109 protein-coding genes and 2 tRNA genes (2 of these 111 running past the window's edge) are annotated in these 112,696 nt (G+C 62.3%); 42 read left to right on the forward strand and 69 right to left on the reverse strand.

What is annotated here, in order from left to right; translation table 11 throughout:
- From pnp to OGR47_RS11250, 3 genes are all read left to right on the forward strand, one after another.
- A protein-coding gene (gene pnp / locus OGR47_RS11240) for a polyribonucleotide nucleotidyltransferase (RefSeq protein ID WP_165049145.1) crosses the window boundary here: on the forward strand, positions 1-398 show its 3' end. It extends 1,756 nt beyond the left edge of the window; only the last 398 of its 2,154 coding nucleotides appear in the window; the start codon falls outside the window, past its left edge; it ends in the stop codon at positions 396-398.
- Between the two features lie 71 nt (positions 399-469).
- Positions 470-1,033 carry a hypothetical protein gene (locus OGR47_RS11245; RefSeq protein ID WP_165049147.1) on the forward strand — a complete coding sequence of 188 codons (564 nt, stop codon included), beginning with the start codon at positions 470-472 and terminating at the stop codon, positions 1,031-1,033.
- A 210-nt stretch (positions 1,034-1,243) separates the two neighbouring features.
- Positions 1,244-1,690 carry a hypothetical protein gene (locus OGR47_RS11250; RefSeq protein ID WP_165049151.1) on the forward strand — a complete coding sequence of 149 codons (447 nt, stop codon included), beginning with the start codon at positions 1,244-1,246 and terminating at the stop codon, positions 1,688-1,690.
- On the opposite strand, the gene tnpC is transcribed toward OGR47_RS11250, so the two are convergent.
- The 3 genes from tnpC to tnpA all read right to left on the reverse strand — a co-directional run bounded on the left by tnpC (position 1,651) and on the right by tnpA (position 4,034).
- Complete coding sequence (tnpC, locus tag OGR47_RS11255) at positions 1,651-3,186, reverse strand: IS66 family transposase (protein ID WP_216697874.1); 1,536 nt, start codon at positions 3,184-3,186, stop codon at positions 1,651-1,653. The two genes, OGR47_RS11250 and tnpC, sit on opposite strands and share 40 nt — an antisense overlap.
- A gap of 69 nt (positions 3,187-3,255) precedes the next feature.
- The gene (gene tnpB, locus OGR47_RS11260; RefSeq protein ID WP_165056354.1) at positions 3,256-3,612 is read right to left on the reverse strand and encodes an IS66 family insertion sequence element accessory protein TnpB; all 357 of its coding nucleotides are present in this window, start codon (positions 3,610-3,612) and stop codon (positions 3,256-3,258) included.
- Positions 3,609-4,034 (reverse strand): IS66-like element accessory protein TnpA, encoded by a 426-nt coding sequence (tnpA, locus tag OGR47_RS21875; RefSeq protein WP_371824408.1) that lies wholly within the window; start codon positions 4,032-4,034, stop codon positions 3,609-3,611. The genes tnpB and tnpA overlap by 4 nt, the downstream gene beginning before the upstream one ends.
- A gap of 49 nt (positions 4,035-4,083) precedes the next feature.
- Here tnpA and OGR47_RS11270 point away from each other — a divergent pair, with 49 nt between their 5' ends.
- Positions 4,084-4,800 carry an AI-2E family transporter gene (locus OGR47_RS11270; RefSeq protein ID WP_253948110.1) on the forward strand — a complete coding sequence of 239 codons (717 nt, stop codon included), beginning with the start codon at positions 4,084-4,086 and terminating at the stop codon, positions 4,798-4,800.
- Positions 4,801-5,004: 204 nt separating this feature from the next.
- On the opposite strand, the gene addA is transcribed toward OGR47_RS11270, so the two are convergent.
- The 9 genes from addA to OGR47_RS11315 form a co-directional block, all read right to left on the reverse strand.
- Positions 5,005-8,442, reverse strand: coding sequence for a double-strand break repair helicase AddA (gene addA / locus OGR47_RS11275; protein WP_165053984.1), 3,438 nt, complete (start codon positions 8,440-8,442; stop codon positions 5,005-5,007).
- On the reverse strand, positions 8,439-11,555 hold the full coding sequence (gene addB / locus OGR47_RS11280; protein ID WP_165053981.1) for a double-strand break repair protein AddB: 3,117 nt from the start codon (positions 11,553-11,555) through the stop codon (positions 8,439-8,441). Before addB ends, addA begins: the two co-directional genes overlap by 4 nt.
- A gap of 2 nt (positions 11,556-11,557) precedes the next feature.
- Positions 11,558-12,250, reverse strand: a complete 693-nt coding sequence (locus tag OGR47_RS11285; RefSeq protein ID WP_165054021.1) for a nucleotidyltransferase family protein — start codon at positions 12,248-12,250, stop codon at positions 11,558-11,560.
- Positions 12,251-12,275: 25 nt separating this feature from the next.
- Entirely contained in the window at positions 12,276-13,814 is a 1,539-nt protein-coding gene (gene tsaE, locus OGR47_RS11290; RefSeq protein ID WP_165053978.1) for a tRNA (adenosine(37)-N6)-threonylcarbamoyltransferase complex ATPase subunit type 1 TsaE, read from the reverse strand.
- On the reverse strand, positions 13,811-16,327 hold the full coding sequence (locus OGR47_RS11295; RefSeq protein ID WP_165053975.1) for an ATP-binding protein: 2,517 nt from the start codon (positions 16,325-16,327) through the stop codon (positions 13,811-13,813). Before OGR47_RS11295 ends, tsaE begins: the two co-directional genes overlap by 4 nt.
- A 385-nt stretch (positions 16,328-16,712) precedes the next feature.
- Positions 16,713-18,119 (reverse strand): adenosylhomocysteinase, encoded by a 1,407-nt coding sequence (gene ahcY / locus OGR47_RS11300; RefSeq protein ID WP_165053972.1) that lies wholly within the window; start codon positions 18,117-18,119, stop codon positions 16,713-16,715.
- 118 nt (positions 18,120-18,237) lie between these two features.
- Positions 18,238-18,450, reverse strand: a complete 213-nt coding sequence (locus tag OGR47_RS11305) for a hypothetical protein (protein ID WP_165053969.1) — start codon at positions 18,448-18,450, stop codon at positions 18,238-18,240.
- Between the two features lie 99 nt (positions 18,451-18,549).
- Positions 18,550-19,521, reverse strand: a complete 972-nt coding sequence (locus OGR47_RS11310) for a sensor histidine kinase (protein ID WP_165053966.1) — start codon at positions 19,519-19,521, stop codon at positions 18,550-18,552.
- A gap of 213 nt (positions 19,522-19,734) precedes the next feature.
- Entirely contained in the window at positions 19,735-21,636 is a 1,902-nt protein-coding gene (locus OGR47_RS11315) for a methyl-accepting chemotaxis protein (RefSeq protein WP_165053963.1), read from the reverse strand.
- Positions 21,637-21,911: 275 nt separating this feature from the next.
- Here OGR47_RS11315 and OGR47_RS11320 point away from each other — a divergent pair, with 275 nt between their 5' ends.
- Together OGR47_RS11320 and OGR47_RS11325 are read left to right on the forward strand one after the other, a co-directional pair.
- Positions 21,912-22,412: a TerB family tellurite resistance protein gene (locus tag OGR47_RS11320; protein WP_165053960.1), complete on the forward strand. Its 501-nt coding sequence runs from the start codon at positions 21,912-21,914 to the stop codon at positions 22,410-22,412.
- 6 nt (positions 22,413-22,418) lie between these two features.
- Entirely contained in the window at positions 22,419-23,222 is an 804-nt protein-coding gene (locus OGR47_RS11325; protein WP_165053957.1) for an SDR family NAD(P)-dependent oxidoreductase, read from the forward strand.
- Between the two features lie 223 nt (positions 23,223-23,445).
- Here the strand turns inward: OGR47_RS11325 and rpmF are convergent, their stop codons facing one another.
- The 3 genes from rpmF to mgtE all read right to left on the reverse strand — a co-directional run bounded on the left by rpmF (position 23,446) and on the right by mgtE (position 26,385).
- Positions 23,446-23,634, reverse strand: coding sequence for a 50S ribosomal protein L32 (gene rpmF / locus OGR47_RS11330; RefSeq protein ID WP_165053954.1), 189 nt, complete (start codon positions 23,632-23,634; stop codon positions 23,446-23,448).
- A gap of 141 nt (positions 23,635-23,775) precedes the next feature.
- Complete coding sequence (locus tag OGR47_RS11335) at positions 23,776-24,822, reverse strand: glycoside hydrolase family 25 protein (RefSeq protein WP_165053951.1); 1,047 nt, start codon at positions 24,820-24,822, stop codon at positions 23,776-23,778.
- Between the two features lie 153 nt (positions 24,823-24,975).
- Positions 24,976-26,385, reverse strand: coding sequence for a magnesium transporter (gene mgtE / locus OGR47_RS11340; protein ID WP_165053948.1), 1,410 nt, complete (start codon positions 26,383-26,385; stop codon positions 24,976-24,978).
- Positions 26,386-26,455: 70 nt separating this feature from the next.
- Between mgtE and OGR47_RS11345 the strand changes: the two genes are divergently transcribed.
- Entirely contained in the window at positions 26,456-27,331 is an 876-nt protein-coding gene (locus OGR47_RS11345) for a polysaccharide deacetylase family protein (protein WP_165053945.1), read from the forward strand.
- Here the strand turns inward: OGR47_RS11345 and OGR47_RS11350 are convergent, their stop codons facing one another.
- The 4 genes from OGR47_RS11350 to OGR47_RS11365 all read right to left on the reverse strand — a co-directional run bounded on the left by OGR47_RS11350 (position 27,332) and on the right by OGR47_RS11365 (position 30,566).
- Positions 27,332-28,273, reverse strand: a complete 942-nt coding sequence (locus OGR47_RS11350; protein ID WP_165053680.1) for a hypothetical protein — start codon at positions 28,271-28,273, stop codon at positions 27,332-27,334.
- 322 nt (positions 28,274-28,595) lie between these two features.
- Complete coding sequence (gene modA, locus OGR47_RS11355) at positions 28,596-29,402, reverse strand: molybdate ABC transporter substrate-binding protein (RefSeq protein WP_206527465.1); 807 nt, start codon at positions 29,400-29,402, stop codon at positions 28,596-28,598.
- Positions 29,403-29,780: 378 nt separating this feature from the next.
- Entirely contained in the window at positions 29,781-30,203 is a 423-nt protein-coding gene (locus OGR47_RS11360; RefSeq protein ID WP_165053942.1) for a VOC family protein, read from the reverse strand.
- 278 nt (positions 30,204-30,481) lie between these two features.
- A tRNA-Leu gene (locus OGR47_RS11365) sits at positions 30,482-30,566 on the reverse strand.
- A 386-nt stretch (positions 30,567-30,952) separates the two neighbouring features.
- Between OGR47_RS11365 and OGR47_RS11370 the strand changes: the two genes are divergently transcribed.
- Both OGR47_RS11370 and OGR47_RS11375 read left to right on the forward strand, forming a co-directional pair.
- Positions 30,953-32,044, forward strand: a complete 1,092-nt coding sequence (locus OGR47_RS11370) for a fatty acid desaturase (RefSeq protein ID WP_246729750.1) — start codon at positions 30,953-30,955, stop codon at positions 32,042-32,044.
- Positions 32,045-32,464: 420 nt separating this feature from the next.
- Positions 32,465-33,073 (forward strand): J domain-containing protein, encoded by a 609-nt coding sequence (locus OGR47_RS11375; protein WP_165053938.1) that lies wholly within the window; start codon positions 32,465-32,467, stop codon positions 33,071-33,073.
- Here the strand turns inward: OGR47_RS11375 and OGR47_RS11380 are convergent.
- Positions 33,064-33,864, reverse strand: coding sequence for a DUF72 domain-containing protein (locus tag OGR47_RS11380; protein ID WP_165053936.1), 801 nt, complete (start codon positions 33,862-33,864; stop codon positions 33,064-33,066). The two genes, OGR47_RS11375 and OGR47_RS11380, sit on opposite strands and share 10 nt — an antisense overlap.
- Before the next feature lie 259 nt (positions 33,865-34,123).
- Between OGR47_RS11380 and OGR47_RS11385 the strand changes: the two genes are divergently transcribed.
- From OGR47_RS11385 to lipB, 6 genes are all read left to right on the forward strand, one after another.
- Positions 34,124-34,528 (forward strand): DUF350 domain-containing protein, encoded by a 405-nt coding sequence (locus OGR47_RS11385; protein ID WP_246729749.1) that lies wholly within the window; start codon positions 34,124-34,126, stop codon positions 34,526-34,528.
- Between the two features lie 4 nt (positions 34,529-34,532).
- Positions 34,533-34,895 (forward strand): hypothetical protein, encoded by a 363-nt coding sequence (locus OGR47_RS11390; protein ID WP_165053931.1) that lies wholly within the window; start codon positions 34,533-34,535, stop codon positions 34,893-34,895.
- Complete coding sequence (locus OGR47_RS11395; RefSeq protein ID WP_165053929.1) at positions 34,895-36,052, forward strand: glutathionylspermidine synthase family protein; 1,158 nt, start codon at positions 34,895-34,897, stop codon at positions 36,050-36,052. The genes OGR47_RS11390 and OGR47_RS11395 overlap by 1 nt, the downstream gene beginning before the upstream one ends.
- Positions 36,053-36,130: 78 nt before the next feature.
- Positions 36,131-36,589 carry a YbhB/YbcL family Raf kinase inhibitor-like protein gene (locus OGR47_RS11400; protein ID WP_165053926.1) on the forward strand — a complete coding sequence of 153 codons (459 nt, stop codon included), beginning with the start codon at positions 36,131-36,133 and terminating at the stop codon, positions 36,587-36,589.
- A 127-nt stretch (positions 36,590-36,716) separates the two neighbouring features.
- On the forward strand, positions 36,717-37,064 hold the full coding sequence (locus tag OGR47_RS11405; protein WP_165053924.1) for a hypothetical protein: 348 nt from the start codon (positions 36,717-36,719) through the stop codon (positions 37,062-37,064).
- Positions 37,061-37,780, forward strand: coding sequence for a lipoyl(octanoyl) transferase LipB (gene lipB / locus OGR47_RS11410; RefSeq protein WP_165053921.1), 720 nt, complete (start codon positions 37,061-37,063; stop codon positions 37,778-37,780). Before OGR47_RS11405 ends, lipB begins: the two co-directional genes overlap by 4 nt.
- A 12-nt stretch (positions 37,781-37,792) precedes the next feature.
- Here lipB and OGR47_RS11415 read toward each other — a convergent pair whose 3' ends face one another.
- The 3 genes from OGR47_RS11415 to OGR47_RS11425 are packed head-to-tail and all read right to left on the reverse strand — an operon-like array spanning position 37,793 to position 39,395.
- On the reverse strand, positions 37,793-38,083 hold the full coding sequence (locus OGR47_RS11415; protein WP_165053919.1) for an acylphosphatase: 291 nt from the start codon (positions 38,081-38,083) through the stop codon (positions 37,793-37,795).
- Positions 38,080-38,940 carry a pantoate--beta-alanine ligase gene (panC, locus tag OGR47_RS11420; RefSeq protein ID WP_165053916.1) on the reverse strand — a complete coding sequence of 287 codons (861 nt, stop codon included), beginning with the start codon at positions 38,938-38,940 and terminating at the stop codon, positions 38,080-38,082. Before panC ends, OGR47_RS11415 begins: the two co-directional genes overlap by 4 nt.
- A complete protein-coding gene (locus OGR47_RS11425) occupies positions 38,937-39,395 on the reverse strand; it encodes a gamma-glutamylcyclotransferase family protein (RefSeq protein WP_165053913.1) in 459 nt (152 codons plus the stop codon). Before OGR47_RS11425 ends, panC begins: the two co-directional genes overlap by 4 nt.
- Before the next feature lie 60 nt (positions 39,396-39,455).
- Between OGR47_RS11425 and OGR47_RS11430 the strand changes: the two genes are divergently transcribed.
- A tRNA-Ser gene (locus OGR47_RS11430) sits at positions 39,456-39,545 on the forward strand.
- 99 nt (positions 39,546-39,644) lie between these two features.
- On the opposite strand, the gene OGR47_RS11435 is transcribed toward OGR47_RS11430, so the two are convergent.
- The 12 genes from OGR47_RS11435 to OGR47_RS11490 form a co-directional block, all read right to left on the reverse strand.
- Positions 39,645-40,229 (reverse strand): hypothetical protein, encoded by a 585-nt coding sequence (locus OGR47_RS11435; RefSeq protein ID WP_165053910.1) that lies wholly within the window; start codon positions 40,227-40,229, stop codon positions 39,645-39,647.
- 102 nt (positions 40,230-40,331) lie between these two features.
- Positions 40,332-40,496, reverse strand: coding sequence for a hypothetical protein (locus tag OGR47_RS11440; protein ID WP_165053907.1), 165 nt, complete (start codon positions 40,494-40,496; stop codon positions 40,332-40,334).
- Positions 40,474-42,060 (reverse strand): anti-phage dCTP deaminase, encoded by a 1,587-nt coding sequence (locus OGR47_RS11445; RefSeq protein ID WP_165053904.1) that lies wholly within the window; start codon positions 42,058-42,060, stop codon positions 40,474-40,476. Before OGR47_RS11445 ends, OGR47_RS11440 begins: the two co-directional genes overlap by 23 nt.
- Before the next feature lie 682 nt (positions 42,061-42,742).
- Complete coding sequence (locus OGR47_RS11450) at positions 42,743-43,174, reverse strand: hypothetical protein (protein ID WP_165053901.1); 432 nt, start codon at positions 43,172-43,174, stop codon at positions 42,743-42,745.
- Positions 43,175-43,275: 101 nt separating this feature from the next.
- Positions 43,276-43,521, reverse strand: a complete 246-nt coding sequence (locus OGR47_RS11455; protein ID WP_165053898.1) for a transcriptional coactivator p15/PC4 family protein — start codon at positions 43,519-43,521, stop codon at positions 43,276-43,278.
- The gene (locus OGR47_RS11460) at positions 43,522-43,719 is read right to left on the reverse strand and encodes a helix-turn-helix domain-containing protein (RefSeq protein WP_165053894.1); all 198 of its coding nucleotides are present in this window, start codon (positions 43,717-43,719) and stop codon (positions 43,522-43,524) included.
- 161 nt (positions 43,720-43,880) lie between these two features.
- Positions 43,881-44,636 carry a hypothetical protein gene (locus tag OGR47_RS11465; protein WP_165053890.1) on the reverse strand — a complete coding sequence of 252 codons (756 nt, stop codon included), beginning with the start codon at positions 44,634-44,636 and terminating at the stop codon, positions 43,881-43,883.
- On the reverse strand, positions 44,633-46,576 hold the full coding sequence (locus tag OGR47_RS11470; RefSeq protein WP_246729751.1) for a DNA methyltransferase: 1,944 nt from the start codon (positions 46,574-46,576) through the stop codon (positions 44,633-44,635). Before OGR47_RS11470 ends, OGR47_RS11465 begins: the two co-directional genes overlap by 4 nt.
- A 183-nt stretch (positions 46,577-46,759) precedes the next feature.
- Positions 46,760-46,993 carry a hypothetical protein gene (locus tag OGR47_RS11475; RefSeq protein WP_246729748.1) on the reverse strand — a complete coding sequence of 78 codons (234 nt, stop codon included), beginning with the start codon at positions 46,991-46,993 and terminating at the stop codon, positions 46,760-46,762.
- Positions 46,994-46,995: 2 nt separating this feature from the next.
- Positions 46,996-49,635 (reverse strand): DEAD/DEAH box helicase family protein, encoded by a 2,640-nt coding sequence (locus OGR47_RS11480; RefSeq protein ID WP_246729747.1) that lies wholly within the window; start codon positions 49,633-49,635, stop codon positions 46,996-46,998.
- 812 nt (positions 49,636-50,447) lie between these two features.
- Positions 50,448-51,668 carry a tyrosine-type recombinase/integrase gene (locus OGR47_RS11485; protein ID WP_165053886.1) on the reverse strand — a complete coding sequence of 407 codons (1,221 nt, stop codon included), beginning with the start codon at positions 51,666-51,668 and terminating at the stop codon, positions 50,448-50,450.
- A gap of 278 nt (positions 51,669-51,946) precedes the next feature.
- Positions 51,947-52,639 (reverse strand): TetR/AcrR family transcriptional regulator, encoded by a 693-nt coding sequence (locus OGR47_RS11490; protein WP_246729746.1) that lies wholly within the window; start codon positions 52,637-52,639, stop codon positions 51,947-51,949.
- 180 nt (positions 52,640-52,819) lie between these two features.
- Here OGR47_RS11490 and OGR47_RS11495 point away from each other — a divergent pair, with 180 nt between their 5' ends.
- The 3 genes from OGR47_RS11495 to OGR47_RS11505 all read left to right on the forward strand — a co-directional run bounded on the left by OGR47_RS11495 (position 52,820) and on the right by OGR47_RS11505 (position 55,292).
- The gene (locus tag OGR47_RS11495; RefSeq protein ID WP_165053882.1) at positions 52,820-53,497 is read left to right on the forward strand and encodes an outer membrane protein; all 678 of its coding nucleotides are present in this window, start codon (positions 52,820-52,822) and stop codon (positions 53,495-53,497) included.
- A gap of 151 nt (positions 53,498-53,648) precedes the next feature.
- Positions 53,649-54,323, forward strand: coding sequence for a DUF3313 domain-containing protein (locus OGR47_RS11500; RefSeq protein WP_165053880.1), 675 nt, complete (start codon positions 53,649-53,651; stop codon positions 54,321-54,323).
- 132 nt (positions 54,324-54,455) lie between these two features.
- On the forward strand, positions 54,456-55,292 hold the full coding sequence (locus OGR47_RS11505) for a TauD/TfdA dioxygenase family protein (RefSeq protein WP_206527464.1): 837 nt from the start codon (positions 54,456-54,458) through the stop codon (positions 55,290-55,292).
- 102 nt (positions 55,293-55,394) lie between these two features.
- Here the strand turns inward: OGR47_RS11505 and blaOXA are convergent, their stop codons facing one another.
- Positions 55,395-56,201: a class D beta-lactamase gene (gene blaOXA, locus OGR47_RS11510; RefSeq protein ID WP_165053875.1), complete on the reverse strand. Its 807-nt coding sequence runs from the start codon at positions 56,199-56,201 to the stop codon at positions 55,395-55,397.
- 115 nt (positions 56,202-56,316) lie between these two features.
- On the opposite strand from blaOXA, the gene OGR47_RS11515 reads away from it, so the two are divergent.
- Positions 56,317-56,445 (forward strand): hypothetical protein, encoded by a 129-nt coding sequence (locus OGR47_RS11515; protein WP_256367643.1) that lies wholly within the window; start codon positions 56,317-56,319, stop codon positions 56,443-56,445.
- Positions 56,446-56,544: 99 nt separating this feature from the next.
- Here OGR47_RS11515 and OGR47_RS11520 read toward each other — a convergent pair whose 3' ends face one another.
- Positions 56,545-57,738, reverse strand: a complete 1,194-nt coding sequence (locus tag OGR47_RS11520) for a sensor domain-containing diguanylate cyclase (RefSeq protein ID WP_165053873.1) — start codon at positions 57,736-57,738, stop codon at positions 56,545-56,547.
- 303 nt (positions 57,739-58,041) lie between these two features.
- Positions 58,042-58,827, reverse strand: coding sequence for a LysM peptidoglycan-binding domain-containing protein (locus tag OGR47_RS11525; RefSeq protein ID WP_246729743.1), 786 nt, complete (start codon positions 58,825-58,827; stop codon positions 58,042-58,044).
- A gap of 140 nt (positions 58,828-58,967) precedes the next feature.
- Here OGR47_RS11525 and OGR47_RS11530 point away from each other — a divergent pair, with 140 nt between their 5' ends.
- A complete protein-coding gene (locus tag OGR47_RS11530; RefSeq protein WP_165053867.1) occupies positions 58,968-60,176 on the forward strand; it encodes an NADH-quinone oxidoreductase subunit D in 1,209 nt (402 codons plus the stop codon).
- 203 nt (positions 60,177-60,379) lie between these two features.
- Here the strand turns inward: OGR47_RS11530 and OGR47_RS11535 are convergent, their stop codons facing one another.
- Complete coding sequence (locus tag OGR47_RS11535; RefSeq protein WP_165053864.1) at positions 60,380-60,991, reverse strand: hypothetical protein; 612 nt, start codon at positions 60,989-60,991, stop codon at positions 60,380-60,382.
- 219 nt (positions 60,992-61,210) lie between these two features.
- On the opposite strand from OGR47_RS11535, the gene OGR47_RS11540 reads away from it, so the two are divergent.
- Complete coding sequence (locus OGR47_RS11540) at positions 61,211-61,468, forward strand: hypothetical protein (protein WP_253948111.1); 258 nt, start codon at positions 61,211-61,213, stop codon at positions 61,466-61,468.
- Here the strand turns inward: OGR47_RS11540 and OGR47_RS11545 are convergent, their stop codons facing one another.
- From OGR47_RS11545 to OGR47_RS11620, 16 genes are all read right to left on the reverse strand, one after another.
- The gene (locus OGR47_RS11545; protein ID WP_165053862.1) at positions 61,469-63,664 is read right to left on the reverse strand and encodes a CDC48 family AAA ATPase; all 2,196 of its coding nucleotides are present in this window, start codon (positions 63,662-63,664) and stop codon (positions 61,469-61,471) included.
- Positions 63,665-63,676: 12 nt separating this feature from the next.
- Positions 63,677-64,261, reverse strand: coding sequence for a hypothetical protein (locus tag OGR47_RS11550; protein ID WP_206527463.1), 585 nt, complete (start codon positions 64,259-64,261; stop codon positions 63,677-63,679).
- Between the two features lie 32 nt (positions 64,262-64,293).
- Positions 64,294-64,812: an Hsp20/alpha crystallin family protein gene (locus OGR47_RS11555; RefSeq protein WP_165053859.1), complete on the reverse strand. Its 519-nt coding sequence runs from the start codon at positions 64,810-64,812 to the stop codon at positions 64,294-64,296.
- Entirely contained in the window at positions 64,809-65,147 is a 339-nt protein-coding gene (locus OGR47_RS11560) for a gas vesicle protein (RefSeq protein WP_165053857.1), read from the reverse strand. Before OGR47_RS11560 ends, OGR47_RS11555 begins: the two co-directional genes overlap by 4 nt.
- Before the next feature lie 11 nt (positions 65,148-65,158).
- Positions 65,159-65,764 carry a gas vesicle protein K gene (locus tag OGR47_RS11565; protein ID WP_165053854.1) on the reverse strand — a complete coding sequence of 202 codons (606 nt, stop codon included), beginning with the start codon at positions 65,762-65,764 and terminating at the stop codon, positions 65,159-65,161.
- Positions 65,751-65,999: a gas vesicle protein GvpG gene (locus OGR47_RS11570; RefSeq protein ID WP_165053852.1), complete on the reverse strand. Its 249-nt coding sequence runs from the start codon at positions 65,997-65,999 to the stop codon at positions 65,751-65,753. Before OGR47_RS11570 ends, OGR47_RS11565 begins: the two co-directional genes overlap by 14 nt.
- Positions 66,000-66,184: 185 nt before the next feature.
- Positions 66,185-66,934: a GvpL/GvpF family gas vesicle protein gene (locus tag OGR47_RS11575; protein WP_165053848.1), complete on the reverse strand. Its 750-nt coding sequence runs from the start codon at positions 66,932-66,934 to the stop codon at positions 66,185-66,187.
- A gap of 36 nt (positions 66,935-66,970) precedes the next feature.
- Entirely contained in the window at positions 66,971-67,354 is a 384-nt protein-coding gene (locus OGR47_RS11580; RefSeq protein ID WP_165053845.1) for a hypothetical protein, read from the reverse strand.
- A gap of 38 nt (positions 67,355-67,392) precedes the next feature.
- Positions 67,393-67,716, reverse strand: coding sequence for a hypothetical protein (locus OGR47_RS11585; RefSeq protein ID WP_165053842.1), 324 nt, complete (start codon positions 67,714-67,716; stop codon positions 67,393-67,395).
- 16 nt (positions 67,717-67,732) lie between these two features.
- Positions 67,733-68,749 carry a gas vesicle protein GvpN gene (gene gvpN / locus OGR47_RS11590; RefSeq protein WP_165053839.1) on the reverse strand — a complete coding sequence of 339 codons (1,017 nt, stop codon included), beginning with the start codon at positions 68,747-68,749 and terminating at the stop codon, positions 67,733-67,735.
- Positions 68,750-68,894: 145 nt separating this feature from the next.
- Complete coding sequence (locus OGR47_RS11595) at positions 68,895-69,347, reverse strand: hypothetical protein (RefSeq protein WP_165053836.1); 453 nt, start codon at positions 69,345-69,347, stop codon at positions 68,895-68,897.
- Positions 69,348-69,430: 83 nt separating this feature from the next.
- On the reverse strand, positions 69,431-69,649 hold the full coding sequence (gene gvpA / locus OGR47_RS11600) for a gas vesicle structural protein GvpA (protein WP_165053833.1): 219 nt from the start codon (positions 69,647-69,649) through the stop codon (positions 69,431-69,433).
- A gap of 227 nt (positions 69,650-69,876) precedes the next feature.
- On the reverse strand, positions 69,877-70,200 hold the full coding sequence (locus OGR47_RS11605) for a response regulator (RefSeq protein WP_165053830.1): 324 nt from the start codon (positions 70,198-70,200) through the stop codon (positions 69,877-69,879).
- A 101-nt stretch (positions 70,201-70,301) separates the two neighbouring features.
- Positions 70,302-71,765, reverse strand: a complete 1,464-nt coding sequence (locus OGR47_RS11610) for an ATP-binding protein (RefSeq protein ID WP_165053827.1) — start codon at positions 71,763-71,765, stop codon at positions 70,302-70,304.
- A 96-nt stretch (positions 71,766-71,861) separates the two neighbouring features.
- Complete coding sequence (locus OGR47_RS11615) at positions 71,862-72,698, reverse strand: GvpL/GvpF family gas vesicle protein (RefSeq protein ID WP_256367641.1); 837 nt, start codon at positions 72,696-72,698, stop codon at positions 71,862-71,864.
- Complete coding sequence (locus OGR47_RS11620; protein ID WP_165053821.1) at positions 72,695-74,092, reverse strand: sigma-54-dependent transcriptional regulator; 1,398 nt, start codon at positions 74,090-74,092, stop codon at positions 72,695-72,697. The genes OGR47_RS11615 and OGR47_RS11620 overlap by 4 nt, the downstream gene beginning before the upstream one ends.
- Positions 74,093-74,494: 402 nt before the next feature.
- On the opposite strand from OGR47_RS11620, the gene OGR47_RS11625 reads away from it, so the two are divergent.
- From OGR47_RS11625 to OGR47_RS11635, 3 genes are all read left to right on the forward strand, one after another.
- A complete protein-coding gene (locus OGR47_RS11625; protein ID WP_165053818.1) occupies positions 74,495-74,686 on the forward strand; it encodes a hypothetical protein in 192 nt (63 codons plus the stop codon).
- Between the two features lie 189 nt (positions 74,687-74,875).
- Complete coding sequence (locus tag OGR47_RS11630; RefSeq protein WP_165053815.1) at positions 74,876-76,924, forward strand: alkaline phosphatase family protein; 2,049 nt, start codon at positions 74,876-74,878, stop codon at positions 76,922-76,924.
- Between the two features lie 307 nt (positions 76,925-77,231).
- Entirely contained in the window at positions 77,232-78,785 is a 1,554-nt protein-coding gene (locus OGR47_RS11635) for a tetratricopeptide repeat-containing sulfotransferase family protein (RefSeq protein WP_165053812.1), read from the forward strand.
- 135 nt (positions 78,786-78,920) lie between these two features.
- Here OGR47_RS11635 and OGR47_RS11640 read toward each other — a convergent pair whose 3' ends face one another.
- Positions 78,921-79,358, reverse strand: a complete 438-nt coding sequence (locus tag OGR47_RS11640; protein WP_165053809.1) for a hypothetical protein — start codon at positions 79,356-79,358, stop codon at positions 78,921-78,923.
- Between the two features lie 273 nt (positions 79,359-79,631).
- Between OGR47_RS11640 and OGR47_RS11645 the strand changes: the two genes are divergently transcribed.
- The 4 genes from OGR47_RS11645 to OGR47_RS11660 are packed head-to-tail and all read left to right on the forward strand — an operon-like array spanning position 79,632 to position 82,624.
- On the forward strand, positions 79,632-80,357 hold the full coding sequence (locus OGR47_RS11645) for a DUF1614 domain-containing protein (protein WP_165053806.1): 726 nt from the start codon (positions 79,632-79,634) through the stop codon (positions 80,355-80,357).
- 39 nt (positions 80,358-80,396) lie between these two features.
- Positions 80,397-81,191: a DODA-type extradiol aromatic ring-opening family dioxygenase gene (locus OGR47_RS11650; RefSeq protein ID WP_165054012.1), complete on the forward strand. Its 795-nt coding sequence runs from the start codon at positions 80,397-80,399 to the stop codon at positions 81,189-81,191.
- Between the two features lie 43 nt (positions 81,192-81,234).
- Complete coding sequence (locus OGR47_RS11655; RefSeq protein WP_165053803.1) at positions 81,235-81,474, forward strand: hypothetical protein; 240 nt, start codon at positions 81,235-81,237, stop codon at positions 81,472-81,474.
- Positions 81,475-81,496: 22 nt separating this feature from the next.
- Positions 81,497-82,624: an SGNH/GDSL hydrolase family protein gene (locus OGR47_RS11660; RefSeq protein WP_165053799.1), complete on the forward strand. Its 1,128-nt coding sequence runs from the start codon at positions 81,497-81,499 to the stop codon at positions 82,622-82,624.
- A gap of 58 nt (positions 82,625-82,682) precedes the next feature.
- Here the strand turns inward: OGR47_RS11660 and OGR47_RS11665 are convergent, their stop codons facing one another.
- Positions 82,683-83,501: a cell envelope integrity EipB family protein gene (locus OGR47_RS11665; RefSeq protein ID WP_165053795.1), complete on the reverse strand. Its 819-nt coding sequence runs from the start codon at positions 83,499-83,501 to the stop codon at positions 82,683-82,685.
- A 111-nt stretch (positions 83,502-83,612) separates the two neighbouring features.
- On the opposite strand from OGR47_RS11665, the gene OGR47_RS11670 reads away from it, so the two are divergent.
- Together OGR47_RS11670 and OGR47_RS11675 are read left to right on the forward strand one after the other, a co-directional pair.
- Positions 83,613-84,095 (forward strand): RidA family protein, encoded by a 483-nt coding sequence (locus tag OGR47_RS11670; RefSeq protein WP_165053793.1) that lies wholly within the window; start codon positions 83,613-83,615, stop codon positions 84,093-84,095.
- Entirely contained in the window at positions 84,092-84,844 is a 753-nt protein-coding gene (locus tag OGR47_RS11675) for a glycerophosphodiester phosphodiesterase family protein (protein WP_165053789.1), read from the forward strand. The genes OGR47_RS11670 and OGR47_RS11675 overlap by 4 nt, the downstream gene beginning before the upstream one ends.
- A 298-nt stretch (positions 84,845-85,142) precedes the next feature.
- On the opposite strand, the gene OGR47_RS11680 is transcribed toward OGR47_RS11675, so the two are convergent.
- From OGR47_RS11680 to OGR47_RS11690, 3 genes are all read right to left on the reverse strand, one after another.
- Complete coding sequence (locus tag OGR47_RS11680) at positions 85,143-86,708, reverse strand: SulP family inorganic anion transporter (RefSeq protein WP_165053785.1); 1,566 nt, start codon at positions 86,706-86,708, stop codon at positions 85,143-85,145.
- A 43-nt stretch (positions 86,709-86,751) separates the two neighbouring features.
- On the reverse strand, positions 86,752-87,396 hold the full coding sequence (locus tag OGR47_RS11685; RefSeq protein WP_165053782.1) for a carbonic anhydrase: 645 nt from the start codon (positions 87,394-87,396) through the stop codon (positions 86,752-86,754).
- A 204-nt stretch (positions 87,397-87,600) separates the two neighbouring features.
- A complete protein-coding gene (locus OGR47_RS11690) occupies positions 87,601-89,139 on the reverse strand; it encodes an NAD(P)H-hydrate dehydratase (protein ID WP_165054010.1) in 1,539 nt (512 codons plus the stop codon).
- Between the two features lie 122 nt (positions 89,140-89,261).
- On the opposite strand from OGR47_RS11690, the gene OGR47_RS11695 reads away from it, so the two are divergent.
- Positions 89,262-89,777, forward strand: coding sequence for a transposase (locus tag OGR47_RS11695; protein WP_165053779.1), 516 nt, complete (start codon positions 89,262-89,264; stop codon positions 89,775-89,777).
- Here OGR47_RS11695 and OGR47_RS11700 read toward each other — a convergent pair whose 3' ends face one another.
- The 4 genes from OGR47_RS11700 to OGR47_RS11715 all read right to left on the reverse strand — a co-directional run bounded on the left by OGR47_RS11700 (position 89,778) and on the right by OGR47_RS11715 (position 94,833).
- Complete coding sequence (locus OGR47_RS11700) at positions 89,778-90,674, reverse strand: neutral zinc metallopeptidase (protein ID WP_165053776.1); 897 nt, start codon at positions 90,672-90,674, stop codon at positions 89,778-89,780.
- Positions 90,675-91,044: 370 nt separating this feature from the next.
- Positions 91,045-93,261, reverse strand: a complete 2,217-nt coding sequence (locus OGR47_RS11705; RefSeq protein ID WP_165053773.1) for a TonB-dependent receptor — start codon at positions 93,259-93,261, stop codon at positions 91,045-91,047.
- A 484-nt stretch (positions 93,262-93,745) separates the two neighbouring features.
- Positions 93,746-94,570, reverse strand: a complete 825-nt coding sequence (locus OGR47_RS11710; protein WP_165054008.1) for a TIGR00282 family metallophosphoesterase — start codon at positions 94,568-94,570, stop codon at positions 93,746-93,748.
- A gap of 119 nt (positions 94,571-94,689) precedes the next feature.
- The gene (locus tag OGR47_RS11715) at positions 94,690-94,833 is read right to left on the reverse strand and encodes a hypothetical protein (RefSeq protein WP_165053771.1); all 144 of its coding nucleotides are present in this window, start codon (positions 94,831-94,833) and stop codon (positions 94,690-94,692) included.
- A 64-nt stretch (positions 94,834-94,897) separates the two neighbouring features.
- Between OGR47_RS11715 and OGR47_RS11720 the strand changes: the two genes are divergently transcribed.
- The gene (locus OGR47_RS11720; protein ID WP_165053768.1) at positions 94,898-96,076 is read left to right on the forward strand and encodes an aminodeoxychorismate synthase component I; all 1,179 of its coding nucleotides are present in this window, start codon (positions 94,898-94,900) and stop codon (positions 96,074-96,076) included.
- Positions 96,028-96,888: an aminotransferase class IV gene (locus tag OGR47_RS11725; protein WP_246729740.1), complete on the forward strand. Its 861-nt coding sequence runs from the start codon at positions 96,028-96,030 to the stop codon at positions 96,886-96,888. Before OGR47_RS11720 ends, OGR47_RS11725 begins: the two co-directional genes overlap by 49 nt.
- A gap of 240 nt (positions 96,889-97,128) precedes the next feature.
- On the opposite strand, the gene OGR47_RS11730 is transcribed toward OGR47_RS11725, so the two are convergent.
- Positions 97,129-98,361 (reverse strand): cell wall hydrolase, encoded by a 1,233-nt coding sequence (locus tag OGR47_RS11730; RefSeq protein WP_306792340.1) that lies wholly within the window; start codon positions 98,359-98,361, stop codon positions 97,129-97,131.
- Between the two features lie 476 nt (positions 98,362-98,837).
- Here OGR47_RS11730 and glyS point away from each other — a divergent pair, with 476 nt between their 5' ends.
- Entirely contained in the window at positions 98,838-101,360 is a 2,523-nt protein-coding gene (gene glyS, locus OGR47_RS11735) for a glycine--tRNA ligase subunit beta (protein ID WP_165053762.1), read from the forward strand.
- Between the two features lie 380 nt (positions 101,361-101,740).
- Here glyS and OGR47_RS11740 read toward each other — a convergent pair whose 3' ends face one another.
- A complete protein-coding gene (locus OGR47_RS11740; protein WP_165054004.1) occupies positions 101,741-102,964 on the reverse strand; it encodes a penicillin-binding protein activator in 1,224 nt (407 codons plus the stop codon).
- Positions 102,965-103,163: 199 nt separating this feature from the next.
- Between OGR47_RS11740 and rsmI the strand changes: the two genes are divergently transcribed.
- Genes rsmI through OGR47_RS11755 form a run of 3 tightly spaced genes read left to right on the forward strand, consistent with a single transcriptional unit; the run spans position 103,164 to position 104,583 of the window.
- Positions 103,164-104,078: a 16S rRNA (cytidine(1402)-2'-O)-methyltransferase gene (gene rsmI / locus OGR47_RS11745; protein WP_165054002.1), complete on the forward strand. Its 915-nt coding sequence runs from the start codon at positions 103,164-103,166 to the stop codon at positions 104,076-104,078.
- On the forward strand, positions 104,078-104,203 hold the full coding sequence (locus tag OGR47_RS11750) for a hypothetical protein (RefSeq protein ID WP_256367640.1): 126 nt from the start codon (positions 104,078-104,080) through the stop codon (positions 104,201-104,203). Before rsmI ends, OGR47_RS11750 begins: the two co-directional genes overlap by 1 nt.
- Positions 104,203-104,583: a YraN family protein gene (locus tag OGR47_RS11755; protein WP_165053759.1), complete on the forward strand. Its 381-nt coding sequence runs from the start codon at positions 104,203-104,205 to the stop codon at positions 104,581-104,583. The genes OGR47_RS11750 and OGR47_RS11755 overlap by 1 nt, the downstream gene beginning before the upstream one ends.
- A gap of 64 nt (positions 104,584-104,647) precedes the next feature.
- On the opposite strand, the gene OGR47_RS11760 is transcribed toward OGR47_RS11755, so the two are convergent.
- A complete protein-coding gene (locus OGR47_RS11760; protein WP_165053757.1) occupies positions 104,648-105,385 on the reverse strand; it encodes a metallophosphoesterase family protein in 738 nt (245 codons plus the stop codon).
- A gap of 207 nt (positions 105,386-105,592) precedes the next feature.
- Between OGR47_RS11760 and OGR47_RS11765 the strand changes: the two genes are divergently transcribed.
- Both OGR47_RS11765 and haoB read left to right on the forward strand, forming a co-directional pair.
- Positions 105,593-107,239 carry a multiheme c-type cytochrome gene (locus OGR47_RS11765; RefSeq protein ID WP_246729739.1) on the forward strand — a complete coding sequence of 549 codons (1,647 nt, stop codon included), beginning with the start codon at positions 105,593-105,595 and terminating at the stop codon, positions 107,237-107,239.
- 270 nt (positions 107,240-107,509) lie between these two features.
- Positions 107,510-108,457, forward strand: coding sequence for a hydroxylamine oxidation protein HaoB (gene haoB / locus OGR47_RS11770; protein ID WP_165053753.1), 948 nt, complete (start codon positions 107,510-107,512; stop codon positions 108,455-108,457).
- 631 nt (positions 108,458-109,088) lie between these two features.
- Here haoB and OGR47_RS11775 read toward each other — a convergent pair.
- Both OGR47_RS11775 and OGR47_RS11780 read right to left on the reverse strand, forming a co-directional pair.
- On the reverse strand, positions 109,089-110,621 hold the full coding sequence (locus tag OGR47_RS11775) for a PLP-dependent aminotransferase family protein (RefSeq protein ID WP_165053751.1): 1,533 nt from the start codon (positions 110,619-110,621) through the stop codon (positions 109,089-109,091).
- 35 nt (positions 110,622-110,656) lie between these two features.
- The gene (locus tag OGR47_RS11780) at positions 110,657-111,088 is read right to left on the reverse strand and encodes a hypothetical protein (RefSeq protein ID WP_165053749.1); all 432 of its coding nucleotides are present in this window, start codon (positions 111,086-111,088) and stop codon (positions 110,657-110,659) included.
- 116 nt (positions 111,089-111,204) lie between these two features.
- On the opposite strand from OGR47_RS11780, the gene OGR47_RS11785 reads away from it, so the two are divergent.
- Positions 111,205-111,351 (forward strand): hypothetical protein, encoded by a 147-nt coding sequence (locus OGR47_RS11785; RefSeq protein ID WP_165053747.1) that lies wholly within the window; start codon positions 111,205-111,207, stop codon positions 111,349-111,351.
- Positions 111,352-111,815: 464 nt separating this feature from the next.
- On the forward strand, positions 111,816-112,696 hold the 5' portion of the coding sequence (locus OGR47_RS11790; RefSeq protein WP_165053745.1) for a helix-turn-helix transcriptional regulator. Its footprint extends 115 nt past the window's final position; only the first 881 of its 996 coding nucleotides appear in the window; its start codon is at positions 111,816-111,818; the stop codon falls past the right edge of the window.

Consider the following 112,696-nt stretch of genomic DNA (forward strand, 5'->3'; position numbering starts at 1 on the left):
CCAAGATCAACATCGAGGACGACGGCACCGTGAAGGTCGCATCCAGCGACGGCAATTCGATCAAGGCCGCCATCAACTGGATCAAGTCCATCGCTTCTGACCCCGAAGTCGGCATGATCTATGAAGGCACGGTCGTGAAGACCGCCGATTTCGGCGCTTTCGTGAACTTCTTCGGCGCCAAGGACGGCCTCGTCCATATCTCGCAGCTCTCCAAGCAGCGCGTGGCGAAGACGACCGACGTCGTGAAGGAAGGCGACCGCGTGAAGGTGAAGCTCCTGGGCTTCGACGATCGCGGCAAGGTGCGCCTCTCCATGCGCGTCGTCGATCAGGAGACGGGCGAAGACCTCGAGGCCAAGGAAAAGGCCGAGAAGGAAGCCGCCGGCGCCAATGGCGAGTGAGCGCTAGCGCACAGTTTTGAACGTCAAGCCGCCCGATATTTTCGGGCGGCTTTTCTTTGATGGGGGCAATAATGCGTAGACTGGTGATGATAGCGGCGACGATGTTCCTTGCGGGAGCAGCGCAGGCGGAGCCCGATTTCTCCACTGTGCTCGACTCCGAAACGCTTTCTTTCGTCGAAGGCAATACGGACCGCGCCGTTCTGGTCGAAAACGGCGACTCCGGCGCCGATCTTTATCTCTATCTCAATCTCGAACCCGCGCGGGACATCTCGAAGCCGATGAAGGCTGCGGCGGTGAAGAAGAGCGTGGCCTGGAGCGGCGGCATGTGGGGCACGCGCCCATCGCTCGAGACGAGCGCAAAAGGCTCGCTGCTGATCAAATCGGAAAACACCGGCGTCGGCCGGGACCGCTGGACCCAAACGCTCACGGTCGTCTATCGCAACAAGGATTTCGTGGTCGCCGGCCTCACGCGCGAATCCTACGACACGCTCGACCCCAAAGCCGTCCACAGCTGCGATCTCAATTTCCTCAGCGGAAAAGGCAAGCGCGATGGAAAGGCGATCGAGGTGAAGACGCCCGCGAAAAAACTTGCGGACTGGTCGGACGACGCGCCGGCGAAGGAATGCGTGTTCTGAAAACGAATGCGCGCGCCGGACTACGCCGGCGCGCGCATCTCTTTCCTCTCGTGGGAAATCCGCTTGATTGGTTCTTTGTGATTCATTTGGCGTAAGCGGCGCCACAACTGACAAGACCTATTTGATTGCTTTCGGAGGCGCACAGGCAGCGTGCGTTTGCCCACGCCAGAGACGCCTTATCTAAAGACCCCGACACTCTGGGAGGGGCCGATGGCGGATCGAGGAAAAGTGGAAGACGCACAGCTCGTGGAGCTCTCCACGGGCGGCCAACCAATCGACGTCTTTCTCATCGTCCGATTGGGCTTCACCGCCCTCTTCGTGATCGTCACGGCGCTGATTGCCGAGCCTTACTTTGCGAGCCTCACTTGGGCGCTCGTGCTGGCTGTGCTCTTCGTGCGCCCGCATCGCTGGTTCGAATCTTATGTCGGCCCCAATACGGCGGCGGCGCTTTCCGTCACCAGCGTCGCGCTCATCATCGTCGCGCCCTTGCTGTTCATCTCGCAACGCCTCATCGTCGAAGCGCTGGCCGGCGTGAATTACATCCAGAAGGCCGTTTCAGAGGGAAATTGGGGCGCGTTTCTCGAAGCGCATCCTTGGCTGAAATGTAACCGCTGTTTTCAGGCCACCTCTTTGAAGGCCGCGGCGGATTGTGCATAGGCCCAAGGCATCAGTTCGTCGAGCTTACTGGCGAGATGGCCGTTGACGATCTTAGAAAGAGCGTCAGCGATGTAGGCCAGCGGATCGACGCCATTGAGCTTGCAGGTCTCGATGAGCGAGGCGACGATCGCCCAGTTTTCGCCGCCTCCGTCCGAACCCGCGAAGAGAGCGTTTTTCCGATTGAGGGCGATGGGACGGATTGCACGTTCGACGACATTGGAGTCGATCTCGATGCGCCCGTCGTCGATGAAGCGTGTCAGGCCGTCCCAGCGCGAGAGCGCGTAGCGGATCGCCTCGGCGAGCTTGGTCTTCTGGCTGATCAGCGCGAGTTTTTCACGCAGCCATGGCTCGAGCGCGTCGAGGATGGGGCGGGATTTCTCCTGCCGCGCGTCCCGACGTTTGCCGGCGCTTTGGCCGCGGATGTCGCTCTCGATGGCGTAGAGTTCGCCGATGCGCGCCAGAGCCTCGCTGGCGATCGGCGCGGGACCTGCTGCGGCGAGTTCGTAGAAGCGCCGGCGGACGTGAGACCAGCAGAAGGCGAGCGACACGCTGTTCTTCTGCGTCAGCGCGCGATAGCCGGCGTAACCGTCGACCTGCACGACGCCCGTGAAGCCAGCAAGATGCGTGAGCGGCTGCTCGGACTTTCGGTTTTGCGCATAGACATAGACTGCGATTGGCGGATCGGCGCCGCCCCATGGCCGGTCGTCACGCGCATAAGCCCAAAGTTGGCCAGTCTTGGTACGCCCGCGCCCGGGGTCGAGCACCGGCGCCCTTGTCTCGTCAGCGAAGATTTTCGTCGACGATCTGATGTGTTCCAGAAGCCGCTCGTGCACGGGCCGCAAATGCCAGGCGGCGCGACCAACCCAGTCGGCGAGCGTCGAACGGTCGAGGGCGATCCCCTGCCGGGCGTAGATCTGTGCTTGGCGATAAAGCGGAAGATGATCGGCGTATTTGGAAACGAGCACATGTGCGACTGTCACCTCCGTCGGCAAGCCGCCTTCGATCAGCCGCGCCGGGGCCGGCGCCTGCACGACCGCGCCCTCGCAGGCGCGACAAGCGTATTTGGGTCGACGCGTCACCAGCACGCGGAACTGCGCTGGCACGACGTCGAGCCGCTCAGAGACATCTTCGCCGATCTGGTGGAGCGCGCCCTTGCAGCAAGGACAGGCTTTATCCTCGATGTCGATGATGGTTTCGATGCGCGGGAGATGGGCAGGTAGCGCGCCACGGTTCGTGCGGCGCTTTCTGGCCGCCTTTTCACGTTCGGCGGCGGACTTGGCTTCCCCCTCCGCCGCGGCGCCCGCTTCCGTCTGCTCGACCTCTTCGAGCGCGAGCAGCATCTGGTCTTCGGGAAGGGTCTCGGCGCGCCGTCCAAAGCGATGGCGCTGCATCTCCTTGATGATCTGAACGAGACGCTCGTTGCGCGCCCGCTCGGCAAGCAGCATCGCCTTCAGTTCGTTTGGATCGTCGGGAAGCGTCTCGATCGCCTGCGCCATAGTCGCAGAAGACCATATTTTCCGCCGCCTTTCGACGTTCTTCGATGCCCTGATTCACTGTGTCGCGGCTTATCCCGGCAAGGTCGGCGCCGCCGTCTCTTTCGCCGCGCGCACGCGGCGAAAGTCGAGCCCCTCCAGCAGCGCCGAAAACTGCGCCGCGGACAACCGCATCACCCCGTCTTCGATCTTCGGCCAGCGGAACTCGCCATCTTCCAGCCGCTTGGCAAAGAGACAGACGCCCGTGCCGTCCCAGAACACCAGTTTGATGCGATCAGCCCTTTTCGCGCGGAACACATAAACAGCGCCGTCAAAAGGATCTGCCTGCATCGTCTCTCGGACCAGCGCAGCCAAGCCCTCGGCGCCCTTTCGGAAGTCGACGGGCTTCGTCGCCACCATGACGCGGATCGCGCCTGTCGGCCCGATCATGAACTCGCCTTCAAGGCGTCGATAATCGCCGTGACCATGCCCATGGGCGCGTCACGCCAGATCCAGACGCTTGCACCGTCAATTGCGAGCTCAATCACGTGCGGGCGAGCAACCGGTCTGCTCTCCGACCCCAGAGCGACGGGCGCTTCCTCTCGTCGCTCGACAACAACCGGCGCAAATGAAACAGCATCGAGTTCCGCTTGCCGTCGCGCCTTTCGTCGCCACGAAAACAATTGCTGCGGCGCCAGCCCATGCCGTCGCGCGACAACTGAAACTACCGCGCCAGGCGCAAGCGACTCTTCGACGGCTTGCGCCTTCTCCGCAACCGACCATCGTCGACGACGTTCGCCGCCGCCCGTGATCACTTCGATCCGGCGCACCGCTCCGCCATTAGGCTCAAGCGTAGGGTCAAGTCTGGACACAAGCCTTATCTCCAAATCAGGAGATCAGACTCGCTGCTTTCAGCATCGGTTGGAAGGTGGGACCGCAACAGCGCTTACGCTGAAATGGCTGGGCGAGCGCGTCGATGCACCGACCATCGCCGCCCGGATCGGCGAATTCCTCACCAACATCGGCGCGTCGCTGCTCAAGCAGTCCACCGGCCAGGCGATCACTCTCGTTCTCGCCTTCTATCTGCTCTTCTTCTTTCTACGCGACCGGCGCGCCGGGCTCGACGCCCTCGTGCATCTCTCGCCCTTCTCGAACATAGAGACAGGCAAGCTCATCGTGCGTGTGCGCGACACCATTCATGCGACGATCTTCGGCACGCTTGCCGTCGCGGCCCTGCAAGGCGCGCTCGGCGGCTTCATGTTCTGGTGGCTCGGCTTCCCCTCGCCCGCGCTCTGGGCCGTGGTGATGGGAGTCATCTCGATCATTCCCGTGCTCGGATCTTTCGTCATCTGGATACCGGCGACGATTTATCTCTTTTTGGAAGATCGCTGGGCGGACGCCATCACGCTCGCGCTTTGGGGCGGCGTGGTCATCTCAACGGCGGATAATGTCGTGCGCCCCTTGCTCGTCGGCGAAACCTTGCGGCTGCATACGGCGCCCGCTTTCGTCGCCATGCTCGGCGGCCTTCAACTCTTCGGCGCCCATGGTTTGATCCTCGGCCCGATCGCCTTCACGATGACGACGCTCATGCTGGAGTTCTGGCGCCGTCGCAGCGATCCCGAGCTTCAGGAAAAGTGATACACTCTTCTGACGCTAGGTTCTGGGTCAGGCTTTCTACCATTTCCGTTTGAACAGCTCGCATGGGGACGTGTCATTCCCGGCGGGCTGAAAGCCCGACCGGGAATCCGGAGCCATAGTAGCTATTGTTGCCCTGGATTCCCGATCGCTCGCTGCGCGAGCGTCGGGAATGACGCCGAACCAATCAAGCGGATCTCATTCAGCTCAGCCGTTCTTCAGGGCCAAGGCCAACGCCGCGTCGAGCGCCGCCGCGTCGGCTTCCACGACGAACGCAGTCTCGGTCCAGATAATGAAGCAGCGCGCCTTCTTTTGTGGATAAAGCGGCGCGAGCGCCGCCCTGTAGAGCGCGAGCTGGCGAAGCTGAGTTGCATCGAGCGTTGCGCGCGGGCGGCTCGTCTTGAAATCGGCGATCAGCAATTCATCGTCCGTTTCGGCAAGCCGGTCGATTCGGCCCGACACGACATGGCCTTCCGCGAGCGCGGATACGATGTCGACCTCAGCGGCCGAGCGCGGCCCGAAGAGTTGCGCGAGACGCTGGTCGGAGACCACAGCGATAGCGGCGTCGACGATTTGCGCGCGCGCGGCGTCATCGAGCGTCGCCCCGCGGATTTCGACGAAGCGCTTGGCCGCCTCTTCGCGACGCGGTTGCGGACATTCGGGAAGATGCTGCAGCAAAGCATGCGTCAAACGCCCGATCAAAATGCGCGCAGCGTCGCTCTTCCTGGGCGCCGCGCCATAAAGATCGCCAAGCGTATCGGCGCCGGCCAGTGCGCTCGACGGCCGCAAAGGCGGCATGGGCGCGCGCTCACGCGGCGCAGGCGCGCGCGCAAAGGACGGAATCTCGATATTGCTCGACGCCGCGTCGCTGCGGGCTAGATCGTGACGCAACGGAACGCCGCCACGACGCAGGATATAACCGTCCGGCGCGTCGGGATCGTCGAGTCTTTCGCAACTTTGCGCCAAGGCTTCGACGATCATATTGTGCCAGCAGCCGTCGGCAGGCCCCTTCTCGCCGTGGTATCCCGCAATATAGAGCCGCTCCTCGGCGCGCGTCATGGCGACGTAAAGCAGGCGCCGATGCTCAGCGCGTTCCGCCTCGCGATGCGCGTCGCGCGCCGCGATGATGGCCGCAGGGTCGCTGTCCTTGCCGCGCGACCAGACCAGCGAGAGCGCGTCTTCGTCTCCAAGAGTGAAAAGCTTGGGATCATGCTTTCCTGCTGGAGCGCCGCAGGTGTCGGGCAGAAACACGATCTTTGCCTCGAGCCCCTTCGCGGCATGAGCGGTCATCACGCGCACGGCGGCGCCTGCCGCCTCCATGTCGCGTTTGATGGAGAGTTCGAGCCGCTCCACCATCGCCAGAAAGCTGACGAGCGAGGGCGACTCCTCGCGCTCGAAGGAGAGCGCAAGCCGCAGGAATTCGTCGATCGCGTCATTGGCTTCGGGCCCCAGACGCGCGACGAGACGGCGCCGCCCCTCCCCCGGCCCGAGGACCTTCGCGTAAAATTCGAACGGAGCCAGCGCCAAGGCGTCACGCCGCCAGCTCTCTATCAAGCGCGCGGCGGCGCGATAGGTTTCGTCTTCGGCTTGCGCAAGCGCATCAAAGAGCGAAGCGGACCTGAGCGGCGCGAGCTTGATAAGATCGTCGTCGTCGAAACCGAAAACCGGCGACTTCAAAACCGTCGCAAGCGTAAGATCGTCCTGCGGGAGCAGCACGACGCGCCCCAAAGCAACAAGGTCGTTCACCGCAATATGGGCGCCGAGATCCAGCCTGTCGGCGCCGGCGACGGGAACATTCTCAGACTTCAGCGCGCGGATCAGCGCTTCGAAGAAAGCGCCGCGCTTGCGCACGACGATGAGAATGTCGCGCGGCTCCACGCGCCGCGCGACATTCTTCTCATGCACGCATTCGCCGCTCTCGGGCGCGAGAAGCGCCCGGATGTATTTTGCAATCTTGCGCGCGAGGCGCTCGGGCGGATCGCTGGATGTGGCGTAATCGAGCGGCAGGCGCCAGTCCTCCGGCTCTTCCTTGCCCGAAGGGCCGATCGGCTTCCAAATCTCGACAAGCGCAGGAAGATGGCTTTTCGCCGCCTCATGCTTCAGTGGCGGCTTGTTCGGATCGGAGTCGCAACTGAGGCCAACGTCATTATCCGCAAAGTTGAACACGTCGTCGACGGCGGCAAGAACGCCCGGCGCTGAGCGGAAGGATTCCACGAGCCGCACATATTCGAAACGCTGTTCGACAGCGAGAAAGCCGCGCTCGAAGCTGCGCCGCATGGCGTCGAATTTCTCCGGCGCGGCGCCCTGGAACGAGAAGATCGACTGCTTGTCGTCGCCGACGGCGAAGAAGCTTCGGGCCAGGCGCCGGGCGCCGACGCCCGCGCAAAATTCCTTGGCGATGGCCGTAAGAATGTCCCATTGCCGCGCGCTCGTATCCTGCGCCTCGTCGAGCAGGATGTGATCGATTTGCGAGTCGAGCTTGTAGAGCACCCAGGACGGATTGGAGCGATTGAGCAGACGCCGCGCGCGTTCGATGAGATCGTCGTAATCGAGGAGATTGCGGTAGCGCTTCGCCCCCTCATACTCGGCGATAATCGCGTCGCCGAGGATTGCGAGCGCCAAGGAGCGCTCGGCCACAGCCGCCGCTTTGCGCTTTTCGATGAGTGGCGCAAGCCGATTGCGCTCCGCCTCCAACCGCTCCAGCAGGCCCGGCGCGCGCTTTTGCAATCCGCCGGTGATGATCTTCGCCTTTTCGCCGCCGCGCGGCGCCCCCTTCTCGGTGTAGAAGACCGAGACATAACTATCGGCGCGCTCGGCGGGCGCTGTTGACGCCATCGCTCGCTTCAGATGGTCGGCAAGCTTCTTGTCATTGGCCGAACCCAGCTCCAGCAAGGCGTGCAACTCAGGCCACGTCTCGAACCCTTCGACCATCTCCGTTTCGATTTGCGCGAGCGTTTCGTCCGGTTGCAGACCGAGACGGCGGCGCAGGCGGCGCGCATAGGCCTCTTGATCAAAAGCCTGCGCCAGCGCGTCGCGCTTTGTGAGCAACTCGTTGCAAAGATCGTCGAAACCTCTCTCGGTCGCATCTTGTGCAACGAGCTTCAGCGCGTCGTGCAATTCGCCCTCGCTCCGCATGGCTTCTTTGATGGCGCGCAGCTTCGACGTCTGCAGAAGCTCGGCGCGGGCCATATCGTCGAGCACGCTGAAGCCGGCCGGGGCGTTCGCCTCCAAGGGGAAAATATGCAGCAGCTTTTCGCAGAAGGCGTGGATCGTCTGGATTTTCAGGCCGCCCGGCGTCTCCACCGCGCGAGCAAAAAGCCGGCGCGCGAAATCGAGCTGCGCGGGCGCCGGCGCGCCCGCGCCCATCTCCTCTATTTCCCTGGCGAGCGTCTCGTCGTCGAGCAAGGCCCATTGCGCCAGCCTGTCGAAAATACGCGTCGACATATTGGCGGCGGCGGCCTTGGTGAAGGTCAGGCAAAGGATCTGCGATGGGCGCACGCCTTCGAGCAGCAAGCGCAACACGCGTTGCGTGAGCACATAGGTCTTGCCGGAGCCCGCATGCGCCGACACCCATGCCGACACGCGCGGATCAGAGGCCCTGTGCTGGGCGCGAACGGTCATCGAGACAAAGACGCGGTCGCTCATGCGCCCTCTCCGCCGCCGCGCGACCATTCCTTCACGCGCGCGAGATGATCGTAATCGCCTTCATGCGCAACGAGCGCCACAAAGGGACGCGACGGATAGGGCGTCTCCGGATTGCGATATTGCGAGAGCATCTTCACGAGTTCTTCCGCGTGCTTCGCAACCACCTCCTCGAAGGAGGCGCCGTCGAATTTCAAAAACTGTGTTTTGCCGCCGTCCTTCAGCCCCACATAAGCGGCGCCGGCGACGACATGCGCGCCAATCTCCTTGAAGGCGCCCGCTTCGACCATCGCCGCTTCGAGGGTGAGCTGCGGCGCGAAACCCGCCTGCACCTGCTTCATGCTCGGCGGCTTGCCGGTCTTGTAGTCGAAGACGCAGGCTCTCTTGTCGGGCCCGATCTCGATGCGATCCGCCTTTGCGGTAAGCGTGAAGGTGGAGCCGTCGATCAGCGGGAGCGCCCAGGACGCGGCCTTCTCCATGAAGATCACGCCGCCCTCAACGCGCCTTTGCGCTTCGAAATCCAGCGCGTGATCGAGCCCCGCCATGAGCCTCGGCCAGACGAAGGTCTCGAACGCGGGATCGGTAAGGAATTCCTTCAAAAGCGCGCGCGCGATCTCCTGAAGCTCCTCGCGCGCTGACGTCGGCAGAGGACCGCTCGGATAACTCTTTACGAAGGTTTCGAGCGCGGCATGAATCGCCGTGCCGATCTCGCGCGGGCCCATTTCCACGCCCAGAGGATCGAGCGGCTTCAACTTTAGAATGTGCTCGGCGAAGATGGCGTAAGGATCGCGCCGCAAGACTTCGATGCGCGTGACGCTGAGGCTCTCTGGACGCAGGTCGATTGGCGGTCGCGGCGCCGGCCGCGACAGCGTCGTGGCTTCATCGACGCCTGGCTGATCGAGCGCGATTGCGATCGCGAGCATTTTTGCGCCGCGCGCGCGACAGGCCTCGATCACTTCCCCCGCGAGCGCTTCGAGGCGCGTGAGAAAGCGGGACGCGACCGTCGGTGAACCGTCGCGCTTGGCGGCGCGGCTGAGCACGACGCGTTTCGCGCCGAGCCCCATCATGAAGTCATGCGCGCTCTGTCCGATTCGTCGTTCGGGTGGCGAGAGCCCCAGTTGCGCGCGCATCGAACGGTTCAGAAAGGCACCCGTTTCCGTCTGCGGCGGCCAAATGCTTTCGTCCAGTCCCGCGAGCAGCATGAGGTCGGCCTCGATGAGGCGCGCTTCGAGGGACCCGAGAATTTTCAAGCGCGGATGGGCGCGGCGCGGCCCTCGCAGAGTCGTTTCGAAGGCAATCCGATCGAAGAGCGCCGCATAGGCCGAGGCGGTGAAGCCCGATGGCGCATCGGCGCGCGCGAGCCGATCGAAGAGATCGAACAACGCCAAGGCGCCTTCGTCCTCGCTCTCTTCGCCCTCAGTCTCTTGGGCCCCTTGCGCAATCGCCTCGAAGGCCGCGCGATGCGCATGCGCGAAAGCCCGCAGATCCTGTGCGTCGCGCAAGGCGAGAAGCGGCGCCAGGGCCGCTTCCATGTCTCGCAAAAGGGATTCGATCTGCGCCCATCGGGCCTCTTCGATGCGCCGCGCCGCTGGATGCGCGCGCCAATCGTCCGCCGCCCGCCGCGCTTCCCCCGCCCGCGCGGCATAGCCAGCCGCGCTCGCCGGCAACCCGCGCAGCGCGCCGATCTCGACGAGAGGCGCAAGCATCACGATGTCCTCCCGCGTACGACCCAGGCGCGTCAGCGGATGTGTGAGCAGCGACGCAATGGCGATCGCATCGAGCCCCTTCGCGCCGACCCCGGCAAGCTCCCGCGCCAGCGCGCCGGCTTGCGTCGAGGCGAGCGACGCGCCGCCGGAATCGTCGATCTCGATCTCGAAGCGCCGCAACTCGGCGGCGACGCGCCGCGCGATCGTGCGGTCAGGCGTGACGAGGGCGGCCGTTTGACCGGGCGTCTCCAGCGCCTCGCGCAGGAACAAAGCAAGCGAGAGCGCCTCGGCCTGCTCGTCGGGCGCCTCCAGCAAGGCGACGCCATCGAGCGCGGCGTCGAAACGCGCGCTGTGAGCGCTTCGAAAATCGCGCCACACGGCCGTCGCATCCGCCGGCAACATCGCCTGCGAGACGAGTCGGCGGCGCTCGGCGCGCATATCGGATGTCGATAGCTCGCGCACGTCGCCGCGCGTCAATTGCATCACGCCGAGCAGGCGCTTCAACATGGTCTGCGGATGGGTGAAAGCGGGCTCGCCTTCGCCCTCCCCCACTTGCGCCCAGGCGGCGTCGCTCATGTCGAGATCGAGCCCCGGCAAAACCACCGCGCCATTGTCGCGCGCGGCGATGGCGGAGAGCAGTCGCGCCGTCGTCGGCTGAGCGCCGGTCGAACCGATGGCGATCACCGGCGCGTGATCCTGGCTTTCCGAGAGCTTCGCGATCTGCGTTTCGATCAGGCGCTTCTGGCGCGCCGAGGCGTCGACGCGGTCGATCTCCTCCAGCATCTGCGGCCATTGCTGCAAGGCGATGCGCAGGAAAGTCGTGGTGATCGACCAATAGGGATCGAAGGCGCTGTCGTCGATTGCTCGATCTATGGCGTCGGCGGGGATGTCCTCGATGATGAATTCGTCGACGAGCGCGCTGAGGTCGGCTGCAAGCGCATAGGCGCCGGCGGGCGAAGAGGCGACGAGGAAAGGCTCGCTGTCGTCGTAGACGAAGTCGCCCTGCCCGTCCGCTGAAACGATCGCGGCGCCGACGGCCTCGGACCATTTCACGATGAGCTGCGCGAGCAGAAGACGTCGCTCCAGCTCCTCGATCTGCGGCAGCGCGGCGGCGTCGAAATCGTCCGAGAAATCGCCGAAGAGCGCGGTGGTCTCGCGCTCCTCCAATCCGCCGAGCGGCAGAATGCGCGGCAAGAGCGTTGCGCCCTTGTCGAAGGCGCGGGCGAATTGCGTGCGCAGCGCGCGCGCAGCGCGCTGCGTCGGCACATAAATCGTCGTTCGCGCCATGGCGAGCGGCGGTGTTTCGCGCGAAAGCGCGGAAACGATTTCGCCAGCGAGAAAGGCCTCGACGAAGGTTTCGAGAAATGGCGCGCCCGGCGCAATGGTGAAGACGTTGCGCCTGACGCCCAAGCTTATCTCCCTTGCGCGAGGATCGCTTTCTCAGCCTCGGCGATCGCCGCGACCGTGCCGACGTGAAGCCAGAGTCCCGTGGAGACGACGCCGAAAAGGCACCCTTTCTCGGCCGCCGAAAAGAAGAACGGCGCAAGCTTGAAAACGTCGCTGGTCTCTTGTGCAAAAAGCTGCGGCTTGATCAGACCCACGCCGGAATAGACGTAAGGCTTGGGCCCGGCGCGGCGGATGATGCGGCCTTCGTGAGAAAGATCGAAGTCGCCTTCCCAATCGACGCCGACGCTACCCTGCGTCGGCGCAAGCAACAGCGCCGCGTCCATTTCATCGGCGTTCCACGCTTGCGCGAGCGCGATCAGATTGGGCTGCGGCGCGTCGAACCAGAAAGCATCCGTGTTGCAGATGAAGAACGGGTCTTCGCCGATGAGCGGCAAAACCTTCTTGATGCCGCCGCCCTGATCGAGCAGCGCAGCGCGTTCGTCGGAGATCACGATGCGCGGCTCGCGCCGATCGGTAAGATGCGCTTCGATCTGATCGGCGAGATGATGCACATTGACGATCGCCGTCTCGACGCCGGCGCGCGCGAAATCGTCGAGCGCGCGGTCGATCAGCGTGCGGCCGGCGACCGTGACCAGCGGCTTGGGCGTCTTATCGGTGAGAGGCCGCATGCGCGTGCCGAGCCCCGCCGCGAAGACCATGGCGGTCTTCGGCATGGCGACGCGCTCAGCCGTCACTGAAGAGTCCTGGCAGATTGGCTTCATACCAGGCGCTTATCTCAGCCAGAGCCGGGTGTCGCAAGCTCTTCTTCAGATAGGCTTCCACCCGCGGCATATGCGCCAGATATTGCGGCTTGCCGTCGCGCTGGTCGAGGCGCGCGAAGATGCCGAGCACCTTGGTCGCGCGCTGGGCGGCGAGCGTCATATAGGCCCTGGCGAAGGCCGCCATGTCGAAGCTCTCGTTCGCGTCGCGCCGCAGCTTGGCGTAATGGGCGAGGAGCTTCACCTCCAACTGATCGGGCACAGTCACTCGCGCGTCCTGGCCGAGAGAGGCCATGTCGTAAGCAGGGTGGCCGAGCACGCAATCCTGAAAGTCGATGACGCCGACGCGCTTGATCCCCTCGCGGCCGTCGAGCCAGATGAGATTGGGCGAATGATAATCGCGTAGCGTCCATGTCGGCTGGGCGCTCGCGATCTCCAGCAGCGCGTGACGCCAGAGATTGGCGAAGATGGCGCGCGCGCCGGACGCGACGCTCGCCTTTTTATGCGCGACATACCATTCGAGCAGCAGGTCCACTTCGACCAGCAGCGCATCCATGTCGTAGGGCGGGATGTGATAATTGCCCGCGCCCTCGACCGGCAGCGTATCCTGCAGCGGCTGCGAATGGAGATGGGCGAGCGCGCCGGCCGCTTCGAGATAGCGCTCGTGAATCGGCCCGTTCTCGTCGACGACGCCTTCGCGGCCGAGGTCCTCCACGATGAGAAGACCGGCGGCGATGTCCTGGCCGTAGATTTCCGGGGCGGAGAGACCATGCGCGCGAAGCCCGTTCGCAACGGCCACGAATGGCTTCACATTCTCGGCGAGCCGCGCAATGGCGCTGTAGGATTTGCCGTAGCGGATCGGCGGGCCGTCCGGGCGCGGCGGCGAGATCATCAGGATCGCCCGCTGGCCATCGGGCTTTTCCAAAGTCTCATAGGCGCGTGTCGAGGCGTCGCCCATCAGGAAGCTACGCTTGGCGTCGCTCCACCCCTCGCGGCGCAGAAACTCGCGCAGCGCCTTGAAGGATCCTAGCCGTTGCGCGAAGGCGCCATGACCGGAGATGGTGATGCGCCGCGCGTCGCGATTATCGACGTCGGCGAAGCTCAGACGCACGTCGAGGCGGTCCGGCGGAAGAACTTCCGGCGCACGCTCGGCCCATTCGACGAGGACGATCGCGTCCTCCACCGCTTCTTCCCAGCCGAGGCCGGAAAGCTCCGAAGATGCGTCGATGCGGTAGAAATCGGCGTGAACGATACGAAGCTTGTCGCTCTCGTAAATCTGCATGAGAGTGAAGGTCGGGCTCGGCGCCTCCACCTCAGGGTCGTCCATCAGCTTGCGGATGAGCGCGCGGGCGAAGGTCGTTTTACCTGCGCCGAGGTCGCCGGCGAGCGTTACGGTGTCGCCGCTTTCGAGCAGCGACGCGAGATCCTGCGCCAGGGCGGCCGTCGCCGCCTCGTCCCTGACCTCAACGCGCCAGACGGTTTTCCCTGCGGCTTCGTCCGTCACTCGGCGCCTCCTTCATGCGCGATCAGCCGCGCTTCTTCTTCGGCCGCAAGGGCCGGAAAGACGCAAGTGACGGTCGTCCCCTCTCCCGGCGCCGTGTCGATGAGCACTTTCCCGCCGTGAAGCTCCACGAATGCGCGCACGATGGACAGGCCGAGGCCGACGCCGCGATGGCGTGAGCCGGCGGTATGCGACTCGAAGCGTTCGAAAACGCGCTCCAGAACCTCCGCCGGAATGCCGCGGCCGTGATCGGTGACCTTTAATACGACCTCATTGGCGCGGCGCAGGGCGGCGAGCGTCACGGTCTGTCCAGGGCGAGAGAAGCCGATGGCGTTGGACAGAAGATTGAAGAGCACCTGCCGCACGCGCTTGGCGTCGCCCCGGAAGGTTCCGATGTCGTCCATGGCGATGATCTGCACGTCGATCGAGTTTTCGGCTAGACGATCCTGAACGCCTTCGATGGCGGCGTCCATCGTGGCGCGCACATCGACGTCGGAGAGCTCCAGCTCCATCGCGTCTTCGTCGATGGTGGCGAGATCGAGAATATCGTCGATGATCGCCAGCAGCGCCGCCGACGATTTGCTAACATAACCCAGATATTCCATCTGACGCGGATTGAGCGGCCCGGTCGACTCCTCGCCGAGGAGATGCACGAAGCCGTTGATGTTGTTGAGCGGCGAGCGCAGCTCGTAGCTGACGTGGTGGATGAAGTCGTTGCGCAGCTTCTCGGCCGCGATCAGCGCCAGGTTGCGGTCGGTGAGCGCGCGCTCGACATTCACGTCCGCCGTCACGTCGACGAAGGTCAAGAGCGCCGCGCCTTCGAGCAGCGATTGCGCCGTGCAATCGAGCACCATGCCGTCGCTGCGCTCGATGCGCCGCGTGAAGCCTTCGCGCATATCGTTGAAGCTCGTCACGAAGCCCTTCAGCGCCGCCCAGGTGTCGTCATTATCGTGCAACGTCTTGCACTGCGTCACGATCGCCTCGAAGCGTGGCTTTTTGGCGAGCGCGTCGGGATCGAGCCGCCAAAGCCCCGCGAAGGCCGGGTTGCAGAAGCTCAGGCGCCCGTCGGCGCCGAAGACCGCGACGCCCTCGTGCAGCGTCTCGAGAGTCTCGCTTTGCGTGCGATTGAGCGCATTGAAGCGCGTTTCGAGATCATAGGCTTTTGTCGTGTCGTCGTAGAGATAAGTAACTCCGCCCTGCGTGTTCGGATGGGCGACGACGTCGACGATGCGTCCGTCCGGCAGATGCCAGGTGTGGCGAACAGGCTCCGGAGACCGATAGGCCTCGAACAGCCGCTCCTTCCAGGCCTTGTAGTCGGATTCGACCGGCACGCGCTCGCCGGCGCGCAGCCGGTCGAGAATTTCGCCGTCGGTCGGCTTGTGATCGAGGAAGCCCGGCTCGAGCTGCCAGAGCTTGGCGTAGGCGTCATTGTGATAGACGAGCCGCCGCCGGCGATCAAAAATGGCGACCCCCGTCGGCAGCTGATCGAGCGTGCGCACATGCGACTGCATCTGCTGCTGGAGATCGGCGCGCACGGTTTCCACCTCGTGCCGGTCTATCGCAATGGAGGCTGCCAGGGGCGCCGCCGTCTGCGTCACGTCGAGCATATGACGAACGCCCGCGACGACAGCCGGCACGCCCGCGCGCCACACCGCGCCCTTGGCCAGCGCGTTCGCGGCGTCGGATCGGGCCGACTGATCCAGAAGCTCCAGTCCGCGCGCAATGGCGTCGGCGGGGTCCTTCGCCTCGACGGCCGTCGCGTAAGCGCTGTTCACGAAAGCGAGCCGACCGTCGGCGTCCCGCACCCACACAGGCGTCGGCGACGCCTCCAACAACGCACGCAGACCGGAAAGCTCTTTCTGCGTTTCGGCGTGGCGTTCGCGCAGACCGATGAGCTCCAACCGATCGCCCGAGACTTCCCGAATGCGCAGCACGGCGCTTCCGCCAACCGCACGGCCGTCAGCGTCGAAATGCCTGCCGACAGCGCCCGCGAGCTGCAGACGGAAAGACTCGCCATTGTTACGGAGGCGCTCGACAGCGGCCTCGAGTTCTTGCGCATCCTTCGGGGAGAGCCAGCTCCCGAAAGCGAGGATACGCCGCGGCGAGATCGCCACGTCGGATGGGAGCAGTGTCGAGGCGCTGACATCGGGCTCGCTGTCTGGTCCGGTCCAGGCAATGAAAACCTGCGGCTCGCTCGCCATGAAGGTCTTGATGCGATCGAGCCGAGCGCGCGCGTCCTCGAGTTCTTCCGCCAACTCGGTCTCGCGGCGACGCCATCCGTTGCGCTCACCGATATGGGCGATCGCCACGACCGCCGAAAACAATGCGAGGCCGCCGCTGAATGCGAAATTGACAACGTCCGAGTCGAGCGGAAGCTCCGCCGCAATGGTCTGGGCGAGCGCGGGCGTCGAAAAAAGCGAGGCAAGCGCCGTGGCACCGCGTGCGACAACGCTACGCAAACGGTCCGCCCCAACCAGTTGAAGCTCCTTGAAATGCAATTGGCGGCGCAGCGTCATGAAGGACAAGATTCCTTTCGCGCGCAAACCAGCTGTGGCGTCATGAGACCAAGCTCCAAGAGATCATCGGGGTGCTCATCACATCAACGCCGAGGGACCGCACAGGTTGCGCGATCTCCCGCTAGGACGCGCGCGCGGACTCCCATCGCCCCCAGGGCGAGGGCGGCAACACATTCGGCCCGGCAGTTTCTCCGCGCCGACGACGCTCGATACGAATCATCACAATCTAAAACGCGATCAGCCAAAACGGAATCGGGATTCTGCGAGAAATTGACTAAAAAATACGGCCCCGCTCCGATGGAGGGGGCCGCAAGGTATGGGAAACCGAAAGCTGGCGGCGCGCCGGGCGGGATTTCTGGCCAAACCCCGCCCGTAAACGCCGGGCTCAGTAGCGGTAGTGATCCGGCTTGAACGGGCCGTTCACCGGCAGGTTGAGATAAGTCGCCTGCTGATCGGTCATCTTGGTGAGCTTCACGCCGATCTTGTCGAGGTGAAGCGCCGCGACCTTCTCGTCGAGGTGCTTGGGCAGCGTGTAGACGCCCGTCGGATACTGGCCCTGCTTCGTGTAGAGCTCGATCTGCGCCAGCGTCTGGTTGGTGAAGGACGCCGACATCACGAAGGACGGGTGCCCCGTGGCGTTGCCGAGGTTCACGAGGCGGCCTTCGGACAGCAGGATGATGCGCTTGCCGTCCTGGAACTCGATCTCGTCTACCTGCGGCTTCACATTGTGCCACTTGTAATTGCGCAGCCCGGCGACCTGAATCTCGGAGTCGAAGTGGCCGATGTTGCAGACGATGGCGCGGTCTTTCATGGCGCGCATATGCTCGACAGTGATGACGTCGACATTGCCGGTCGCCGTGCAGAAGAGGTCGGCGCGCGGCGCCGCGTCTTCCATCGTCGTGACCTCATAGCCTTCCATCGCCGCCTGCAGGGCGCAGATCGGGTCGATTTCGGTCACGAGCACGCGGCAGCCGGCGTTGCGCAGCGAAGCCGCCGAACCCTTGCCCACGTCGCCGAAGCCCGCAACGCAGGCGACCTTGCCGGCCATCATCACGTCCGTGCCGCGGCGGATGCCGTCGACGAGCGATTCACGGCAGCCGTAGAGATTGTCGAACTTGGACTTGGTGACGGAGTCGTTGACGTTGATCGCCGGCCAGAGGAGCTTACCCTCCTTGTGCATGACATAGAGGCGATGCACGCCCGTGGTCGTCTCTTCGGTGACGCCCTTGATCGTCTCCGCATTGCGCTTGTACCAGCCGGGATTGGCCTTCAGGCGCTTCTTGATCGCGGCGAAGAGGACTTCCTCTTCCTCATTAGTCGCCTTGTCGAGGAAAGCCGTGTCGCCACCCTCGGCGCGCAGGCCGAGATGAATGAGGAGCGTTGCGTCGCCGCCGTCGTCCAGGATCATGTTGGGGCAGCCGCCGTCGGCCCATTCGAAGATCCTGTGGGTGTAGTCCCAATAGTCCTCGAGGCTCTCGCCTTTGCGGGCGAACACCGGCGTGCCGGTGGCGGCGATAGCGGCGGCGGCGTGGTCCTGCGTCGAATAAATGTTGCAGGAGGCCCAGCGGACGTCGGCGCCGAGCGCCTTCAGCGTCTCGATCAGCACGGCCGTCTGGATGGTCATATGCAGCGAGCCGGCGATGCGGGCGCCCTTCAACGGCTGCGACGCGCCATATTCGGCGCGCGTCGCCATCAGGCCCGGCATCTCGGTCTCGGCGATGTTGATTTCCTTGCGGCCCCAATCGGCCAGCGAAATGTCGGTGACGGCGTAGTCATTGAAATGAGCGGTCATGCGAATCCTCTGCTCGCTAAGGCCGGCGCCCCGGCGTTGGGGGGGGCCTATAGCAAAGGCGGAAGGTGAAGGCAATAAAGATATAAAGATTTGTTTATGTGATGACCGCCACCCGTATTCATTGCCTCTCAGACCGCTGGAGAGCGCGCCCGTCCTTGCCCGAGTTTCGTAGGAGCTCTTTCAAGGCCAACTGCATCAACAGCCGAACGATCGCCACGGACAGCGGCTCATTCGTGGCAGCCCCCAGTGAAAGACGCATCGCCTTGGCGAGCTCCTGCTGGATTAACTGCTCATCTTGCGCTTGATAGGAATTGTCGTTGTCGGGCAGCATTTTAGGACACCCCTTGCACCTCCCGAACGCGTGGAAACATAGGTAGTTCCCGCTAGGAGAATTTGTGTAGGACGCCCGCAGATCGCCGCTACGCGACGATCACTCATGCGCGAATTCGACGCTCAAGGCCGTGCCGGCGCCGGGGGCGACTTCAAGCGAGCCGCCGAGCTGGGTGGCGAAAGCCTCCATTATGCCCTTCCCGAGGGAGCCCGACTCCGTCTCTGCCGCGCCGGCCATACCCGGTCCATCGTCTTTGATGACCAGATGGAGATGGCCATTCTCGTTCTTCGACAAGGCAACCTCAAAGCGCGTTCCCAACCCCTTTGAGAACACATGCTTTGCGGCGTTGATCGCAGCCTCGTTCACCAAGAGCGTCATGGCCGTCATCTGATCGATCGTGAGGTCAGAGGCGCCGCTGACATCCACGGTGACTTTAACCGGCAAATCGCGAAACGCGTGACCAAGCATTTCCCGCAGCAGCCGCTCGAGCCCATCCGCATAGGCTGTTCCGTCATGGAGGCGGCGATGCAGCTCGGACATGGCCAGGATGCGCGCCTCGGCGTCGTTGAGGGTCTCCGCCGCGACCACCGGGTTCCTCAGATTGCGCCGGGCGTTGCGCAGCAGCGCTACGACCAGTTGCAGATTATTCGCGACGCGGTGCTGGAGCTCCCGAAAAAGCGTCTCCTGCACAGACTTCGCCAACTCCACACGTCTGATCGTCTCCCGCAGTGCGCCCACCAGAACAATGTTGAAAGCGCCGACGAGCAGAAAGCCAATAAGCGCGCCCGCGGCGGAGGGGTCCTTCAATTCAAAGGAGTTGGTCGGCTCCAGGAATAAATACCAAGCGGTGACGGTTGAGAGTAAAAGGATGAAGACTCCTTGGCGCCAACCGCAGATGAGCGTCGCCGCGACGATGGCGGGATGGAAGGTCAGGAACTTCATCCCCGCCAGTACCGGCTCGAGGAGAATGCGCGCGGAAAGGCTTGTCGCAAAAAACAGCAAGGCGACCGCCCAAGGCAAAATGCCGCGCCGCTTGATCGAAGCCGTATGGATCTTGTGAACCCAGGGCATGCGCGCCTCTTCTCGCCAACCGAGCCTGGTCTGAGAGGCTTGTTAACGAGCGGGACCTGTGTCTGGTTCCATAGGTTTCAACTTGCCCGCCGCCGCCGAGGGACGACAAAGCAAAAAACCGCCCCGCGGGCTCCCCCGGTGGCGGTTTTGCGCAAGTCACAATCGCGGCGACCCTAGCTTGGAGACGTGAGCGCCGCCGCCGCAACCGGGTGGCTAAAACTCTTCCCATTCGTCGTGTCGCGGAGCGAGCGCCGCGCCGCCCCTGCCAACGGATTTCATCGCGACGACGGGGGCCGCCGCCGGCCGGGCTGCAACCTCCCGGACGGGCGCCAACCCATCCTGCGTGAGCCGGAAATCCCTCACTGTGAGGGCGAGGTTGCTCGTTTCTTCTTGAAGCGCCCGGGAAGCGACGGTCATCTCCTCCGCCATCTGCGCGTTCTTTTGCGTGTTCCGGTCGATCTGCGAGACGACGGAATTCACATCCGTCAGACTTGCGGCCTGCTCCCTGGCGCTCGCGGCGATATCCGAGACGGCCCGCTCCAGATTGAAGACATGCGCGCCAATCTTTTGTAGCGCCGTGCCGGCGAGGCCCACGAGCTCCACGCCCTCGGCGACCTCCGTGGAGGATGCGGAGATCAGCGTCTTGATCTCCTTCGCCGCCTCGGCCGAGCGCTGCGCCAGGGCGCGCACCTCCGATGCGACAACGGCAAAGCCGCGACCCGCCTCGCCCGCGCGCGCCGCCTCGACCCCGGCGTTGAGCGCCAGGAGATTGGTCTGAAAGGCGATCTCATCGACGACCGCGATGATTTGCCCGATGCTTTGCGAGGACTTCTCGATGAGATTGATCGCGTCGACGGCCCGGCGGACCACTGCACCGCTTTCTTCCGCCTCCGTCCGCGTCGCGCCGACGATCTTGTTCGCCTCCCCCGCGCCAACGGCAATGTGCCGCGCGCTCTCGGTGATCTCATGCAAAGCCGCGGAGGCGCGTTCGAGACCCTCGGCCTGCTGCTGCGCCTGCCCGGATAGCTCCTCGGCAGCCGAGGCGATCGATTCCGCGCCTGGCGCGATCGCGCCGACGCCAGATTTGACCACTGCGACCGCGTTTTCGAGCTGCTCGATGGCGGCGTTGAAATCGAGCTGCAGTTTGCCGTAGCTCTCGGGCAGATCGCGTTCCATGCGGTAGGCCAGGTTCTTGCTCGACAGCTCCGAGAGGCCGGCGCCGATCGAGGCGGAAACCAGCTCCCGCTCGGTCAAAATCGCCCGCTCCTCGACAAAACGCCGCTCTTCGCGGTGGCGTTTTTCGTCCTCCTCGGCGCGCAACCGGCTTTGTTCGCGCTCGACCAAGGCCCCGCGGAACAGATCGACGGCGCGCGCCACCTCGCCGATCTCGTCGGAATTATTCGTGTAAGGCACGCTTTCGCCGTAGCGCCCCTCGGTCAACTGCTTGAGATAGGCGGCGAGCGCGCCGAGCGGCTCGCACGACCTGCGCCGCAGATAACGGATGACCGCCCACATGCTCACGAAGACGAGCGCGGCCAGACCGAACATCAGCGAGAGGAAGAGCTTCGCCTCGAAGGCGGCATTGGCCTCCGCATGCGACGAGAACTCATTCGCCTTCACGACCATTTCGTCGACGACGGCGCGGTGGGCGTTATAGGAGCTCGAGAGCTCCGCCATTGCGCGGGAAATCTGCACCGTATCGCCGGATTTCAGCGCGGCGGGCAAAGACGTCTCGACCGTGCGCCAGAATTTCTGAACTTCGTCATGGGAGCGCGCAACGAGCGCCTTCAGCTCAGCGGGGAGCAGCTCGGATTTCTTCCAAAAGTCTCGCCGCGCGAGATAGTCCGACTTCAACTGCTGAAGTCGCTTCAAATGCGCGTCCACTTCCTTCGGTTCGCGCAGCGCAAGATGCGCTTCGAGATAAGACTCGATGACATAGGCTGGCGGCGGCAGAATATCGGCCACAAGGTCCTTGCCCGCGACAATCTTTTCATAGGCGGGTCCGCCGATCTCCAGGCGGTGAAGCGCGACGCTGCTGGCTAATAGTGAAACCGCGAAACCTGCAAGTATGAGATATGCGCTCAACGAAAAAACCTTGGATATCGTCAAACGCATCTGGCAAGCCTCCTGGAGAGCGTACGTGAACGGGCTCGCGCAATGGCGCGAGCGAACGCGAAATGTTGGGATTGAAGGGAACAAGCGCGCTGGCGTCATGCCCGCGGGAGCCGCTCCGCCGCCTTACGATATTCTGAGACAAGAGACTAATGGGCGGTAAATACTTTCGTCTTTTATTCGGCCCGCCCGAGCGCCAGGGGCGTCACGCGTGATCTACCCTTGCGCTCGCCCCTGCTCTATAGCAACGCAAACGCATCCCTCCAGCTGGGCTCACCATGTTAGACGCGCTCAAATCCTTCATCGCCGACCTCACGGGCGACGCCAACGCGCCCAAGCCTTTCGAGACGGCGGATTACCAGCTGGCGGCCGCCGCCCTGCTCGTCAATATCGCCTCCATCGACGGCGACTTCGACGATAACGAGAAGGCGCGCATCCAGCTCCTCGTCGAGACGCGCTTCGGCCTTCCGCCGGACGAGGCGCGCGCCCTCATCCAGCAGGCTTGCCAGAACGAGCGCGAGGCGGTCGATCTCTATCATTTCACCAGCGTGCTCAAGCGGCGGCTCGATGAAGACGGCCGCAAGCAGGTGATCGGCATGATGTGGGACATGGCCCATGCCGACGGCACGGTGCATGAATTCGAGGAAAATGTGATCTGGCGCGTCGCCGAGCTTCTCGGCGTCTCGACGAGAGAGCGCGTCGAGCTGCGCCGCGAGGCCCGCGAGGCGCTGGAGAACCCGCCGCCGCTCGACGGCCCCTGGTCTCGCCCCAAGGAGTGACGTTTCATGACGCAATTTTCGAACGCCCGCCCAGCGGCCGTCGTTACCGGCGCGTCGGAGGGAATCGGCGCCGAGCTTGCCCGCGTCTTCGCCGCAAATGGCCATGAGGTGGCGATGGTCGCGCGGCGCGGCGACCGGCTGGCGGCGCTCGCCGACGACATCGCCGCCAAGGGCCACAAGCGCCCGATCGTCGTCGAGCTGGACCTCCTCTCCGAAGGCGCCGCCGAGACGCTCGCCGCGCGCCTTGGCGAGGCCGGGCTCGCGCCGCAATATCTCGTCAACAACGCTGGCTTCGGCCTTATCGGCCCCATCGCCGATCTCGATCAGGCCGAGCAGCTCGCCATGATCGACCTCAATATCCGCGCGCTAACGGCTTTGACCCTGCGCTTCCTGCCCTCTCTGACGCAGACCAAGGGCGGCGTCATGAATGTCGCCTCCGTCGCCTCCTTCATGCCGGGGCCGGGCTTTGCGGTCTATTACGCGACTAAAGCCTTCGTGCGCTCCTTCAGCGAGGCGATCTCATACGAGCTGAAGCCGGCGGGCGTGAAAGTGTCCTGCCTCTGCCCCGGCCCGGTGCTCACGGGCTTTCAGGCCCGCGCCGGCATGAGCTTCGAGGGGCTGATGGGCGCAATGAAGCCGGCGCTGGTGCCGGCGGAGGAAGTCGCGCGTCAGGGCTATGAGGGGCTGATGGCCGGAAGGCGCGTCGTCGTCCCGGGGACCATGAACAAATTCATGGTCTGGAGCGCCCGCCTCTCGCCGCGGGCGATTCTCCTCCCGCTGCTGGGGACGGCGCAGATGAAGCGGGTTTGATAGGGAATCCGCTTGATTGGCTCGGCGTCATTCCCGACGCTCGCAAAGCGAGCGATCTGGAATCCAGAGCAAAACCAACGCTTTTGCGGTCCTGGATTCCCGGTCGGGCTTTCAGCCCGCCGGGAATGACAGCCCCCAGTGAGCTGTTCAAACGGAAATGGTATGAGGCCCAACAAAAAAGCGGGCTCGACGGCCCGCTTTTTTATGCGCGGATGGAGCCCGCTTATTCCTCGGTCGACTTGACCTTGAGCACCTGACGGCCGCGATACATGCCGGTCTTCAGGTCGATATGGTGCGGACGGCGCAGCTCGCCCGAATCCTTGTCCTCGACATAGGTCGGAGCCTTCAGCGCATCGGCGGAACGGCGGAAGCCCCGCTTCATCGGGGAGGTTTTTCTCTTCGGAACGGCCATTTTCTTGTCTCTCTAAACAGCGAAGACCGCGGGCGTTGCGCGCCGCGCGGCGGAAACTGGTGCGGCGCGTATACTCGAAAACATGCCCCGTGGCTACCCCCATCAGTCCCCGAAAGCACCCTGGCCGCAGCCTTCTCGTGGTCAGCCCTTGTCGGGCTGACCCTCGATCCCCGCGGGCGGAATCGGCGCGCCGGGCGTAGGCGCGTCTTTCTCATAGGCGCCCTTTTCCGCGCCCTTGAGCATCGCCGGATCGTCCTCGATCAGTTTATTGGCGGCGCGCTCGTCCATGATCGGCTTGGGCGCCGCCGCAGCGACGGGCGCGGCCTTCATGCCGGTCGTCGAGGCGAGCCAGCTGCGCCAATGCTCATGGGAGCCGTTGAAGGTGTTCTGATCGACGGCGCCGACGATGCCGGGCACGCGGCCGTCCGAGCGATATTGCCAGAAGGTCCATTTGCGGTCGCCGTAGCGCACCTTGGGGTGATATTTCGTCGAGCGCACCCAGATCGGATATTCCGAGAGGGCGTCGGGCTGCAGGATCGCCTGGTAGAAGTCGACCGAGGAATAGATGATCGGCTTCTTGCCGTAGTGGCGCTCCATCGCCTCCAGCATGACCCGCATGTCACGGATCGCTTCCTCGCGGTAAAGCGTGCGCTTGCAGCTCCTCGACTCCGGCGTCGGCTCGACGTCGAGCACGGGCGGCAGCGCGTCCGGATCGTTGGGCACGACCGAGGCGAAATTGGCGATTTCCTCGTGCGGCGGGCGGCACCAATAGACGAAGTGATAGGCGCCGCGCGGAATGCCCGCGGCTTTGGCGGCCGCCCAATTATATTGGAACTTCGAATCGGCCTTGTCGCCGCCCTCGGTCGCCTTGATGAAGGCGAAGCCGACGCCCGATTCCTTCACCTGCTCCCAGTCGATGTCGCCCTGATATTTGGAGACGTCGATGCCATGAACCGCGAATTCGGCGCTGCGCGTGGCGGGGAAGAGGTGCAGATCGGACTCCGGCACCGCATAGGCGAGGAAGGTCGGGTCCCGCTTGGCGTTCAGGAGCGGGGCGCTGGTCGCAAAACGCGGCCGCTTGGCGTAGCCGGGATCATAGCTGCTGCCACAGCCGGCGAGAGTCGCCGCGCCGGCCGCAACGCAAGCAAGCGCGGTGATACGCAGTACGGAACTATTCAACGAGCACATTTCGTCAAATTATCCCAGGAGGCGGTAACGAAGCGTTAACGCGCCGCGCCGCGAATGCAAACCGACTGGGGATTTTGATGATTCTTTGTAGCCGAAATGTGTTGGCGGCCGGTGGATAAGCGAGCCTGAAGGCTCGCTGATCCGCCCCCGACATCATTTCAAATGAAACCACATGCTCGCGATCGTCAAAAAGGCGCCATAGCCGACGACATCGGTAATCGTCGTGACGAACGGCCCCGAGGACACCGCCGGGTCGAATTTGAACCGGTTGAACAGAAGCGGCACGGCGATGCCGCCAAAGGCGCCCGCCACCAAATTTGTAAACATCGCCAAAGCCATAACTGGCCACAGTCCGACATTCTGGAACCAGTTGGCGGCGACAAGGCCTGTCACGAGGCCGAAAGCCGCGCCATTCACCGCGCCGATCGCCAATTCGCGGAAGATGATCTTCATGGCGTTGGCGCGGTTCAATTCACGGGTGGCCAGCGCGCGGACGGCGACGGTCATGGTCTGAGTCGCCGAATTGCCCCCCTGCCCTGCGATGATCGGCCCGAGCACCGCCAGAGCCACCATCTGCTCGAGTTGCGACTGGAAGGTCTTGAGCACGCTGGAGGTGATGAAAGCCGTCAGCAGATTGATGAAGAGCCAGGTGAAGCGGCTTTTGGCAATCCACCAGAAATCGTCGGTCAGCTCTTCTTCCGGATTCACGCCGCCGAGCGCCTTGATCTCTTCCGAGGCCTGCTCCTGAATGACGTCGACGATGTCGTCGATGGTGAGCGCGCCGACGAGGCGCTCGCTTTCGTCGACGACCGGAACCGACACCAGATTGTAGCGCTCGAATAGACGCGCGGCCTCGCTTCCGTCCTCGGTCGCCTTCACGCGGCGCCGGTCGGCCTGCATGATCTCGTCGAGCCGCGCGCCTGGTTTCGCGCGCACAAGGGCGTCGAGAAAAACAGTGCCGAGCAGGTGATAGCCGGGGTCGACGACGAAGACCTCGAAGAAATTGTCCGGCAACTCGTCGCCGTCCGTCTCGCGGAAGAAATCGAGCACGCGGCCCGCCGTCCAAAAGGGCGGCACGGCGATCAGCGTCGTCTGCATCAGACGGCCGGCGGAGCCTTCCGGATAATCGAGCGAGCGGCGGAGCACGATACGCTCCTGCGCCGGCAGAGCTTCGAGAACCTCCGCCTGCTCCGCGGGCTCGAGCGTCTCGAGAATGGCGACGGCGTCGTCGCTTTCGAGCTCGCGCATGCCCTCGACCAGGGTCTCGACCGGCAGCTCTTCGAGAATATCTTCGCGGGTGGCTTCACCCACTTCCATGAGCGCGGTAAAATCGAAATCTGCGCCCATCAGCTCGACGAGGCGCGGTCGCGCCTCGTGGCTCAAAAGCTCGAGCAGCGCGCCGAGATCCGCCTCGTGAAGATCGCCGACGAGTTCATGAACCTTGACCGAGTCGCCGAGCGCCACGGCGGCCTCCACCTCGAAGACGAAATCGGGGTCCGGCCCAGTGTTTTCTTTGCGGAAACCCTCGGCGCCCGCCGCCGTTTCTTCATGATCGAGTGGCATGCCGCTTCCCGCTACTAGGCTTCAGGCTCCTTAACCCGCGCTGGCGCGGAAGCAAACCGGCAAAACAGAAATGAACAAACTTTCGAGCCTCACCCTCTGCGCCGTCCTGATCCTTGGCGTGACAGCCGCCGCGGCCCGCGACTGCGGGCCTGACGCGCTCGGCGTGTCGCGCACCATCACCATAGGCCCGAAGGGAACCGCCGTCGGATTGCAAAGCTATCCGCGCACCCTCGATCTTCGCGAACATGAGGTCGTCCTCACCTTCGACGACGGGCCGGCCGAGCCGACCGCGCGCGTGCTCGATGCGCTCGCAAAGGAATGCGCGCTGGCGACATTCTTCATCGTCGGCCGCAACGCAGAAGAAACGCCGGCGTTGGTGCGGCGCGAGGCGGCCGAAGGGCACAGCGTCGGCTACCACTCCTATAGTCATCCCGCCAATACGCTGCGGCTGATGTACGACGAGACGGCGAAGGCCGATATCGAGAAGGGCGTTGCCGCGGTCGAAAAAGCGTCGGGTGGCAAGTCCGCGCCCTTCTTCCGCTTTCCGGGCTTCGCCGATACGCCGGAGCTCGTTGCTTATCTGGAGGGCAAGGGCTTCACCATTTTCGGCTCGGACTTATGGGCCTCCGACTGGTCGCCAATGACGCCGAAGGCCGAACTCGATCTGGTGATGTCGCGGCTGGAAAAGGCGGGCAAGGGAATCGTGCTCTTCCACGACTCCAAGGCGCAGACGGCGGCGATGCTGCCCGACTTCCTGCGCGAGCTGAAAAGCCGGGGCTATAAGCTCGTCCATATCGTCCCCGGCGAGGGCGAAACGCCCGTCGTCCAGGCGGGAGGGGATTGGACGTCGACCACCGAGCCGATCATCGCCAAGACGCTCGCCGGCAAGGTGAAAGGCGCCGCCGGGGGAGAAGGCCACGGCCACTCCCACGGCGGCGATAAGTAATCAGCCGTTCTCGCAGGCGTAGAAGCCCTTGGCGCCCCAGCAGGCGCCCGTCTTGTAGACTTGGCCGAGCTGGCGGCCGCCCAGCGTCGCCGTCCAAACGCGTCCGTGCTTGTGGGCGATTTCGAGCGGCTTGCCCGGCAGGTCGAAGGTCACGGCCTCGGCCGTATGATGCACCTTGCAGGTTCCGCTGTTCTGCACGCGGCCGGCGAGCTTGAGATAGCATTTCGCCATTCGCGCATCATCGGCCGCCTCCGGCGCTTCGGCCTGCCTCGCAGGCGCAGCAGGCTCAGCCTTCGCCTCCGGGGCCGGCGCCGGCGCGGCGGGGAGCTGAGCGACATTGGCGCGCTGGGGCGGCGGCGTGACCTCCTGATTTTCGTCGCCCTGCACGGCGGCGAGCTTCTCCCGCATAGCGGCTGGCGGCGGCGCCAAAGGCTGCGGCGCAGGCGTCGGCGCGGCCGCAGTGTCGGTCATGGGGCGGGCATCGAGGAAAGGATCGAGGGCCGACGCCTTGGGCGCCGCGGAAGCTGCGGGCTTCGGTGCCTCGACGGGCGCCACCACCTCGCTTACAACGCGATTCGCGTGCGTTGGCTTCGCCTCGCTCTCCTGCTCGACCGGCGCCACGACGGCGGCCGTCGCCTTGTGCGCGACAATCTCAGGCTGGGTCTCAGCCGTTCCGCCGAGCGGCGCGCCCGGGCCAAAGAGCGCCGTGCTCATGATCGCCGCCGCGCCGCCGACAATCGTAAAGGCGAGAACAAGATGGATGACGCCTTCGACGCGGTCGTAGGAAAGCCCCCAGAGCGGCGAGCGATAGGCGTCGCGTTTCGGCGGCGCCGTCCGCGCGCGGGACAGAAAGGCGGGAACGCCGGACGCGCGCGCGATGGGGCGCTTGGCTTCCGGCTCGACATTGCCGTCACGACGGCGGTTTTCTGAAAAGACGCTCATGTTACTCTCTCCGGGCACGAGGATCGAGAGAGGGCGCGCCGCGCTTCCCGAGCGGCCTTGACGCGCCAAGTCTCACGAATCCGATCTGCCGGGATTCTTTCCCCGACGGTTTTTCCCAGCCCAACCAGCGCGGGCAGCCATGCATGGCCCTGTATCTGCGCCAGTTTCAGGCGCATCTTGCGAAGGAAAATGTGGCTGATCTTTGCCCTAGCCGGAACTTCCGCTTTTGGACTGCCGCCGGCGCCTAAAAGAGGCGCCCATGAGGATAATCAATAAGTTGGCGTCGCGGATCGAAATCCTTCCATCCGCGACGCGGAAATGATCAATGGGAAACGCTGAACCCCTGCTCGGCGAAGATCGCCTTGCCAGCTTTGCTCAGAAGGAATGAGAGCAGCTTCGTCGATCCCTCGCCTTGCGCCGCCGACGTGAGCGCGATCGGATAAACGATCGGCGGGTGAGAGCTCGACGGGAAGGTCGCGACGACCTTCACCTTCGGTTCCGACTTCGCATCCGTGAGATAGACGATCCCAAGCGGCGCTTCTTCGCGCGAAACGAACATGAGCGCCGCGCGCACATTGTCGGTGAAGGCGAAATTTGGCTCGGCGACCGACCACAGCCCCAGCTTCTCCAACGCCGCCTTCGCATATTTGCCGACCGGGACGGAGGCCGGGTCGCCGGTCGCGATCTTGCCGGAGCCGATCGCCTGCGCAAAGGCGTCCTTCGTAAAGGCGAGCTTCTCCAGCTTCGAGGATTTCGGCGCGATCACGACAAGCACGTTGCCGAGGAAATCCGCGCGCGTGTCGGGGCGGATCAGATTTTTGCCCGCGAGATAGTCCATTGACGCCGTATCGGCCGAGACGAACACATCCGCCGGCGCGCCCGATTCGATCTGCTTGGCGAGCGCCATCGAGCCGGCATAGCTGATTTTCAGTTCGATCCCGCTTTTCGCCTTGAAGGCTGTCGCCGCCGCGTCCAGCGCGTTTTTGAGGCTCGCCGCAGCGAACACCGTGACAGTCGGCGCGCTCGTCTGGCCATTGGGGGGCGTCGAAGCGAGAGGGGCTTCCGCGAGAACCGGCGCGGCGACGAGCGCGAAGGCCAGCGCGAAGGCGACGCCAAACAATTTGATCATGGACAATCCTCAAAGACGCGCGGCGGCCGCAGAACTGCGGCGCCAATATGTGATTTTAGGAGTAGTTTAATGCCGAGCTGGAGTCATGCGCATATTTTCCGCAAATAACGCCTAACTTCACACCAAAATGCACCGACCGCAGCAGTACCTACGGAATCACGCTCCCACGCGCACGCCGCATCGGTTTGCTGTCATTCCCGACGATCACTTCAGCGACAGATCTGGAATCCAGTGCAAAACCAACGCTTTTGTGGCTCTGGATTCCTGGTCGGGCCATTGGCCCGCCGGGAATGACCCAGTCGTGATGCGAGCTATTCAAAGGGAAGTGGAATGAGAGTTCGTCGGAGCGGAAAGGACCAATGCCCGCTCCCGTCGCTGCTAAACTCCGAAGGTCACGAGACCACCCTCGTCAATTCGCCAGACGGGGTTCCATGCGATTTCCCAAGCATGATCGTCGGGATCAGCGACGTAGCCGCGAAAACCGCCATGAGGAGGCTCGTCCGCAGGACGGATGATCAAACCGCCAGCCTCTGCAAGCCTATTCATCAAGGGAACGACATCCTCTTTCGCCGATACGTTGTGGGCCAGAGAGAAAGCGCCAGGTTGCAGCAAACCGGTGCGATTCATATCGGCTTCCAAGGCGGCCTTCAGGAAGGTCCCCAAAACGAAGCCGTTCATTTGATAAAAGATGATCGCCTCGTTCTCGAAAACCGGCGACCATCCGAAGCCATCCACGTAAAACCGCCGCGATTGATCGAGATCGACGACGCCAAGGGTAATGACGGAAATTTGCTGTTGCACCCTACGACCTCCTATTCGCCGACGCGCGATTGCGTCGGGCGTTAAAGGTCAGGGGACTCATCGCAGCCGCGAAGGTCAGGACCCGTTTCCGGGGATCGGGCTAACCGCACCGATCTCTCCTTTTTAGACATTGGGGGATTAGCAGCGCTTTGCCTGCCATTCAACGCCTTCGCGGGCGGAAGCAGATATGCTTGCGCTCGAAGAGTTGGCGCTGCTCGCCAACGACGTCAGCCCAGCTTTGGAAAGTCCGCGGTTCAAGGGATGCCCGCCAGATAATTTGGTGCGGTCGAGAGGACTCGAACCTCCACTGGTTGCCCAACTAGCACCTCAAGCTAGCGCGTCTACCAATTCCGCCACGACCGCACGGGGCGCTTCGACTTGTGCTGCGAAGCGCCGGCGCGCAGCCTCTAACAAATCGACCGGGCGATGACAAGGGCGGCGCCATAATTTTGCAATCAACCGAGCGCCGACGGTGGAAAAGTCGCGACCACCCAGGGGAAAACCCGCTGTCGGGCTGCATCTGAAAAGAGCGGCCAGGCGCCGATGCGGGGGCTTAAGGAGCGCGTTGAAGCCTCTCGCCCCCGGCATGCAGATTCGGGGCGCCCTCGCCTGGGTCGAGATGCCGCATAATCTTTCAGAAATGCAGGGGCCTGAGTGATTTGACAAGAGCGCGGCTATAGCCGATGGGTTTCCCGGCGGCAAAAAAACAAGAACGAAATGGCGCGTCGCGCGCCCCCGGGGAAGAAAAATTGAACGACACGATCGCTACTTTAGACGGTAGCCTGGAAACAGGCGGGCCGGACGGGCGGGCTCTTGCCCAGCGCATGGCGGCGCTCAAAAACGAGGCGCGCGAAAAGGGCTACTTCAACGTCCCGCTCTGGGAGCAGGCGCTTCGCTGCGTCGAGCTTGTCGGCGTGCCGACGCTGGCCTTCGCTTTGCTCGCGAAAGGCGGCCTTGCGGCGGCGGCCGGCGCCCTGCTGCTCGGGGTCCATTATCCGCGCACGGCCTACCTCGGCCATGACGTCGCCCATAACCAATGGGGACCGCGCGAAGAGCCGAAAGCCCGCGTCATGCTCTCGGCGGCGGCGCTGTTCCAAGGCTTCGGCGCCTCCTGGTGGGTGGAAAAGCACGAGCTGCATCACTCCTTCCCCAACGGCTGCAAGATGAACGCCGATGGCGTGCTGACGCCGATCGACGGCGACATCGATTCGGCGCCCTGGATCGTCTGGGACAAGCTCCTCGTCGAGCACAACGACACGGCTCAGATGTCCGGCTTTTCGAGGTTTCTCGCCCCCTTCCTGCGGCGGTTCCAGGTCGCCCTCTTCTTCCCGCTGCTCATGCTCGCCCGCTTCAACTGGAGCTGGCAGAGCATCGCGACGGCGGCGCGCAAAGAGAAGACGCTCGAGACGGCGCTTTGCGTGGCGCATTGGGTTCTGGGCCTCACGCTCGCGGGCTTTCTGACGCCGGGCCCCGCCTGGACAGGTTGGGCCTGGTTCGTCAGCGCGCAGCTTCTCGGCGGCTTCATCCTCGCCTTCGTCTTCGTCCTCAATCACACGGGGATGGAAGTCTATGACGCGTCGAAGGCGAAGGGCTTCTACGACCGTCAGGCGCGCTCGACCCGCAATACGCCGAGCTCGACCTTCCTGGACTGGCTCACCGGCGGCCTCAACAGCCAGATCGAGCACCATATGTTCCCGACCATGGCGCGGCGCAATTTGAGCAAGATGCGCGATGCGACCCGCAAGGCCATGCAGGAATGCGGCTATGTCTATGACGAACTCAACAACCGCGAGGCCATGCACGCGGTTCTGACGACCTTGGACGAAGCCGCTCGAGCTTAAAACAATCCGGGAGGCTGATCCCGCTTTCAGCCTCCCTATACCGCCGGGCTTAAGGCCCGCAGTGGCTTAAATGCTAGATTGGAAGAAGGGCGGCCATAGCGCCAATCGTAATAAAGCCCGCCAAGGCGACCATTATTGTGATTCTATCCATCGGACCCTCCCCTGCTCGGGCCCAATTGGGCGTGAGCAGATCGTTAACGCGGGAGTTTCCTTTTGGTTGCATTTTGTAACGCAGCAAAATGCGCCTGAATTCTTCGCAAATGCACAATCGAGCTAACGCAGCCGGCGTCGAGCCGAAAAAATACTGTTCAAATATTATCAGACTGTGTTTTACAGTCGCCGCCGCGAGAGAAGTCTCCCTTCCGCCTTGATCCTGCCCGCCAACTTAGCAAAAGATAGCTGCACTCACCCAATCTGGTCATGGCGATGGCGACGCACTACGAAGTTCTTGGCGTCAAAGAGGACGCGACGAGGCGCGAGATCAACGCGGCCTACCGCCGCCTCGTCAAACAGCATCATCCGGACAAAGGCGGCGACCCCGCTAAGTTTCAACGCGTCACGCAAGCCTATAATGCGCTCAAAAGCCTGCCCGAGCGGGAGGCTTATGACTTCGAGCACAAATTCGGCAGCTTCCTCGACGAGACCGCCAACAAGCGCACGCTTCTGCAGCGCCTGAACGCGTTTCTACGCGAGCGCGCCTTCGCCGCGCTGAGCGCGCTCTCCTTTCTTCTCGGCGTGCTGCTGATCGACGCCGGCGACGGCGTCATCGAGCGTTACAATCCCGTCCTGTTGGCGGCGGGCTGCGTGTCTATCATGCTGTGCGTCGGCTTTTTCGCCAATCGCGGACAGGGCTATGACGGCCTCGGCGCGGCCCTGCTGCGCGCCGTCTTCTCGATTCTGTTTTTTCTCTTCGACGTGATGATGCGCCTCTATGTCATTCTGGCGCTGATGTTCTCAGTCGTCGTTCTCGTCGCGCTTCTCAATTGGCTCAAGAGAAACCATCTGCATCTGCTGCCCTTTCATTTCTGAAGGCGTTCGATCAGCGCCATGGCGGCCGCGGGATTTTTCTCCTTCGCGCCGCGGATGACATAGAGAAAGACGTCGCGCCCGCTGCGTTTGGGCGTATTGGCGCAGATGCGCGGAAGATCATTGGGCATCCCGCCTTCCGCCCATTTCCTCGCGCGGGCGGCCCATAGATCGAGCCGCTCGCTTTCGTAGCCTTGCTTGCGCGATGCGCGCGTCCCCATGATGCGTGCATAGACAAAGGGCGCGGTGAGATCGGCGATCAGCGGAAAATCAGAATCGCCTTCGATGACGATCGCCGCGTGATGTGCGCGCGCCAGAGCGACAAATTCGCTCGTCACGAAGCTTTCGTCGCGCGCCTCGATGGCGTGACGAAGCGCGACGCCTTCGCTCTCGCGCGGCAAAGCCGAAAGAAAAGCCTCGCAAAAGTCTGAATCGAATTTGCGCGTCGGCGGGAATTGCCACAGCACAGGCCCAAGCTTTTCGCCGAGCGCCGCCACGCCGCTGTCGAAGAAATGCGTGATCGACTCTTTCACGTCATGCGGCGTTCGGCGGCTCATGGCATAGCGCGGCGCCTTCACGCTGAAGACGAAACCCTCGGGCGTCTGGTCGCGCCAGCTGAGATAGGTCTCACGCGTTTGCGTGCGATAAAAGGTCGCGTTGATTTCGATCGAGGTGACATGGCGGCTTGCATATTCCAGCTCATGCGTCGTGGGCAGCCCAGGCGGGTAGAAAACCTCGCGCCAGGGCGCGAAGCTCCAGCCGCCGACGCCGACATAAATGCGGCCCGTCGTCATCCGCGCTCCTTTGCCCGCGACTGGAGCTAGCGCGCGCGCCGCGGCAAGCGAGGGTGAATTGTGGCTGGGCAATTGTCTTGTGATCATCGCTCACCGAAAAAGTGATCGAGAAGAAAGGAGGGATTATGGCTGCACGGGGGGAAGACGGCGCCGCGATGTTTTTATCCTCGCGTGAGGGACCGCGATGTGCGCACGCGCACGGAGCGTCCCCGCAAGCGTGTTATTGTCGCGCCAGCTTGAACCAAGAGAGATTCGGCTCGTGCCAGACTTTTTCTCGGGTCTTTTGGCCTTCGCCGTCTATTTCGCAGGCGCGACAGGCTTCTGCGCGCTTTTCTGCCTCATCTACACGCGAATGACGCGGCACGACGAATTTGCGCTCATTATCGAGGCGCAAAACGCCTCCGCGGCGATCGCCTTCGGCGGCAGCCTCCTGGGCTTCGCCATCTCGCTGGCCGCCGCCATCCACCACACGGGCTCCATAGCCGAGTTCGCCATGTGGGGCGCCGTTGCGCTCGTCACGCAGATAATCGCCTATGGCCTTGCGCGGCTCGCGCATCCGGGGCTGTCGCAGGCCATCCAGGAGAATGCACTTTCCGCAGCCATTTGGGTCGCGGCCGTCTCCATCTCGGCCGGCCTGCTCAGCGCCGCCTGCATGAGCCCGTAGCGCCATGACGCAAGAAGCGCCCAAGGAATTCGGCAGGCGCGCGCCGCCAGTCGTTCTGCATAGGCCCAAATTGCCGAAGGAACCGCCGAACCAGATCCTCCCCCAACAGAAGCGTTCGCTTGCCGTGTCCCTTGCGGTGGTGGGCGCAGTCTCCCTTGGCGGCTACGGGCTCTATGAATGGAGCGAAGGCCCCCATTGCGAACCTGACCCGAATAATCCCGACCAGCAGATCTGCAGACATAGCAGCGGCTCGACCTCCCACAGCTCCAGGGGCTGGCACTGGTTGTCGGGCTCCAGCGCCTCCACCCATGGCGTCTCCTTCGGCGGCTTCGGACACTCTGGCGGCTTCTTCGGAGGCGGCGGCTGATGAAACGGGAAATCTCACAGCCGCGCCGCGGCGTCGAAGCGCATTTCAAAAACATCGGCTTCGCCTACGCCCATATGGACGGCGAGCCCTATTGGGACGAGAGCGCGCGCTATATCTTCACCATGCGCGAGATCGAAGAGGATATCGAAGCCGCGACGCGCGAGCTCGACGCGCTTTGCCTGGAGCTCGTCGGCCGCATCGCGGAAAGCGAAGAGCTGATGGGCCGCCTGCATGTGGCGGCGCATGCGCGCGAGCTCATCGCGGAGAGCTGGAAGCGGCGCGATCCATCGCTCTATGGCCGCTTCGACCTTGCTTACGACGGCAAGGGCCCGGCGAAGCTCCTCGAATATAACGCCGACACGCCGACCAGCCTGTTCGAAACCGGCGTTGTGCAATGGCATTGGCTGGAGCAGCTCATAGTGAGCGGCGAGCTGCCGCAGCGCGCCGACCAGTTCAACGCGCTGCACGACAGACTGATCGCACGTTGGGGAGAAATCGCGCCCCAGAGTTTCGTGCATTTCGGCGCCATGAGCGACAGCGTCGAGGATTTCGGCACGGCGGGCTATCTTGCGGATTGCGCGGTGCAGGCGGGCTGCGGCGCCGCGCTGCTCGACATGCAGGACATCGGCCTGAACGGCGCGCAGTTCTGCGATCGAGACGGGCGCAGGATCGAGACGCTCTTCAAGCTCTACCCATGGGAGTGGATGTTCTCGGATCAATTCTCTCATGCGCCGGCCATGTGCGCTACGCGCTTTGTCGAGCCGCCATGGAAGGCGCTGCTCTCCAACAAGGGCGCGCTCGCGCTGCTATGGGAGATGGCGCCAGGGCATCCGAATTTACTCGAATGCTATTTCGCCGACGATCCGCGCGCCGCCGCGCTCGGCGAGAGCTACGCCAAGAAGCCGATCTATTCGCGCGAGGGCGCCAATGTGCTGCTGGTGAAGGACGGCGTCGCCGTCGTCAGCGCGCCCGGCGATTACGGCGCCGAGGGCCATGTGCTGCAAGTGCTGCATATGCTGCCCTGTTTTGATGGGCGCTACCCGGTCGTCGGCTCCTGGGTGGTCGGCGGCGAACCGGCCGGCATGGGGCTGCGCGAGGACGCGACGCCCCTCACCTCAAACCGCTCGCGCTTCATCCCGCACGTGATCGTCGGCTAGCGACTGCGCCTCGACGCGCGACCGCCGCCCGCTGGCCACTAAATAATATCCCAGGCTGGGGGCGAGACGGAGGCGATCATGCGGCTGACCTCGACGGCGTTGCAAGACGGCGGCGCTATTCCGCGCGAGTTCACCTGCGATAGCGACGACCGCTCGCCGCCCCTGGCTTGGTCGGGTGCGCCCGGCGAGACTCAGAGCTTCGTTCTGATCGTCGACGATCTCGATGCGCCGGGCGGCGTCTTCGCGCATTGGGCCTGCTACGACATTCCCAAGGATGTCGCCGCGCTCGAGGAAGACTCCGGGCGGCCGGCGACCTCGGATATTTTCCGTCACGGCCAGAATGATTTTCGGGAGCTCGGCTACAATGGCCCCTGTCCGCCGCATAGCCATGGGCTGCATCGCTACCGTTTCCGTCTGTTTGCGCTGGACTGCCCAAAGCTGCCGCTCGGCGCGCGCCCGAGCTGTAAGCAAGTCGAGAAGGCCACGCATGGGCATGTTCTCGCGGAAGCGCGACTGATGGCGCGTTATGGCCGCTGAGGCGCTCGCAATCTGACCCTTTCGCGGCTCTCGAGCAGCTACAGGCTCCGTTGTCTTGCTTGCGCGCATAGTTCGGCTTCAAAAATACTGTAGAAGAAGGTCATTGCCCTTTGATAGCGAGGTTGTCATGGCTGTTTTCAAGCTCCCCCTCTCTGGCGACGTGCCCGTCAATGTCGCCGCCTTTTGGAATCCCTTCGGGATTGTCGGCAGCAATTTCTCCTTCATGAATGTGGAGCTGGGCCAATCGAGCGCGCCGCAGGTCGAGCAACAGGTGCTGAAAAACGTGGGCAGCTATGGCAAGCAACTCGGGCGCGTAGGCGACGCGCTGCGCGTGCTTGTCGAAAAGCTCGATGAGAATGACTTGTCGAAGAAGGATAAGAAGGCCATCCGCGCCTTTCTCGCCATGCTCGACGAAATCGACGACATCAAGCGCGCGCAAGGCCGCGCGCCGGCCCCGAATGGCGAGGCGCCATGACCGCCTCCTCCTGCCCTCCCCGCGGTACCATCACGCCCGCGCTCTCGCCCCGCGCTGAGGCGCCGCCGGTAGAATGGCGCATGAGCGAGGGGCTCGTCGGCTATGAAGAGGCGCTCGCCTTCATGGAGGCCCGCGTGGCCGCGATCGCGCGCGGCGCGGCGCCGGAATGCGTCTGGCTGCTCGAGCATCCGCCGATCTACACAGCCGGAACCTCGGCCAAGGACAGCGACCTCCTCGACGCGCGCTTCCCCGTCCACCGCACGGGGCGCGGCGGCCAATTCACCTATCACGGCCCCGGCCAGCGGATCGCCTATGTGATGCTCGACCTCACGCAAAGGCGCCGTGACATCCGCGCCTTTGTCTGTGCGCTTGAATCCTGGCTCATCGCCACGCTTGCCGAATTCGGCGTCGTTGGCGAACGTCGGGAGGCGCGCGTCGGCGTCTGGGTGCAGCGGCCCGACAAAGCGCCCGGCCCGAACGGCGAAATGGCGGAAGACAAGATCGCCGCCATCGGCGTGCGCCTGCGCCAATGGGTGAGCTTTCACGGAATTGCGCTCAATGTCGCCCCGGACCTCTCCCACTTTTCAGGCATTGCGCCTTGCGGGGTGCGGGAACGGCGCTTGGGCGTCACGAGCCTGAAAGACCTGGGGGCGCGCGCCACTATGGCCGACGTCGACGCGGCGCTGCGGCGCCATTTCGAGGCGATCTTCGGCTGACCCTGCTCTTATCTAAACAGTCTCGCCCACTGTGAACCCGATGGCGTCGCCAAGCTCGGCCACGTCCGCCTCTGCCTCGCGCAAGCTCTCGACCCGCGCGAGAAGGGGTCCGCGCCGGGCCGCCGCGATCAACGCCGCGACTCTCTCATCCGGCCCCGCCGCGAAAGCCTCCACGGAACCATCCAGCCGATTGCGCGCCCAGCCGACCAGCCCAAGCGCGTTGGCCTGCCGAATAAGAAAGGCGCGGAAGCCGACGCCCTGCACGCGGCCGGTCACAAAGAAACGGACGACGCGACGGCTCATGTGTTCGGAACCGCAACATTGTCGATGAGGCGCGTCGCGCCGAGCCGCGCGGCGGCGAGGATGCGCATCGGCCCTTCGAGGCGGCGCGCGACGCGCGCGAGCGTATCGGCGTGGCGCGCCTCGACATAGTCGATATCGAAACCGGCGCCGACAATCGCCTCGTGCGCCTCGCCCATCACATGCCCGACCACCTCGCCCGCAGCGATGCGGCTCGCCGCCTCGGACAGCGCGCGATAGAGCCGCGGCGCGCGGGCGCGATCCTCCGCCGAGAGATAGATGTTGCGTGACGACATCGCGAGCCCGTCGAGGTCGCGCAGCGTCGGCCCCGCCAGGATGCGGGTTCCGATGTCGAGATCGCGCGCCAAATGTCGAATGACGAGAAGCTGCTGGTAATCCTTCTCGCCGAAAACGGCGACATCCGCCTGCGCCTGATTGAGCAGCTTGGCGACGACCGTCGCGACGCCCGCGAAATGGGTGGGGCGGAAGCGGTCTTCGAGGTCGGCCTTGGCCGGGCCTTCGAGCGTCACCGTCGTGCAAAAGCCTTCCGGATACATCTCCTCTACCGCCGGCGCGAAGACGAGATCGGCGGAGACCGTCGCAAGCTTCTCGCAATCGGCCGCCAGCGTGCGCGGATAGCGCGAGAAATCCTCGCTGGGACCGAATTGGGTGGGATTGACGAAGATCGTCGTGATGACGCGCTCGGCGTGGCGGCGCGCCTCCTCGACAAGCGAGAGATGGCCCGCATGCAGGGCGCCCATGGTCGGCACGAGGCCGATGCGCTCGCCCGACGCGCGGCGCGCGCGCACGAAGGCGCGCATGTCCTCGACAGTATGGACGACAGGAACCTTGTAGCTCATGCGCGCGGGCCTTTCTTCTGTTCCGCCAGCAGATAGGACAAATAGGCGATGTGGGCGGCGGGCAGCTCCAGTGCCTGAGCCGCCGCGATAATGTCGGCAAGATAGCCCGGCCAGGCCGCCGGATGGGCGGCGCCTTGCTGCGGCGCGGCGCCGATATACACCAGCGCCGGGGAGGCGCCGAAGGGCTCGCGCAGAACGGGGATGATTTTCTTGGCGTAGAGACCCTGCCCCACCTGCTCGTAGCGGTCCAGCGCCGCAACGTCCGCGGGCGGGATGTCCCACAGCGCGCCATGCACGGTCGCGCGCGAATCGGGGACGACGCTGGCGAAGCCCGACGGCAGAATCACGAAGCGCCAGCGGGCGAGCCGCGCCCGCCCGAGAAGCCTCGAACGAGGACAACGCTGCGCCATGGCGGCCGCGTCCATATTGGAGCCATAGGCAAAATGCAGCGGCACAGTCGATCTCTTCCTTTGCCCTCTCGCGCAACGGCGCCGCCGTGCTATATCACGCGCCGGGGAAGGGTGGCCGAGTGGTTTAAGGCAGCGGTCTTGAAAACCGCCGTGGGGGCAACTCCACCGTGGGTTCGAATCCCACCTCTTCCGCCAGCGCGCGAGAATAACCGCCTGAAATCACTGGGTAATTATCAAAGATTCTCGCCCCGGTCTTACAATAGGTCTTACAATTAAACGCCACTTGGGTCCCGTTCAGTCCAGATCAACATTGAAACCGAACCGGGCGCGCGCGGCGACGTCGAAGAATTGCGTCTCTTTCGATATCTCGTGTAACAGCCGGCCATAAGTGCGCCAATGCATGCCCTTGGGCCGGGACAGACACAGCGGCGAATTCGTCTTCAGTTTTTCCAACGCTCTGTTTCGGCGACGAAAGGATCGATCAAGCGGCGACTCGCGTTGCGAGCCGAATTTGAGGCGGTAAGCATGGCGCGATAGAGCGCCCGTATGACCCATGTAAAGATGCGCGACGCTTCGCCCCGTTCTGGGGCAGAAGGCGAGCCATCGAACGCCGCCGAACCGGCACGGCAACGCCTCCAATCGGATGCGCTGCCGCATCGGCGCGCCATTCAGGGTGTAGTCGAGATGCAGATAGGCTTCGTTTTCGTCGCCCTCAACACGGGCGCCAACTGAAGCCGTTGTCCTGCCCTCAGAGGTCCACCATGCCCAGCTGAAGCTCATGCCGCGGCGGTTCAATCCATGTGTAACTATGTCGTGAACCGGTATCCGCCGCAGGTCATCGGTCGTGCTGCGCCGGCTGTTGAACAGCCATCGGGTCATTGAGGGGTTAGGCCAAGGCATCCTGGTGCCTTTCTCGTGCATCTATATCGCTTGGAAACTCGCTTCAACCCACGGGGCAGCGTGCAATCTAGATGAGCCCTCTTACTTTTTGACAGCGGTTTTAGTTAAGCCCTTCTTCCGCAGGGAATCGACGATTTTCTGGTAGGAGAGTTGACGCGTCTTTTTTACCACAGGTGCCGACTCGGCTTTTTTCCCGGAAATTGGCAAGAGCATTTCGATTTGTTTACTGCTGGGTCTCTTGGACATCAGATACCTCCTTCAGCAGCCGAGCAAGTTCCAACTCCTCCCGTGTGACCAGGGAGTCCACGGGAGGAGCCGCAAACGGCATCGCCGTCTTTCGTGATTGTGAAACTAAGCTACCGTCCTTTTTCCTGACAGGATTCGGTTTAAAAATCCTAGAGAAGCTGCGGGGCGCAGCGCCTTGGTACTGCAAGAACACAACCTTCTTACCCTCGTCATTCTCGTTCGTAGATATGGCATCGTTGTGGAGGTTGAGAGCCAAGCTCTTTGGATAGGGTTCGATGTAGATTACCTTACGAATACCGGCAGCGACGATGTGGCGAGCGCAATTATGACAAGGGAAGGTTGTTGTGAAGAGCGTTGCGCCACGCACCTGGCCCAAGCCATCGCGGGCGGCTGACACGATGGCGGCCATTTCGGCATGTACGGCGCGCGAGAACTCGATCAAGCCCTTAATGCGTGATTTCCGTATTTTCTCCAGGAACTCTTCTAATTCTTTCTCGGAGCTCTCTTTAAAGCTTGCCTTTGCGAACTTCGCGATTTGGTTGAGTATCGCGGCTTTCTCAGTGTCGTTGTGGCAAATTTTATTCTTCCAGTTGTAGCAACGGTGGTCGTGCGTCGGTGTCAGGTTGGACGAATAAAGGCCTCCGTCAAACTTTGGGACGTCGTTTGCCCCTTGGCCGATCAGTTCGCCATAAGTGTTCTGGATAACTGCACCTACCTGCCGGGAAAGGCAAGCCGACTGCATAGCCACGCTGGCCGCAGCGAACATCGCAGTTTCATCGGTGTTTGGAGTGCTAACGCCCACCTCAAAGATGCGATCCAGAAACGTTTGCAGGACTACCTTCAGTTGCACTGTATTCTGAGCGTCATTTCTGATAAATACGTCAGCGACGGTCATGGTGTCCTTGACGGATTGACCATGGTCAGTCCCCTCGTCGTAATCCTGATCGCTGATACGCTGGATATATGCGTTGCTGGGATTGGCGGCCTTTAGCCTGGAAATTCGAACTTCTTCCGGAGCAAAAACTCCCAAGAGCCAGAACAAATCGCCGTATACGGTTCGAAGCCGATCGACCTCGCCCGGATTTTTCAGAGAATCGATTATCGTGCAGTAGCGGCGAACCTTGTCCGCGCCATCTTCATCGCGGCTGGCGTGAATCCTCTCAACGCAGAAGTTCGCAAGCACGTCTTCGCCAAACCGTGCACGCAATGCGCTACCAGCCTGCTGCAATTTATAGATGCGCTCATCATCCGCTTCTGCCACGGGCCGGCGCCCGACCAAGCTAGCTTTTTCGTTTATAATTTCGCTGACCTTAATCGTCTCGACTGAGTAGCCGAATTCGCCCATTAAAATTTCTGCTAGCGCAAGAGCGGTAGTGCTGACACCCGAGCCCACGGGGCCGACCAAAGCGATAACAAGCTCGTCAGTGCGCCGCTCTTCATTGGTGACTGGCACCTCGCTCGTGGATTCGGAAATGTCGCTTTCCAATGCTTTGGTTTTTAACCCACCGGCGCTTATTGCCCGAATCGACATGTTCAAAATTCCCCCAGGCAGAGGATCAGACAAGGCCATCTTCTCGTCAATCCGCGTAGTGGTTGCGTGATACTGAATCAGTCGGGCGCGCGTCGACGCGTTTATCCGTCACGATGGAACGCGCTGATCCCCGCCTATCAGCGCAGCTGTGTGGACGTTAGGTATTTTCGTGCAGTCACCTACCCTGGGTCAACTCGGTTCCGATCGACGGATCCTGCAAGAGGCGGTTGGCCGTCCAAGGCTCCGGCGGCGGCGCGTCGGACGAGCGCCATAAGATCGCGTTGCCGCTTTGCCGAAAAGCTGAGCTTTCCCTTGCCGCCCGAGTGGGCAATCCGTCCAATGCATCGAAATCCCTTGGCAAATTCCCGCGACGCCGGTTCTTCAAGGAGCGCGCTCAAGTGGCGGAATCCCGGGCGTTTGCCTGTTTGGCCTGGTATCTACATCGCGCCCGCGCGTTTTGTCCCGGAAATCAGACGCTCGCCCGCGCGCGCGGGATTGAGTGCTAGCGAATGCCCCGCCATGTTGCCCACCGCTGAATCCTGGTGCCGCACCCCACCCTGAGCGCGCTCACACGCTTTCTGGCCCTCGCTCCGATCGGACTTCGCCAGCTGCGCCCAGGGGTTCCTTACTATTATCTATAACTCTGTCGGGCGCGCGCGCACGCGAACCTAGTCTTGAAACTCCCCTGAAACCTTATCGAGCAAATCCCAGGCCTTCAGCGCTTTCCCGCAGTGGCGCGGGGGCGATCGACTTGACCCGCCGTGTCCTTCTCTTGAGACTGACTTGTCCTTCCCTTGATACCGTCCAGTCCCAGGACAGGGACAGCCTTGTCCTTCCGATGAGACTGAGGAGCGCTTTTTCGCTTCCGTTCCACATAAGCCGGTTCGCCCGGCAAATGCTCATAGGCGAAGCTTGCCGGCTCACCCGTCCGATCGTCGGGAAACATCATTACGGCATACGTCGCCGCCTTGGCGTGCCCGCCGAAGGCCGCAGCGGTAGAGACCTTGATCCACCCGTTTTTCTCAAGTTCGATTAAAGCCCGCGCCCCCGTCGCTTTTGAGACGCCAAGCCGTTCCGCCGCCCGTCGCACAGGCCACGAGAGATATCCGTTTTTGCCGGGTCGATACTCGGCAATCATTTCAACCAAGAGGTAGCGCGCCGCCAGAGAGAGGGCGCGCCATGTTGGCAGTTCGAGCCATGCGCAGTGAATGCGCGCATGCGCGGGCGCTCGGGCGCCGGTCGCCCGTGTCACGAGCGCGGCGCGACGAGGCCGCGCGCTTCGGCTTCCGCGAGCGCATGCGCCACCGCCTCGGCGAGGCGGGGAAGCTGCTTCGTTGAGAGCGTCACGCCCTGACGCCCGGGCTTCATTCGCCCGGCGCCGTCATCGTACCAGACGCGCAGGTCCACCGTCGGCGCGCCCTTGAACTCGGCGAGGCTTACGCGCAACGTCTCGCGCGCATTGCGGGGCCATTCGGCAATGACGACGGGGTCCATTCATGCTCCCGTCCGCAACAGCGCCTCGAGGCTCTCGCGCAAGACCAATCTGCGCCCTCCGACTTTCACGGTGGCCAACTTGCCGGCTTTCAGCAACTGGTAGAGCGTCGAACGTGACAGGCTCGCCATAGCGGCGGCCTCATTGATGCGAAGGGCTATTTTCTGTGCGGGAGGGATCCCGGCGCGGTCTTGATTCATTCATACCGTCCTAGCGAAGCCGCCGATGTGTGCGACGATGCGAGAATGTCAGAACCTTGAAGCCGACAATAAGGGCGCGCACGGTCATTGAGTGAGGTCAGCTTTTCCCCCGGGGAAGAAAGTGCCTCGCCCGGATCGCCAATAATCCCCCGATCAATTGCTCAAAGAGGCGAGCGCACGCCACGCTTGGCGCAATAGGCGTCTACGCAATCTTTAAGAAGTCTCTTCCCGGTAGGCTCGAAAGACAGCCGCGCCCACCTTTCATTGATCGTCTCGATCGGGGGCGTCAAATCACCAGCGATAGAATACATAACGGAATGGGCAAACCGGACAAATGGCCCGATAGTAGACTTGGAGCGTCCGCATTTCCTATTTAATACGTGGACGTAAATGACAGCTAGCAGCTTAAGGATATCGTTACCGCAAACGCACTCTCGCAACACATCTATCGAATATCTCTTTCTTGTTAACTTCCCGTCAATTTTCAACTTGGCGAGATATCTTCCAATCAACACTATTGTGTTGTATGCATTTACGAAGCGTGTACGCGTCGAGTCTAATAGAACTCTATTTTTGTCTCCTAGCACAACAGCCCAGAATTTTCCTCGTGCTTCAACGTCGTTGCCAAATGAAGCAAGTTCGATAGCTTGGTCAAGGTGCCAGCAAATGCCGTCAATCCGCCATTTAGCGCTCTTCACATTCGGAAGGCTATCATAAATATCCCAGTCTATGAACGCACTATCTGCCGCCATCTCGCATAATAATATGAGCCTGTCTGCTAGCTCGCCTTCCGCCAAATTGATCGATGCAAGGATTGCGGCCCGCTGATCTTTATCGAAGACGAAAAGATCAGATTCCTCTGTGCCGTCTTGATTCGCAGTGTTGATTATCAACTCGCTATTTTCGCGGTCCTTCATCCGACGCTCACCGGGACTAATGTCATCGTGTCATTGCCGAAAATGTCGATCACCTTCACGGCCACAATATAGCGGCCCGGTCGGTCGTAGGTATGGAGCGCCGTCTTCAGCTCCAAGTCGCGGTTCTGGCGGGTTCGGAAGCTCTGCCATTCGTTTTCGAAGATGTAGCCGCCGGTCCATTGCTCTTCAAATTGCGGCGCGTCCAATTCGCCCGGTGCCGGCTCCATGCCGGCGAAGCTCGGCGCAGCTCCGAGCCCGGTGCCGACCAGAACCTGAACAATTTCCTTGCGGCTCATGTAGTCGAAGTCGACCGCCCAATAATCCACCCAATCGGTCCAATGCTTGGTTAGCTTCTCCTTGGTAACGACGCCTTCCTTGCTCTTGGACAGCTTGTAGAGGTGGCCCTTCTCGCAAATGACCTCGCTCTTGCCTTCCTTCATCGCCGCAATCGCGGCCTCGGCGGCACCTTGCGTGTAATAGACTGAAAAGTCCGTCAGCTCAATTTGCAGCGCCATCTTATTCTTTTTGTCGTAACGCGGCTGCGCTTCGACGAAGCTGATATCGTGGAAGACGACCTGGCCTTTGTCGACTGCGCGCTTGTCGAAGACCTCGGCCGGAATGTATTTCGGCGAGAGGTCTATTCCCTTGCCGCGCGCTTCCTCGAGCACGGCGGGAAAGAGCCCCATCTCGAATTCGAAAGCAAGAATGTCGACACGCGTCACGCCGCGCTTGCGGGACTCAACGATCACCTCTTCGACGAAGAGCCGACCGACGGGAAGATTGATCGGCCCGATCACGACGAGCCGGCCATTGCGATGGCCGTGGAAGAAGCCGTCCTGCGCCTCGCCGCCATCCGCTCCCCCGAACTCGCCGGCCCGATAGGCGCGCAGGATCAGCTCGCGGAACTCACGCTCTTTCTGCACCAGCGCCTCGGCGCGCTGCTTGGCCGAGAGGCGTCCGCCGACGTTGAGATAGGCTTGGCGCTCATAGCGCCCGAGGTTCAGCACTTCGAAGGCGCGGAAATTCTTCTCTTGCCGTTTGAGTTCGCGTTGAACGCCGATCAGCCGCTTGCGCGTGGTGTGAATGGCGAATTTGCCGAGATCGGTCGCAATCCATTTGCGCCCGAGCTTTTCGGCGACCGCCGCCGTCGTGCCCGAGCCGCAGAAGAAATCGGCGACGAGGTCGCCTTCGGTGCTGCTGGCCTCGATAATTCGTTGTTTGAGAGCTTCGGGTTTCTGGGTTGGATACTGCGTATCTTCGCGTGCCTGAGAATTTACTGCAAAAATGTCATTCCAAAGATCAGTCGCAGGAATGCCCGGCATCTCATCGAGATAAAGTTTCATTCGGGGCATTTTACCGCCGGTCATTACAATCTTCCCAGCCTCAAATAGTTCATTCATTCGCTTCTCAGTAAAAGACCAACAACGCGAGCCGACTGGCCGGACTCCACGCCATTCGTAAATTTGACTTGCTGACGCGCGCGTCATAGGTGCTGTCACATCTCGCAATGTAAAGCGCCGTCCTGTGCCCGGTTCGATCGAAGCGTAATGAGATTCGATGTAATCCTTTGAGTAAGGCTGGTATGGACTATTCCAAATGTAGCGCTCGGACTTGCTAGCTACAATTATCCTGTCAGTAACGGTGGCATAGCGAATTCCAACATTTCCGTGTGCCGTGGCGCGTTGCCAGACGATTGAACTCATAACTCGATCACGTCCGAATACCTCGTTCATTCCGAGCTCAATATATGGGGCCATACTTGGCGCCATGTGCAAGTATATGCTCCCATCGTCTGCCATTAGATCGCGCATCAAAATCAGCCGCTCATAAATCATTGCAATGAATGAATCCGCCCCGCGCCCCCATGTGTCACGATAGGCGATTTGCTCTAAAAGATTCGGCTCCTTGTGGAACGTCTCGCCGCCGATTTCGATATCCATCGAAAAATCCGCGCCGACATCGAAGGGCGGATCGATATAAATCAGCTTCAATCCGCCCGCGTCTTCAATCTGTTTGCGCAGCGCGCCCGATTTCAGCGACGAGAGAATGAGCTTGTTGTCGCCCCAAATCAGCTTGTTGGTCCAGCCGCGCAATTGCCGACCGCGGCTGTCGAAGAGATCGCCCTATGTCTTCGTCTCGGCGCGCGGCTCGTCGATATGCTCCAAGGTTTGAAAGGGCAGGACCGTCGTGCAAACATCGCGTGTCTTGCCGTTCCAAACCAGCTCCACCTCGCGCTTGTCCTCGAACAGGATGAAGCGATATTTCTCCGGCAAGGGCTTGCCTTGCTGGATGAGGGCGATCAAATCGCGCTGCTCGGCTTCGCTCAGCTCATAGGTCTTCTTGTCCAGCCGCGCCATTCTCACGCCTCTTGATAATCACGAAACGAGGCGACGAGCGCCGAGAAGCTCGAAGGCCTGTGCTTTTCGAAGCTCTCTTGATCCACATAGACAAAGCCATAGCGCGCTCCGCCGTCCTCGGCACTCGCGATTGTAGCGTCTTCACACCATTGCCGGAGCCGCACCATCTTTCGGGGAATATCCAGCTCTTCGCGGCCCTTCGTCTCGACGATCCAAACGGCGCCGTCGCTCGTGCGCGCGAAAAAGTCCGGCGTATAGGTGGATAGCTCGCCATCGGCCCTGACGTAATCGAGCCTGAAGCCGACGGCCATATAGTTTTTGGCAAAGCTCTGAACGTCTGGGGCGCTTTCGAGAAAGGATGCGAAAGCAAGCTCCAATCTATCCGCGCCCGTTTCTCCGACGATCTTGTTGAAAATGGATTTTTTCGGCGCGAGACACCCGCGGGGCTCGGTTCGAAACGGTCGCACGTCGCGCAGCCTAATATGACCTTCTATGCGCGAAGCGCCGCTGTCGCGGATCGTCAGCCCATTGATCGCCGCCCGGAAAGAATCGAAAATGATCTTGCTCGCCTCCGGCCGGGATAGATTGCGCAGGATAACGGGATCATCGAGATCGACGCTTCGCGTGAAGAGGCCTTCACGCAGGAAGGCGCGAACCTTGGGATAGAGCAATTCGTAACCGCCGACGAGCCGAAGGTCCTTGAGCAATTGCCGCGCGAAGAAGGCGACTACAGAGCGCCAATCGCCCGTCCCGTCTCCGTCCAGCAGAATGGTGTGATCCACTTCGGATTCGAGCATCGTCTTGAAGACGATTTCGCGCGTCTCTTCGGCCGTGTAGGGTTCCACCTCCAGCTTAGGATTGTCGAAGCTTGTGGGGTCCAGCTCGCCGAGGTCTTTATACTCGCGATTGAAGCGACGAGAGAGACGCGGCAAGGCGATATCGAGCGCATCCAAATCTTTGTCCGGTGCATCCGCGTCGACTTCGACGATGATAGAATCCTCGCGCTTTCCGCCGGGCTCGCCGCCCATTGGCGCGTAGTCGAAGGTTACGCCTTCGTTTTGGATCGACTCGACAAATTCCATAAAAGCCGGCGTCCCCATAACGGAAACCGTCTCGCGCTGCTCAGAACCGAAATACATGCGACGCAAGCCGCGGCCGAGTGTTTGCTCAGGCAGAATGTTGCTCTTGGCTGAATAGGCGCGCAAGCCGACGATTACCGTCACGTTGCGCACGTCCCATCCTTCCTTGAGCATCAAAACTGAAACGATAGCGCGATGCTTCGATTTCCATGTGTCGATTTCGTTCGACTCTTTGCGCAGTCTTTCCAGCTCGTCTTTGCTCTTGGACGAAGAAGCTTCAGAAATTTCGCCATTTGCCTTGGTGTGAATGACGAGAACCGCGTCGGTTAATTCGGGGCAGATTTTTTGCAGATAGTCGCCGACTTCATCGCAGTTACGCGTGTCGTCTACCATGACGAAGAGAATGGCTTTCTTGCCGAGCTTCTCATGCTCGGCATTGCTCTTGCGCCATTCTTCGACGCCAAGCCGCAGATAGTCGGCATATTTCTCGGTTATGATCGGGCTCTTATGCTCGGCCAGCTTGGCGCGGCTGGCTGCGTCCGGCAAGACAGGATGCTTTACGACATTCTGCGCGATCGCTTCGACGAGCGGATAATCGCTCACCGTCTGAACGAAGATCGCTCCATTATTGTGGCGCGGCGTCGCGGTCACGTCGATTTGCAAGGACAGGCGCAAGTCCTTTTGCAGCAGTCTGTTGTGAATATCACGAATGCAACCAAACCAAGCGAGGCGCGGATCGTGGATATGATGCGCCTCGTCATTGAAGACCGCGAGTTCGTCGACTTCACGGATCAATTCGCCAAGATCGGTATTGCTGTCAGTCGTCTTGCCGGCCGGCTTGTCGCCGAACGGCGCGAGGAAATAGTCGCGCAAATCGTCGTCTTCCAAGGACGGCTCGGGAATGTCGCCAAGGTAGACGCGATGAATATTGGTCAGAAAGAGGTTTCCGGTCGGACGCACGATGCGCACGTCGTCTTGAATGTGCAAGGCGAGTTGGAAATCGTCCCGCCAATTGCGACCCGCGTGGCCATTGTCCGGCAAAACCGGATCATTGAAAAAAATGCGCAGACCGTCGAAATCGGTCCGCAGTCGGTCCAGAACGATAATGTTCGGGGCGATCAGCAAAAAATTGCGTGCGAGTTGCGATTCCGCCTCATAGGTCCGATGGTAGAAACTCCAGGCGATCAAAAGGGACAAGACTTTGGTCTTCCCCGACCCGGTCGCCATCTTCACCACGAAGCGCGGCCAATCCTCGTCGAACATGCCGCTGGAAACCGCGCCCGAGGCGTCGAAGCGCAATAGATCGAACTTGTCGCGAACGCCCCGAACATCATACAGCCATATGACGCTTTCGACCGCCTCGCGCTGCGCGAAATAGTAGTGGAACGGGTTCTGTGTCCCGTCGGCCTGTTCGATCAGATGATCGGTCTCGAACCACCATTGGAGCAGGGCGCGGGAGGTGGCGGACGCTCCCGCATAGCCGCTGGCGCGCCAAGCCGCCACCTCTTCGCGAATCTTGGCCACCAGGGGCGGCAAAAGCTTTTCATAGGCCGATTCGCGCATATCCTCGGGCGCTGGTATCCACCGGACTCCCGGCGCCAAGTTTTGATAGGGGTCGCGCGGAAATTCGGAGTGCAATGCCACGGGATCACGCTTTTCGTTAAGGAGCCACGCCTAAAGAAGGCATATGTCAATCGCGAACCAAGCAGCAAACGAACCAGCTATGCGCGGCTCTAGCTGAGCAAACACCATCTTGTGTTTCGCATCCTTGGGTAAGCCAAGGCTACTAGGAGCAATACAGGTGTAGGAAAGGTTTGGACGCTCATTATTCACGATTATCGTTAGCTGACTGACATCCTTTGGGACATTTAACAGCTTTTGTCCAAGCACCCCCATTGAATTTAATGACTCGGTTTTCTTCGTGCTAGGAATATACTCCCGTATAACGCCGATAACAGACACACTATTCTGAGCGGTGGGGGGAACAACTCTTATACCTATTGGTTGGGGTGCCGTATTGGATAAATGGCTTGAAGAGGATCGAGGAAATATTTTTGCCATAATATTCGCGTCGATTGGAACTCCCTCTGATCGCAGAGCATCGACCGCCGCCCAACCACTCAGTCCGCTGCCGCCGATTCCCGCTGTACCGGGGGAAGCGCATTGGTGCTTTGGCCAAGGGGGGCCAACATAGTTCAAGAGCACAGCGCTTCCACAGGTGCACTGCAAAACATGAATCGACGAGCTACAATACCAGCAGCTCGTCGGGTAAACCCACGTTTGGCATGAAGCCCCATGCGTCGGAACAGACAACCGCGCCTCCCATTGGCTACAATCGACATGCCTATCAACCGAGCTACGGTTGTCAACTTTAGCTATCGCTCATTCCCTCCTAAAGCCGTTCGTCTTATCGCAGTGACGTTCCCCGCCGCGGCCGGTTCGCAATAGCTCCCCCAAGCGGCCATGAGCGCCCGGCGCTTTTCCAGCGCGTCGCCTCGGCGATAGGCCTGTTCGGCTTTATCCCCGATAACATGAGACAAGGCCGCCTCGGCGACTTCCCGCGGAAAGCTCGTTTCGTTCCCGGCCCAATCGCGAAACGCCGAGCGGAAGCCGTGAACCGTGACCCCTTCCAATTTCATACGGCGCGTGACCATTTCCATCGCCATATTGGAAAGCGGCTTGTCTGCCCGCTGCCCGGGAAACACGAATTCGCCCGTCCGCGCCGCCCCGAGCTTTTGGAGAATCGCCATCGCGCGATCGGGAAGGGGAATGCGATGTGCCCGCGCCGCCTTCATGCGCGCCGCCGGGACCGTCCAGACTTTCGCGGCCATGTCCATTTCAGACCAGCGGGCACCAAGCGTCTCGCCTGTTCGCGTCGCAGTCAAAATGCAGAATTCGAGCGCCAGCGCCGCGGTGGCGTCGCGCTCGCGCAGCTGAGCGACGAAAGCCGGAACCTCGCTATAGGCCATCGCCGCATGATGGCCGCGCGAAAGAACGGTGCGCTTTGGCAAAAGGTGCGATAGATGGCCGCGCCACGCCGCCGGATTTTCGCCCGTGCGAAGGCCTTGCGCTTTAGCCGCGTCCAGCACGGCCTCGATGCGCCCTCGCAGCCGGGTGGCGGTTTCCGGCTTTTCCAGCCAAATGGGCTTTAAAACCGCCAGAACCGCTTCCGTGTCGATTGCATCGACCGAGCGGGAACGAAGCGGCGCGGCATAGGTTTCGAGGGTCATGCGCCATTGGGCGCGATGCTTGGCGTTGCGCCACTCGGTTTCCTTGGCGGCTATGACCGCATCGGCCACCGCCCCAAAAGTTGGCTTTGCGGTTGCGGCGCTTATAGCGGCTCGGCGCTCTTGGATAGGGTTCCGGCCTGCGGCCAAGGTCCGCCGGGCTTCGACCGCCTTATCCCGCGCTTCGGCGAGCGTTACGGCGTCGCCGGCGCCGAGCCCCATTTCCGTGACCTTGCCGGCAAAGGTGAAGCGGAAAACCCATTTCCGCGCCCCGGAAGTCGAGACGACTAAATAGAGCCCGGCGCCATCGCCATAACGCCCCGGCTTGGAGGTCGCAGCCGCCCGCGCTGTTAGTTTTCCCGCCGCCATTGCCTGCCATCGGTATTACAATTGGTCTTACAGTCCGACGCGGATTGTGGCGGACAACGGCGAACAAGGCAAGACAAGGTCCCGCTATATTCCTTGAAATAACGGAGATTTATCGGACGGGCTGAAATCGCGCTGGACGGCAGTTTGGCGGACACCTCTTCCGCCAACAATCAACGGCATCGATCTGAATTTGCTATCGAACTAGCCACGCGGATACGCCGGTTGGGCAATGCGATTCAGGCCAGCAGGCATTGTGACGCGGTTCTTCGCCGAAGCGCTTAGCGCGCGCGGCGCGTCGTCGGCGTCTGGGCGCGCTTTTTAGGCTGCTTCGTTGCAGCCGGTTTCTCTTTCTTCTTCGTCCCTTGGTGGGAAACGCCGCTGGGCGCCGAGTCGTCGCCGGATTCTTCGACGGCGCCATCCTCGGCGAGGCAGGCATCGAGAATCCTTTCGATCAATGGACGCGTCCTCGCTTTGTTGGCGTCGAGGAGCGCTTCCACCCCGAGGACTTCACGAAAGATCGCCATTCCAACGAGGCAGGCGTTGAACAAGGTCGCGCGCTCGAGCTTCGAAGGCCCTTCGAGCGTGGCGGCGATGGGACCGATGAACTCTGACATGCTGCGGGTGCGCAGCACCTCGCGCGCTTGTGGGTTGGTCAACGAACGGACGACGATCTGAAGCGTATCGTCGGGATTGGCTGCGAAGAACCCGTCGGCGAACTCGGCGCTCAGCCGGCTCGTGTCGCGGGTCGAATGGCTCGCCGCCGCCTTTGAGGCCGAAAGCGCCGCGGAGAAGAGCTGCTCTTTCGAGCCGAAAGCGCGGTGGACGAGCGCGACATCCACGCCCACGTCGGCGGCTATGTCTCGTAGTTTCACATCCTCATATGACGCCGTCGCGAAGCGCGCGAGCGCCGCCTCAAGAATGCGCCGGCGCGTGATCTCCCCACCGCGCTTCTCTCGGAGCTCCGCCTGCATTGTCATGTCCTTCTGCCTACCGCTTCAGCCAGATTATTCGGTTGCCGCCGGGGGCGGTCAATCAGACAAATCGACGACGGCCGTCAACAATGTTGAGTCAACAGTGTTGACTTATGGAAAAGCCCGCGTATTTTCGTCCCTGCCCGCGCGACTTGAGCCCGAGCACAGAGGATCGAGGATATGACCAGGAAAAATTCGTATCGTTTCGGAAAGCCGCTTTTCATTCTGGCTTCGGCTGCCAGCGCAAGTGTCGCGCAAGCAGCCGACCTCCCGTACCGAAAGGCGCCCGTTGACGTTGTGCTGCCGCCTCCTGCTTTCACCTGGACGGGCTTCTATGGCGGCCTCAATGCAGGCGGCGCCATAGGGGCCGGGATTGGAGCGAATGTGCTCGGCGACAAATCGCCGAGCGGCGTCGTGGGCGGCGGCCAGCTTGGCTTCAATTACCAACTGGGGCGTTACTTCGTGATTGGCGCCGAGAATGATTTCCAGGGCTCGAGCCTTACGGCGCGGGACGACGGACCCAATCATCGCGACGCGAGTTTGCCATGGTTCGGCACCGCGCGTGGGCGCATCGGCTTTGCTCTCGCTGAACCGCGCTTGCTCTTTTACGGAACGGGCGGCCTCGCCTTCGGCCAGCCGAAGGTCGCTGGAGATGGCAAGCTCCGCGTCGGCTGGACCGCCGGCGGCGGCGTCGAATGGGCCTTCCTACCGAAATGGTCGGCCAAGCTCGAATATCTCTACACGGACATCTTCCGCGACTTCAAAAACGACGTAGCGGATCGCCATGCGCGATTCCATACGATCCGCGCCGGCGTGAATTACCACTTCGATCTGTTCTCGCTCGCAGCGGCGCGCTGACCGCGCGCGGCATCGGTCCGCCGCAATACCCGCGAGCCGACAACCCAACCCACGTCTTCGGCTCGGCAGCGCGTCAGCGCTCGAAAGCCCGATCATGGCCGGAGCTTCAACGAGCTCCGGGCCGCATCGGGAAATTTTAGAGGAGAACCCAATGGCGACTACCGAAATCGCTCATAGGCTGGCCATTGCGCTGCTCTGCCTCGGGGCGGCCGCATGCTCGAGCGTGGAGCCGATAGCCTATTCAGGGATCGCATCGTTCGCCCATATGCAGCCCAATCGGCGGAACGACGCCAAGCGCATTCCCTTTCGTTACGCTACCGCGACGGATTGGAAAGCCTACGACCGACTCACCATCGATCCCGTCGCGATCTATCGGGGCGCCGACCATCAGTTCGCCGATATGTCGGAGACAGACAAAGTCGCCCTCGCCGATCACATGCAGCGTCAATTCTCCGAAAAGCTGAAGAGCCGCTTCAGACTCACGGAAAAGGCTGGCCCGAACACCCTGCGCTTGAGATTGACTCTGACAGGCGCCGTGAAAAGCACGCCGGTTTTAAGCACGCTCTCACGCTTCGATCTCGCCGGAGGCGTCTATAATGGCGTGCAGACCGTGCGCGGCGGAGAAGGTCTGTTGACCGGCTCGGTCATCTATGCGGTCGAGATTCGCGATTCGGATAATCGGCTGCTCACGGCGTTCGTCACGAAGCAATATCCGAGTCCGCTGAACATTCCGGCGAGCGTCGGCTCGCTCTCCGCGGCGCAGGCGGGGATCGAGAAGGGCGCCGAAGCCTTGCTGGAGCAGCTCTCAGGCCAGGAAGAGTCTTGATCCAGCTTATGGCCGTCGACGCCTGTCGGCGAGGCGCGCCGGCGACTCTCTCAAACGGAAAGAGGCGGAAAAGCTCTTCACACCGTCTTACGGGCAGTGGCGATCTCGATGAAACGAGACAAGGAGGCAAGCTTGAACGCAATTACCATCCAACGTGGCTTCAGGGTCTTCGATTTCACGCCGCGTATCGGCTCATTGATCGAGATGGATGCTGCGGCGCTGGCGAGCGGCAGACATGCTGCGGAGATAATGGATCTTCTCGAACGACGTGGCGTGGTCGTATTTCACGGGCTTCACCTCAATGACGAGCAGCAGCTCGCCATCTCGAGGACGCTCGGCGAGATCGTTCCTCTGCGCGACAAAGGGCTTTTGCCCATCACGCTCGACAAGAAGGTCGACGCTTTCGCGGCAGAATATTTGAACGGCTCGTTCCTTTGGCACTTCGACGGAGCGAGCGACGATATTCCGCCGCGCGCGGCAATATTGAACGCGAAGAAATTGTCCGCCTCAGGCGGCCAGACCGAATTCTGCAACAGCTACGCCGCTTGGGAAGAGCTGCCGGCCTCGGTCAAAACTTCCATCGAAAAGCTCCGCGTCGTTCACAGCGTCGAGGCCGCGCAGCGGCATGTGAAGCCCTCGCCGTCGGACGAAGATCTGCGCCGATGGCGGCGCCATGAACCCAAGGTCCACCCGCTCGTCTGGACCCACAAGACGGGCCGCAAGTCATTGGCGCTCGGATGCACCGCGTCGCATATCGAAGGAATGGAGCCGGACGAAGGACGAAAGCTTCTCGCCGCCCTCACAGAATGGGCGACAATGCCGAGATTTGTTTATCGGCACGAGTGGGGCCCCGGCGACCTCCTGATCTGGGACAACACCGGAACCCTACACCGCGTCATGCCCTATGATGCCGACAGCGGTCGGCTAATGACGCGCACGACCCTTGTAGGCGGGGAGCCTTTGCTCTGACAGAGAGCAAACGCTACTGTGGCTTCTGAGGTTGTTTACCCGAGTTCACGCGGGAAATGCGTCTCCTTGCCGGCCCCATCACGGAACGCGTTTTTCATCAACCTACCGCAGACGGGACGCCAGCGCGGGAAAATCCGCCAGCAGGCCGTCTCGCGCCCGGGCGCCGGCGCTTGGCTGTGCGGGCAGTTCGTCCTGGATCAGGCGCGCGAAGACTAATTTGTCTGCGCCTTTTGTCGCCCAGCCGACGAACCATCCATAGGCATGGGCCGCGTCGTATTTCCCGTCGTCCCCTGGTGAGCCTGTTCCCGTCTTGCCGTGGACGTCCCATCCGCTCGGAAGGATCGCGATCTCGGTGATGCGATCCGTCATCTCGAAGGCATGAGACGAGACCGGCAATTGGCGGTTCACTACCTTCTCCAGAAAGGCGATTTGCTCGATGGAGGAACTCTGCAGCGTCGAGTTGATCCACGCGCCCATCACGCCATCTCGGTAAGCTGGCTTACCCGATACGTCCGCATTCCCATATTGGAAGGCTGTCACATATTGCTGGAAGCGATTCTGCCCAAGAGAGAGAGCGATCTGCTGCGAGAACCAAACCACCGACAATTTCATCCAACGCGCAGGGTCCGCAGGTTGACGCCAGGGCTCGCCGCCCCAGTCGGGATAGCCGTCCTGGTAGGGCAGCGTCGGCGTATGATCGTCTTTTAGAAAGCCGGAATCGAACCCCATCAGACTGAGCGCGATCTTGAAGGTGGAAGCAGGCGTCACGCGTCCGGCGCACTCTCCCTCCTGCACAAGGATTTTCGCGGCGCTGGCGTCGGCGACCATTGTGCAGATCGTCCGGGCTTCCGCCTTCGAGGCAATGGGCCCCAGCGCCAGAAGAGCGAACGCAAGACATTTCAAATCCATTATTCGAGCGGCCCCATGTTGCCGGTATCTCTGTGCGACCGCGCACGGCTCCCGAGCCGGCTTTCCGCTTAACTCCTTCTCACGCCGCAACGGCGTCACTTGAAGGAGTTTCCCAATGCTGAATTCCCCGATGCTGCGCCGTCTCTTTATCGCCCTGGCGGCTCTCTCGATCACCGCCTTCGCCGCCGTCGAAATCTCGGCCCCGGCCGCCGCCGCCGTCTTCCCGTCCTTCACGGGCGAATAAGGGCGCGACTGATCATCCAGTAGCCCATGACTGAGGCCCGTCCGGTCGAAATTCAACGGGCGGGTCGCCCATCTCTCGCGCAAGAGGGCGTTAGCCGGCTCAGGCCGCGTTCAACGGCGGTAAAGCCTCGTCGAACCGGTTTCTCGTCGCGCGCAGCGTTTCGCAGGCGACATCCGGAGACAGAAACACCCGGTTCCGGCCTGCGGCCTTCGCCATGTAAAGCGCCGCATCCGCCGCGCGCATCAACTCCGCCAAACCGGCAGTCCGATCTTCCATCACCGCGACGCCCACGCTGACCGTTGCGAGGCTATCGGCAAGGGAGGCGGCTTCCTTGGCGAAATCGCAGCGAATGCGTTCTGCGATCGACAAGGCTGTCGACGGTTCGCAGATCAGCAGGGCGGCGAATTCTTCTCCGCCGACCCGAGCCAGCACGCCGCCCGCGCCGATATTGCACGCGGCGACCTCGGCGAAGAGCCTCAGCACGCAATCGCCTTCGGCGTGGCCGAAGCGGTCGTTGATCGTCTTGAAGCGATCGAGGTCGAAAATGAGAGCGACCGGCGTCGCGGCTCCACACGAGCCCTTGATTGCGCGCTCCGCCGCAAGATCGAAGGCGCGCCGGTTCCCGAGGCCTGTCAGCGGATCCGTGAGAGCGACAATCTGTTGCCGCGCCGTGGCCCGCACCTTCGAGAGCGCGAGCAGCATGAAACCGAGAACAATCCCATAGCTCATGGCTTCGGCGGCCATGAATTTGGCGAGCGGGACATCATAGACCGATTTTATGGGCCAATCCACGCTGGTGAATTGTGCGGAGACTCCGACGAGCAAGGTAAAACCGCCATGCACCGCCGCAAGCGCCGCCGTGGCGCGCGCGATCGTCAGGCGCTCCTTGTTGTAGCAGTAGAGCTCATAGGCGATCAAAAACGTATAGGTGGCGACGATGGCGACGCGCCCGTCGAGGCGAAGGAGAGGCGAAGCGTCGGAAAAGCCCAGGATCCAGATCACGCCGCCGGCTATGGCCGCGACGCTGCGGATCGGCCGCTCGGCAAAAACCCGAATTCCCGTCCAAAGTGCGCCCAGCGCCCAGAAAGTGAGCGCCCCCGCGAAGATTGGAGGAGTTACGGCGAGATCGTTAACGGCGAACAGCAGCAGCGCCGCGCTGTTCAAGAAAAACGCCAGGGACCAGAAGCGGAACTCCCCCGCCCTATCCTCGCGCCAGATGAAATACATGAACAGGCCCAAAAGCGCATAGACGAAGCTGTTGAATGCAAAAAGCGTCGGTAGCAGAATGCTCATCAGATTCTCGCCAACCTTGCCAATGCAAGCGCCTGCAGCCGCCGCCCACACGAACGCCTCCATCGCCGCTCTTCCCGGATTCGCGTTGCATCACGCGTCGTTTCGGCCTCGTCTGCATGACAAGGTCGGGGCGAACCTCCCCGGCTCGCGCCACTGCCTCAATTAGAAGCCTTATGTTGGGCAATGTTAACGCGCGGATATTTCATTGTTAAATTAAAGCGCCAGTCGTGGTTAGTCGTTTGCAAACGGATATGACTGCGCCGGTCGAGGGCACGAGCGCCCCCCCCCCGCGCCGCCTCCAGATTATCTGTGTCTTGCGAGCTTCGGCGCCTCTGGCAGGGCGATAACCTGCCCTGGACGTAACCGATCGGGATTTAGGTTGGGATTCGCGCGCGCGATGTCGCGCCAACGGCCAGGGTCGTGGAAGAGCTTCTTGGCAATCCCGCGAAGCGTGTCGTTGGCGACGACGGTATAGCTGCTCGGGGCTGCTTCTCCCGAGCCCATTCTCTCCTGCGCGCTGCCGCTGGCCGATTTATCTTTCGCGACTTCTGCGGTCGAAGACCCGCCGGCTGCTTCGGGCTCTCGCCCTGGCGCCGGGGCCCCCGCCGCGCCTTCTCGCGAAACGTCCTGAAGTGCCTCTTTAACGCCTCTCTCCGGAACAACTGGCGCCCAATAGTGGCGCCCGGTGACTGCGATGATCGCGACTATGGCGGTTGCAATGAGCAAACCGGCCGCAATCCGCCCTCTCTCCCCACCCGGAGACAAGCTCCGTCGTCGCCGGGTCTTCGTCACGGGCAGGCCAGCACGAGTTGGAGGGCCCTTCTCTACTTCATCTTTGTGAAGCGCCTCCAGATCACGAACCCTCAATTTGGCGCCGCTACCGTCGAGGACCTCGATCGGCGCTTCGGCGCGCGCCTGCAGGGTCTTCACCAGCTCCAGACAGTCACTGGCGGTTCCGCACAGGTTGCGAACTTGATCGACTCCGTGGACGACGACATAGGCCACAACAACACTCACGCTTCTGGACGCGACGAGGCGCAGCCCCCATTGACGTAGAAAGCCGAACCCAACGAACAAGCGCGCAACCATTTTTAGCGCCTCAAGCAGGCGCAGTCGTTGCTTTTGCGCGTTTATGCGCCGAGGCAAGGAGAAGGGCCCGTCTCCGATGCTTGCTGGGGAAAGGCGACGCGCTATCTCGCAGCCGAGCAACATCGACGCGGCGAAGACTTATGCCTTTACAGTCCAATGCGAATGGCGAACCGCTGCGAAGCTTTATGCTCAATTTCGGGCCGGTGCATCCGGCCGCGCATGGCGTGCTGCGTCTGATTTTGGAGCTCGATGGGGAGGTCGTTCTCCGGGCGGATCCCCATATCGGCTTTTTGCATCGCGGCACGGAGAAATTTATCGAGCGCAAGCCGTATTTGCAGTCTATTCCCTATTTCGATCGTCTGGATTACGTCGCCCCAATGAACCAGGAGCACGCATTCTGCCTGGCTGTCGAAAAGCTCTTGGAGATAAAGCCGCCGAAACGCGCGCAACTCATTCGGGTCCTGTTCTGCGAGATCGGGCGGCTGCTGTCGCATCTCTTAAACATAACGACCCAGGCCTCGGACGTCGGCGCACTGACGCCCAATCTTTGGGGCTTCGAGGAGCGTGAAAAGCTCATGGTCTTTTATGAGCGCGCCTCGGGCGCACGGATGCATGCGAATTATTTCCGCTTCGGAGGCGTACACGAGGATTTGACCGAAAAGCTTTTGGACGACATCTACGCTTTTTGTCCGCCCTTCCTGCAGGTATGCGACGATCTAGACGAACTTCTCGGCCAAAACCGGGTTTTCAAAGAGCGCAATGTCGGCATCGGCGCGATCACGCTCGACGAAGCATGGGCGCGGGGCTTCTCCGGCGTGATGGTTCGCGCATGCGGCGCGCCATGGGATCTTCGCAAAGCCCAGCCCTATGAATGCTACGAGGAGTTCGACTTCGACATTCCCGTCGGCTCCAACGGCGATTGCTATGACCGCTATGGCGTGCGGATGGAAGAAATGCGCCAGTCCGTGCGTATCATGAGGCAATGCATCGAAAGACTGCAATCGCCGGCGGGCTATGGGCCCATCATGGTCCAGGACGGCAAGATCGCGCCACCCAGGCGCAATGTCATGAAACGGTCGATGGAGGCGACCATCGAGCAGTTCAAGCTCTATTCGGAGGGGTTTCACGTTCCACCCGGCGAGGTTTACGCGGCGGTTGAAGCGCCGAAGGGCGAATTCGGCGTCTATCTCGTTTCGCAAGGCGGCAATCAGCCCTACAGATGCAAAATACGAGCCCCTTCTTTTGCCAATCTCGAAGCCATGGACCGCCTCGCCGCGGGCCATATGTTGGCCGATGTTTCGGCAATCGTCGGTTCACTCGATATCGTATTCGGCGAAATCGATAGATAAGCGCCTCTGTCATTCCCCACCCCTCAAAGCGAGCGATCGGGAATCCAGAGCGCTCTTGATTTCAAGACGCTGGAAACTCTACGACTGTGAAGCTGATATGCGAGCGCCGTCATTGCGAGGAGCGAAGCGACGAAGCAATCCAGAGCCGCGATGGCGCTCTAAATTGCTTCGCTCCGCTCGCAATGACGGGCTCCGACCGCAAGCTAACGCTTGCTCATTCGCCGAGCAGCTTCTCTTTTTAGCCAATCCCATGAAGCGACGGCGTGGGGTTGCGCCCATCTTAAAAATGTAACGGCGCTTTTCAGCGCGAAACGTCCAGTCGTTCTCGCCAGCTCGACCGCTTTGTCGAACCAAGGCAAAAGAGCGCTCTCCGGCGGGATTTTCGTTCTCAGCCAGGCGATCCAATCCTCGATGATTTGCAAAACGGCAAGCCGCAGAATGCGCCAAGGATGCGCGATCGGCCCATGCTCGAGCGCATGATGAAGATGGGCGAGCTCCTCGGCGATCTCACCCCGCTTGCGGCGCTCCGCGTCGAGCTCACGTGAAAGCTCACTGATGTGCGCCGCGTGCTGTTCCGCGCGTTCCTCGCTCTCCTTGGCCATTTTGGCGCTGTGTTGGGCCTCCACCAGCGCCTCGTCGACCTCCCGCACCGCCTCGTCGACCTGCAGCGCCATGGCCTCATATTGCGTAAGCACCGTATCGCGCTGCTCAGTCACGTCGTGCAGAAGCGCCAATAGCTCGTCGCGCCCGAGTTTCTCGTGCTCGAGATCAAAGCCAGCCTTGGGAGTAGGTTGATCCGACAGCGTCGCCTCCACGCAAGCCTTTCGTCGCTCGCCGCCGCTCCAGTTGGGCGCAACGACCGAAGTCGCTCAACATGTAATTCAACGCAACTCGTCTTCCAGGCATAGTCGTCTCATCCCCAAGCGCGTGGAACCAGCCAGGCAAAGCCCCGCGTCGTTCTTTGCGGCGTTTCGGACTTGAACTAGGATGGCGCGAGGACTGATCCGGCAAGCAATAACAGAGGGAGCCTTGAGATGAGAACCTGCGCCAAAATCCTGTTGGCGAGCTTGTGTGTGAGTCTCGCAACGCCCTGCTTTGCGCAGGGATCGACCAAAGACGTCGTCGCAGCGCATTTGCGCATGCAAGGCTACAAATGCGATACGCCCAAGAGCGCGGCCCGCGACGCCGCCGCCTCCCGGCCGGACGAGGCGGTGTGGATCATCAGATGCGAAAACGCGCGTTACAGGGTTCGTCTGATCCCCGACATGGCTGCGATCGTGGAGCCTTTTTAGTCAAGGATAGGCTGCGCCAGACAACGCTGCTTGTCTCGAGGCGGCCATTTGCGCAGACAGCGCGTCGTCGAAATCCCGCTGCTCGATGCGTAGCGCGCTGACGTCAACCGTCTCCTTTTCACCGGTCGGGTAAATGCGGCGGATCGCGCTCATCGCGGCGCGGTCGCACAAGAAGCGGACCTCCGCCGCCGACATTCCTTCGGCCGCTACGGCCAAGGCCTGAAGATCAACTCGTTCGTCGACCGGTTTCTTGCGCAAATGCACTCCGAGGATCGCGGCTCTCGCCGAGAGATCCGGCCGCGTCACCTCCAAGTGAAAATCGAGCCGGCCAGGCCGGAGCAGCGCGTCGTCGATAATATCGAGACGATTTGTCGCCCCAATCACCCAAACCTGTTTCAGCGTCTCGACGCCGTCAAGCTCAGTGAGCAATTGGCTGACGACGCGATCGGTCACCGGCGACCGGCCGTCCAGGCCGCGCTTGGGCGCAAGGGAGTCGATTTCATCCAGAAACACCACGCAAGGCGCCGCGTGACGCGCCCGCGCAAACAATTCACGGACGGCCAGTTCAGACTCGCCGATATATTTCGACAAGAGTTCAGGTCCCTTGACGGAGATGAAGTTCAAATTGCTCTGAGAGGCGAGCGCTTTGGCAATCAGCGTCTTTCCGTTTCCGGGGGGGCCGTAGAGCAGTATTCCGCGCGGCGGTTGCAAGCCTATCGCTTCGAATAGATGCGGTTGGCTCACCGGCCAGGAGATCGCTTCCTTCAGAGCTTCCTTGATCGTATCCAGGCCGCCGACGTCTTGCCACTCGACATTTGGCGTTTCCACCGCCACTTCCCGCAGGCCCGACGGCGACACCTCGCTCATCGCTTCTGCGAAATCCGCCATGATCACTTCCAGCGCCATCAGCGCGTCATAGGCCATCGGACTGTCCCCGAGCCCCAATTCGGGAAGCTGGCGACGCAGCGCCGCCATGGCGGCCTCCCGGCAAAGCGCGTTCAAATCGGCCCCGGTGAACCCATGCGTCGTCGCCGCGAGGTCAGAAAGATCTATGTCGCTCCCAAGCGGCATTCCGCGCGCGTAGATCTCGAGGATTTCGCGTCGCGCCTGTTCATTGGGAATGCCGATGGCAATCTCACGATCGAATCTTCCCGGCCGGCGCAAAGCCGGATCGAGACTATTGGGACGGTTCGTCGCCGCCATTACGATGACGTCGCCGCGGCTCTTCAAACCATCCATGAGCGCAAGCAGCTGGGCAACGACACGCTTTTCCACCTCGCCTTCCACCCGCTCCCGCTTAGGAGCAAGGGAATCGATTTCGTCGAAGAAAATAATGCAAGGCGCTCGCTTTTGTGCATCCTCGAAAATTTTGCGCAGCCGCGCCTCGCTCTCGCCGTAGAACTTTTGAATGATCTCAGGACCGCTGACGTAGATGAAGTCAGCATCCGACTCATGCGCCACAGCGCGCCCCAGCAACGTCTTGCCGCAACCAGGAAGGCCGTGCAGCAGCACTCCTTTCGGCGGCGTAATGCCCAGCCGCTCGAAGAGCTCCGGATGAAGCAGCGGCAGTTCCACCATCTCGCGAATTTTTGCGACCTCGCGCTCCATGCCGCCTAAATCATCATAAGTGATGATGTCGTCGGCTTCCGAGGATGCCGCCTGATGGGACGATGTCGAACGTGGACGCTCCAGCGACAGCAACGTATCCGGATGGACGATCACAGGTCCGTCCGGCTCGGTTCGGCCAATAAGGAAATCACGGTGGGTTCCGCCGAACAGAGCGATCCGCACACGGTCGCCGGTGCGAATGGCGAGCCCGTCCAGCCGCCTTGCGGTATGTTCGATCTCGTCTTCGTGCAAAGCGCCGGCGCCGAGCGGAGTCACGACAAGTTTTTGCGCGGTCGCATAAGCGACTTTCCGGATCGCGACGGCTTGGCCCAGCGCCACGCCAGCATTGGTGCGGCAGACGCCGTCGAGCTGGATGATATGCTGCCCTCTCTGTTCCTTGAAAGTGGGCATCGCCTTGGCGACCGTTTTGCCGCGTCCCGCAATCTCGAGAACTTCTCCCGGAGCGGCGCCGATTTGACGCAATGTCTCAGGATCGAGCCGGGCGACGCCGCGTCCAACGTCTTCGCGCCGCGCCTCGACTACGGTGAGGCGAAGAATTCCCTCGTCTTTCTTGGCTTTCTCGCTCATGGGAGCCTCGCCTCACATTCTGGGTTGTTCCTGGCCTTGCGACAATTCGCTCCTGACCGCCACATAATCGACCTTGATGCGCTGCGGCAGAAATCGGGCGACCCGATGCAGCGCGCCGATGAACAGGAGTCCGACCTCCTCCTCGCCGAGCGTCTGACTTATGCGTTCCGCGATGAAACGGTCGCGGGCGTCCAGAAGCGCCGCCGCCTTGGCGTCCGTCCGCTCCGACGACTGCAGGAGCTTATATTCATCGAGGAGAAGCGCCGGCGATTCCGTGCCGACAAGCGTCGCGCCGCCACGCATGAGGCTTTCCAGAAGCTGATGATTCGGGCTCCCCTGGGCCGCAAGGTTGCTCACCAATTCGCTCTCTTTATCGCAAACCGGCAGGCTATCTTGGTAAAGCTTGACGCGCCGGAGATCGAGGCCGAGGGCCTTGATGGCCTCTGCGGTTGAGCGCCAGATCGCGTCGAACGCGGCGCAGCGCTCCGTCCATTTGGCCTCTCCATGGCGGGCGATGAAGGCGGCCTTATATGCGGGCGCGGCGGCCCCCATCTCGGCGACGCTGTGAAGGACAGGCACGTAGATCAATCGCGCCATGACGCATCGTGCTCCCTTGCCGCTCGCCGAGGCTAGGATTGCTTGGCGAGCCGCACCTCCAGAATGCCGTTCCGCAGATTGAGCTGAGGCGCGCTCCCTGCAAGTTTTTCCTCGATGAAGGTTTCCTTGCGATAAAGCCGGTCGCCCGCTTTCGCTTCAAGAAGCAGAATGTCGCCGTCGAGGATGCAGCGTATATCCTTGCGCTCGACGCCGGGAAGCTCGAAAAGGAACACCAGCTCGTTTCCTTCGTCGAACATATCCGTCACCGGCTCGAGCATCTCGACCGTGGTTCGTTTTGCGGCCCGCCGTCGCGGCTGTTCGGAACCCGGCGTTTCGTCTTCCGCCGCAACCCGTTCTTCGGCCGCTTCGCGCAGCGTGCGCGCACCGAACGAATACTCCATCACGCGGCCGTCCTTCTCATGGCGGCCGCGTCGTGGAAGATTGTCGAAATCGGCCAGGACGCTGAACAGATTCGATAATCCCCGCGCGATTTTCTCTAAGCCCGCGACGCCGGTGACGTCTTCGTTTTCGTGCCGGTCTTTCCTAGTCATGGATGAGCACCCTCTGGTTTGCCTGGCGCCGTAGCTAGGGCGCAAAGCGCCTCCTCCAACCGTTCCATTCGCCGCTCGATGGCGCCGAACTTCGCTTCGCCATCCGCCGCCCCGAGGCGGCCGTTATTGTGGTTCCACCAATCGAGTCCGAGCTCGCGGGCCTTGTCGACGGAGCAGATCACGAGCCGCAACTGAATAGTGAGAAGCTCCACCTCGACCAGCTTGATCGAAATGTCCCCGGCAACCACGACGCCCTTGTCGAGAATACGCTCGAGCAAATCCGCGAGATTGGAGCTGTCGACCGAATGCGTGATAGGTTGATGCAACGTTGACATAAACGGTCCTTTCACAACGCGCTGTCGGGGACGCCAAACTGAAGCGAAAGCTCTCTCTCCGAAAAACCGAATTGACGCTGCAGACGCGCAATTTCTTGGGCCTGCGCGAAAAGCGCGGCGCCCAGTCGGTCGATCTGCGCGTCTGTCAAGCGTCCCCCTTCCATGCGACGCACCGCCTGGCGTTCGAGGACGTCGTGAAGAAGCCGAACGAGCGTGAGCGCCAGGCGCAGAAGACCATCGGCTGTCGAACGCGCAGAGCCCGCCGGCTCTCGTCCGACATTGGTCGCGAGGCGATCGTCACGCGCTAGTTGAAGCGGATCGGCGGGAGGCGCACTTGGTTGCGCAAGAGGCTCGACAAGCGCGCAAGGCGGCGCGGCGGGCCCGGGCGGCAGACGCGGCTCGATCATAGATTGTGTCGGAGCGCCGTCCGGCCAAATGGTGTCGACGGCCCCCAACAACAGCCGCAGGTCGAGAAAGATGAGATCCACATCCGCAAGTCCAATGGTTAAATTGCCTTGCGCCGAGACGCCTCGTTCAAGCATGCGATCGAGCGCTTCCGCGAGCGAGAGGTTACGCTGCTGCTCGCTCATGGCGACGCGGCGCTCAGGAATTGACATCGCCGCCGCCCTTCCCTTGCAAGCCATCGAGGCGCTTCAATAGTCCTTCTTCGCGCGCGTCGAATTCCGCTTCTGTAAGCGCGCCTGTTTCGAGCGCTCGGTAGAGCTCCGACAACTCAGCCATGATGGCGCGTTCCTCCGCCTCACGCTCCTGACGAGCGGCTTCGTCGATCTTTTCCAGAACGAACATCAGCCCACGCATCGGGGCCGCGAGCAAATCATCGATCAGCAACATGGCGTTTCGCCTTTCGGACGGAATCCGATGGGTTTGTTTCAAAGTTCGCCTTACGTGTCGCGTTCCCCGATCTGACCTTGAATATCTTGCTCAGAACGAAGGTCACGCTTTTCGTCACGATCTTCACGGCGTCGTCGAGGATGAACATGGGCGTTGCGCTCCTAACGAGACGTGGTGATTTCCGCCTACCCTTCCTGGGACGCGAACTGCACGAAGTTATGCGGCGGCCATGGGCCCGCGATATTGAAGGCGATCTCTTCCTCGATTTCATTCGCCGAGGCTTGCACAGCCCGCTCGAACTCTTCGAGCCCTGCCCGAGGGACGAGCGCCGCCAAATTGGCGATCTCCTTCTCGTTGCGAACCGGCAAGGACAAGACTTCGATGCAAGCGTCGCCCAGGACCGACATCACCTGCGCTGACTGTGCTTCCCGATAGCGTCGAAACGCCTCGTCCACCATCTGACCGAGACGAACCTTGGCGTCATGGGACGGAGGGCGGCTGCCCACATAGGTTCGGTCGCGCGCGGCCTGCAACGCGGGATGGCGCGCAACCAGATAAGCAATAGGATCGGCAGCATCGATATTCAGCCGCACGCCCATCTCCACGGCCCCGGAGATTCTTTGCAACTGGTTGACAAGGCGATCGCGCTGGCCGTCGAGAAACTGCCGAAGATCGCTTTCTGATTTCGCGATCGTTCCGAAAGCCATGGGCAGAAGATCGAATTTGGCGTTGAGCGCGGTAAGCACGCGCTGCGCCGCGGCGAGGTTGCGCCGTTCCGCCCGCAGAGAGCCATGGGGACATTCGCTGACGATCGCATTCAAGGGACCCGAGCCCACTCTAAACGTCTGGCGATCGAGCACGCCCTGCAGACTTGGTAGATCGTCTTCGATGCTCGTCACCGCATAGACATAGAGGCCCATCGATCTCTCTCCCATGCCAACGATTTTCGACTAACCAGAGTCCAGAAGAACTCAAGCCTCTTCTTCTTCGATATGACCATAGGCCCGGACAGTTAAATCCTCGTCGAGTTCGACAGTGTAAGTTTCTCGTTCGAGCACTTCTTGCGTCAGTGGCAAGCCGAGCATCTTGACTTCAAGGTTCGGCACGAGAATTTCTGCTTCGGCGCTCCAACCACCGTCGCCATGGCGGATCGGGGCAATCTTCGTTATTCGCAACTCCCGAGCGCCGAGCTCTGTCGTAAGAAATTGTTGAATTGCCGCTCTCGCGCCAGACAGTTTACTGCCGATAGGCGCCGCAGGGGCTGGCTTCGCCTTGGGCGCCGCCGCCGGTGGCGGCGGCGCGGCGTTAGGAGAAACATGCTGTTCGGATCCGACGTGCTGACTTTTGGGCGGCATGGGGACTTCTCCGATAATTTGCGTGGAACGCGCGCCACTCAGTAAGTGAAGGAAAAGCGCCTCTTTGCATGGCGCATCCCGACCGGCGATTTCCTCACAGCTGTCACAGGTTGGGCTGGTGGCGCCGTTCCGTTCAGCTGAGTTGTTATTTCAGCGATTTCCTTGTCAATCTCGCGAAACCTCGCGTTTATCGCATCGGAACGGTCGGTTGCCGCTCTGAGCTCCAGTGAACGCCGTGCGCGTTCGAGCTCGAGAAAGCTCATTCGCAGATAGGCCTTGTGCGCGGGGATGCTTTTGTCGGTGCGCCCCGTCAAAGTTCGCAGATCGCTCAGGCCGCGGGATGGCTGCCGGTGCATCGCCATGTCGCCTTCTCCCAGTTTAAAAACACGCGGTTTGGTTGGCCGGCCCATGCGCATGCATGCGCTGCGCGCGCTCCAGCGCTTCGAGTTCGAATTGCAGCAACAACTCGTCGACAGTGTCGGATGTAAAATCTCCCGGCTTAGGGGAGCTTTGAGATCCCCGGCCAAGAATATCTCGGCAGGCCCAACGAAAGACCGGATTTGAAAGACTGGCCTCGCCGCCGCGCGCCGCAAGCACCCGAGCGATCGCTATCGATGCGCGCAAGGTTGGATAATGCGGGTCAGATCCTTGAAGACGGCACAAGCGAACAAAGTCGACCACCTTTTCCGCGCGCGCCTGATCGACGCCGCCTTTTTTGGCGGCGATTGCAACCTCCGTCTCGCGGTCATAATGATCGAAATAGAGCGTAATCATGCGGTCGAGCAATGCGTCCTGCGCACGATAGACACCCGCATATTCAACCGGATTGGAGGTAAAGATCGCGCGAAAATGCGGATGCACCTTAATGTAGCCCTCGCCGCGTCCGTGCAGCCCCGGAACGTTCAAAACGCCCTCCGACAATATGCTCAAGAAGGGGTTATTCGCCTCCGGCTTGCTCCGGTTGAATTCGTCATAAATGATCGTATGCCCCAGACGGCAGGCGGTCGTAATCCGATTGTCGGTCCAGAGCGCGCGCCCCTCTTCCTGCAGCTTTACGACCGAAGAGATATAGTTATCGACCACGCGCGATCTGCGATATCCGCTCTCGCGACCGATCAGATCGGAGCTGCCGAATTCATGATCGCCATGGAGCAGGATGCTTGGGCGGCCGAGCTGCGCGGCGACATGAAAAGCCAGGGTTGTCTTGCCGCTGCCCGCGGGACCCGAAAAATGCACGGCATATCCCGCTTCGAGATAGGCGAGCGCTCTACTCGCAAGCTCCTGAACAGCCGGAGAACTCACGAAAGCGTCGCTCGGTCCGAGCGCGATCGAGCCGTCGTCCTCGGAGAAATCCTCGGCGTCCTGACCTAGGCTAGCGAGAGCTATCGCGCTCATGACGAGTCCTTTCCTAAATGCGCGCTCGAACTGCCGTGCGCTTTTGCGTGGCGAGAATGAGAGGGGAAGCCACTTGCGCATTGGCACCATGGCTTCCGAATTCAATTAACGGAGCGCGATAAGCGCTAGGCCGCCTCGATGTTCGTCAATGGCGCGCGGACGCCTTCCCTTGCCAGATCGCCGCTGCATGCTTTCGGTCTCGCGCATAGCTGGAGAACGAGTGATGCAAGGCGGACGCACGATCTTGATTGGCTTTCGCGAAAGACGCCAGAAGGGCGGCGACGCCATTCGTCAAATCGCGCATGAACGCATCGGCCTTTTCATGATAGGCTTTGCTGTCGCGCGCGCGGTTCGCCTTCAGGCTGTTCAGCGTTGCGCGAACCTCGTTGCTACGCGCCGTCGTAGCGCGTCGCAGCTGCGCCGCGATGTCGCGGCCCGATCTGATCCTCGCAGCCCTCAGATTCTCGAGAAGCGCGTCGATATCCTGGTGGCGGCTTATCGTCGCGTTCTTGATCTCTTCCGCGAGCTCTTGCCGAGAATGGCGGCTTGAATCAACTCCGGTTTTGATGCGCGCGATGCCTTCCGAAACTTTCGCCATGACCAATCCTCCATCTGGAGTTTGCAATCTGCCGGAAGGGCGCGCCTTAGAAAAACATGCCCTTCCGGCGATGGGGGACGGCCTTAGGCGGGCGCCGCCGCAGAAGCGGTCAGGCCGACAGCTTCAGCGTATTTGAGGTAGGTCTCAACCGAGGCCACCACAACGCGGGCTTCGATCGTGATCAGCTCGATGCCGACGAGCGAGACCTTGACCCAGGCGTCGATCACGATGCCCTTGTCGAGGATGCGGTCAACAACTTCGCCGAGGCTTGACGAGTCCACGGATTTTTGAACGCGTGCCATGAAGCTTCTCCATTCTTAAGCGCTTTGAGCGCTTTGCGAACACACCGAAGAGAACTCATCGTTCCATCGGCCGAATAGATAAGAGCAACACCGGCGCCAACCGCGCGCCTCGCATGAAAAACTAGTTTTTCCTTTGAATTTCATTACCTTTCAATTTCGCTCATTTTCGTGGTTGCAAAATATAGATCCGGGAGGTCGGGCGTCGACGCCCGGGTTCAGGGGTCGCTTTACCCTTTGGCGCCCTTGTCGACCGCGGCGGCGATCGCTTCGATTTGAAATGGTTTCGCGAGAAAGCCGTCAATTGTCGAAGCGCGCATAGCATCGAGAATATCGACGTCGTCGCCGAGGAAATAACCCGAGATCAGGATGATGCTCATGCCGGGACGTATGATGCGGAATCGCGCGCTGAGCCGAAACCCATCCATGTCGGGCAAACGGGCGTCCACGAAGGCTATGGGAAACGCATCCCCGCTCACTAAGCCAAGAGCTTCTTGAGCGCTATTGGCTGTGACCGCTGTCCAACCAATCCGACTCAAGGCGGCTTCGAGCACCCAGCACATATCCTGATCGTCGTCGACGACGAGTGCGGTTTTCGGGGCGAGGCAAGCGTGGAAAGCAGTCAATTCGCCGACCCTCCAAAGGCGCCTTCAATTTACGACGACTCACGCGCTGCAGGGACGCGGACCGCGAATATCGTTCCCACGCCCAAAGTCGTCCGGACGTTCACATCGCCGCCATGCTGACGGACGATCGAATGCGACACCGAAAGGCCGAGGCCCGATCGTCTGCTATCCGAGCGCGTCGAAAAAAATGGGTCGAAAATTTTCCGCAGATGCGCCTCGGGAATTCCCGGGCCACTGTCGCCGATTTCGACGATCACCTCATTGCCGTCGCGGCGCACGTCGATAGTCAAAAGGCCGCCATTCGGCATCGCTTGGAAGGCGTTGAGCATGAGATTGATAAAAACCAGCTCCAGCAGGTTCTGGACGCCTTCGGCGTAAATATCCATCGCCTCGGCTGGCGGGCTCCAGTCGTAACGCGTGCCGACCGCCGCTTCGCCGGAAGCGAACATCAATGCGTTTTTCAGCATACTGACCACATTGACGCGAGTCGTTTCGGTGATCGGTTGCGGACGGGCAAACCGAAGCAGGCTTTCGACAACGAGCGACGCGCGGTCGATGCCGCCGATCACTTTGTCGATGCACTCCCCCAGCAAATCGGGCGAACCCATTCGATTTCTCATCAGCTGCGCTGCGGCGGAGCTGACGCCTAACGGGTTGCGAATTTCATGCGCGATTCCGCCGATAACGATACCCAAGGCGGCAAGCTTCTCGCCCTGATGGATCTGTGCTTCCATGGCGCGCTGCTCGACGAGGCTGCGACCGACGACGACGACGCCGGTCACCTCGCCGGTAGGACTCGTCATCCTCGATAAGCGCCAGGAGACAGGTATTGTCTCGCCGTTTTTGCAACGCATCGGCCATTCGATCGAGTGGCAATCGTCGATTTCGCTGATGCCCCGGAAGGAGGATTCGACTTCCTGTTTCTGCGGCTCGTCAAAATGGCCCGCGATTTTCGAGCCGCGAACCTCTCCCTCTGCATAGCCTGTCGATTTTTCAGCCGCTGTGTTCCAAGTCAGAACTGCGCCACGCGAGTCGGTCGAGATAATGAGATCGCCGGCGCTTTCGACAACGCTCGCGAGATGCAGCTGCGTACGGCGCACCTCCTCCCCAAGCTGCAACAGGTCCGTAACGTCGTCCATGACCAGGATAACGCCTCGTGAGCCGCCTCGAAGCTGCAATGGACAGATACTGTAAGAATAGGTTCGCAGAGCGACTCCGGGCGCGCGATAGGTCATCCGCCGGCGCCGAAGCGTTTTCCCCGACGCGATCACCTCACGTATCTGCTGGTCCAAAGGCGTATCCTGGAAAGCCGCGGGAAAGATTTCCTGCAGGCGTTTTCCAAGGATCGTGAGCAAGCTTCCGTGCGACTTTTCGAGAAAGTTGGTATTCACCGTTCTTACGGTGAGACTTTCGTCGAGAATAAGGATCGAGGATGGTATTGTGTCCATCACAGCATGGAAAAAGCTTTCGTGATCGAGCGTGTCTAGAAACATCGGCTTCTCAAAAGGTTTGCGTGGCCGAGGGTTTGCGAAAAATGATTCTTTCCGACAGGCGCGCGCGTATTTTCGATCTGGGAAGCGACCTCAGTCTCAGTTCGAGGAACAGAGAGGTCGGTTGAGCTGCGGTCGAAAACTATACGGCGGCCAGGGTCCCGACAGAGTAAATTCTACTGACTCGGCTCCAAGACGGCCGTTCAGCTCTGCAACGCGTTGGCTTAAAGCAGCCGCATTGCCCTTGGGGACGAGAAATGCATGACGGGCTATTAAATCCGTCCCTTCGAGGTTGCGATCGCAGCTACCTGCCGACAATGGCTCCAGTTCCTGCACCAAGTTACGTGCGACGACCGCAGCTTCCGCACGACCCAAATCGCGCAACATATGTTTGTCTCGACACAGCCGCATGTATCGAAGGCCATTCGAAAGCTTCGCCCACTCAGGCCACGCTTTGCGCGCCAATCGGTCGAGAACGATCGGATCATCGAGCCGAGCGGCGGCTCGAAGCTCCCACTCCTCCTTGTCGGAGGCGTCGAGAAGGAAGCGCGCAATCGTCGCCTCATGCGACTCCATGAACGCGCTCAGGCTTTCGAGGCTGGTGTAGAGCGTTCCGAAAGGAACCGGAAAGACAGGCGAGAATTGCATCGCCCGCGCGAGGATTTCTGCGTGGCGACGAACACGCCGCGCCAGCCAAGAGACGTCCTGCAAATTGCGCTGCGAATCGACGCCACAAAAATCCGCGATTGGGACGGAGTCTATGATCGCGCCGACGACGCCGGCGCGATGCAGGGTCAAGGCGCTCTCCTCGGAGTCCATCAATTGCCCCGCGCAGATTTGGTTCGCATCCACGAATGCAAAGAGTGAGATTGCGGACTCGCTCGACCCGATAGACAAAATGGCCTTATTCGTTTCGGGCGGATCGGGAGTCCTCATTGGCTGATTTCTCCGCGCTCTCCCTCGAACCTCTTCAATTTCAAGCGGTAGGTCTTGTAGTCCACTCCCAGCAGCCGTGCGGCTTCTGCCTTGTTGCCGTTTGCTCGATTGAGAGCGTCGAGCACGGCGTCGCGTTCGACTGCCCGCACCTGGCAGCGCATTTGATCACGCAAAGGCGTGGCGGCAGACGCCATCTGCGTTGTTTGCGAAAGAGTCGCCGGGGGCCGATAAAGACGGTCGGCGATATGAGCCGCGGAGACAACGTCTGACGAGGTGAGCGCCGCGCGCCTCATCACGTTTCGCAATTCTCTCACATTGCCGGGCCAGTCGTGGGCCTGCAACAAGTCGAGCGCCTTTGGCTCAATTTCGATTGGCGGGTGGCCGAGACATTCACGCGCCTGCCCCAGAAAGCGCCCCGCGAGGAAAGGGATATCCTCCGGGCGCGCGCGCAAAGGCGGCACCGAGACGACATATTCCGCGAGACGGTAGTAGAGGTCTTCGCGAAAGTCCCCCGACTCCGCGCGCTCCTTGAGAGCGTCGTTCGTGGCGGCTATGACGCGCACGTCCAGGCTGATCTGTTCGCTCCCGCCCACGCGATGGATCGTGCGCGCTTCGAGCGCGCGCAGAAGAGCCTTTTGTCCTGCGGTCGAGAGATTGCCTATCTCGTCGAGGAAGATCGTGCCTCCCTTTGCTGCAGCCTCGAAACAACCGTGATGCCGTGCGGCGGCGCCCGTGAACGCCCCCTTTTCATGGCCGAAAAATTCGCTGTTCATGAGGGATTCGGCAATTGCGCCGCAGTCGACCACGACGAAAGGCTTGGCGACGCGACCGCTATGCCGATGTAGGCTCTGTGCGACAATCTCTTTGCCGCTCCCCGTTTCGCCTTGAACAACAACCGAATAGTCGGAGCGGGCGACGGCTTCGATCTCATCTGCAAGCTTTTGGATGGCAGAACTGCTACCCATGAGGCCGAAAACATCGGCGCGTAAATTCTCGGTGTTCTGCTTGTGAAACGCCATCCGGCGAGCGACCGCGCGCTTCACGGCATCCACGAATTGATCGTTCCGAAAAGGCTTAGTGAGATATTCGAATGCGCCCTCTTTCATCGCGTTGATCGCGCCCGCGATCGTGCCGTAAGCCGTGGCGATGACGATGGGAAGGCGCCGATCGCGTTGCAACAGCCGCCGCAAAACCTCCTCGCCGCCCATCCCGGACATGCGCATATCGAGAACGACGGCGTCGGGCGGATGGCGCGACGCCAATTCGAGACCGGGCTCGCCAGCTTGTGCTTCCAACACGTCGAAACCGGCATCCACTAATATGTTTCGCATCGCCCATCGCATGTCATGATCATCGTCGATCAGCAGGATCGAGCTTCGATTGCGCGTCAACATGATTTGAGCCAATCATTTATTGATCTGGCTGGATGCGAATGCGCCCGCCAGCGCGTTCAATGTTTGAGCAAGGATAAGCTTAGACGAGCGCCGCGCCATGCTCCTTGACTAGCGTCAAGCTTTCAAGACTTTCCTCAGCCGGCGGCGAAGAAAAGTAAACACGTCATTAGCATTCGAACGAATTGTAACGATTGCGCTTGATGTGTACATTTACCCGCGATCGTATTTTGCTTTGGCCGACGGCCCCATACCTGACGATTCACTATCCCGGCGCGTGCGCTCGGCGTCACTAGGCCTCTAAAAGCAAATAGCAATCGGCTGGCAAGATTGTTGCGTGGCGCGGTCGCGCAGCAGCTTCGTGCACAATTTGCGACAAAAGCGGCAAACGCAAAGGGAGGACATATGGCGGACGAGAAGGTCACGGTAGAGCAACTGCCAAACGGCAAATGGGCGTGTTTTCTCCATCTGGCCGGCCACGACGAGCCCATCAATCTGGGTCGGGAATTCAAGAACGACGAACAGGCCGAAAACTGGCTGAATGTTTCCGAGTCCGTCACGGCCATCGAGATGATGGTCCGGAAACACAAGAAATAGCTGCTTCGTACGCCCCGCGCCGGCATCCGGCCCGGGGCGTCTCTTATGTTCGATTTCACGCAGTTCTTGAGACGGGCGTTCCTCGCTCGTCGCGGCGCGACCTGGGCATTGTCTTTATCCTGTTATATCCGCGTGGCTTTTCCCCCTCTGGATGGAGGAACGTTCACAATTTTCGTGATGAGGGGAAACATGCATTTCCGTAAATTCAAGAACCGGCTGAAAGAACAGTCGGTCGTAACGGCCGCCATCCTGTCTCTGGTCTGCTGCCAAACGGCCTCCGCCGAGGTCGCTCCGGGCGGCGCGCGGTCCAATGACAATCTCACAAAGAGCCCGATCAAGCACGTCGTCGTCATCATCGGTGAAAACCGCACCTTCGATCACGTCTTCGCGACTTATGTTCCCAAAGCCGGCCAGGCGATCGACAATCTGCTGAGCAAGGGCATCGTCACGATCGACGGAGCGCCCGGCCCACATTACAGCCTGTCGACGCAGTATCGCGCGACCGACACGACCCAATATTCGATCGCGCCCGCCAAGCTCGGCCCCTATGATCAGACAACGCATCAAATGCAGCCGGCCGGCACGTCCTACGCCTTCAAGGCCCCTTACGGGAAAGCTGACGGCGGTTGGCAGCAGGCGGCCTGGGACGGCCCCGGCCCGCTGAATTCGACCGATTATCGCCTCCCCGATCTTGCCAAGATCGAATACGCCCTGCCGGCCGAATATCTGAATCTCATGTACACCGGCGCCACCGGCGTCGATCCCGGTTCGCCGGACATTCGCATCAAGGACAATGCGAATCTGCCGAACGGCGCCTATCCGCTCGTCGACAAGAACGGAAAGAGCCTTTACGACACCTTCGCCGGCAGCCCTGTCCATCGCTTCTTCCAGATGTGGCAGCAGTTCGATTGCGACCAGAGCCACATTTCAGCCAATGCGCCTGTGGGCTGCCTGAACGATCTATTCTCCTGGGTCGAGCAGTCTGTCGCCGCGGGATCGAACGGCAAGCCGCCGAAGACGCTGAAGGAAGGCGACATCGCCATGGGCTTCTACAACGTCGCGAAAGGCGACGCGCCCTACTTCACGTCGCTGGCGCGCAAATTTGTGCTCGCCGACAACTACCACCAGCCGGTCATGGGCGGCACCTACGCCAACTTCATGATGCTGGGCTACGCCGACGCGCTTTATTACGCGGACGCCAATGGCGATCCGGCGACGCCGCCGGCCAATGTGATCGAAAACCCCAATCCCTGGGCGGATCAGACGCTCGCGGGCGCCGATAACTGGTATACCAACGACGGCTACTCGGGCGGCAGCTATGTCAGCTGCGCCGACACGACGCAGCCCGGCGTGAAGCCGATCACGGATTATCTCAACGCGATCAAGGTCAAGCCGAACTGCGACAAGGGCGTCTATTACCTCGTCAACAACTTCGCCCCCGCCTATACGGGCTTCGGCGAATATAACCCGCCGGCGCCGCTCGCGGCCTTCACCCTGCCGCCGGTCCGCAAGCAGCGCCACATCGGCGATGCGCTGACGGCCAAGGGCGTCTCCTGGGCCTATTTCGGCGAACGCTGGAACGACTTCAAGGTCGCCCCGTCCGGCGCCTGGGCCGCCTATCCGGACCCCAAGCTCGCCGCCGCTTATCTCTACTGCAACATCTGCAACCCGTTCCTCTACTCGGCCTCGACGATGTCCGACGCCAAGGCGCGGACGGAGCATAACTACGACATCACCGACTTCTACGACGCGATCGAGGACGGCCAGATTCCCGCGGTGTCCTATGTGAAGGCGAGCCTCTTCACGGATGGTCATCCGGCCTCGTCCAAGCTCAACCTGTTCGAGGGCTTCACTCAGAAGATCATCCAGAAGATTCAGGCCAACGAGGAGCTTTGGGATAACACCGCCATCCTCATCACCTTCGACGAAGGCGGCGGCTACTATGACTCCGGCTTTGTGCAGCCCGTCGACTTCTTCGGCGACGGCACGCGCATTCCCTTGCTCGTCGTTTCGAAATATTCGCAGGGCGGCCAGGTCTCCCATGAATATGGCGACCACGCCTCCATCGTGAAGTTCATCGAGCGCAACTGGAGCTTGCCGACCCTGTCATCGCGTTCGCGCGATAATCTGCCCAATCCGGTTCAGGCGGCGAGCAGCTATGCTCCCTCCAATATGCCGGCGATCGGCGATCTGTGGAGCATGTTCAGATTCGGTCGGTCGGAACGCTCCGACGATTGATAGGGACAGATGACTTGAAAACGAGCGCGGCGGCTTTGAATGGAGCCGCCGCGACGGCGTCGTGTTGACGCCCCTCGTGCTTCGAGACGCCTGCTGCGCAGGCTTCTCAGCATGAGAAGCTTCTGCATCTGCGTGAACACTTATACCCTTTCCGTTTGAACAGCTCGCTTGGGGCTTTTGTCATTCCCGGCGGGCTGAAAGCCCGACCGGGAATCCAGAGCCACAAGAACGCTGGTTTTGCTCTGGATTCCCGATCGTTCGCTTTGCGAGCGTCGGCAATGACACCAAACCAATCAAAGCTCAGCCCTTGAAGATCACCCTCTCAAAAACCGTCGCCGCCGCTATGGCGGCTTTCGCCAATGGCGACGTCGCCTCGACCGAACAATTATGCAAGGCGGAGCTCGACAGGAATCCCAAAAGCGGGCGCGCATGGGCGCTGCTCGCCGAAACTGCGTGGCTGCGAAATCGCCCGGATGCGGCGCGCATATGTGCGGATCGCGCGGCCACGCATTCACCCGACGACGCCTTGTGCCAAATCACCCGCGCCAAGATCATGCACCTTCGCGGCGAGGCGGCCGAGGCGCTGAACGCCGCGCAAAGCGCCGCGCCGCTCGCCACTTCTCCCGTGGCGCAGGATAGTCTCGCGGCGGTCTTCGGCTTGCTCGGACGCCATGCGCAAGCGTTGGAATTATCGCGATGCGCAGTCGCGGCCCGCCCCGACGAGGCGCAATTTCTGTTCAACCTCGCCGCAACCGAGCGCATGCTCGGCGCGCTCGATGCGGCGGAAGCGCATTGCGATGCGGCCATTGCGCGACGGCCCAATTTTGCCCTCGCCTATTACTTGCGCTCCGATCTTCGCTGTCAAACGACGACGCGCAATCACATCGAAGAGATTCGCGATCGACTGCGACAAGGCGTCACGAATGCGCTTGACGAGGCAACGCTGCGCTACGCCCTCGCCAAGGAATTTGAGGATTTGCAGGAAGACGCGCGCGCCTTCGCCGAAGTCGCCGCAGCCGCGCGTCTGTGGCGAGATAACATGCGCTATGACGCGAAAGCCGAGCTGACCTTCGTCTATCGCCTCATCGAGACGCAAAACACGACGCGGCTTGCGTCTCTTCCCAAAAGCAGGCTCGACGCCTCGCCCATATTCGTCTGCGGCCTGCCACGCAGCGGCACCACGCTCGCGGAGCGCATTCTCGCAAGCCACAGCGCCATCGAGTCGATTGGCGAAACGAATTATTTCGCCGTCGAGTCGACGCGCGCCGCTCGCGGCTCCCGCGCCGATTTCGGCGCGCTGGGCGCGGCCTATCTCGCCGCGATCGAAAGCGTCTGCGCGCCGACGAAGAATCGGATTCTCGACAAGACGCTCGAGAACTATCTTTACTGCGGGCTCATTCACGCCGCCCTGCCCCGCGCAAAAATTATCCTTATCGAGCGCGATCCCATGGATATGGCTTGGTCGCTGTATAAGGCGCACTTCAATGGCAAGTTCCTGTTCTCTTACGATCTCCAGGAGCTGGCCGATTATTGCGTCGCCTACCGTCGGCTGGCCGAGCATTGGCGCAAGACCCTGCCTTCGGCATGCGTCCTGACGGTCCGCTACGAAGACATTGTGGCGGACATCGCCACACAAAGCCGCCGAATGATCGAATTCCTGGGCCTACCGTGGGAAGACGGCGTCCTGCGGTTCCACGAGAGCCGCGCCCCCTCCGCGACAGCCAGCGCCGTTCAAATACGGCGTCCGCTCTACGACACATCTGTCGGCAAATGGCGACGACACGCGCAGGCGTTGGAGCCGTTCCGCGACCGGCTGAAGCAACTCGCTCCCGATCTCGTAACGGATATGACATCCGTTTGATTGGTTCACTGTCATTCCCGACGCTCGCAACGCAAGTGATCGGGAATCCAGAGCAAAACCAGCGTATTTGTGGCTCTGGATCCCCGGTCGGGCCTTCGGCCCGCCGGGGATGACAAGCCCCGCTTGGCGCGCCGCTCAGTCCTCTCCCGCTTTGAAGCTTCTCGGGAGTCTAACCGGCGGAGGCGGCGGCAAAGGCGCGTTGACCTGCGCAGCGACCGGGGCCGCCAGCGTCCCCGCCCCGCCGCGCGCGTTGTAGTTCAGCGTCAGCCGATAGGACGATCCCTCGCCCTGCAAAACGACGCTTTGATGGTTGATGGACAAGACCGTCAATCCGCCAACCGCCGCGCCCTCGCCCACCCATAGGCCGACGTCGGCGGCGCCTTGGGAGATAAACGCCTTGCCGCGCCCGCCTTGCTTGACGATCGCCCTCAAGGACAGTCCCAGCCTGGAAGGGGGCTCCGCAAGCGCCTCGGCGGGCGGCGTCGGCGCGCCCGCCGCGTCGTTCTCGCTGAAGGGCTGGCCGCCGCCTTCGAGGATGCGAGGATCGGCGCATGCCGGTCCATACGCACCCATCGCCAACGCCAATACGCAAGCGAAGGCGCGCGGGATCAAAGTCGGCCTCGGCAGTTGGCGGGCGCCAATTCGGCGTGGATTCTTGGAACTCATGCCTTTGGAAATCACGGTGCGCTGGCGACCAGATCATAACGCATAAATCCGACTGGAGCACGCCTCTCTTCGCCTCGACCGGCGGCGTAAGGGACCGTCGACATGCCCCTCGGAAGTCGTCTGTTCTGGAAGAACAAGCGCGCGCGCCCCATTTCTCTCGACAGAAGCTGGGAGGCCCCCATGCACTTCAGTGACGCGCAATATCTGCCGATAGCCCCGCCGGCCTTTGTCCTGCTGGCGGGCGTCGTCATTGTGCTGGTCATTCTCGTTGAGCTGCGCATTCTCCAATATGCCTATATGCAATTGGGCGTAAGCTCGGGAACGGCCGTCTTCCTGCTCTTCGCCTCGCTTGTCGGCAGCTATATCAATATCCCGGTGGCGACGCTCGGCAGCGAACCGATGGTCACGACGCGCGAAATCGTCTATTTCGGCGTTCCCTATCTCGTGCCGAGGTTCGTCGAGGAGCCGAGAGTCATTCTTGCGGTGAATGTTGGCGGCGCCGTCATTCCGACCGTGCTGTCGATCTTTCTGCTCTCGCGAAACGCCATTTGGATCAGGGGCGTCATAGCGGCGGCCTGTGTCACGGCGATCAGCCATGCTTTCGCGGAGCCGGTGCGCGGCATCGGCATCGCGCTGCCGATATTCATCGCGCCGCTCGCGGCGACCATCATCGCGGCGATCATCTCCTGGCGCCATCTCGCGCCTCTCGCTTATGCGGGCGGGAGCCTCGGCGTTTTGGTTGGGGCCGATCTGCTGAATCTGGACAAGCTCGAGGGCCTCGGCACGCCCGTGCTGTCGATCGGCGGCGCCGGCACATTCGACGGGATTTTCATGACCGGCGTGCTGTCGGTTCTGCTTGCGAGCCTGATCGGGGGCCGGGCGCAAAGCGCCGTTCGGGCTTCGTGATAAGAGCATGGACGATTTCTCGAAAACGAAAGCGACGCCATCTTGAGACTGCCCACCTATTTCGTTTCCCATGGCGGCGGCCCCTGGCCCTGGGTTCCCGAATGGCGTCGCCGGTTCGTCAATCTCGAAGCCGCTCTTGCCCGCATGCCTTCTGAAATCGGCGACCGCCCCAAGGCCGTCATCGTCGTCTCGGGCCACTGGGAAGGCCCGGAATTCGCGGTGATGTCGGCGCCCCGGCCGCCGATGGTCTATGATTATTCCGGCTTTCCTCAGGAGACTTATGAAATCGTCTATCCCGCGCCCGGCGCGCCGGAACTGGCCGCGCGCGCTGCGGGACTCATCCGCGCCGCGGGCCTGCCGGCGCGGCTCGACGAGACCCGCGGCTTCGATCACGGCGCCTTCGTGCCGCTCTATGTGATGTATCCGGCCGCGGAGATCCCGGCGATCCAGGTTTCACTCAAGACGGGCTACGATCCCGCTGAGCATCTTGCGCTCGGCCGCGCCCTGGCGCCGCTACGCGAGGACGGCGTCCTCATCATCGGCTCGGGCCTCAGCTACCACAATTTGCGTCTCTTCGGCCCCGAGGCGCGGGAGCCGTCAGAGGCCTTCGATCAATGGCTCGCCGAGGCGCTTGCGGCGGCTCCCGATGTGCGCAGACAAGCCATAGAGGACTGGGCCCAGGCCCCTTACGCCCGCATCTGCCATCCTCGTGAGGACCACCTCGCGCCGCTTTTTGTCGCGCTCGGCGCCGCCGAGGCGGAGACGGCTGTCCGCGTCTATCACGACGTGGGGTTGTTCGGCGGCGTGACGGCGTCGAGCTACCGCTTCGGTTAGCGCTCAGCTTGCGCCATTCCGCCTTTGATGGCAGGAAGCCGCCATGACGCGCTTCGCGATCCTCCTGAGCGCAGGCATGGCGATTGTCGCCCCTGCTCTCGCCACGGACGCCTTCGGGCGGGCTCCTGCTATCCACGGCCCCGAGGCCGATAGCAGGCGTAAGGCGGATATTTTCTTGCCGCGCCGGGCGATCGAGCCCATGGCGGCGAAAGAGGAAAAGCCCCGCGCTGGCTGGAGCGGCTTCTACGGCGGCTTGAACGCCGGCGCCGCGAGAGATCGTTGATCGAGCGCAAGAGGGTCGCAGCGTGAAAATCCTCCTGCTCGGCGGCTCCAATGCGGGCATTAAAGACGGCTGGGCCGTCCAATTCGCCGAACTGGCCCGCGACCATGAGGTAGAGAACCGCTTTCTCGGCGCGGTGGGCTCTCTCTATGGCTTGATGGCGCTGCTCAAACGGGCGCGCGACGGCGCCGAAGCGCCCGACCTCATCGTCTTCGAATATTGCCTGAACGATATCCTTCTCCTCGACGCCGACGTGCTCAAACCCGCGCTTGTCGAGGACGCGCTCGACGCGGTCATGGACTTTTGCGCCGACGCTGGGATCGGCTTGTTCTTCTTATGCCTGGAGCCGCGCCCAACCGACCGCCAGCGCAGCGCGACCACGCGCGTGCAGAAGATTTATCGCAAGGCGGCGCAACGGCGGTCCGTTCCGGCGCTATGGCTTTCCGATATTTTCGATGAGCGTCTGACAGCGGCGCATTTCCAGGATGAAAATCATCTGACGACCGCAGCCGCGGGATGCGTCGCCGACGCCCTGCTCGGCGCGTTAGGCGCCGGCGTCCCTGCCCCGTTTGGCCAAGCCGAAACGGCGCGCTTTTCCTATGTCGATGTGGCTGAAGCGCGTTTTCAAGGACCCTGCGCCGTGCGGGCGCTGTCATCGCGCGTCTTTGATGGCGACTTTGTAGAAATCTCGCGCGGCGGCGTCACCACATGGCCCGGCGAGGGGCTTCTTGCAGGGTTGATGCTGCGCTCGAGCGACGACAGCGGCGCCTTCAGCATCCGCGGGGCGAACGCCGCTTTTCGCAAAACCCCGCGGTCGCAAATGCAAGAGCTCGTGCGCAATCTGATGCTGCTGCACTACCCCACGCGCCGCATCCTTGCGCGCGGGGAAGTCGAGATCGCCATGCCGGAGGACGAGCGGGCGCTCATGAGCTTGCCCGAAGACCGCGGGCTCCTCTTGGCGCCATCCATCGCGCCTTTTGAAGCGCAGACGCTCGATATTCACGGCGTCATCTTCTGGCGCAAGCGCACACTCGTCGAACGTTTGCGGGAGTTGTTTCGCAGCGTCGAGCAACAAGCAACGCCCCTCCCGTTGAAGGGACACCGTCATTCCCGACGGGCCGAAGGCGCGATCGGGAATCCAGAGCAGACATAGCGCACCTCTGCTTCGGATTCCCGATCGCTCGCTTCGCGAGCGTCGGGAATGACAGTCGCTACTTCTTGCAGACAGCCGTCGGCTGGAGGGTCAGCTCCGTCATCTGCCCATTGAGAACGAAATCGCCGTAATCCAGCTTCAACGCGCGCGATACGCCGTTTTCATAGAGATCGAAGGACAGAACATAGATCGGCTGGCCATCGCGCTTGCCCGGCTCGAAATAAGACACCGAAACGCGCCAGCGCGGCATGCCCTTGAGCGCGTCCGCCTGAACGGCCTTTTCGGTCGCCGGGGTCTCTAAGGGCTTGCCGATCACCGTCAGCGTGTCGAACGCCTTGTCGCCCTCGCCTGTCCCATCATAGACACGCGCTTCGAGAAGCTGCTCTCCCTTGCGCGCGGCGTCGACGATGCGGCGAAGATGCTCGCTGGGGAATAAGGCGGGTCCGGCGATGTCGAGCTGCGCGCGTTTGGGACGCGAGAGATCGACGGCGACGCGTGCGCCCTTTTCCTTGTGCGCCTTGCCGTCGACTTGCTCGGCCGAGGTGCTGTCGACCTTGGTCTCTATCTTGAATCGATATTCGCTGGCGTCCAGCGACTCGAAAGTCGCCGAGCGCATGTCGGAGAGCTTTGTGGCGCCTTCCTCTGGCACAAGCTCGGTGATCTGGCGAAAATTCTGCACATAGCCATCGCAGGAGGCGGCAAAGTCGAAGACGATGCGTCCGCGCGCCTGCGCCGGCGCCTTAGAGCCCGTCGCCTTACCCAGCGTCAGCTCATAGACCGCGCGGTGGCTCGCGAGCGGAGGAGCCTCCTCCGCCAGAGCCATTGACAGGCCGGAAGCAAGCAAGACGACGACGAAGAGCGAGCGCTTGGAAATCATGAGATGATGTCACCCGGAAATATGCGCCGCCGTTGCGTCGCGGGATGGCTGAAATTAGGGTCAGCCAGACGCCGGAGCAAATGTTTTCTATAAATGAAGGGAATCTCGACCATGTCCGATTCGACCAGCGACACGCCTGCCGCACGCCTTGCCGCGCTCGGGCTCGTTCTGCCCGCGGCGGCCGCGCCCGTGGCGAATTACGTTCCTTATGTGCGGACCGGAAATCTGCTGTTCGTTTCGGGTCAATTGCCGATGGGCGCGCGGGGAATCGATCCGGCGCATAAAGGCAAGCTTGGCGTGAACGTCTCGCTGGAAGACGGACAGGCGGCGGCGCGGCAGGCGGCGTTGAATGTTCTGGCGCAAGCTAACGCCGCCGTCGGCGATCTCGCTCTGCTCAAGGCGGTCCGCATCGGCGGCTACGTCAACTGCGCGCCCGATTTCGGGCCTGTGCCGCAAGTCGTCAACGGCGCCTCGGATCTTTTCGCCGCGGTTCTCGGCGAGAATGGCAAGCACGCGCGCTTTGCCGTGGGCGTCGCGCAACTGCCGCTCGATGCCGCCGTCGAGGTCGAAGGCATTTTCGAGATTCTCGGGTGAGAGACGTCAGCTGGCTGACCGCCGCGCCGATCGCGCATCGTGGGCTGCACGGCGGCGGCCTCGTCGAGAATTCCATCGGCGCGGCGCGAGCGGCCATTGACGCCGGCTACGCCATCGAATGCGACGTGCAGGCGACCAAGGACGGTCTCGTCGTTTTTCACGACGATACGCTGGAACGCCTTACCACGCATGCCGGCCGCGCCTTTGACCACGATACAAAAAGCCTCGAAGCGATGGCGCTACGCGGCGCGTCGGAGACCATTCCTTCTTTCGACGCCTTTCTCGCCGCGATCGCCGGCCGCACGCCGCTTGTCGTCGAACTGAAGAGCGACTTCAACGGCGATCTCTCCGTCGCCGAGCGCGCAGCCGAATGCCTTGCGCGCTACAATGGTCCTGTTGTGATCGAAAGCTTCGACCCGGAGTTGATCGCATTTTTGCGCACGCAGGGAGGCGCCCTCGGGGTCGACCATATTCCGCTCGGCGTTGTCGGCGAAGCCAATTACGACGAAACCGATTGGCCGATGTTAACGCCCGCGCGGCGCGCGGAAATGACTCATTTTTTGCATTATCCGCGCACGCGACCGGATTTTCTTTCCTGGAACGCCACCGACCTTCCGCACGCAATTCCCTTCCTCGCGCGCGAAGCGCTCGGCATTCCCGTCACTGTGTGGACGATCCGCTCGGCCGCACAGGCCACTGTCGCGCGGCAATGGTCGGATCAGATCGTCTTCGAGAATTTCATACCGTGAGGCATTGCATGGCCAAAGGTGCGTGTCCGCGCAAGCGTCCTTCATCGATAGAGAGCCTGAAATCCGTGCGTCGCTAGTGAGCGCCTGTCATTCCCGACGCTCGCAAAGCGAGCGAGCGGGAATCCAGAGCAACAACAGCTACTATGGCTCTGGATTCCCGGTCGGGCTGTCAGCCCGCCGGGAATGACAAATCGCGGCCCGCGCGCGATTCAAGCCGATAGAGCGCATCCTTTTCGCACGAGTCTGGCAGCTTTTACGAGCGACGGAGGCAAGGCCTTCACTTGCCTCCGCCTCTCGATCAAGCCGCCGCCACGAGCCCGTTCACGCGCGCCAGGCCGCGCATGTTCTTCAGCTCGACGCGGATATTGTCGTCGCCCGCGGCTTTGAAGAAATCTTCGAGCGTCTCCATTATGTCGTGGTCGATGAAGGTCGCGCGCGTGCCGTCGATCACGACGTAGCTGGCCGGCTCGATGCTGTCGAGAATATCGCGCAACGGCGCCTTGTGGAGGAAGGACACGTCCTTCTGCAGGCGCAGCAGATAATTGCTTCCGTCGCGCGTGAGCGCGAAAGCAGAGTGATAGTTTCCGCGCAGCACGAAGAAGATGCCGACCGCCATGCCAATGGCCATGCCTTCCAGAAGATCGGTCATGAGGATCGCCGCGATCGTGATGGCGAAGGGCGCAAACTGGTCGAAGCCCTTCTCATACTGCTCGATCGTCAACTTCGGCTTGGCGAGCTTGTAGCCGGTGAGCAGCAGCACTGCGGCGAGACAAGCGAGCGGGACCATGTTTAGAACCGAGGAAAGAAACATCACGGCCAGCAGCAGCAACAGGCCATGCACGATGGCCGAGACCTTTGTATGAGCGCCGGCGTTGATGTTGGCGGAGCTGCGGACGATGACCGCCGTGATCGGCAGGCCGCCGATCATCCCGGAAATGAAATTACCGAGGCCCTGCGCCTTCAACTCCTGGTTCGGCGGCGCAGTACGCTTCAACGGATCGAGCTTGTCGGCCGCCTCCAGGCTCAGCAATGTCTCCAGGCTGCCGACGAGCGCGAGCGTCGCGGCCGTGACATAAACTTGCGCATTGACGAGCAGATGGAGATCGGGAAAGTGAAACTCGCCAAAGAACTCCAGGGGACCGGAGATCGCGGGGAGCCCGACCAGATGTTGCGGCGCGATCGCTAACGAGGGAAACGCCGACTGCGCGACAAGATTGAAGAAGATGCCGAAGATGACCGCGACCAACGGGCCGGGCACGAGCGAGAGAATTCGGCGCTCCTTGATCGTCGGCGTCTCCCACAAGATGAGAATGCCGAGCGAAACGCAGGCGACGAGGGTCGCGCCCGGCGAGATCGACTGCAAGGCTGATCTCAAGAACGAGAAGCTTGTATGGCTGTCGCCCTCGAGGAATGACAGATCGCTCTCGGCGTCCGCATCATAACCGACCGCGTGCGGCAATTGCTTCATGATGAGGATGAGGCCGATCGCGGCCAGCATGCCCTTGATCACCGACGACGGGAAATAGGCGCCGATCACCCCGGCGCGCGCATAGCCCATTGCGACCTGGATGAGGCCTGAGAGCGCGACCGCGAGAAGCATGCCGTCGAAACCAAGCTTCTCGACCGCGGCCGCGACGATGACCGCAAGGCCGGCCGCCGGCCCCGAGACGCTGAGCTGCGATCCGCTGGCGAGGGAGACGACGAGCCCGCCGACGATGCCGGCGATGACCCCGGAAAACGGCGGCGCCCCGGATGCGACGGCGATGCCGAGACACAGCGGCAGCGCCACGAGAAAGACGACGAGCCCCGCCGGAACGTCGTGGTCAAGATAACGTAGATAATAGTCCAGATGTTTACGAAGCACGGCTGAAGTCTCCTGTTCAGTCGCTTGGGTTGAATTTTACAGATCAGCTCGGGCCGCCCTCCCATTTGTAGATGGGATCGACCTCGCTGTCGGGCCCGAGCATGATCAGCTTTTTCAAAAGCCCGTCGTCGAGCGAAAAGACCCAGCCGTGCACCATCGGGCGCCGCTCCGCCTTCCAGGCCTTTTGCAGAATCGACGTATGGGAGAGGTTATTAACCTGCTCGATCACATTGAGCTCGACGAGCTGGTTCGCTTTCTCCTCGAAGGGCTCGACGGCGTCGAGCTCTTCCCTGTGAAAGCGATACACATCCCGGATGTGCATCAGCCATTTGTGAACGAGCATCAATTCCGGCGTCTGATGTGAAAGCGCCGCTTTCACGCCGCCGCAATTATAATGCCCGCAAACGATGATGTGCTTCACCTTCAAAACGTCGACCGCATATTGGACGACGCCGAGGCAGTTGAAGTCCGTCGCAATCACCTGATTGGCGATGTTGCGATGCGCGAAGATGAGGCCCGGCTCCGCATTGACGATGATATCGGCGGGCACGCGGCTGTCCGCGCAACCGATCCAGAGGAATTCAGGCTGTTGTCCACGCGCCAGCCGCTCGAAATAGTCGGGCTCCCGATGACGGGCTTCCTGCGCCCAAGCCTTGTTTTCGAGAAGAAGCTTTTCGTGTGACTGCATCGGACGCCCATCGCTGATTATTGCCGTTTCGCCCACGATAAATCGCGCGCCAAACGCGAACAGCCAAGAAAATCGCCAGCGGACGCAACCTCGCGCAGCCTAGTCAGGCAGGCTGATCACGAAAAGGACCACGAGGCGAAAGGCCGTAGCTCCACTTTATTTCTTTTTATGTCGGCAGTACGGGCCAATCAGATTAAATGTTGTTCATGCACCCGCGCCACAAAGCTCTCGCCATACTTGCGGCAGCGAGGAAATGACATCGTCCGCAATCAGACCTGGCCCGAAAATTTCTGCCGCGCGCGCGTGCATCCAGACGGCGGCGGAGGCGGCGAAAAACCCGTCCATTCTCTGAGCGAGGAGACCGGCGACGATTCCGGTCAGCACGTCGCCCGAACCCGCGGTGGCGAGCCAGGGGCTCGCATAGGGCAGAATGGAAACGCGGCCGTCCGGCGCTGCCACCACCGTGTCCGGCCCTTTGAAGAGCACGACCGCCCCGCTCACCCGCGCAGCGTCGCGCGCCCTGTCGAGCTTCGAGCGCAGCGCGCAATCGGCGTTGCACTCCGCAAAAAGCCGCGCGAATTCGCCGGCGTGCGGCGTCATCACCACCGGGCCGGGCGCCGCGCGGGTCGCGCGCCACAAACGGAAGGGATCGCTCTCGAAGCTTGTCAGCGCATCGGCGTCCAGCACGGCGGCGCGGCGATAGGCCTGCGGCGTCAGCGCGACCTCCACCTGCCGGCAGCTTTCTTCGCTGACGCCGAGGCCGGGGCCGATCGCGACGGCGTTCTTGCGCTCGTCCGCGAGCACTGTGGCGAGGCCCTCGGCGCCGTCGGCCGGCCGCACCATGACGGAAGTGAGCGCGCTGGCGTTGACCGGCAAAGCGTCGCTCGGGCTCGCGAGCGTGACGAGCCCCGCGCCCCCGCGCAAAGCGGCCGCAGCGGAAAGCCGCGCGGCGCCGGTAAAGGAGGCGCCGCCCGATACAACGAGCGCATGGCCGCGCGTATATTTATGCCCATCCACCTTTGGCCGCGGCAGGGTCGAAAGCCACAGCTCCGGCGTGTTGACGAAGGTCTTCACTGCCATCGATTCGAGGGTCGACGCGCGGATGCCGATATGGGCGCAGGTGAGCTTGCCGCAACGCAGGCGCCCCGGCAGCAGCAGGTGCCCGATCTTCACACGGAAAAAGGTGATGGTCTCGTCGGCTTCGACCGCTGCGCCGCGGATCGCCCCCGTCGTCCCATCGACGCCGCTCGGAATATCGACGGCCACGACATTCTGCTTTGTCTCCCGGCGCCACTGGTTCAGGCGGTTGACGAGCGCCTGGGCGGTGGGGTCGAGATCGCGCGCGAGGCCGGTGCCGAAAAGCGCGTCGATAACGAGATCGACCCCGTGAAAATCGCATTCTTCCGCCGGCAAAAGCGTGCCGGTCCAGCCGGCCGCGGCACGCGCCGCGTCGCCGCGTAATTGGTCGGGCGGCACCAGCGAGGCGACGCGCACCTTGTAGCGTTGCGCCTTCAGAAGCCGCGCCGCCACATAGCCGTCGCCGCCATTATTGCCGGGACCGCAGAGCACGAGCACGCGGCGTCCGCTGGTGCGTTGCAGAATGCGGCTCGTCACCCGCGCGATCGCCACCGCGGCGCTTTCCATCAGGTCCATGCTCGGCACGCCGCTCTCGATCGTCATCCGATCGGCGCGGGCCATTTGTTCGGTTGTGAGGAGCTCGAGCGGAAAGGGGCTTGTCGGCATGGGGCGGATGGTGGCCGATGGCGGCGGTCGGCGCAATGGCCGCCGCCCAATGAACCATGCGAAAGCTTGTTTATTTGGCGCCGCATTCCGTCGCGCTGCCGTTTAGGTTATGCATCCCAACCATGTTGACAGCCATTCTGCTTACCTATGACGCGCCCACCCAGCCGCTGCGTCGAGACGCGATCGCGCGAAGCCTCGCCTCGCTGGTCGAGGCCTGCGTCGAGGGGCTCGTCGCCGATGCGGTTCTCGCCGGCGCGCCCGGCCGCGGGCTCGACAAGGTGGCCGACGAAGCGGGCTGCGAGCTGGTCGAGACCGAGAAAATGACGGAAGGGCTCGCGGGCGCGCTCGCCCTCGCACGGCGGGAAAGAGTCTTGCTGCTGACTGCAGGCTACGCCGTCGACCGCGGCTTTATCGACGAGGTCAACGACGCACTTGCCTATGGCGGCGGCGACCGCCCCTATGTGCTGCGGGCGGCGCCCTCGTCGCTCGTCACGCGGCTTGTCCCCAGGCTTGCCGCGCCAGCCGGAATCATCGCGCGCAAAAGCGCCTTGCGGGCAGAGGCGAGCGCCGATCTCGTGCGCCTCGCCAAGCGGCTGCGCTGCTCGGAGCTCTCGAGCAGCGCGCGCCGGACGTTCTGATCACCGGTCGAAGGTGTTGCAGGCGTCGATCTTGCCGCTTTTCAAGCCACGCTGCAGCCACTCGGTGCGTTGGGCCGAGGAGCCATGCGTGAAGCTGTCGGGCACGACATAGCCGCGCGAGGCCTTCTGCAGGCGGTCGTCGCCGATCGCCTGGGCCGAGGCCACGGCTTTCTGTATATCGCCCTCCTCGAGAAAATGGCTGCGGGCGTTGCCGTTGTTCGCCCAGACGCCAGCAAGGCAATCCGCCATCAGCTCGACGCGCACGGAGAGCGCATTGGCCTCGGCGCGGCTGCCGGCGCGGGCCTGGGCGCGCTGCACCTTGGGCAGAATGCCGAGGAGGTTCTCGATGTGATGCCCCATCTCATGCGAGATGACATAGGCATAGGCGAAATCGCCGCCGCCGCCGTAACGCTGCTTCATGTCGCGGAAGAAGGAAGTGTCGAGATAGATGCGCTGATCGAGCGGGCAGTAGAACGGCCCCATGGCCGATTGCGCCTGCCCGCAGCGCGAGGTCGTCTCGCCGTCGAAGAGCACCAGACGCGGCGCACGGAACGATATGCCCTTCTGCTCGGGCAGCACCGCCGACCATACGTCCTCGTTGGAGCCGAGAATCTTGGAGACGAAAACGCCCATCTGATCGGTCGGCTTCGACGTCTGATGCGGGCGCTCCTCCTGCTGCGCGATCTGGCCGCGCTCGCCATGCATCTTGCTGAGCATCTCGGCGCCGCCGATCAGCACCGCCGGATTAATGCCGAGCGCCCAGCCGATGAGGCCGAGAACAACCATCGTGCCGAGGCCGATGCCGCCGCCGCCGACGCTCGGCCCCCCGCCGAAGCCGCCCTCTTCGCCGCGGCGGTCCTCGATGTTCTCAGACGTCTGTAAATCTTCCCACTTCATAGACTGGCTCCGCTCCCGCCGCAGCTGGCGGTATCGGGCTATTTAATCGACGAAGACGGCAATGGGTAGACGGCGGGCATTTCGGGGATCGTCATGGCCGGGCTTGCCCCGGCCACCCACGCCAAGGGGCGCAGCCCAACAGGACGCGTTATCGCTTTGCATAAAGTTCACGGCGCGCTTTGAGACGCTTCGAAGCCCTGCTCCTTACGCCGACACATTCATGGCGACCTATGCCCAGCCTTTGATGTGGTTCGCGCGGCGTGGGTGGCCGGGACAAGCCCGGCCATGACGTGGGCGGCGACGTGAAGATGTGCATGCGATAGCCGGGAGGGAGAGAAACCGTTATCGCCGCGTCGATCGATCCGTCCGATCAAAACGCCTGCTTCAGCCCGACGAAAAAGCCCCGGCGCGGCCCGTACTGCGGCGCGAAGACGCCGATCCCCGAGCCGTCGCGCAATTGATAGGCGTGGTCGAGCAGGTTGACGATATCGAAGCGCAGGGAAAGGGGCCGGTCGAAGACCGTCCCGATCTCGCGCGCGAGCCCAAGATTGACCTGCGTATAGGGCGAGACATGCGTGGTGTTGGCGAAGCCGCTCCGTAAGCCGCTGCCGTAAATCATGCTGACGGAGCCGCGCGTCCCCCAGAAGACGTAGGAAGCGCCCGCCGAACCGCTCAGCGTCTGCGCGTGATCCGTGTAGACGTAGTGGCGAGAGATATAGTCGATTTCGTCGGAAGCAAACAGGAACTGGTTCGAGGTTATCTGCGTCGCCCGCTGACGCGCCCAGGCGAGATTGGCGTACGCGCGAAAATCGCCCTGGTGGAAAAGCGTCTTGAGCTCCACGCCCGTATTATAGGCCCGGTCGTAGTTGAAAGCGGTCTGGACATAGGCCTGTCCGAACTGGCCGTCGTCCAAGAGATTGCGCGCCCGCTTGTAATAAAAATCGACACCCGCTTCGAGCTGCGGCGTCAGCCTTTGCGTTATGCCGACATCGAAATAATGCGCGCGCTCGGGCCGCACGGGGCTCGAAAGCGGGACCTCCGCCTGCTGGGTCGTATTGGCGTAGACCGCAAGATTGGTCGGCGCCGCGAGGGCCTGCGAGGGCGGCGTGAAATAGCGCGCATAGCCGATATGGATCGTCGTGTCGTCCACCGGCTTGAAGACCAGCGATGCGCGCGGGCTCAGCTGATTGGCGGTCACGAACTGCCACATCTGGTCGAAACGCAGACCTGCGTTCAGCGTGAGTTTATCGGTGAGCTTCCACTCGTCCTGCGCATAGACGCCGGCGAGCCAGCCGAGCTTCACATTGGGATCATAAGCGCCGATCGGCGCGTTGCCCGGATTGCCGTCGGCGTCGAGCGGCAAGACGAGCGAAGAGTTTATCACTTTGGTTTGCTCGCCGCTGACGGTGAAGCCGCCGCGGACCGTGTGGTCGCCGATGTGGTAGGCGGCGTCGCCCTGCAGGCCGTTGACGAGGCCCGCGCGATAGACCTCGGACGCAACGCCGTTGAAAACGAGATCGCCGACCGCATCGGGAACGAAGTGGACCGTCGAGTAGCGCGAGAAGTAAGACAACTGAGTTTCTAGCTCGGCTGTGGATTTCGAGAGCGCGAGCACGTTATAGAAAGTGCGTTCGACTTGGTTTTCGTTGAGCTTCCCGGAGTCGAACGCGCTGACGCCAAAGGGAGCGAACTGTGGCTGTTGGCCGGGATTGTTGGGGATTTGGAAGCCCGTGACGGATGTTCCGGTGATGAAGCTCAGCTTGGTCGACTCGTCGATCGCGTAGGAAGCGAAGCCGAAAAACCTTCCCTGCCTCGTTCGGTCGTGCAGCGCCTCATGGCCGGGCGTCGTATTCTGGAGGCCGAGATTGTTCATGGTCAGGCGGCCCGAGGCAAAGGCTTCCCAGCGGCCGAGCTGGGCTCCGTATTCGAAAGCGCTCTGTCCGGTCGCATGACTGCCGCCGTAGATGCTGGCGCTGCCGCCCGGCGTCGGCGGGGGCGGACGCGACACGATGTCGACGACGCCCGCCGTGCGCAGCCCATATTGCGCGGGAAGCGCGCCGGTAATGAGCGACAGGGAGCCGATGAAGCCCGTGTCCATCACCTGAGAGAAGCCGCCCGACACGCCCTCAGGCAAGAGAATGCCGTTGACGCGGTACTGGACGTTCCCGTGCTCGGTGCGAATGTGGAAGCTCCCGCCCGCCGCCGAATCCTGCGTCACGCCCGGGCTTTGCAGAAGGATTTGATCGAGCGTCGCCTGATTGCCCTGCGGCAGCGACTCGATCGCGCTGCGGTCGAGCCTGTAAACATTGGCACCGGCTTTTGGCAGCAGCCGGTCGAGCCGCGCCGTTTGGCCATCCGCGGTTGATTGGGACGGCGCAGGCGCGGTCTGTGTCTCTCGAAGGGCCCGCACTGGCGTCGAGCGCGTCGTTGCGGCGGCGGCCTGCCTCGGAGCAGTCGTCCGATGTCGATGCGCCGAGCCGACGTCGATCGTCGGCAGCGCCCGCTGCCCAAAGGCGGGGCCGTTTGAAACGGTGAAACCGGCGACGGCGGTAAGGGTGAGCAAACGCCGAAGGCGATAGGGCGACATGGGAGGCATCCAGGAATATGAGCTAGCGATTCCTGTAACAATATAACATTACAAAGCTTGGCGCTAGCCGGAGGAAGCGCGCTTGCCTTTACCGTGCCGCTGCGCGCTAATCACTTGAAAATACATGAAATATGCAAGCGACGCATCCCGCAAAGACAGCACATGGACGCGTCTTTATTTCGCTAACCTCGTCATGGCCGGGCTTGTCCCGGCCATCCACGCCCGGCGGATGACAGCGAATGCTGGGCTGCGCATACATCGGCCTTTGGAGCGTTTGCCCGCCGATGTAAGGAACAGAACTGGGAAGATTGCCAAGCCCTGCTGAACTTGGTCTATGCGATAGTGATTACGGGTCGGCCGTGCCCCTCGGCGTGGATGGCCGGGACAAGCCCGGCCAGGACAGGCCACGGAACGTGTGAATCAATAGCTGTAAGATCCCTATTCTATCCGATTGCCCTAATCCGCTCCCCCTCGGCGCCCACCCTCACGGCGCGCCCCACTCCTGTGGCCATTCCTGCTTCAGCCGACCGCCGAGCCGAACGGGCGAGATCATTGCCGCGAGGCCGTCCGCGCCGATTTCCACCGCCACGCCGCAGAAAGTCGCCTCCCCGCTCGCCGGCTCGTAACGCGCGCCCGGCGTCTTGCGGATGAAGCGGCGCAGCGGCTCTTCCTTGTCCATGCCGATCACCGAGTCGTAATCGCCGGTCATGCCCGCGTCGGTGAGATAGGCGGTGCCGCCCGGCAGGATTTGCGCGTCGGCGGTCGGCACATGGGTATGCGTGCCCACCACCAGCGAGGCGCGGCCATCGACGAAATGGCCGAGCGCCATTTTCTCGCTCGAGGTCTCCGCGTGCATGTCGACGACGATGGCGTCGCAGGCGACGCCCAAGGGGCATGCCCCGAGCTCGCGCTCCATCGCCGCGAAGGGGTCGTCGATCGCGTCCATGAAGACGCGGCCCATGGGATTGATCACCAGCACCTGCTGGCCGCGCGCGGCGGTGAAGAGATTGGAGCCCCGCCCCGGCGTGCCCGGCGGATAGTTGATCGGCCGCAGCAGGCGCGGCTGGCGCTCGATGAAGACGAGGGTCTCGCGCTGGTCGAAGGCGTGATTGCCGAGCGTCACGCAATCGACGCCCGCCATCAGCATCTCCTCGCAGATCGCCTCGGTGATGCCGAAGCCCCCGGCGGCGTTCTCGCCGTTGCAGACCACGAAATCGAGCGCCCATTTTTCGCGCAGCCGCGGGACATAGCGGACCACCGCGGCGCGGCCGGCTCGGCCGAGGACATCGCCGACGAAGAGGATGCGCAGCGGTTGCGCGTTTTTGGGGCCAGTGGACATGATCCTCAATAGCCCGCAAAGGGCCGCAGATCAAAACTTGTTCTACGCCGCTGGGAAGATTTCCCGATTGCGAAAACGTCCGCCCTTTCTTAGGTGAGGGCGTCCGATTTGCCGGGGGCGATCCAGGCTGTCAGGGGAAAACTCAGCGCCGTCATTGCGAGGAGCGTAGCGACGAAGCAATCCAGCGCCGCCCGCCTCACCGTAAAGGGCAGGCTGAGGCGCCGAAACTGCAAGATTGCTCTTCGCCCAATCGCCCTGGTGTGTTGTAACATTATCGTGAAACGAGCCCCGCCCAAAATGCCCGACGCCGCCGCCAGCCCGATTTCCCCGACGCTCACCGACGCGCCGGCGCGGCCCTATGTCGTTTTCGAGGACGGGCGCGACGGCCGCACCCTGATCTTCGACGAGCCGGAGGAGATCATCGTCGCCCGCGAGCCGCGCGAGGCCAAGGACGCCTTCGCCCGCATGGAGGCGGCGACGAAGCGCGGGCTCTATCTCGCGGGCTACGCCAGCTATGAGCTCGGCTATGCGCTGGAGCCCAAATTTTGGACGCAGACGACGCCGCGCTCGCGCACGCCGCTGCTGCTGTTCGGCGCCTTCCGCGCGCCTCGGCCCTGGACTCTGCCGCCGGCCGAAGCCCCGGCGCCCTACATCCCGTTGACGCCCGCCTGGTCGCAGGCCGAGTATGCCGAGCGTTTCCAGGCCTGCCGCGACTATATTTTCGCGGGCGACGTCTATCAGATCAATCTCACCTTCCCGCTCTACGGCCGCTACGAGGGCGACCCGCTGGCGCTCTATCGCGGCCTGCGCAAGCGCCAGCCGGTCGCTTATGGCGGCGTCGTGGCGCTCGGCGAGGAGACGGTCGTCTCGCTCTCGCCGGAGGTCTTCTTCGAGGCGCAGGGGCGCGCCATCCGCGCCCGGCCGATGAAGGGCACGGCGCAGCGCGGCGTGATGCCGACCGAGGACATGGCGCGCGCGCAGTACCTCGTCGAGGACGAGAAGTCGCGCGCCGAAAATCTGATGATCGTCGATCTGCTCCGCAACGATCTCTCGCGGCTGGCGGAGGTCGGCTCGGTGAAGGTCACGGACCTCTTCACCGTGCAAACCTACCCGACGCTGCATCAGATGACCTCGGGCATTGAGGCGCGGCTGCGGGACGACGTGACGCTGGCCGACCTCTTCACGGGGCTTTTCCCCTGCGGCTCGGTGACGGGCGCGCCGAAGATCCGCGCGATGGAGATCATCCGCGATCTCGAATGCGCGCCGCGCGGCGTCTATTGCGGCTCGCTCGGCCTCATCGCGCCCGATGGCGACATCCGCTTCAATGTCGCGATCCGCACGCTGACGATTTTTCCTGACCGCGAGCTGGTCTGTAATGTCGGCTCGGCGGTCGTCGCGGATTCCCGCGCCCGTGAAGAGTATGAGGAATGTCTGATCAAGGCCCGATTCCTGACCGGGACGCCGACTTCGGCCTGATCGAAACCCTGCTGTGGACGCCCGAAGCCGGCTTCGCGCTGCTGCCTGAGCATCTGGCGCGGCTTGCCGCGTCGAGCACCACGTTGGGGTTTCGGCATGAGCAGGAAAAGGTAGAGACCGCGCTCAACATGGCCGTCTCGACCTTTGTCCCGAATGACGCAACCGCGTCCCCTCTCCCATCGAAGTCGGCTGCTGCCGACTTCGCAGAAGTGGACAAGTCGGAAACATCCGACTTGTCAGGCGGGGGAGGGACAGGGAGGGGGCCTTTCAACCCCGAGTTAGTCGCAGCTGATATTCCCCCTCCCCAACCCTCCCCCGCTGCGCGGGAGAGGGAGCAGACTGCGGCTCCCCCCCAGAGATTGCGGGTTCGTCTGGTCTTGTCGCGCGACGGCTCGATCGAAACCTCCGCCACGCCCATCGAGCCCGTCCCGCCCGAAACCGTCTGGCGCGTCGCCCTCGCGGAGCGGCGTTTCTCCTCCGCCGATCCCCTGCTTTGGCACAAGACAACGCGGCGCGCGCTCTATGAGGATGCGCTCGCCGAAGCCGCCAAGCGCCAGGGCGCGGACGAGGTCCTCTTCCTCAATGAGCGCGACGAGCTATGCGAGAGCGCGCGCTGCAATCTCTTCGTTCCCTCCGGGGACGTTTTGCTCACGCCGCCGCTTTCGAGCGGCCTGCTGCCGGGGACGCTGCGCGCCAGCCTCATCGCGCAGGGCCGCGCCCGTGAAGCGGTCTTGCGGCTCGATGATCTGGGGCGAGAGTTCTACCTCGGAAACTCCGTGCGCGGCCTCGTGCGCGCAGCCCGCATCAATTGACCGACGCTTAACCACGCGCCGCCGATGCGCTCAGTCTCCCCGACCGCCTAACGGAATTATTAACTGCGGCGCGCAAAAGCTCGCGGCTTCATTTCAGTAAGAGGCTTTGGACATGGACGCTTTGAGGCAACTGATCGCTGCGCATCCCTTTGCTTGTGCGTGGGTCGCGTCGGCTTTTCTGATCTGGTTTACAATCTATACGCGCACCGGCGGCTTCGGGCGACGCCAAGACCCGCGCCATCACGTCTGACCCGGCTTGAGCCGATAAAAGATATGGCGGCCGATCATATCCATCCGCGTCAGCGCGCGCGCCCATCTCGGCTTAACGTAGGTCGCATGATAATGCGTCGAGCGGCCGACGTCGGTGATGTAAGTGCGACCGTCCATCACCTCATTGGCGATGCGCACGGCCGTCGCCCATGATTCCGGCTCGGTGATGCGCAGCGACTTGCCTTCGCAGGCGAAGGAGAACTGGCACGCCTTGTAGTGATGCCGGTTCTGATAAACGACGCTGCAGATCGACGCCGGATAGAGCCCGCTCTGCATGCGGTTGAGCACCACTTGCGCCACCGCCGCCTGACCGGCCTCGGGTTCGCTGCGCGATTCAAAGTAAACCGCTTCAGCCAGGCACCGCCGTTCGCGATCCATACTGTCGCGATCGACGAGCGCGGCGTAATCGGGCCGCGCCGCCTTGTCGGGCGCGCCGAGCGCAAGAGTTGCCCGCGGGAAGGACGACACCTCGATCGGCACGGCGTCGGGCTGAGCCGGCGTCGAGGAGCCGAGCGCCACCGCGCGCGAAACCGCTGGCGTCGCGCCATACAGCGCGCGATCCGCCAGCGCCTGATTGGCGGTCTCGCGCGGCGGCTCGGCGACGGGCGGCGTCGCTTTCGAGCCATTCTGCGACGGCGAGGCCGCTGCTGTGGCTTTCTGGGTCTGCGTCGTGTTCAGCGATTCGGCGCGTTCCGCCTCGGCCTCATAGATCGCGTCGTCGCCCGGAAGCGCGCCGCGGGGGGCGAGCGTCAGGCTGGTTCGAGCTGCATGTTTACCCTCGATGCGGAACGTCAGACGCGCCGGCTCGGCAAGGCCGAGCGCGGCCGGGTTGATCACGCGCGTCTCGAAGGTCGGCCGCATGGCGATGACGGGATCGCCCTTATGGGCGCGGTCGACCTCTGGAAAATCCTTGGCGTTGGGCTTCAAATCGACGTGCGGCTCGCGCTCGTCGGGGATCGAGCGCATCTCGTCCGGGGCGCCCACCATGAGCCGCGCGCTCTGCGCCAGCGCGCGGCTCTGACCGGAGAGGCCGAACTCGCCCGTGGCGATCTCGCCGAAAGACGCAAGCTGCAAGGTCGCCGGGGCGGCGGCGGCGCGGGCGCGGGCGGTGAGCGGCGCCACATTCCAGTCGCCGACAGTGTCTTGCCCGGCGCTCGCGGTGAAGGAGACGAGCGCGCCAACGCCCAGCGCCCAAGGCGCCATCACGCTTACGGCCCAGGGAGGTAGGACGCCAAGAAACCGACGCGTTTTCGACCGACGACGCATAAGCCTACCCGCACCTGACGCGGCCGCGGGCCGTCGCGGGCCGCGCGTCGCAATGCGAAAATTTTTGTCAATTTGATTATCGGAGCATTAGGCTTGCGGAAGCGTTTCGGCCGGCGTCGCGCCCGCGTGCCAGAATGAGGCGCCTAACCTCGCTAGCTGATGCGCGGCGCCGGAGGGCAGGCGCCGTATGTTCCTCTCCTTCATCCTGAGGAGGCCTCGCAGAGGCCGTCTCGAAGGACGAAGGAGAGGAACATACGGCGTGGTCGGACTTCCTCGTCCTTCGAGACGCCGCCTGCGGCGGCTCCTCAGGAAGAGGAAGTCCTTTGCCGGATCGCCCAGCCTGCCCCATCGACAGCCTCGACATGTTTCCGCCGCCGCTGTACGGGTTCCCCACCGAGATTCAGGACGAATAAATGCCCGACCTTCTGCTCGAACTCTTCTCCGAGGAAATTCCCGCGCGCATGCAGCGGCAGGCGGCCGACGAGCTGAGGAAGCTCGTCACCAATGCGCTTGTCGAGCGCGGCCTGACCTATGAGGGCGCGGCCGCCTACGCCACGCCGCGGCGGCTCGCCTTGCAGGTGGTCGGCCTGCCCGGCCGCCAGCCGGATGTGCGCGAGGAGCGCAAAGGCCCGCGCGTCGGCGCGCCGGAGGCGGCGGTCGCCGGCTTTCTGAAAAGCGCCGGCCTCGCCTCGCTGGATCAGGCCCGGATCGAGAAAGACAAAAAGGGCGCCGAATTCTACCTCGCGGTGATCGAGCGCCCAGGCGCCGAGACCATCCAGGTGCTCGCCGACCTCTTGCCGGGGATCATCAAAAGCTTCCCCTGGCCGAAATCCATGCGCTGGGGCGCGGCCTCGGAGCGCAGCGACAGCCTGCGCTGGGTGCGCCCGCTGCACTCCATCGTCGCGACCTTCGGCCCGGAGACGGAGACGCCGGAGATCGTGCCCTTCGAGGTCGACGGCATAAAATCGGGCGACGTCACGCGCGGCCATCGCTTCATGGCGCCGGGCGAAATACGCGTGAAACGCTTCGAGGACTACGCCATGTCGCTGGAGCGCGCCAAGGTCGTCCTCGATCCCGATCGCCGCCGCGACATTATTCTGCATGACGCGAAAGACCTCGCCTTCGCGCAGCATTTGGAGCTCGTCGAAGACGCTGGCCTGCTGGAGGAAGTCTCGGGCCTCGTCGAATGGCCTGTGACGCTGATGGGATCCTTCGACGAAAGCTTCCTCTCCGTTCCGCCGGAAGTCATTCGCGCGACGATCCGCGTGAACCAAAAGTGTTTCGTGCTGCGCAAGCAGGACGGAACCCTCGCCAACCGCTTCATCCTCGTCTCCAACATCGAGGCCAGCGACCATGGCGCGACCATCGTCGCCGGCAATGAACGCCCCATCGCCGCGCGCCTGTCGGACGCGAAATTCTTCTATGAGACCGATCTGAAGACGAAGCTCGAAGAGCGCCTGCCCAAGCTCGACCAGATCGTCTTCCATGAAAAGCTCGGCACGCAGGGCGCGCGGGTGAAGCGTATCGCGGCGCTCGCGAGGGAGCTGGCGCCGATCGTCGGCGCGGACCCGGAGAAGGCCGCGCGGGCGGCGGAGCTTTGCAAGGCCGATCTCGTGACCGAGATGGTCGGCGAGTTCCCTGAGCTACAAGGGCTGATGGGCAGCTATTATGCGAAAGCGCAGGGCGAGGATTCGTCGGTCGCGAACGCCTGCTACGAGCATTACAAGCCGCAAGGTCAAGGCGACTATGTGCCGACCGATCCGGTCTCCATCGCCGTGGCGCTCGCCGACAAGCTCGACACGCTCGTGGGCTTCTGGGCGATCGATGAGAAGCCGACAGGCAGCAAAGACCCCTATGCCCTGCGCCGCGCCGCGCTGGGGGTGATTAGAGTGGTTTTGGAAAACCAGATTCGAATTAACCTAAGCCCGGCAATTCGATGGGGCGTCCTGACATATCTCTGCTTTGGGTTTAGGCCAGAGCTTGGCTATGTAGCCCTTGCCCGGGACTATGACCCCCAGACAGAAAATGCTCCTTCCCCGCATTGGGGAAACGAGCCCTACCGCACCTTGCTCAATTACGATGGGTTCGTTGATGAGAAGGGGGCGGATGCCGGATCGGCTCAAATGGGCTATCCTGACCTTAGTCACGGTCCAGATGGAGCGGAAGACGAAATTGCCCGTCGCTCCGCAGCGTACGAGGAACTGAAAAAGCGTCTCAGCGAGCTGGATAGCTTTCATCCGTTTGTTGTTTTCGGACCACCGTTGGACCACAGCGGGTCGTCTGTTGCTAGCAACGGTCTTGTTGACGACTTGGAGCGCGCGCCCCACCTTCGTTCTATTTATGAAAGGCCGGCGGCCTTCATAACGACTACGCTTGTTCCTTTTTTCGTCGATCGCCTGAAGGTCTACTTGCGCGACAAGGGCGCCCGTTACGATCTTATTGACGCGGCGCTCGGCGCCGTGGCCCTCGCCGACGGCGAGGCGGCTGCGCCGCTTCAGGACGATCTGCTCATGATCACCAAGAAGGTCGAAGCGCTCGATTCCTTCCTCGCCACGGACGACGGCAAGAACCTGCTCGCCGGCTTCAAGCGCGCGGTGAATATTCTGAAAGCCGAGGAAAAGAAGGACGGCCCCGAGGCCTACGCCCAGCGCCACGCGCCGAACCTGCGCATCGAACCGCAGGAGCACAAGCTCGCCGCGGCGATCGCGCGCGCCGGCGAGGAGACCGCCGAGCGGCTCAAGAAGGAAGACTTCGCCGACGCCATGCGCGCGCTCTCCAAGCTGCGCGAGCCGGTGGACGAATTCTTCGATAAGGTGACGGTGAACGCCGAAAACGCCGACCTGCGCCTCAACCGCCTGCGCCTGCTCGCCGAGCTGCGCCGGGTGATGATGGGCGTGGCGGATTTTGGCAAGGTCGCAGGCGAGGCGACGGCCTGAGGCATCCACCCACACGCTGATCGCGAGCCGCTTCGTCAAATCGCGTCATGGCCGGGCTTGTCCCGGCCATCCACGCCGCGCAGACGCCAGAGCGTTTGGGGATGAGTTACGGTGGGGCCAAACCTCGCCTGCTGATCAGCACGTCCCGAGGTAGGCCGTATCCCTCGGCGTGGATGGCCGGGACAAGCCCGGCCATGACGGCCGTTTGAACGCGTTACCGCTTCCGTTTGAACAGCTCGCATGGGGCTTTTGTCATTCCCGGCGGGCTGAAAGCCCGACCGGGAATCCAGAGCCACAAGCGCGCTGATTCTGCTCTGGATTCCCGATCGCTCGCTTCGCGAGCGTCGGGAATGACACCGAACCAATCAGCGGATCTCGAATTACGCCCCGTTCCCCGTAAAGCTTCTCGGCGCCGGAGAAATAATCTTCGCCGCGCCGCCGCCGATTTCGAGCACCGAGAGGCCGCGTTCATTCGTCCCGTCGGGCCGGAAGCGGAAGACGCCGTCGGCGCCGTTGAAGCCCGAGGGATTGGTGAGCACGCCCTCGGAATAGCGCTGCGAACCCTGCGAGCGCGACAATGCGATGGCGAGCGACACGGCGTCATAGGCGAGCGTCGCGATGCGCGCCGGGTCGGAGCCGAATTTCGCCTTGTAGCGCTGCGCGAAGGCGTTGAAGCCGGCGTTCTCCGGCGCCGTGAACCAGGCGCCCTGCAGCGCCGGCAGGTTCAACGCGCGCGCGTCGTTCCAAAGGCCCGTGCCGATGATCTGCACCTTCTTCGAGTCGATGCCATTGGCGACGAGCTCTTTCGAGACGCTCCCCATCGCGTCGGCCTGTTCGGGGACGAAAATCGCGTCGAACTGGTCGCGGGCGGCGGCGAGGCGCTGGACGGACTCGCCCGGAGCGCCGGGCTTATAGCGCTCGATCATCGGCACGCGCAGGCCGTAATTTGCGGCGCTTTGCTGGAACTGCGCCAGGGCCAAGGTTCCGTAATCATTTTCGGGCGCCAGCACGGCGATGGATTTCTTGCCCCGCTGCGCCGCGAAGCTCACGCCGCGATCGACATAGCCTTCGACGAGGAAGGAGAGGAGATAGTTCCCCTTCCCCGCCGCGGAGGAATCGGTCGAGAAAGCGATCACGGGCTTGCTGGCGGAATGCGCGACGCGGCCAGCTTCCTTCACATCGGTCGCGAAGACCGGGCCGAGGATGATTTCCGCGCCCTCGTTGACGGCCTCCTGGGTGGCAGCTGCTGCGCCGGCCGGCGTGGATTTGTCGTCCTTGACCAGAATGGTCACGTCATTGGAGCCGCTGTCGGCATAGGCGAGCTTGGCGGCGTTGCGCAAAGAGGCGCCGACCGACGACGGGCCATTGGGGCCGGTCAGCGGCACCACGAGGCCAACCTTCACCGCGCCATTGCCGATCGTCTCGCTGGCGTCGGCGGTCGCGACCTGCCCCGAGGGCGGCGCGCCCACGCGAAGATCCTTCGCGCCGGGGATGCCCGGCCCCGCTCCGGGGTGGCAAGCCGCAAGCGTCAGCGCCGCCGCGCCGGCGAGAAGCCCCGCACGCAAGCGCCTGACAGCGCCGGGAAAGCCAGCTGAAAAACCCATCTTCATAGAGACCCCAAGCCCCCGCGCCTGAGCCGCCGGGGCCGCGCGCGCATGTTTCCTGTGCATAGGGTCCGTCTCCCGACGTGAATGTCAATAGATGAGGGTTTTGGGAGTAAATTGGGGCCTTGCCGAGACGGTTCGGATCGTTCCATATTCCGAACATTCGGGCGACAAAACGAACGATATGGAGATTGCCAGCATGGCCGCCGACGACGCCCCCTCTCCCGCTGCGGGCTACACGGCGTTCGGCCTGCGCGCCGAGGCCGAGAAAATCGAACCCGGCCTGCATGTTGTCGCCACGCCGATCGGCAATTTGAAGGATATTTCCTTCCGCGCGCTCTCGACGCTCGCGGCCGCCGACGCCGTCGTCGCCGAGGATACGCGCGTCACCAAGAACCTGTTGGCGCATTATGGAATCTCGACGCCGCTCGTCGCCTATCACGAGCACAACGCGGCGGTGATTCGTCCGCATCTTCTCGCGCGGCTGGAATCGGGCGCGAAGCTGGCGCTCGTCTCCGACGCCGGCACGCCGCTCGTCTCGGACCCGGGATTCAAGCTGGTGCAAGAGGCGCTGGAAAAGGGGTTGCACGTCACTTCCGTCCCCGGCCCTTCCGCCGTCCTGGCGTCGCTCGTCGTCGCCGGCTTGCCGACCGATCGCTTCTTCTTCGAAGGTTTCCTGCCGCATAAGAGCGGCCCCCGGCGGGCGCGACTTGCGGAGCTTGCGCAGATTCCCGGCACGCTGGTCTTCTTCGAAAGCCCCCGCCGCCTCGCCGAGACGCTAGCCGATTGCGCCGCGGTGCTCGGCCCGCGTAGCGCCGCCATCGCCCGCGAGCTGACGAAGATGTACGAATCCGTTCGGCGCGGGCGGTTGGACGAACTCTCCGAGGCGCTCGCCAAGGAGGAGCCGCCCAGGGGCGAGATCGTGCTGCTGGTGGCGCCGCCGGAAGCGGGCGCGGCGGAGGTCGCGGCCGCGGATCTCGACGCCAAAATCGAGGCCGCTTTGGGGACTTATTCTGTGAAGGACGCCGCCAGCGTCGTGTCGGCGGAGACCGGCCAGCCGCGCCGCCAGGTCTATGCGCGGGCGCTGCAATTGGCGGCGGAGCGAGGGAAGTAATGAGCCCTGTCATTCCCGACGCTCGCGCAGCGAGCGATCGGGAATCCAAAGCCAAAAGCGGGGTGCTGAAGGGAAAGCCTGATAGTGATGTGACCTTCTTTTTCTATTCTTTTCTGGCTGAGTGATGAAGCACAGGGACGAAGACGCGCGCCGCTCCGCATTTGCCTATGGACTGCGCTCGGAAACCATCGCAGCCCTGTGGCTGCGCGTACAACTCTATACGATCCTCGACCGTAACTTCCGCACGAAGGGCGGCGAGATCGACATTGTCGCAAAGCGCGGAAACACCGTCGTCTTCGTCGAGGTGAAGGCGCGCGGCGATCTGGCGGAGGCCGCCATCGCCATCACCCCGCAAAAGCAGCGCCGCATCTCGCGCGCCATTGATCGCTGGATCGCCGCGAACCCTTGGGCGATGCGCTGCACGCTGCGCGGCGACGCGATCTTCATCGCGCCGGGAAAGTTGCCGCAGCATGTGGAGAATGCTTTCGAGCTGGGGGTGGGGTGAGACTATTCTGCTTGAACGACGTGCGTGGCGAACCAACCGAGCGGAGCTGCGTGATTGCATAGGATCACCCACCCGTATCAATAAACCGCCGCTGCCTTCCCTCCAACACTCCCGCCGTCAGCACGCCGCTCTTGAAAGCGTGCGTATCCAGATTGATGCGGTTCGCCAGATTTTCCACGCGCGCATGCGGCGTGTGCCCATGCACGATCACCTTCTCGAACGGCGCCCGGTAGCCCAGGAACTCATAGCGAATCCACATGAGATCACCGGGGTCTTGTTGGGCGAGCGGCACATGCGGCCGCACGCCGGCGTGGCAGAAAAAATAATCGCCATATTCGGCTGAAAGCGCCGTCTCTTCGAGAAAGCGCCGATGCGAATCGGGAAAACGCTCGAGAAACGCTTTCAGCACCGCCGGCGCACCGCCGTGCGTCATTTCCCGGCTCGCGTCGACGCCGTAGGAGGCGAGCGTCGTCAACCCGCCGAAGGCGACGAGCTGGTCCAGCAGCGCTGGGTTGTCGAGATAGCGCAGCATCACGTCTTCGTGATTGCCGCGCAAGGTCACGATGGGCGTTGGGAAGTCGCGACGCGCCAGACGGTCGATCACGCCCCGCGAGTCGAGACCGCGATCGACATAATCGCCTAGAAAGACCGTGATCACACGGTCATAGGCGCCATTTCGAAGATCGCCGTCCACGCTCTGCGCGAGGCGATCCAAAAGATCGGCGCGGCCGTGGATGTCTCCGATCGCATAAATCCGCACGCCCTCCGGCGCTGCGGCGTTCGAGACCATTGCTTCAGCCATCGGCGCATCCTCCGATCCAATTTCGTGGTCGCGACCTAAACGACGAAAAAAGCGGCAATGGCGCCATTGACGCCATCGGCTGTGGCCCTTCCAATCAAGCCTCCGCTATCGACAATGCCACGCGGAAGACTCTCCCAGGCCGAGGGGCAAATGTGGAAATTTAGAGCGATTCTGCGCCGGCGCTTATGCGTTGGCATTCTCATGCTAATGAGCGTCCTTACAGCCTCGCTCGCGCCGGGGCGCGCAGAGACGCCCGACGAGACCTACAAGGCCCTCGGCGTTTCCAAGGGCGCGACGCCCAAGGAACTCTATGATGCGCTGGAAAAGCGTTATCATGATGAAGCCCAGGGCGCGGGCAAGGGATCGCTGTCCAAATATTGGGAGCCGATCCCGATCTCAAAATATCTGAACCCGCATTCCTTCTATAAGCCGCCGCAGACGATCGACGTCGACGCTTCGCGCGGCCAATGCGTGGAGTGCCACCAGCAGACCTCCCCCGGCTGGACTCACAGCTGGCAGAGGAGCGTCCATGGCAATCTGGACCAAATCCGCAATCTGCCAGAGAGCGACTCCCGCGCCTATAAGAAGGCGATGATCAAGGAGGTCGAAGCGAACCTTCAGTCGATGGGCAAGCTCAAGGCCGGAGAGACGCTGAAGGAAGTCGGCTGTATCGACTGCCACATGGGCGTCGGCCAGGATCACGGCCAGCATAAGACCGAGCTGAAAATGCCCGACGCCGCCGCCTGCGGCCAGTGTCACGTGCAGCAATTCGCCGAGCGCGAATCCGAGCGCGACACTTTCACCTGGCCGCAGGACCAGTGGAAGCCGGGCCATCCGTCACACGCACTCTCCTATAAGGCCAATGTCGAGAACGCCATTTGGGCGGCGATGGAGCAGCGTGAGGTGGCCGAGGGCTGCACTTTCTGTCACACGCCGCAGACGACGTGTAACTCCTGCCATACGCGCCACGAATTTTCAGCGGTGGAGGCCCGCAAGCCGCAGGCCTGCGCGCAGTGCCACAATGGCGTCGATCACAATGAATTCGAGGGCTACATGCTCTCGAAGCATGGCACGGTCTATCAGGCGCGCGGCGACCAATGGGACTGGAACGCCCGTCTGGCCGACGCGCTCGACAAGGGCCATATGAACGCGCCGACCTGCCAGTTCTGCCACATGGAATATCAGGGCAAGTTCACGCATAATATGGTGCGCAAGGCGCGCTGGGCCTTCATGCCCATGCCGAAGATCGCCGATAATCTGAACCACCCCTGGTTCACGGCGCGCAAGGAATCCTGGGTCTCGACCTGCTCGAACTGCCACTCCGACAGTTTCGCGCGCGCCTATCTCGACGGCATGGACAAGGGCGTCATCTCCGGGCTCGAAATCACCGAGAAATCGCGCAGCGTGCTGGTGAAGCTCTATAACGACAAGTTGCTGCCGGGCCAGAAGACGAACCGCCCCGCGCCCCCCGCGCCGGAGAAGGACGACGCCGGCGCCTTCTTCCAGCTCTTCTGGCAGAAGGGCAATAATCCTTCGGCCGTGGAATATGAGTTCGCCGAAATGTGGGAGCACCATCAGATCAAGCACTATAAGGCGCTCGCGCATATGAACCCCGGCGGCTACACCTATTCCGAAGGCTGGTCGCAGCTCGTCAAAAGCGCCGCGAAGATCAATGACGAGGATACGCGCTTGCGCGAGGCGGCGGAGATTCGCACGGAGTTGAAGCGCATCTCTGGCGAGAAGCGCGGCGATCTCGAATTCGACTCGCCTCAGCAGCGCATGATCGCCGCGGGCCTCGGCGCCATCGCCGTGTTGCTGGGCGGCGCGTTCCTGCTGAGAAGGAAGCGCCAATAGGAGCCTCTCGTCATTGCGAGGCGCAAAGCGACGAAGCAATCCAGGGCCGCGATCGCTGCTCTGGATTGCTTCGCTTCGCTCGCAATGACGGGTACATTTCCGCCTGAGACAGCTCGCATGGGACTTGTCATTCCCGGCGGGCTGAAAGCCCGACCGGGAATCCAGAGCCGCAAAAGCGCTAGTTTTGCTCTGGCTTCCCGATCGCTCGCTTTGCGAGCGTCGGGAATGACACCGAATTGCTGTTCGTCACATTCGACTGCATGAGGATGCATGAAAACTATCGTCGGCGTCGGGCTCATCGCCATAGGCTTCGCTTTGCTCGGCTGGGCGGGGTATTCGAGCCTACGCCCCGCATCCCACTACACGCTGACGATTGCCGCCGCGCCCCAAGATGCGGCGAAAGAAGTCGCCAGCCTTGGCCTTGCGCCCGACTCGCTGCAACGGATCGAGATCTCGGTCTCCCAGGAACGGCGCCCCATCGCCGCCGGCCTCGTCGCGCGCGAGGGCGAGCGCTTGACCCCGCTCGTCTGGCGCAATGAGGTAACGGAGCCGATCCTGTTTTCGGACGTCTCCACCGCTGACATTACGAAAGTGCTGGCGGCCATTCGCGATCACGCGAGCGAAGACGCCGTCGTTCTCGCCTGGTGGGATTTGTCGCGCGCCATTCGCCTCGCCGCAAAGCGCAACGCGCCGCTCGACGACGCGCGCGCAAGCGGTTTGCTCATTCCCGCGGCGTGGTCCGACGCGCAGGGCATCGAGCAGGCGCGCTGGGGTGCGGGAGCGTCCCCGAAATCATCGGAAATATTCGACCGTTTCATCGACGCGCTCCTCTCGGATGAAAAGCGCGGCGCCGACATCTTGTCCGAAATCGCAGCCGGCAAGCCCGCCTATGTGGCCGTGCATATTTCGGATGTCTGGAAGGCGGCCGCCGCGCGGCCCGAGCGCCTGTCCATCGCCTATAAGGATTTTCCGTCGTCAGGCGTGTCGCATGGCGTCATCAAATCAGCGACGCAGTGGATGCGCGAGCAGAAGATCGACGGCGGCTTCGCGGTGGAGCCGATCGGCGGCGCGACGCGGCTGCACTATTTCACGCGCAAGGGCGACAGCGACGCGTTGATCGCCAAGCTCCTGCCTTTTTCGACCTCAAATCCGGCGCAGCTGGAGAGGCTGGAGCTCGTGTATCAGCATAAGGGCTGGTGGATTTATCGGTTGAAGTGAGACCATTTCCGTTTGAACAGCTCACATTGGGGCTTGTCATTCCCGGCGGGCTGAAAGCCCGACCGGGAATCCAGAGCCACCAGAGCGCTGTTTCTGCTCTGGATTCCCGATCGCTCGCGCCGCGAGAGTCGGGAATGACAACGAACCAATCAAGCCAATCTCATATTAGACAAAAGCCCTGCTTATTGCGGCGTGCGCGCGCGCCGCTCGGACAAGCGCGCCATGGCCGCCTGAGCGGTTTGGTAGGCCTTCGCCTCCGCTCCTTTACAGAGGCCTTTTTCAACCGGAAGGGCATTTCCCGCCACGTAGACTTCCCATTGCCACATGGCGTTATGGCCAGCGCCCCCTCTGGAGCGCACTCTTACCGTATAATTCTGGTCCGGCTTTTCATTGGTCATGGCCGACTATGGCACGCCAAACCAGCTGATGATACCGTTTCCGCTTGAACAGCTCGCATGGGGACTTGTCATTCCCGGCGGGCTGAAAGCCCGGCCGGGAATCCAGAGCCACCAGAGCGCTGTTTTTGCTCTGGATTCCCGATCGCTCGCGCCGCGAGAGTCGGGAATGACAACGACCCAATCCAGCCGATCCGTATGAAAGCGCACGCATTTCGCTCGCGGCGAAGCGCGCTTTAGCTGCGAAGCGCCGTCGCCAGCCGCGCAATCCCTTCCTCGATCTCTTTTTCAGTGAGCGCAACAAAACCCAGCATGAGCAACCGGTCGCCCCCATCGTTTTGATCGAACCGCAACGCCGAGCCTGTCGCCAGCGAGCAAACGCCGACGCCCGCAGCCAGCCCCTTGGCCTCGACTTCCGCCGCGCTGGGGAAACGGTCGGGCAGCTTCCACACGAGATGCATGCCGGCCTGCTCGCCGTAAATCTCGCATTCGCCGAAATGCTTGTGCAGGGACGCCAGCAAGGCGTCGCGCCGCTCGCGATAAAGCTGGCGGATGCGGCGTAAATGGCGCCCGAATTCGCCGCTCGACATGAAGTCGGCCATCGCCGCCTGTTCGAGCCAGCTCTGGCCATTGTTCATCAGCATTTTCATGCGGCGGAAGCTGTCGACCAGACGGCGCGGCGCAACCACATAGCCGAGCCGCAGCCCCGGCCCCATGCATTTCGAGAAGGTGCCGAGATAAATCACGCGCTCGTTGCGGTCCAAGCCTTTCAGCGCCGTTAGCGGCGATCCGACGAAGCGGAAGTCGCTGTCGTAATCATCTTCCATGATGTAGGCGTCATATTGCGTCGCCCATGCAAGAAGCTCGATGCGGCGCTGCAGGCTCAGCGTCACGCCCACCGGATATTGATGCGACGGCGTCACATAGGCGACGGCGCCCGCAACCTGCGGCAGCTTGGTCACATCGAGCCCATCGCGGTCGATCGGCACCGGATACAGCTTCGCGCCGAGGCTTTCCAGCACATAGGCGGCGCCCTGATAGCATGGCGATTCGACCACAGCGGCCGAGCCGGGCGTCACGAGAAGTCGCCCAACCAGGTTGAAGCCGTCTTGGCAGCCGCCGACGATGATGATCTGCTCGGCGTCGCAGACGACGCCGCGCGCCGGCGCGAGATGTTTTGCGATCGCCTGGCGCAGTTCCAGGAGCCCGGCCGGGTCATTGTAGGTCGTCAGATCGGAGCCCGCCGATTTCAACCGCGCCTTGATGTGCTGCGACCAGGCTTTCAGCGGAAAGCTGCGCGCATCGGGCTTGCCCACCCAGAAATCGGCGACGAGCCGCCGCCGCCCGGAGTCGGCAAGGCGGTGCGTGCGCAATTCGCGTAAAGGCTCCGCCAGGCCGCCGTCCTTGAGCTGCAGCGGCGCGGGCGGCGCGGCTTGCTCGGACGCCGACGAAAAGAAAGCCGTGTCCGGCAGGTCAGGGGCGACGAAAGTGCCGACATAGGGCTTGGTGCGGATATAGCCTTCCGAAATCAGCCGCTCATAGGCCAGCACCGCCGTGTTGCGCGAGACGCCAAGCTGCGCGCTCAGCTCGCGCGTCGTCGGCAACGGGTCGTTGCCGCGCAGCCGGCCGTTTAGAATCATGGCGCGTATCTGGTCGAAGATCTGCGTCTGCAGAGTCCCCTTATCGGACTCCTTGAGCATGATCGAGAGTTGCACTTGGCCGCTCCGGATCACCGGAGTCAGACGACCGAGAGAGGCGATGCTCGTCATTTAGCCATTCCCGCCCAGGGTTGGCGCCGCGCTGGTTATTCTATTCGAGGATTAAGGCGCTCTTTTGCGACCGCATAGATCCACTTCCACACACTCGCCTGGCGCCACCGCACGCGCCGTGAAAAAGACCTGCCTGGCGCCATCCGCCGAGGCGCATCTGGCGCTTTGCTCCGAACAATACTTTCGGAATTCTTGAAATCCAGAGAAAAGCGGGAGGAAGAAAAATGATGCTGGCGAAATCGAAAATTGCTCCGGCCATCTTTTGGGTCGGCTTTCTCGCGCTGGGCTTCGTTTCCAGTTTCGCGGAGACCGGCAAGCCACGTAAGGCGCATGATCCGGGAAAGCGCGCGGCCGCCGTCGAGAGCCAGCTCGGCAAAGCCCTCCACGATTAATTCTGGGACGACGTCGATGAGACCTGCCGTCGCATCTCTCCTCTTTCTCGCGATGGAGCTGGCGAGCATTTTCACTCTTAGGCTCGTAGCCGCTTTTGCCGGCTGAGCGACGGGCCACCTATTGCGCTCGCCTTGCCAACCAGGGCGCGCCTCCTTATCTTCCGCGAGGGCGTCGCGGGAAGCGGTCGCCCTTGGAAAGCGGCCCGAGCGCGGATGTAGCGACGGGCCGTTTTGGCGAGGAGCAGGCAGACATGCCGGACGGGCTAGTGAAGGTTATCATCATCGGCTGCGTTGGCTTCTTCTTCGGCGCGGCGATCGTCGGCTGGATTTATGGCTGATCGATAGCGCCGTAGCCTGCCCCGGGCTCTCGCCCACTCCAAACATCCCCCAGGACAGCCCTCGGTTGGCCAAAAAGGCTCGAGCGCCCGTAAGCGCCGCTCTTGGGGCCGGCGCTGTGCGTGTGTCTTCTTTGCAACGGCATGTCGGCTTTATCCGGGGAACGATGTTCCCGCAATGGTCAAGCTTGGCCCAGGACCGCTTTGGCATTAGCAATTTCCTCGTTTGAGAGAAGCCATTCAGCTGTCTTTCAGGGCGGGATTTGAGAGGGAATCGACGGCCTGTCCCATGGGGGGCGCTCCCGGACAGGCCGTCTTTTCTCCAACGCGGCGACGGAAAACAAACCCGTTGAAAAGCGCGCTATCGCGGCCGCCCGCGCCCCGCCTCCGTTGACATTAAGCAACCGTCTGCCCGACTGTGTTTGGGTCAAGCTTTTGCGGCTATTCGCCTAATCGAAGGTCGGTTGATGGGTCACAGCGACTTGCAAAAGCCCGCGCTGGGCGTCGCCACGATTCAAGCGAAAAGCCCCGAAGCGGCCGCTGAACGCCTCAGCGCCATGTTTGGGCAAGACTTGTCCGTCTCGCTCCTCGGGAGCAAGGACGCGTTCCGGTTGCGATGCACAGCCGTGCGGCTGGGCAAGGCGGTATTGGTTGCAACCGAAACATCCGAGGTTTTCCTTCGGCGTCCTCCCTCCAACGCCGCGCTCGTCTTTGTCCCGCTGAAGGGCGCGATATCTTACAAAATCGCTGGCGAAAGCCACAGTTTGGCTGCAGGGCGAAACGGGGCCATCTGGCCACCGTTCGAAACCGTCGACATGCAGCTTCCCCAAGTCATGAGCCTGAGCCTTCATCTTCCGATGTCGGCGGCGGTGGCGCAGGCAGAAAGGCTTACCGGCCTTCCCTTCAGCGCAACGCCTTTCAAGGGCATGGCGACGACATTCGATCTGTCCGATCCGCTCTACGCCACGCTCGCCCGCAATATGAGGCTCGTCATGTCCGAGATTCTCGCTCTCGAAGCGACCGGTCTCGGCCAGCTCGCGCGTGCAGGCTATGATGAGACCCTGCAAACGCTCGCAACGGTTGCGCTTTTTCCCGCCGTCGCGCGCAAGATCAGCGCGGCGGCCCGTGACACGGGCCGATCGCCCATCCGTAAGGCCCGAGACTATATCAAGGCCCATGCGGCCGAGCCTGTGGAACTATCGAGGCTCGCCGTCTCGCTCGGGATGAGCATGCGGAGCTTGCAGGACAATTTCAAGAAAAGCTACGGCTGCTCGCCCCGCGACTATCTGATGGAATGCCGTCTGGAAAATGCGCGCGATCGCCTGTCGCTCCCCAGTGATTCGACGTC

The organism is Methylocystis sp. MJC1 (assembly GCF_026427715.1).
Classification (GTDB): domain Bacteria; phylum Pseudomonadota; class Alphaproteobacteria; order Rhizobiales; family Beijerinckiaceae; genus Methylocystis.

Excerpts from the sequence above, each read along its gene's own strand:
- OGR47_RS11760 (WP_165053757.1), bottom strand. The coding sequence starts at position 105,385 with ATGGCTGAAGCAATGGTCTCGAACGCCGCAGCGCCGGAGGGCGTGCGG.
- OGR47_RS11690 (WP_165054010.1), bottom strand. The coding sequence starts at position 89,139 with ATGCCGACAAGCCCCTTTCCGCTCGAGCTCCTCACAACCGAACAAATG.
- OGR47_RS11245 (WP_165049147.1), top strand. The coding sequence starts at position 470 with ATGCGTAGACTGGTGATGATAGCGGCGACGATGTTCCTTGCGGGAGCA.
- OGR47_RS11555 (WP_165053859.1), bottom strand. The coding sequence starts at position 64,812 with ATGACTAGGAAAGACCGGCACGAAAACGAAGACGTCACCGGCGTCGCG.
- OGR47_RS11705 (WP_165053773.1), bottom strand. The coding sequence starts at position 93,261 with ATGTCGCCCTATCGCCTTCGGCGTTTGCTCACCCTTACCGCCGTCGCC.
- gvpN (WP_165053839.1), bottom strand. The coding sequence starts at position 68,749 with ATGAGCGCGATAGCTCTCGCTAGCCTAGGTCAGGACGCCGAGGATTTC.
- OGR47_RS11765 (WP_246729739.1), top strand. The coding sequence starts at position 105,593 with ATGAGCGTCCTTACAGCCTCGCTCGCGCCGGGGCGCGCAGAGACGCCC.
- OGR47_RS11465 (WP_165053890.1), bottom strand. The coding sequence starts at position 44,636 with ATGAAGGACCGCGAAAATAGCGAGTTGATAATCAACACTGCGAATCAA.
- OGR47_RS11595 (WP_165053836.1), bottom strand. The coding sequence starts at position 69,347 with ATGGCGAAAGTTTCGGAAGGCATCGCGCGCATCAAAACCGGAGTTGAT.
- OGR47_RS11525 (WP_246729743.1), bottom strand. The coding sequence starts at position 58,827 with ATGGTTGCGCGCTTGTTCGTTGGGTTCGGCTTTCTACGTCAATGGGGG.
- OGR47_RS11550 (WP_206527463.1), bottom strand. The coding sequence starts at position 64,261 with ATGGCGCGATTGATCTACGTGCCTGTCCTTCACAGCGTCGCCGAGATG.
- OGR47_RS11460 (WP_165053894.1), bottom strand. The coding sequence starts at position 43,719 with ATGAATCAAGACCGCGCCGGGATCCCTCCCGCACAGAAAATAGCCCTT.
- OGR47_RS11295 (WP_165053975.1), bottom strand. The coding sequence starts at position 16,327 with ATGACGCTGCGCCGCCAATTGCATTTCAAGGAGCTTCAACTGGTTGGG.
- OGR47_RS11610 (WP_165053827.1), bottom strand. The coding sequence starts at position 71,765 with ATGTTTCTAGACACGCTCGATCACGAAAGCTTTTTCCATGCTGTGATG.
- OGR47_RS11405 (WP_165053924.1), top strand. The coding sequence starts at position 36,717 with ATGGCTGTTTTCAAGCTCCCCCTCTCTGGCGACGTGCCCGTCAATGTC.
- OGR47_RS11415 (WP_165053919.1), bottom strand. The coding sequence starts at position 38,083 with ATGAGCCGTCGCGTCGTCCGTTTCTTTGTGACCGGCCGCGTGCAGGGC.
- rpmF (WP_165053954.1), bottom strand. The coding sequence starts at position 23,634 with ATGGCCGTTCCGAAGAGAAAAACCTCCCCGATGAAGCGGGGCTTCCGC.
- OGR47_RS11730 (WP_306792340.1), bottom strand. The coding sequence starts at position 98,361 with ATGGCGCCTTGGGCGCTGGGCGTTGGCGCGCTCGTCTCCTTCACCGCG.
- tnpB (WP_165056354.1), bottom strand. The coding sequence starts at position 3,612 with ATGATCGGGCCGACAGGCGCGATCCGCGTCATGGTGGCGACGAAGCCC.
- OGR47_RS11620 (WP_165053821.1), bottom strand. The coding sequence starts at position 74,092 with ATGTTGACGCGCAATCGAAGCTCGATCCTGCTGATCGACGATGATCAT.
- OGR47_RS11665 (WP_165053795.1), bottom strand. The coding sequence starts at position 83,501 with ATGATTTCCAAGCGCTCGCTCTTCGTCGTCGTCTTGCTTGCTTCCGGC.
- OGR47_RS11475 (WP_246729748.1), bottom strand. The coding sequence starts at position 46,993 with ATGGCGCGGCTGGACAAGAAGACCTATGAGCTGAGCGAAGCCGAGCAG.
- OGR47_RS11725 (WP_246729740.1), top strand. The coding sequence starts at position 96,028 with ATGTCTGATCAAGGCCCGATTCCTGACCGGGACGCCGACTTCGGCCTG.
- OGR47_RS11530 (WP_165053867.1), top strand. The coding sequence starts at position 58,968 with ATGCCTTTACAGTCCAATGCGAATGGCGAACCGCTGCGAAGCTTTATG.
- lipB (WP_165053921.1), top strand. The coding sequence starts at position 37,061 with ATGACCGCCTCCTCCTGCCCTCCCCGCGGTACCATCACGCCCGCGCTC.
- OGR47_RS11455 (WP_165053898.1), bottom strand. The coding sequence starts at position 43,521 with ATGGACCCCGTCGTCATTGCCGAATGGCCCCGCAATGCGCGCGAGACG.
- OGR47_RS11645 (WP_165053806.1), top strand. The coding sequence starts at position 79,632 with ATGCACTTCAGTGACGCGCAATATCTGCCGATAGCCCCGCCGGCCTTT.
- OGR47_RS11485 (WP_165053886.1), bottom strand. The coding sequence starts at position 51,668 with ATGGCGGCGGGAAAACTAACAGCGCGGGCGGCTGCGACCTCCAAGCCG.
- OGR47_RS11490 (WP_246729746.1), bottom strand. The coding sequence starts at position 52,639 with ATGCAGGCGGAGCTCCGAGAGAAGCGCGGTGGGGAGATCACGCGCCGG.
- OGR47_RS11700 (WP_165053776.1), bottom strand. The coding sequence starts at position 90,674 with ATGAAGTGGGAAGATTTACAGACGTCTGAGAACATCGAGGACCGCCGC.
- tnpC (WP_216697874.1), bottom strand. The coding sequence starts at position 3,186 with ATGGCGCAGGCGATCGAGACGCTTCCCGACGATCCAAACGAACTGAAG.
- OGR47_RS11350 (WP_165053680.1), bottom strand. The coding sequence starts at position 28,273 with ATGAGCGTCTTTTCAGAAAACCGCCGTCGTGACGGCAATGTCGAGCCG.
- OGR47_RS11285 (WP_165054021.1), bottom strand. The coding sequence starts at position 12,250 with ATGGTCTTCGCGGCGGGGCTCGGCACGCGCATGCGGCCTCTCACCGAT.
- OGR47_RS11580 (WP_165053845.1), bottom strand. The coding sequence starts at position 67,354 with ATGCCGCCCAAAAGTCAGCACGTCGGATCCGAACAGCATGTTTCTCCT.
- gvpA (WP_165053833.1), bottom strand. The coding sequence starts at position 69,649 with ATGGCACGCGTTCAAAAATCCGTGGACTCGTCAAGCCTCGGCGAAGTT.
- OGR47_RS11545 (WP_165053862.1), bottom strand. The coding sequence starts at position 63,664 with ATGAGCGAGAAAGCCAAGAAAGACGAGGGAATTCTTCGCCTCACCGTA.
- OGR47_RS11315 (WP_165053963.1), bottom strand. The coding sequence starts at position 21,636 with ATGCGTTTGACGATATCCAAGGTTTTTTCGTTGAGCGCATATCTCATA.
- OGR47_RS11695 (WP_165053779.1), top strand. The coding sequence starts at position 89,262 with ATGTTGACAGCCATTCTGCTTACCTATGACGCGCCCACCCAGCCGCTG.
- OGR47_RS11380 (WP_165053936.1), bottom strand. The coding sequence starts at position 33,864 with ATGACGACGGGCCGCATTTATGTCGGCGTCGGCGGCTGGAGCTTCGCG.
- ahcY (WP_165053972.1), bottom strand. The coding sequence starts at position 18,119 with ATGACCGCTCATTTCAATGACTACGCCGTCACCGACATTTCGCTGGCC.
- OGR47_RS11400 (WP_165053926.1), top strand. The coding sequence starts at position 36,131 with ATGCGGCTGACCTCGACGGCGTTGCAAGACGGCGGCGCTATTCCGCGC.
- OGR47_RS11305 (WP_165053969.1), bottom strand. The coding sequence starts at position 18,450 with ATGCTGCCCGACAACGACAATTCCTATCAAGCGCAAGATGAGCAGTTA.
- mgtE (WP_165053948.1), bottom strand. The coding sequence starts at position 26,385 with ATGCCACTCGATCATGAAGAAACGGCGGCGGGCGCCGAGGGTTTCCGC.
- OGR47_RS11615 (WP_256367641.1), bottom strand. The coding sequence starts at position 72,698 with ATGAGGACTCCCGATCCGCCCGAAACGAATAAGGCCATTTTGTCTATC.
- blaOXA (WP_165053875.1), bottom strand. The coding sequence starts at position 56,201 with ATGGATTTGAAATGTCTTGCGTTCGCTCTTCTGGCGCTGGGGCCCATT.
- OGR47_RS11570 (WP_165053852.1), bottom strand. The coding sequence starts at position 65,999 with ATGTTGCTGATCGATGATTTGCTCGCGGCCCCGATGCGTGGGCTGATG.
- OGR47_RS11515 (WP_256367643.1), top strand. The coding sequence starts at position 56,317 with ATGCTGAATTCCCCGATGCTGCGCCGTCTCTTTATCGCCCTGGCGGCT.
- OGR47_RS11655 (WP_165053803.1), top strand. The coding sequence starts at position 81,235 with ATGACGCGCTTCGCGATCCTCCTGAGCGCAGGCATGGCGATTGTCGCC.
- OGR47_RS11495 (WP_165053882.1), top strand. The coding sequence starts at position 52,820 with ATGACCAGGAAAAATTCGTATCGTTTCGGAAAGCCGCTTTTCATTCTG.
- OGR47_RS11480 (WP_246729747.1), bottom strand. The coding sequence starts at position 49,635 with ATGCGCGAATCGGCCTATGAAAAGCTTTTGCCGCCCCTGGTGGCCAAG.
- OGR47_RS11560 (WP_165053857.1), bottom strand. The coding sequence starts at position 65,147 with ATGTCAACGTTGCATCAACCTATCACGCATTCGGTCGACAGCTCCAAT.
- OGR47_RS11670 (WP_165053793.1), top strand. The coding sequence starts at position 83,613 with ATGTCCGATTCGACCAGCGACACGCCTGCCGCACGCCTTGCCGCGCTC.
- OGR47_RS11310 (WP_165053966.1), bottom strand. The coding sequence starts at position 19,521 with ATGCCCTGGGTTCACAAGATCCATACGGCTTCGATCAAGCGGCGCGGC.
- modA (WP_206527465.1), bottom strand. The coding sequence starts at position 29,402 with ATGATCAAATTGTTTGGCGTCGCCTTCGCGCTGGCCTTCGCGCTCGTC.
- OGR47_RS11740 (WP_165054004.1), bottom strand. The coding sequence starts at position 102,964 with ATGGGTTTTTCAGCTGGCTTTCCCGGCGCTGTCAGGCGCTTGCGTGCG.
- OGR47_RS11500 (WP_165053880.1), top strand. The coding sequence starts at position 53,649 with ATGGCGACTACCGAAATCGCTCATAGGCTGGCCATTGCGCTGCTCTGC.
- OGR47_RS11720 (WP_165053768.1), top strand. The coding sequence starts at position 94,898 with ATGCCCGACGCCGCCGCCAGCCCGATTTCCCCGACGCTCACCGACGCG.
- OGR47_RS11520 (WP_165053873.1), bottom strand. The coding sequence starts at position 57,738 with ATGAGCATTCTGCTACCGACGCTTTTTGCATTCAACAGCTTCGTCTAT.
- OGR47_RS11470 (WP_246729751.1), bottom strand. The coding sequence starts at position 46,576 with ATGGATATCGAAATCGGCGGCGAGACGTTCCACAAGGAGCCGAATCTT.
- panC (WP_165053916.1), bottom strand. The coding sequence starts at position 38,940 with ATGAGCTACAAGGTTCCTGTCGTCCATACTGTCGAGGACATGCGCGCC.
- OGR47_RS11440 (WP_165053907.1), bottom strand. The coding sequence starts at position 40,496 with ATGTCCAAGAGACCCAGCAGTAAACAAATCGAAATGCTCTTGCCAATT.
- glyS (WP_165053762.1), top strand. The coding sequence starts at position 98,838 with ATGCCCGACCTTCTGCTCGAACTCTTCTCCGAGGAAATTCCCGCGCGC.
- OGR47_RS11540 (WP_253948111.1), top strand. The coding sequence starts at position 61,211 with ATGAGAACCTGCGCCAAAATCCTGTTGGCGAGCTTGTGTGTGAGTCTC.
- OGR47_RS11325 (WP_165053957.1), top strand. The coding sequence starts at position 22,419 with ATGACGCAATTTTCGAACGCCCGCCCAGCGGCCGTCGTTACCGGCGCG.
- OGR47_RS11625 (WP_165053818.1), top strand. The coding sequence starts at position 74,495 with ATGGCGGACGAGAAGGTCACGGTAGAGCAACTGCCAAACGGCAAATGG.
- OGR47_RS11750 (WP_256367640.1), top strand. The coding sequence starts at position 104,078 with ATGAGCCCTGTCATTCCCGACGCTCGCGCAGCGAGCGATCGGGAATCC.
- OGR47_RS11640 (WP_165053809.1), bottom strand. The coding sequence starts at position 79,358 with ATGGGTGCGTATGGACCGGCATGCGCCGATCCTCGCATCCTCGAAGGC.
- OGR47_RS11585 (WP_165053842.1), bottom strand. The coding sequence starts at position 67,716 with ATGGCGATGCACCGGCAGCCATCCCGCGGCCTGAGCGATCTGCGAACT.
- OGR47_RS11775 (WP_165053751.1), bottom strand. The coding sequence starts at position 110,621 with ATGACGAGCATCGCCTCTCTCGGTCGTCTGACTCCGGTGATCCGGAGC.
- haoB (WP_165053753.1), top strand. The coding sequence starts at position 107,510 with ATGAAAACTATCGTCGGCGTCGGGCTCATCGCCATAGGCTTCGCTTTG.
- OGR47_RS11630 (WP_165053815.1), top strand. The coding sequence starts at position 74,876 with ATGCATTTCCGTAAATTCAAGAACCGGCTGAAAGAACAGTCGGTCGTA.
- rsmI (WP_165054002.1), top strand. The coding sequence starts at position 103,164 with ATGGCCGCCGACGACGCCCCCTCTCCCGCTGCGGGCTACACGGCGTTC.
- OGR47_RS11435 (WP_165053910.1), bottom strand. The coding sequence starts at position 40,229 with ATGACCCGATGGCTGTTCAACAGCCGGCGCAGCACGACCGATGACCTG.
- OGR47_RS11390 (WP_165053931.1), top strand. The coding sequence starts at position 34,533 with ATGACGCAAGAAGCGCCCAAGGAATTCGGCAGGCGCGCGCCGCCAGTC.
- OGR47_RS11250 (WP_165049151.1), top strand. The coding sequence starts at position 1,244 with ATGGCGGATCGAGGAAAAGTGGAAGACGCACAGCTCGTGGAGCTCTCC.
- OGR47_RS11685 (WP_165053782.1), bottom strand. The coding sequence starts at position 87,396 with ATGCAGTCACACGAAAAGCTTCTTCTCGAAAACAAGGCTTGGGCGCAG.
- OGR47_RS11375 (WP_165053938.1), top strand. The coding sequence starts at position 32,465 with ATGGCGATGGCGACGCACTACGAAGTTCTTGGCGTCAAAGAGGACGCG.
- OGR47_RS11335 (WP_165053951.1), bottom strand. The coding sequence starts at position 24,822 with ATGTGCTCGTTGAATAGTTCCGTACTGCGTATCACCGCGCTTGCTTGC.
- OGR47_RS11565 (WP_165053854.1), bottom strand. The coding sequence starts at position 65,764 with ATGTCAATTCCTGAGCGCCGCGTCGCCATGAGCGAGCAGCAGCGTAAC.
- OGR47_RS11320 (WP_165053960.1), top strand. The coding sequence starts at position 21,912 with ATGTTAGACGCGCTCAAATCCTTCATCGCCGACCTCACGGGCGACGCC.
- addA (WP_165053984.1), bottom strand. The coding sequence starts at position 8,442 with ATGAGCGACCGCGTCTTTGTCTCGATGACCGTTCGCGCCCAGCACAGG.
- OGR47_RS11395 (WP_165053929.1), top strand. The coding sequence starts at position 34,895 with ATGAAACGGGAAATCTCACAGCCGCGCCGCGGCGTCGAAGCGCATTTC.
- OGR47_RS11755 (WP_165053759.1), top strand. The coding sequence starts at position 104,203 with ATGAAGCACAGGGACGAAGACGCGCGCCGCTCCGCATTTGCCTATGGA.
- OGR47_RS11575 (WP_165053848.1), bottom strand. The coding sequence starts at position 66,934 with ATGGGAGAGAGATCGATGGGCCTCTATGTCTATGCGGTGACGAGCATC.
- OGR47_RS11345 (WP_165053945.1), top strand. The coding sequence starts at position 26,456 with ATGAACAAACTTTCGAGCCTCACCCTCTGCGCCGTCCTGATCCTTGGC.